The sequence below is a fragment of the Tunturiibacter psychrotolerans genome (genome assembly GCF_051013365.1).
Lineage (GTDB): Bacteria > Acidobacteriota > Terriglobia > Terriglobales > Acidobacteriaceae > Edaphobacter > Edaphobacter psychrotolerans_A.
Genome location: NZ_CP132941.1, coordinates 2936416 through 3051758, shown reverse-complemented (window position 1 = coordinate 3051758; position 115343 = coordinate 2936416). Strand labels below are relative to the sequence as shown.

Here is a 115343-nt window from a genome sequence, read left to right as displayed (position 1 = left end):
CCGGTGCGTGGAGTCATGCCAGAACGTGCAGGTGAATGAGACGCTGTCGATTGACTGGGAGAGTGAGCATCCGCGCGTGTTGTGGGATGGCGGAACGCAGATCGAGGGTTCGAGCTGCGTCTCGTGCGGGCACTGCGTGACGGTCTGTCCCTGCAATGCGCTGATGGAGAAGTCGATGCTTGGCGAGGCAGGCTATATGACAGACCTGCCGGCGGTAACGCTGAATAACATGATCGACGTAGTGAAGGGTATTGAGCCGCCGATTGGATATGGGCCGATTCTTTCGCTCTCCGAGATGGAGTCTGAGATGCGCAACGAGCGGACGAAGCGCACCAAGACCGTTTGTACTTATTGCGCGGTGGGATGCAGCTTTGAAGTGTGGACCAAGGAGCGTCACATTCTCAAGATCGAACCGACGCATGGGCCGGCGAATGGAATTTCGACTTGCGTGAAGGGCAAGTTTGCGTGGGGGCACATTAATTCAGACGACAGGTTGACCAAGCCGCTGCTGCGCGATGGCGAGAGCTTCCGTGAGATTGAATGGAGTGAAGCGCTCGACATCATCGAGCACACCTTCAAACGCATCAAGAACGATCACGGGCCGGATGCGCTGGGGTTTATTGCCTCCTCGAAGTGCACCAATGAAGAGAGCTTCGTGATGCAGAAGTTGGCGCGCGCGGTGATCGGGACCAACAATGTCGATAACTGTGCCCGCTACTGCCAGAATCCGGCGACGATGGGGCTGCAGCGCACGGTTGGCTATGGCGGCGACTCGGGGTCGATTGCCGATATCGAGAAGGCCGGGCTGGTGTTGATCGTGGGAGCGAATCCTGCGGAGAACCATCCTGTGCTGTGCACGCGAGTTAAGCGTTCGCACAAGCATCGTGGGCAGCGGCTGATCGTCGCCGACCTTCGCAAGCATGAGATGGCTGAGCGCGCCGATATCTTCTTCCGTCCGAATCCTTCGACGGATGCGGTGTGGATGTGCGCTATCTCAAAGTACATCATCGACAGCGGCCTGGCGAAGATGGACTTCGTCAACAAGTGGGTGAACCACTTCGACGAGTTCAAGAAGTCGCTTGAGCCGTTCACGATGGAGTACGCCGAGAAGATCACAGGCGTTCCCGCGGCAACGCTGACTACGGTTGCGCATGAGATTGCGGCGGCGGATGGTACCTGCATTCTGTTTGCGATGGGCGTGACGCAGCACTGCGGCGGATCGGATACCGCTACTGCACTCTCGAATTTATTGCTGGTGACCGGCAACTACATGAGGCCGGGAGCTGGTGCTTATCCGCTGCGCGGCCACAACAACGTGCAGGGAGCGAGCGACTACGGATCAATGCCGAATGTCTTCAGCGGATATCAGCACGTGGACGACCCAGATGTTGTTGCGAAGTTCGAAGCCGACTGGGGCGTGACGCTGCCGACCACCACGGGCAAAGACAATCACCAGATGATCGAGGCCATTCTGGCTGGGACGCTGAAGGCGCTGTATATCAAGGGCGAGGATACGATCACCTCGGACTCGAATGCCAACTATGTTGGCAGCGCGCTGGAGAAGCTTGAGTTTTTTATTGTGCAGGATATCAACTTCTCGGAGACCTGCCGTTATGCCGATCTGGTTTTGCCTGCAGCGGCTTCGCTTGAGAAAGACGGAACCTTCACCAGCACGGAGCGGCGCATTCAACGCATCTATAAGGCAATGGAGCCATTGGGAGAATCGAAGGCCGATTGGGAGATCATTCAGTTGATCGCAAATCGGATGGGCGGCAACTGGAGCTATAAACATCCTTCCGAGATCATGGATGAGGTGGCGCGACTGACTCCGCTGTTCGCCGGGGTAAGCTACTCGCGGCTGGAAGGCTTCGACAGCCTGCAGTGGCCTGTGCATGCTGACGGCACGGATACGCCGTTGCTGTTTACCGAGGGTTTTCCTTTTCCTGATAAGAAGGCGCGGTTCTTCCCGATCGAGTACATTCCGCCGTCAGAGGAGACCAGCTCTATCTACGATCTGCACCTTAACAACGGCCGTCTGCTGGAGCACTTCGAGCAAGGCAGCATGACCTCCCGCACGCCTGGCATCAAAGAGATTACGCCGAATAGCTGGATTGAGGTGTCGCCCGAGCTGGCAGCGGAGCGCGGCGTCACCACGGGCCGGTATGTGCAGGTGACCTCGCCGCATGGCAAGGTGAGGGTGCAAGTGCTGGTGTCGGAGCGGGTGACCGGCAAGCAACTCTACATGACGCTGAACTCGGTCGAAGAGCCGGTGAACAAGCTGACGAGCAGCTTCACGGATCGTCAGACGCACACGCCTGCGTTCAAGGAAACCGCAGTGAGCATGACGGTGCTGCCGGAACAGGGGGAGAATCCGCTGCCGCGCAGGAACTTCCGCTATGGCACGCGTACGCCGCAGTCTGGTCTCGAGATTGAACGCAAGTGGGCGCGCAAAGACTATCACCTGCCGGGAACCGCTGCGGCGGACAAACTCGTTCAGATCACTTCCACCACGGTTTAGTTTTCGCACCCAGACTTTTGAGGAGCTGTTATGGCGAAGCCCATTGCTTTCAAACCGATTACTGTCGACTTCAAAGCCGACCTTGTGCGCAAGCTTGAGAAGGCTCCCGAGGAGCATGCCGAGGCGCTGCTGCTGGCCTACGATGTGCTCGAAGAGGCACATCGGAAGGGTCTGCTGAGCCTGCTTCATGGTGCGATCGGGGCGAAGGATACGATCTTCAACACCTTATCGAAGTACGCCGCGCAGCCAGAGGGAATTGCAGCGATTCGTAATCTGCTGACCGCGGCGAAGATTCTGACTGAACTTGATCCAGAGGTGCTCGATCAGCTCTCGAAGGTGATGGCGCATGCGACGAAAGAGCACCAGGCGGAGCGCGAAGCTCCGAGCCTGTGGCAGCTTGCGAGGCGCGCAACGAGCGAAGACAGCCGCCGAGGGCTTTCGTTCATGACGCTGGTTCTTTCGGGGCTGGGCAGGTCGCTGAAGAACTAGCAGGCCGATCTCAGGTCGCGCGCGCAGGTGGCGGCTATGGTCAAATAAACGATGTGACTCATTCCTTCGACATCGGCAGTACACCACATCAGGTCCCGGTTGGCCGGGGCAAGCTTTTTCTCATTGCGGGACCATGCGTGATTGAATCCGAAGGCCACGTGCGCAAGATGGCGGATGCAATTCAGCGCATCACCTCGGACCTTGGCGTTCCGTACATCTTCAAGGCCAGTTACGACAAGGCGAATCGCACCTCCATCAAAAGTTTTCGCGGACCCGGGCTGGTGGAGGGTTGCCGGATTCTGCGTGAAGTTGGGAAGAGTACCGGATTGCCGGTATTGACCGATGTTCACGCCGCCGTCGATTGCGACGCTGTGGCAGAGGCTGTCGATGTGCTGCAGATTCCAGCGTTCCTCTGTCGCCAGACGGACCTGCTGATCGCCGCGGCCGAAGCCACGAAGAATACCGGCGGAGCGATCAACGTAAAGAAAGGTCAGTTTGTTGCGCCGTGGGATATGCGGCACGCGGTGGAGAAGATTCGCGAGAGCGGCAACGATCGCGTTTCGCTGACCGAGCGCGGAGCCAGCTTCGGATACAACAATTTGGTGGTGGATATGCGCTCGCTGCCCGTGATGCGTGGGTTTGCGCCGGTGGTCTTCGATGGAACGCACTCGGTGCAGACGCCTTCAGCTGGCAATGGTGTCAGCGGGGGGCAGCCGGAGTTCATCCCTGTACTGGCTCGCGCTGCTGTCGCAGCTGGAGTCGATGGAGTTTTTCTTGAGGTGCATGACAATCCCGCGGAGGCTAAGTCCGATGGGGCCAATGCGCTTCATCTGAACCACCTGAAGGCTGTGCTGGAGCAACTGCTGGCCGTGCACGCCGCCGTTAGTTAGAAGCTTGTCCTGCCCGGACGGGCCCGCTGCGCGCGGGGCGGCCACTTCGTGGCTTGTATACCCTTATTTTCGGAGGGCCGTCCCGTTGGTCGGAAGATATCAAGTTAAAAAAAGCGGCCCCTCATTGAGGGGCCAATCTGCCTTGGTTCTCTCTGGTTAGGAGAGGTTTTTGCGAGTGCGATCTAAGTCGCTATCTCGGCAAACTTGCGGACGGTGCGGGAAAACTGCACCGTCCTGGGGGAGGGCTACTGATTCACCTCTTGTGGTGAACTTACTCCCGTTTGGGAGCTCTTTGGCGTTGTTGCTGCGGTGGACGCCGAGTCTGAACTCATCGTCGCCAAGCTGTTGTGGAGGAGCGTAACTTTGACGCCATTCACAACTGCCTGCTCTCCATCGGCTGGCTTCTCGGTGTTTTTGCCGAGACCAGTTTTGTAGATGCGGTAGACCGGGACCTGATGTTCAGTGACGAGATAGCGGACGACAGAGTCGGCCATTGCCTGCGAGGTCTGAACACCCGATTTGCTGTAGCCTTGAACTTCGATGATGTAGCCCTTCTCGTTGCCCAGGGTGGTGGCGAGATTATCGAGGTCGGACTTACCGGTCGGCCCAAGAGCCGTGCGGCCGGGAGCGAACTTCACTGCAGTCGAGGAGACAGTCTGATACTGATCGAGATTGCCGACCGTGTGACCGAGAGAGTCCGTCCGGGTGCTTGCATTGCTCGCCAGCGTCTGGGCGGAGTTTGCGCGGTTCGCCGCATCCTGCGCGTGCTGGTCTGCAGTGTTCGCAGAGTTCATGGCATTCTTGATGCCTGCCTGCGAACGGCTGTCTACATCCTTGATATCGTTAGCGTTCTTGGCCTGAAGCTGATCAAGCTCATTTACCTGGTCCTTGATCGGAGCAGTCTGCCTGTTTACCCACTTCTTGCGGGCAAACGGATTCATGTGTCCCCAGAAGCCTTCCTTAGAATCTCCGGAGAGGGGCTTGCCGGTCGCGTAGGTGCCATCCGCGTTGGTTGTGGGGGCGGCGGTGCCGGAAGTTGAGGTCGCTGCTGTGGAGTCGGTTGTTTGGGCCGCGGGAGTGCTGGTCTGAGCGAAAGCTGAGAGGCCCATTGCACTACCTAGCAGTAAAGCCGGGAGGCCGAAAGTCTTTCCAGAATTCATCATTTGGTCTGCTCTCCTGTTCTGACTCGCGCCTGTTTTCCAGACGTCAACATGCACTTGCTAGAGCAGGTAGTGTGCCAAACCGCTGAAAAGTATCAACTCGATGAAAGTAAGGCGCTTAGGGGAATTGTGAATATTCGCTCATCAGGGAGATTACATCCAACTCACGCAAAATCTTCCCGACAGGCAGGTAACTATTACTTGGTGACCCTATTTGGCGTCCACGCTAATGATGTGAATCTCGGGCATTTGGGTGTTCCAATTGCCAGGAATAGACTCGAAGATAAGGCGAAAGTCTCGTTCGTCGCCCGGCTTCAAGGGGGCCGCGCTGATCGGTTGAGTGTCGATATAGGGTTCTCGCGTCCGAATCAATGAAAGGGGCAAGGTCTCGACCTGAGGAGGCATGGCCTCGTCGTTGCGGAAGATCACCTGAACGGTCACGCCCGAGACGGTCTGAGGGCCGGAGTTCTGAATGTGGCCGTCGATGAAGGTCGACTTGCCTCCCGAGAGACTAGTTGACTCACTCATCGCGAGCTGCGATAGAGGGAGTTCTGCGGCGTAGGCGACTGGTGGCTGGATCGTATTGGGAGGAGCCTGCGGCTTGTGGCGCGTCGCAAAAATAAGGCCGAGGATTACAGCCAGGACCACCAATCCAGCCACGCCCCAGGCCGCGACCGGCAGACGGCCTCCCTCAGGGGGCTTGCTCGAGAACATTGCAGGCTGCGGGCTACTGCCTGGGGCGACCGGGGTCTGACGGGAGGAATCAGTTGAATTAACCGGGTTATCGAGCGGACGACTCTGTTCGTTCATAAGCCGAGATTTTATACCGCAACACGCGAGGGACAATGGGAATCGCGCCCCGGAATATCGTCTGTGCAGCATTCCCGAAATGGAACCAATAGGGGTTCAGAAAAAAACTCGACGGATATTCATCTACGCTCGAAACATTTTGGTGCATTCTCGCGTTAAGGATCATCTATAGGGTGTTGGCTGATTTGTCTATCGCTAGGGCCAACCGAGACGCAGGATACAGCGAGGAGAGGCTGGACATGGACGAGCAAATGGAAATTTCGCCGCATTTTTCCTCATCGCTGATTGACGTGTCGGATGCCTCGATCGCAGCTGAGGGTATGTCGATTCCAGTCGCCGCAGATCGAATGTATCAATTCGCCGCACTCACTGCCGGCTTGTTTCTGCTCTTCACGCTGCTCTAATCTACTGGGGCAGTAGGCGGTGTCTTTAGTTGAATTTGAAATCTAGAACGCCTGAAATTGGGCCTTATTTTCCCGTTCCCGACGATCTTCTCCCTGCATTTCGACCACAACACACATTTCCTGCAATCTCGACCGCATTCTATCCCCAATGCGATCCCCTAAGGTCTCGCCCCTAGCGGCGCGCCCCGCAGAACCTAAGGCGACAGCCTCGCGATTCACAAGGCTGGGCTTATTCGGGAAGTTGGTTGTAATAATCGTGGTCTGGTTCCTGCCATAGCGAGCATTGAGAATGTGGGCGACGGTATCCCACACCCAGTCTGTGGGTCGCGTCGCCCCGAGATCGTCCAACACCAATACTTCAGCTTCAAAAACAGGTCTGAGAACAGATAGCTCTGTGGCTGCGACAGACGGGTTGTAGGAGTTTTGAATTCGCTTCAGTAGATCGTGATAATCGAAAAACAACCCATTCACACGTTTCTCTATCACCAGTGCTTGTAAAATTCCTGCCGCAAGATGGGTTTTTCCCAATCCGCTACTGCCCACAAGCAGCAAACCGAGGCCATTCATCCCAAATGGATAGTTGTCGACGAACCTTCGCGCGTGGTCGAATGCCAGGTACAACGAGGGATCTTTCCCATTGGTTTCGAAAGAATGAAGTGATTTGGATCGATACCGGTCTGGAATACCGGCTCTTTGCAATGCGCGTTCGACCCGGACCACAATTTGGCAATCGCAAGTTTGGGCGAACTGTTGACCATCTGAAGTTCGGATGATCTGCATTCCCGTACCTGCGCATATTTTACAAACTTCACTCATGGCCGTCCTTTCAGTATGGCAGCATCTGAATCCAATTGCCCCCTGTGCGAATCTGAGTTAAACTGAGGAAACTGCTTGAGCGCTCCGAAAAGGCGCAAGCGGCGGCGCGACAGGCCCTTCGATGTGACGTGAACTCTTCCGTTGCAAGCGATCCGCGAGCCGGCAGGCATACCCCAAGATTAAGAAAAGGATAGTTACCATGCCAAAAGAAGGTATTCACCCGAAGTACGACAACATCCACGTCAAGTGCGCCTGCGGGAACACGTTTGAAACCCGCTCCACGCACAAGGGCGACATCGTCGTCGAAATCTGCTCTGCCTGCCACCCGTTCTTTACCGGCAAGCAGAAGTTGATCGATACCGCAGGTCGCGTCGAGCGCTTCCGCCGCAAGTTCGCAAAGTCGGACGCCGGCAAGGCCGAGACTGCCGCGAAGTAAGCGGACGCCTAAAGCATCCAGGGGCCTCCGTCAGACGCGGAGGCCTTTGTTTTGTCTAAACTAAACGAGAACCGCGAGCGCCAGTTGCCATGAAGAAGCGATACACCCTCGAACAGAAACGTTGGGACGACCCGGCCGTACACGCGATGCCGGAGCACACCCGCGTGCCTGCGAGCTTCACCATCGGCAACGTGAAGATCGCTCCTGCGACGGTGCTTGCTCCCATGGCCGGTGTGACCGACACGGTCTTTCGCCGCTTCATCAAGAATGCCAGCCAGTTCACGACTCCCGCGGATGGTCTTGCGGACTCGTCGGCTGATGTGGATAGCATCACGTCGAACCAGCAGTCAGGCTGCGGCCTCATCATGACGGAGTTCACCTCCGCCGACGGCCTCTCGCGCATGCGAGAGACCAAGCGCAAACGCTACCTGACCTACTACGACGACGAACACCCCATCTCGGCGCAGCTCTTCGGCTCGAATCCTGCAACACTCGCAGACTCTGCGCGTATTGTGCAGGACGCTGGTTTCGACCTCGTCGATCTGAATCTTGGCTGCCCTGCCAAGCGCGTCGTCGCGTGTAATGGCGGCTCCGGCCTGCTTCGCGATTTGCCGCTGATCGAGACGATCTTCAAGACCGTTCGCGCTGCTGTTTCGATTCCCTTCACCGTGAAGTTCCGCATGGGCTGGAACGATAAGCACATCGTCTGCGTCGAACTCGCGAAGATGGCCGAAGACTGCGGCCTGAACGCCGTCGCACTGCACGCCCGTACGCGGGAAGACGGCTACACCGGCCAGGCACGTTGGGAGTACATCGCTGCGGTGAAGGATGCCGTCAAGATTCCCGTGATCGGCAACGGCGACATCCGCACACCGGAAGATGCTGCCGCGATGGTCGACGTCACCGGCTGCGACGCCGTGATGATCGGCCGCACCGCGCCTTCGAACCCCTGGATCTTCCGCCAGATCGCGCAGTACACCGCGACAAAAGAAGCCACCGGCGTCGGCACCTACGACCAGCCGACCGACCAGGACCGCTACCGCATGATCCGCACCTACTTCCAGATGCTGGTCGATGAGATCGCCATCGAGGAGCGGGCCGAAGCGGCGCGTGCAGAGGCCATCACGGCTGCAGGACAGGTCGCACGCGAGCAGCGCCACCGCGACTGCGTCGGCAAGATGAAGCAGTTCGCAAGCTGGTTCACGCACGGCGTGCCCGGTGGCGGTGCACTGCGCAAGCAGATCTTCGAATCGAAGAACGGCGATGCGGTCCTCAACGCAATCGAGAGCTTCTTCGTTACTCGCGCGACCAGCACCGAGAAGAATGATGCCGTCGCAGACGTCGACGAAACGATGCTCGCTTCAGCCGCCGCCTGCTGCGATTGATCGCGGTCAGACTCTGCCTTGCAAAACGTGGGTCGAAGGCGAGGTTGCATCTGTACTTCGCTTGCGCCACACAGCTTTGACTTTCGCACGCCACCGCTCATCGAGCGCTACGAGGCTCCATTCGACCCGGGGTGAAAGGTACCGCAGCACGACCTCCGTCGCGGGATGAACGCGCAGCGCAGGCGCGACAAGGTATAGCCGTGGCGAGTCGGTCGACAACCGCAGGCCGCCGAAGTATCCGTGCCGCTGAAACTCGCCCATGCCGGTGTTGTGGTCCGGATTCTGCAGATGATGCCACCGCACGCGCACCCAGTAATCAAGCCCCTGCAACGCAAGGTGAAGATCTTCGTCGGCTTTCAACTCGATAACTGCCAACCTTCCGTCGTCGGTGACGCCGAGAAGGTCGAGCATCCCACGATCTGCCGCAGCAAACGCGGGCACCTGCGTGTAAACGTGCTTCGGATCCAGCCGCGCATCGAGCGGTTCGACGTCGCGCCGCAGCACACTCTCGAGCCAGCGCTCGGGCTGCATGCGATAGAGAGGGTCGCGCTTGTCGCCCCCTGCGATACGCCGCGCAAACAGTCGCTCCACCAGATCTCGCAGTTCGCCTTTGTTTTCTTCGGTCAGCGGAGTCTCATTTGCACCGGCACCGAACGTGATCTCCTGTGCGCTGTTGAAAGAGTTGCCCGAATAGCCCATCCGAACCCGCGCAAACTCGAGACCATGGAGTAAAAACGCAAGCTCCGTACCGCTGCGGAGGCGCTGCTCCACTACTTCGCGCATCATCTCGGGCACGAGCGCCATCACGCGTTGCCTCGACTCGGCAAATCGCTCCTGTGCGGCTTGCTCGTTGGGGGCATGCATCAGGCGCGTGGTCAGGTTGCCATGATCGGCGGCATCGCGCTGTTCCAACTCTTCCGTCTTTTGGTCTAGCTCCCACAGCTCCCACTGCGCGACGTTCGCATTGAGCCACGCCATCCGCGACAGCGTCAGCATCGCCATGCCACGCGGCACGATCAACTTCAATCCCTGGTACAGCCTTCGACCATCGCCGGATTCGCGGCAATGCTGCAACCACAAAATCCCAAGCGTTAGGATTCCATCAACGGTGGCCTGCGTCTCCTCTTCGTTCACGGCGATTACGGCCCATGCCTTCTGTCCCTGCACCAGCGAACCTCGAGCATATGCCGGGCCGAAGCTCTTCTCAAGATCCATCGCCGTGCGTAGTGCATCCACTTTGAACTCGGGGAAGCTGCGCAGGAGAACTCGCTCGAGCACACGCAGGTACTTCACCCGCGTTGCCTCTCGCGTCGACGGTGTGCGGCGATCGCGATCTGTTACAAGTTCCAGCGTCTGAGGTTTGGTTTGGCCGAATCGATGTGTGCTCAGCCGCAGCACGCCGTTGCGCAGCACCGTGCTACCGACGCGACGCACCAGATTGCGATCCTCTCCCCACAGATGCAGGGTGCAACGGCCGTGTTCGGTCGCCAGCTTGTACTTTGCCTCGCGCATGTCGAAGAGGACCTTGCCGTCTTCGAGCACCACGGCGCGGGGAGATTCAGCTAAAAAGGATTCAAGTGCGACGGATATCTGTTCCACCGTCTGCACGGGCTCCGCGGAGGAGGCTCTTGGCGGCATAGCCGAACGTTAGCACATTTGCGAGCATGTCAATTGGAGCGCGATGGTCGGCAGGATCTACAAAGCAAGCTTGAAGTGGAAGTCGGAGATGCGCAAGCCATGGCGAAAGTAAAACGCATGCGCATCATGCCTGTGCGTTCCCGAATCCAGCATGAAGGTCGTGCATCCTGCCTCTTTCGCCAGCGCGATCAACCAGGTCAGCATGGACTCGCCGTGGCCCTTTGAGCGCGCGCCTTCGTCCGTCACCAGGTCGTCTACGTAAAGCGTCTTGCCGCTCCACAGCAGATTCTGCACGCGGAAGCCAGCCACCGACACGATGGTGCCGTCCGATTCCAGAAAAGCAAGTTGATAACCCTCTGCCTGCTGCGTCTGAACGCGGCCGACGAACTCCTCGGCGATCAACGCAGGCCGAAGCTGCCGCATCACCGGAAAGCAGCGGTCGATCTCGCTCGGTATCGTGGCAATCTGAATGGTGGACATGAGCGGGTGACCCGCTACCACCCTTCCTTAGCGCGTAGATGCGTGATGTGAGCCACGTGATGGCGCGAGTGCCAGGCGTAGGTCAGCGCTGCCAGTTCAACAGTGACAGGTCCATCTTCGGGGTGCTTATATCCACGCTGCCACTGGGCTTCGTCGAGAGATTGAAACAACATAACCCAGCGGGCATGAAGACTCTCCACAAGCTCCAGCGACCACTCCACCGGCGCCGCCATGTCATGCAGCTTCGCCCAGGCCACTTCGTTATAGCTCTTGACTGCGGGCCATTCTTCGGTCAGGGCAAGCTTCACTCGCACGTAGGCGTTCATATGGCTGTCCGCGACGTGGTGGACCACCTGCCGCAACGTCCATCCGCCTTCGCGATACGGGGTTCCCAGTTGTGCCGAACTCAATCCATCGACCGCATTGCGCAGTTGCTCGGGTAACTCCGCCAGCGTTGCAATCGCTTCGGTTCGCTCATCCAGGGAGATGGTTGCGGGCGGCACAAAATCGCCTATGGGGTATTTCGGATCGATGTCAGTCAGCGCCATGGCCCCTCCTCCATACCTCTAACAAGCAACTTAGCACACAGGATTGTGTAACCTATCATGAAGATTCTGTTGCGCGCCCTCGAACCATCCTCTTATGAGACTCTCAGCTTTACGCCCACTCCTCCTTCTTCTTTGCGTGATCCATAGTTCTGCGCAGCAGCCCCTCGGTACGGTTCTTACCGCAGGTCCTTATGTGGGCTTCGACATCAACGATTATCCGGGCGACCAGACTCTGCCCACGTTGCGCCGCCACTTTGCCTTTGTCGGATACTGGCTCAACAATCCGCCAGGCGAAAGACAGAACGGCTGGGTCGGCAAGCGCGAGGCATTGGTGCGTCATGGCTTCGGCTTTCTCGTACTGTTCAACGGTCGGCTTGAGGCGGAGATCAAGAAGGAGAAGCGCTCCGGAACATCACCTGCCTCGCTCGGAACGAAGGACGCCATGGCAGCCATCGTCGCAGCGCATCGTGAAAACTTCGCCACCGGCACCATTATCTTTTTGGATCAGGAGGAGGGGGGCCGACTTACCGACGATCAATCAGCGTATCTGCTTGCATGGACTGAGACCGTGGCCACGAAGTCCGGCTATCTCCCTGGGGTCTATGCCAGCGGCCAGCCGGTCAGCGACGGTCCCGGCAAGACCATCACTACGGTGCAGCATATTCGTGAGCTGGTCAACGCACAGCATCTGCACCAGATCACAATCTTTGTTTATCAGGACGCATGTCCGCCAGCCAACGGATGCAGCCTTCAGCCACCGGCGCTCAGCGCCAGCGGGACTCCCGATATCGCAGTCTGGCAGTACGCGCAGTCGCCACGACGCCAAGCGATCACCGCCGCATGCGGCAAAACTTATGCCGCCGACGGCAACTGCTATGCTGCGGATCTGCCGCAGTTGCCTCTCGATCTAAGCGTTTCGGGATCTGCCGACCCCTCACATGGACGCTGAAACGGCACGAAATCTCACGAATCTCCATGAAAAATAAGTGCCTCCGGGCATACTCCTGCGGCACCTCCGCATAAGTGACATTTGCCGGGGCTCTCGGGGAAGCCTAGAATCAATCTAGATGACCATACCCGCACCCGACCACAAACGCTACTTCATCGAAAAACTTGGTCTTTCGGAACGTCTGATGGAACGCTGCCTGGGGGAAGCCCTTTCAGCGGGAGGCGACTACGCTGACCTTTACTTTGAGTCGGTTACGTCTACTTCGCTAGGTATCGATGAGTCTCTGGTTAAGTCGGCGAGCCAGGGGATCAGCGTGGGGTGCGGCATCCGAGTAGTCTCGGGCGAGCGTACCGGCTATGCCTACACCGACGATCTTTCGAGCGACCGGCTCCTCCGCGCAGCCCGCACCGCGGCCCTGATCGCCAGCGGCCCAGCCAAAGAGCTGATGAGCGGCTTTCGCCACACCGACACCCCTTCTCTCTACCCTGTCGCAGGAGCCACCAGCGACGCCGAGATCGCTGCGAAGCTGGCCCTGATCGAACGCGCCGACAAAGCCGCGCGCGCCTATGATTCGCGCATCACGCAGGTTCGTGCCGGCTTCAACGATGAGCTTCGCCGCATACTCGTCGCGGCATCCGACGGCACCTTCGCCTCGGACACGCAGCCTCTTGCTCGCCTCAACGTGTTTGTCATCGCGAAAGACGGCACTAATACAGCACGTGGCACCAGCGGCGGCGGTGGTCGCGTCACAATGGACTTCTTCGAAGGTGACAAGTCTCCCGAGCGCCACGCCCGCGAAGCCGCACGAACCGCGATCCTGCAACTCGGCGCTATCGAAGCGCCCGCAGGCGAGATGCCCGTCGTTCTCGGCCCGGGATGGCCCGGCGTTCTACTGCACGAAGCCGTCGGCCACGGCCTCGAAGCCGACTTCAATCGAAAGAAGACCTCGGCCTTCGCTGGACTCATCGGACAACAGGTCGCAAGTCCAAAGGTCACCGTCGTCGACAACGGCCTGATGCCCGGTCGCCGCGGGTCTATCAACATGGATGACGAGGGCAATCCGACACAGGAGACCGTGTTGATCGAAAACGGAATTCTCAAAGGCTTCCTCTCAGACAAGCTCAACTCGCGCCTGATGGGCATGCCCAACACCGGCAGTGGACGCCGCGAGAGCTATCACCACATCCCCATGCCGCGCATGACCAACACCTACATGCTCAACGGCGAGGATATGCCTGAAGACATCATCAAGAGCGTCAAGCGCGGCCTCTACGCCGTCAACTTCGGCGGTGGCCAGGTCGACATCACCAACGGCAAATTCGTCTTCTCAGCCAGCGAAGCGTACATGATCGAAGACGGTAAGGTAACGCGGCCGGTGAAGGGTGCAACGCTGATCGGTAACGGCCCTGAAGCATTAAAGTATGTGTCGATGGTCGGCAACGATCTGGCACTGGACGAAGGCATCGGCACCTGCGGCAAGGCGGGGCAAAGTGTGCCGGTAGGCGTAGGCATGCCGACAGTAAAGCTCGACCGCATGACGGTCGGGGGAACGGGACAATAATGGCGGTCGAACGCGAAAAAATCTATGAGTGCGAAGTGAAACGCCGTCGCATAAAAGCCGGCGGAGGCTACGAGCCGTTCTGGAAGGTAAAGCCCGTGGCCGATGCGCTTGTCGATAACGACACCGAGTTTCGTTGCAAAGACTGCTTCGGCGAGGTCAAGCTGTTAGGCCGCAACGGCAAAGCGGGCTCTGTGCCGTACGTCGAGCACAAGTCCGCAGCCGACTCCGAGTACTGCGCCAACGGAATGCTGTTCAAAAAAGCTACAGACGGACGCGAACCCAGACCCTCGCAGCGCCCCGTCGAATAGCATCGTTCTTTGCACCGCGTTCTGCCGGACTCCGTTCGCACCACACCTGAAAGTACGACCCAACGTTGGACTCAACCGCACCCGTACTTCGAGGTATCTCATGGCAATCGAACGCGAAAAGTTTTACGAATGTGAAGTGAAGCGTCGCCGCGTCAGAGCCGCTGGTGGTTATGAATCGTTCTGGAAGGTCAAGCCGATCACGGTCGCGCTCGAAGACAACGACACCGAGTTTCGCTGCATGAGTTGTGGTGGCGCGGTGAAGGTGTTCAAGCGCCGCTCAGAAGACGGCCCAGCCACACACATCGAGCACAAACTCAAGACCGACTCTGAGTACTGTGCCGCCGGGATGTACTTCCTCAAAGCCACCGACGGCCGTCAGGCGCGCCCCTCTGCAACCCCGGTGCGGTAAATTCGGTTCCGGGATTAAGTTCTATCGAGGGCGATCGTTCGGCGCAAACATCTGCACGCTGATCGCTATAACTTTGGAATGACGCCAATCTGCTGCATCATCGTCAGATTATCCATAAGGATGCGACTGTCCTTCATCTTCCCCCCAACCAGGCGGTCGATGACAACACCTTTGACGTTGACGCTCCTGCCCGTAGCAGGAACACCAAGAAACGTCCCTCGATGTGTACCGGTCCATGTGAAGCGAGTGACAACTTTGTCCCCACTAGCCACGGTCTCGTCCACAACCCAGTGAATATCCGGGAATGCGGCACGCATCATCCCGATGATCTCTTTCAGACCCTCTCGTCCCTGCCGCTGACCTGGAAGAGGATCAAGCTCGACGAAGTCGACCGCGACAAGTTCGTCGGCTTGCTCCAACCGCCCCTGATTAATGACCTCTTCCAAAAACCTGGCGACGACTGCGGCGTTGCCGGATACGATCTCGGACTCTGACACTCGTATCTCCTGATTTCAGCATATGTGGGATGACAGCGAGCATCATACCAGCCACTTCCTGGCTTTACAGCTGTCAGAAAGTCAGCTCAAAACCAATTATCCTGAAGAGACCATGCCAACCCAGACGTCCACAAACCTCCGCCAGCTTGCCTCCGATGTCCTCAGCCACGCACTCAAGGCGGGAGCAACCGATGCCGAAGCCGTCGTCTATGAAGGCGACGAATTCTCAGCATTAGTGCGTTTAGGACAGGTTGAAACGCTGAAAGAATCGGGCTCCCGCGCAGTTGGTTTGCGCGTCTTCATCGGCCAGCGCACCGCCAGCACGTCGTCTTCTGATTTTTCAAGTGAGAGCATCGCACGCCTCGTCGAGGGTGCCATCACGCTCGCGAAGATCACCAGCGAAGACCCCTTCGCCGGCCTTCCTGAACCGGAGGAGTTTGGCAAGATCGAAGAAGATCAGCACCTCTACTTCGACGACGTAAACGAGATGCCGCCTGCCGAGCGCATCGAAATTGCGCGCCGCACCGAAGCCGCCGCGATGGCCTACGACTCCCGCATTCAGAACTCCGGCGGCGGCGACTTCGACACCTCCACCTCTCACAAGATTCTGATGAACTCCCGCGGCTTCACCGGCGAGTATCGTCGCAGCTACTGCGGCTTCTCTGCCGCGCCAATCGCTCATGACGAGAAGGGCAACATGCAGCGCAACTACTGGTTCTCGAACTCACGCACCGTGAAGAAGCTCGAGAATCCCGAAGAGATCGGCCAGGAGGCAGCACGCCGCACCCTGAAGCGACTCGGCGCGCGCCAGGTCAAGACGCAAAAGGCCCCCGTCGTCTTCTCACCCGAGATCGCACGCTCGATCATCGGCAACATCTTCGACGCAGCCAACGGCGACGCCATCTACCGCAACGCCTCTTTCTTCAGCGGCATGTTGGGCGAGCAGGTTGCTGGCGAAAACATCACCGTCATCGACGACGGAACGATCATTCACGACGGCATCGGCGGCTTTGGCACGCGGCCCTTCGACGGCGAAGGCCTGCCCACGCGCCGCACCGTACTGGTCGAGCGCGGCGTCCTGAAGAACTACGTCTCGAACACCTACACCGCGCGCAAGCTCAACATGAAGTCCACCGGCAACGCCTCACGCGGACTCGCCGGCAACCCCGGCATCGGCGCCGGAAACTTTTTCCTCGAAGCAGGCACGTTGACGCCTCAGCAGATTATTGGAGACATACCAAACGGTCTCTACGTCACCGAGACCATGGGCTTTGGGGTAAACCTGGTCACCGGCGACTACTCGCAAGGCGCCAGCGGCCTCTGGATCGAGAACGGCGAACTCGCCTACCCTGTCGAAGAGATCACCATCGCCGGCAACCTCAAAGACATGTACAAGAACATCGTCGCTATCGGCAGCGATCTCGTCTTCCGCGGAGCCAGCGCCGCTCCCACCATCCGCATCGAAGGAATGACGATCGCTGGCGCCTGACAGCGACCCGCAATCTACCCATCCGTCACAACCGTCCCCTGATGGAAGACGATCTTCCAATCCTCGGCAGTCCTCTGCCAGATCGTCGATCTACGCGTGACGCGTGTATCGTCCTGCACAAGCGTATAGGTCAGGAGAAACACATCTTCGGTGAGTCTCCGGCAGTGAAACTCCGATGTCTCCCACACATCTTCATGATCCGCAGCGTACCGCTTCTCCAACTCGTCCAGAACGAAGTTTCTCGAGTATCGACGACCCGAGGCACCAATCTCCCAAAACTCCTCGACCGTCATTCGCTCGAAGTCTTCCCGCGATACTCCAAACTCCGCTCGATGAAAGATCGGCTCGCGTGCGGAGAGTTCTCTAAGGATCTCCGCGAGTTCGGGATCAGTCTCAAGTTTGGGTTCTGCCGGTGCTGGCCGGCGAACGAGAGGACTCATGATAGCAGTATAGTTACCCCCCGATGGCAGAGCCGGTGAATCGATGACTTCCGGCGCGTAAGTTGTAGCGCATCATCAGATAACCGCGACTACAATTCCATCTGTGGCAACCAGCTTCCATTTCGAACACGTTCTAGATTTCACGCCCGGCCAGGCAGACGAGATTCTTCGCACCATTCCCGCAGAGCCCGGCGTCTTCGCTCTCTGCGGCGCCCGCAAGGAAGACGCGCCCTACCTGACGCAGACGGCAGACCTGCGCCGTCGCATGCGGCGTCTGCTCGATCCGCCGGAATCCCAATCCAAGCGCCTCAACCTCCGCGAAAAAGTAGCTCGCATCGAATACTGCGTCACGGGTTCTACCTTCGAATCTTCGCTCGTCCTCTATCAGGCAACAGCCGCACAGTTCGGATACACCGAAGCCCGCCGCCGGCTCAAACTCCACACACCATACTTCCTCCGAATGACCATGGAGAACGCCTTCCCCCGCGTCTACTCCACCAACAAGCTTTCCAAGCGCGGCCTCGAGCAGATGTACGGCCCCTTCCCTTCGCGTCTCGCAGCCGAGCGCTACTGCGACGCAGTCCTCGACCTCTTCAAACTTCGCCGCTGCTACGAAGACCTCGCACCCTATCCCGACCATCCGGGCTGCGTCTACGGCGAGATGAAGAAGTGCATCGAGCCCTGCAAGCAGGCCTGCACGCCTGAGGAATACGCCACCGAGTCTGCAGCCGTGAAGAAGTTCTTCGACACCCGCGGCGAGAGCATGATCATCTCCATCGGTCTCGAACGCGAAGAAGCCTCCTCGGCGATGCAGTTCGAAAAAGCCGCCGCGCTGCACGCGCAATGGCAAAAGGTGAAAGCCACCCAGGCGCTCGCCGACTGGATCATACGCCCCATCCCGAAGCTGAAAGCCATCATCGTACAAACGGCAGGAGAGCAGCAGCGAGAAGCCGAGTTGGAAAACAAAGAAGAGACGGCCGTGTTCCTGCTCGACGGCGGCTGCATCGTTGGTCCCGAGCGACTCTCCACACTCGGTGTCCGCGCCGTCCGCGAGCAGACCAGCGTCGGCAGCTCTCTCTTCGCACAGCCTCTGATGCTGCAAGCTGTCCCGCTCGAAGGCGAATCGACTGCCTCCAACTCTCCCGAGCACCGCGCCGAACACGTCCTCTCTCTGCTCGAAGCGCGAACTCAACCCTCAAGCGACCTGGCACTACTGAGCGACCACCTCTCACTGCTCCGCCGCTGGTACTATCGGCCAGAAAAACAGCGCAACGGCGAGATCTTCTTTCCCAACGACGATGGAGCGTGGCCGATCCGCAAGATCCTGCGCGGAGCCGCCCGCATGGTTTTAGGCGATCCCAAGCCTATGGCGGAAACCCAACGCGACGCCTCCAAAGAAGCAGCAAAAGACATCAAGACAAAGATCCTCCACGAAGGACGACCCGATGTGGAACGAGTCGTGCCCGTGTCGTCAAGAAAGCCGTAGACGCTTTAGCTCAGGCCCAGGAATTTGAAGGGCTTTGCCACTTGAAAATCTCTGACCGCGTTGCCCGAGTAGATATGACTCTGGTTCTTGCCCAGGTCCAGCTTCATCACCTTGCCTGTCGCGGCCGAAAAGTCGATGTCTTGGAAGTTGACCCAAAAAATATTCGGCGTTAGAGCCGACTCGAAGAAGTAGATCTTTCTCTTCTGATCCGACACCGTCCGCCATCGTGTCGATGAGATATTCGGCTGATCCGGGGTCGTAATTCCATAAGGCACCGATACATTCCGGATAACGCTGAATACGCTCGCAAGGGTCACATCAGGACTCTCGTCTTTCGGAATCGCATTGATATAAAACGATGCACGCGCAAACCGGTCTGCAGCGCGATTCGTGCCCGGCAACATCACCGTGCCACCGATCCCCCTCCAGTATTCTTCCATCGCAAGCTGCTTGTCGAACGTGGGCGAGTTCGTCATCACCTGATATTTGCGGTCGTGGTGAATGATCTGCTTGCCGCCGATATATTCAATGATGGCGCTGTCACCGCTCGCATCCGAGATCGCCAGGTGAAGCGTCGCCAGCCGGTCCTGTCCCGGTACCGTCGCCGTCACCAGAACAAACGGCTCCGTATTCAACGTATCGACCGCCTCCTGAACCGTCGCAAAGTTATCCAGAACGTACTGCGTCCACACTGAGATCGCGAGCCCCGGCTTCGTTCCATCCGGCTTCGGATACTCCGACTCCACCAGCCAGAGCATATTCGCGACGAGTCCCTTCTCATTCATCCCATCGGTCGTCGAAATGTCATACCCGCTCGCGATCACGCTGCCATACTTCGACGTCCACGCAAGCGAGTGAGGACCCGCCTCGCCACTCCGCTGCATGCCTCGGGGAAAGATCCAGAGATCGGTCCCAACATCGACTGCCCAGTCCATCGAACGCGCCGTGATCACGTTGTCGTCGGGACCAAGATAAGTGACACGGGTACAGGCATCCGCCCATGGAGCACTCACTGCAGATTGCAGCGCGAAAGCGACCAGAAGAACAACACAACGCAGAGCATTTCGTTTCGGCATCGATATCCTCCAGGCAACAAGGATATTCCAGCGGGTTCATGATTTGTGAACTCGTCTACGATGTTCCTCTTGGAAATGATTACCTCTCCAATGTTTGGGCTGACGTCTGGCTCGCGCCAACCAGAGTCTATTGCACTGTTAGTTTGAAGTTGAGGGAGTGCGAGATGTTGTTAACCGAGTCCGCCACAGTGACAGTGATGTTTTGAACACCATTTGGAGTGCCGGGGTTTGTCGTCGTCGGGCTTTTGGGTGAAGAAGAGCTGCAACTGGCGAGTGGAAGCAAGCCCGCGGAGAAGAATAAGGTTAGGAGACTCGCACGCACCAAACGATCTCTGAGCCTGCGCGACCGATTCGGGGAGAAGAATAGAAGAATCAAGCTCGCCAAGGCAATTGCGTGGAGTGGGGCGAGCGTTCGCAACAGAGCAAGAGGGTGTGCCGTCGTTGTGAGGGTTAGTCTGGTGGTCACCGCTGCGCCGTTAGCCAGGGTCACGGAGGCAGGGGCGAAAGTGCAGGAGGATTCGGCTGGCAGGTTTCCACAGGAGAACGTTACGGTTCCGCTGTAGGTACCGACGGCCGTGATGGTGAGGAGCGTGGTGGCTGGTTGACCGGCCGAGATAGTGGCGGTGGTGGGTGTGGCGGCGATAGTGAAGTCCGGCGTTGCAACTGTAACGGGAACTGGGTTCGAGAAGCTGGCCAGGTTGTTCGCATCGCCAGTGTAGTTAGCTGTGACGGTGAAGTTGCCAGCCGTGGTGAAGGCGAAGAGGAACGAGGCTACGCCATTGTCGAGGGATGCGGTGCCCAATGTTGTGTTGCCGGAGGTGAAGGTAACCTTCCCCGTCGGGTTCAATCCTGTGACGGTTGCGGTGAAGGTGAGTTGCTGGGTCGGCGCCGCGATACTTGCCGAGACTGCAAGCGTTGTCTTCGATGGTAATTCGGTCGGTGCCGCTGGAGTGGTGTTGGTCTGGTTGAGCAAGGTAGTTGCGCCGTTGCTGGTGAAGGCGAGGTAGTCGAGGGAGTTGTCTTTGGGTAGTGCAGGGGCCTGGTTATTCAGGCGGGCGAAGGTTGCCATGGGTGACGGCATCTGTGTTGCTGATCCTTCGATCAGGCTACCTGCGAAGTATGTATTGGGATCCGCCGTAAAGTCTCCCTTGCCGTCGCCGAGGGAGACAGAAACTATGGTGGTGAGGTCGGGAGTTTGAGATTGAAGCAGAAGGTCGGCGTGGCCGTCGCCGTTGACGTCACCAATGAGGGCCGATGTGGTCGATGTGCCGCTGGGTAGCGAAGGGGTGGTAAAGAACGGGATGGATTGAAAGGTACCGTCCCCGTTACCGGCGTAGATGTTGGCTCCGGGGGCGCTGTCTTCAAGGCCGGCGGGCTGAATGACGATGTCGGGGATACTATCGCCGTTGAGGTCGCCGACGGCTAGTGGTGGGCCAACCAGACTGAGAGGTTGTTGCAGAAATGTGCCGTTCCCGTTGCCCAGATAGATGCTGCCGTTCCAGATGAGGTCTAACTTCTTGTCGTTGTTAAGGTCGGCGGAGAAGAGGGATGACGGTGTGTTGAACGATGTCAGACTGGAAAATAAGACGGGGATTCCGAAGGTGCCATCCCCGTTGCCGGGTACGAAGATGAGGGCTTGCCCTGATTGTCCCTGGTTGGGGACGGTGCCGTAGGTGGAGATGACGACGTCGACGTGGCCGTCGCCGTTGAAGTCGCCGGCGATTGCGTGAATCGCTCCGGTGGTTAGGAGGTCAACTGAGGCCGAGGCGGGCTGGAAGCTGCCGTCACCGTTGCCTTTGTAGAAGAACAGCTGGGAGTCGCCTATGGCACTTGAGTTAGGGAGAATAGCCACTACGTCGGTATGGCCGTCGGCGTTGAAGTCTCCGGCGAGGAGAAATTCGTTCGCGGTTGCGGGAGCCTGATTCGTGATCGAGAAGGTGCCGTTGCCGCGGCCTAGAGCGGTGATGAGATTGCCTGAGCCATTGATGTAAAGAATATCGGAGAGACCGTCGCCGTTGACATCAGCCGATACGAAGCCGGTGGGACCGACGGGGAGATTGGGGAGGGCCTGGAAGGTGCCGTCGCCGTTGCCTGGGATCTGGGTTATGCCGGTAGAAGTAAAGAAGACGAGGTTCGTATTGCCGCTGCTGCTGGTCTCTTGCAAGGGGCTGCCTGCAATCGCGTAGGTTTGGCCGACGGTGAATCCTCCCTTGCCGTCGCCGAGCAGGATGGTGGTTGCGGGGCCGCTGAGGGCGAGGTCGATGTTGGCGCCATTGTTGGTGCTTCCGGCGGGGACGAGGGAGAAGTAGTTGGTTCCTGGATCGAGAGACAGGCTGGTGCCTAGCGTGAATTTTCCGCCGGAGTTGCCTAGAAGGACTTGAATCGTCTGAGGTGTGCCTGCGGCCGGAGCGTCTGCGATGTAGATGACGTCGGATATGCCATCGTGATTGACGTCAGCGATGACGGCCGCACCAGCGAAGGGAGTCTGTTGGATCTGTGAAGCCTGGAATGTGCCGTCCCCGTTGCCTAGGTACGTGATGAACTGGAAGCCATCGGTTTGGGTAACCTGATTCGCTTCTCCGAGCAAGTCCAATTTGCCGTCGCCGTTGAAGTCGCCTGCACCGATGAGGCCAAACTGTATGCCGGGAGCGGGATAGCTTGTGGGGGCCGAGAGCGTACCGGCCGCGTTACGGCCCTGGTTGAGAAGAACGATGACGGAGGATGGGGTGGAGACGGCCACGTCAGGATAGCCATCGCCGTTCAGGTCCGTCGGAGCGATGAGGATTGAGGTGGTTGGGACCGCGTAGTAAACGGGTTTCTGGAAAGTGCCATCGCCGTTGCCGAAGAGAACGGCGACGAAACCTTCGGCGCAGGTGAGCACAACGTCCTGTCTTTGATCCTTATTAATGTCGGCGACCACGAGAGAGGTAACCGAAGTACAGGTCAGTGAGCTGGTGACGACCGGGGTCGGATTTGTGGCTGCGCCCTCGTTGAGCAGCACGGTCAGTGTTGCGAACTGGTTGCTACCCGTTGGGATGGGGGGTGGAGAATAGATAAGATCGGGTTGGCCATCGCCATTGAAGTCACCGACGGCTGGTGTCGACACAGCGCCTATAGACAGGGTGTTGGTTATCGGAAAGAGCGGAGTCTGGCCCTGAGTTGTTGCCGAAAGAAGAACCATGACAAGAAAACATGAGAAGGAGTGTGTTTTGTTCAGAAGCTTCAACCAAGAGATTGCAGACATTTGAAGGACCGTCCATAAGACCTGCAGGGTGGAGCAGAAACAGCCATGGCGGAAAAAGATCCGACAGTAGAATGGCCACCTTATCTTGCACTGCATCCGGGCGATCTGTTGTCATCATGCTGTCATTCGATTGTCATTTGCCTGTTCCGACAAAATTATGGCCAGATAAGACGATCTCCAACTAAAGGCCGAATAGTGCAAGCGACCAGATCCCATGAAAAGAGGCTTTCGCCAAGCACATCTCCTCGGCGAAAGAGATTAACTGCAGTAATTGAGCATTCAAAACGATCGGGGCCCAAGTAGATGGAAGAGCTAAGCCGGTCCTGATCTCCCGCTGGCGCTGGTAAACTCACACTCAGGAGCGACCCACGTGATCGAACTGGCAGCATCCATCCTCGCAGCGGACTTTGCCCACCTCGCCGACGAAGTCGCCCTGGTCGAACGCGGCGGCGCCACCATTCTTCACGTCGACATCATGGACGGACACTTCGTCCCCAACATCACCTTCGGCCCACCCGTCGTCCAGGCCCTGCGCCCCATCACCAAGCTCCCTCTCGACTGCCACCTGATGGTCGAAAATCCCGACGACTTCATCCCGGCCTTCGCCCAGGCCGGCGCCGACATGATGAGCGTCCACCAGGAAGTGTGCCGTCACCTCCATCGCACGCTCCAACATATCGTCCAGCATGGGATGCTCCCTGCTGTGGTCATCAACCCCGCCACGCCGGTCGACACGCTGGTCGAAGTCCTTCCGATGCTGCACCATGTGTTGGTCATGAGCGTCAACCCCGGCTTCGGCGGCCAGAAGTTCCTGCCGCTGGCGCTCGACAAGATCGCCCACCTCGCCGAACTACGCGACGAGATGGGGCTCAACTTCCGCATCGAAGTCGACGGCGGCGTTGCTCACGATACCGTGGCCCAGGTCGTCGAAGCAGGAGCCGACATGCTCGTCGCCGGCTCGGCCATCTTCAGCCCGGGAAAAACCGAGCAGAACGCCGTGGAATTTCTAAAACTAGCCCGGGCAGCCGGCTCCGTACAAGTGGCATAAGCGCGGCACAAGTCCGGCAGGAACGATTAGAATGAAATACAGCCTGAGCGTGCCCCCGGTGCGCGAGGCGGATGGGGTCTATAGCGGATGAACAAGCGTTCCTTTTTTCCAAACCTAAGGGCCAGCGCGTTGGCCGGAGTGGCAGTTGCCGGTCTGTTGACCGGTTCGATTGCAGCCATGGCGCAGGTGACCGGTTCGTCGCAGACGACAACGGACGCCAACGGGCAGCAACACGAGAGCGCAACTATCTCCGCGACACCCCCCGACAAGAAAGATAAGGTCGTCCAATCCAAGGACACCAAGAAAGAGCTGCGCAAAGAGAAGTCGATGAAGCCGGCCGATGTGCCGGACCAAAAACTGCCCGACAAGGTGCTCTACGACAAGGCCATCGACGCGACCAAGCGCGGACACTTCGACGTCGCCCGCCTCGATCTGCAGACTCTGCTCAACACCTATCCCGACTCGCAGTATCAGATGAAGGCCAAGCTTGCTATCGGCGACAGCTGGTATCGAGAGGGTGGCACCGCGGCCCTCACGCAAGCCGAGCAGGAGTACAAGGACTTCATCACCTTCTTCCCCAACGCTCCCGAGGCTGCCGAAGCCCAGATGCGCGTCGGTGACATCTATTTTCGCCAGATGGACAAGCCCGACCGCGACTACGCGAAGGCCGTTCACGCCGAAGAAGAGTACCGTCTGATGCTGCAGCAGTTCCCCGAGTCGACGTTGGTGCCGCAGGCCAAGCAGAGGTTGCGCGAGGTTCAGGAGGTCATGGCAACTCGCGAGGCAAACATCGCTGCCTTCTACGCGACCCATAACAACTACCCCGCGACCATCGCCCGCTACCAGACAGTCGTCGACACGTATCCACAGTACAGCCATATGGACGACGTTCTGGTCGGCCTCGGCGACGCTTATGAGGCTGAAGCGCGCTACGTCCGCGCCCTGAAGCTGCCCGAAGCGGGCAAAGCAAGACTTGAAAAGATCTACGACGATCAGGCCATCGCCGCATATAGCAAGGTTGTTCTCGAGCACTCGGCCTCTCCACACGTCGAAGATGCGCGGGACCGGCTCGACGCGATGAACGTGAAGATTCCGCAGCCCACTCCCGAACAGATTGCCGCCAGTGTCGCGCTTGAAAACAGCCGCCGGCAGTATCGTCTGCAGGATCGAGCACGGCTGCTGGTTCTCCACCAGCCTGACGTTGTCATGGCGGCCCGTGATGGCGAGCCAACTTTGGCCGACCCCACTCCCACGATCGCACCCCACGTCGTGAACAAGATCAAATCAGACTTCACTGACGCGATGAATCCGAATGCTCCTGCCGCCGGAGCCCCGCTAGCCGCGAACCCTGCGACGACACCAACGGATACCAGTGCTGCTGCTACAGAAAACGCTGCGCCGGCAGCCCCGGCAGCTCCCGCCGCACCTCTTGCACTCACCGACGTTCCGGCTGCTGCCGACGGAGCTGCGAGTGGAGCATCCGCGACGACCTCTATCTCCGGCGCCGCACCCACGCCACCAGCTACCTCTGGTAGTCACATCGGCGGAGTTGAAATTCTCAACTCGGGCTCGAACGGAACCACCGTCCCTGCCGATGGCGGCCTGAAGGCAGTTGGGCCCACCAACTCCACACCGCTTCCCGAGGTTGAAAAGGCCGGAGCAGCCCCCGACGCCATCAACGATATCAAGCCCGGAACCCAGCCCGCTGCACAGACCGGCAACGCAAACGGAAAGAACAAGAAGCCGGAGTTCGACAAGAGCGACGAGTCCGACAGCAAGCACAAGAAGAAGAAGGGCCTCAGCAAACTGAACCCGTTCTAACACCGCGAATCTTCATCGCAAGAGAAGAAAAGAGGATGCAGCCACTGGCCGCATCCTCTTTTTCCTGCCTCAACATCCCCAACTCACGAGGTCTGATTCACCATAACCCGCCGGCGTATCTGCGGCACAAGCAAAGCAGAGAGCAGCAACAGCACAAGCACTCCCAACACGATAGAGAACAGCGGACCCAGCGAAAGTCGCGGATGCGCTCTTGTTTCCCCGTGTGCCAGCGGAACGTGTGAGAGGTGGCCACCCAGCACGTAGGCGCTTCCGCCCAGCGAGTCATCGCTCTCATACACCGCATTGCCGCCGAGCACCGTCATATCGCCGCCGATTCGCGCCTGCGAGTCGACGACCGCATTCCCGCCGATAACCATCGCACCCTTGTCCACGTGTCCGGTCACGTTCAGGCTGCCGAACAGCACAAAGACATGCCCCGTCAGGTCACCTTCCACCTGCACCGAACAGAAGATACAGGTCGCATTGTGTACCTGCTGGCCGGAGGCAACGTAGACATCCTCGCCAATATAAGCTCGACTGCCCGGCGACTGGGCCAGCGCGGCCGAGGCGAACAGAAGCAGAAAGGCGAAGCTGCGGAGCGCGTGGTTCAACAAGTTTCCCCCAAGGAAAGTAACGGCGTGCACCAACAGATACGCAAACAGAATAAGACAGGTTCCCTGGGCCAGCACTTTGGCCCGACACAAATCAAGCGCCTAGAAGCCTCGTCCCCCCGGATATACAGGAAACTGGTACCGATTGCGGCGGACGATATACACGACCAGCCAGATCAGTCCCGCCAAAATCAATAGCGGAGCGAAAGGAAGCAGCAGCCAGAAACGTCCCGGCAGAATCGTCTGTTGACCTCGAATCGCCGCCCCTGAGCCAAGCCGCGTCTCTCCTGCGGCAATCGCGACGTCGCCCCCTACCGAGGCATCCTGTCCCAACTCCAGATCGCCGCCAAGCGAAGCCACATCGCCGGAGATATTTCGCCCTTCATCTACCTTGATTGATCCAAGGAAGGTTGCGATATCTCCCCTTACCTCACCGTGCACACGCACCGTGCAGAAGGCGCAGGCAATATCTCCGGCTGTCTCGCCATCAGGAACAGTTATATCGCTCCCAACAGACACGCGATCGTCTCCCCCCGAGCGCGCAAAAGCAGGAGTGCAGGCAAGCATCAGCAGGACAGTGGCGAGCAGCAGACTGCGCATGGATGACCTCGTAGGCTAGTGTACGGCGGTGCATGCATCCCGGCGAATCGCTTTTCCTGAAACTTCGGCCAAGCCCCGCCTGCCAACGGTTAAGCCCAGTGGATGCTACCCTTAAAGCACCGATGAGCCAGGAACTTCCAAAAGCATACGATCCGTCCATTATTGAACAACGCTGGGCCGAGTACTGGGTCCGAGAACACCTGTTTGACGTTCCGACTCCCGAAACTACGCAGAACGCGCAAAAGAAGTTCACCATTCTTTTGCCGCCGCCCAACGTCACCGGCCGCCTCCACATGGGCCACATGCTCAACCAGGCGGAGATGGACATCCTCACCCGCTGGCACCGCATGCGCGGCGAAACCTCCCTCTGGGTTCCCGGCACCGATCACGCCGGCATCGCTACCCAGATGATGGTCGAACGCCAGCTAAAGGAAGAAGGAAAGACCCGTCAGGATCTCGGCCGCAATGCCTTTGTCGAAAAAGTCTGGGCATGGCGCGAGCTCTACGGCGGAGCCATTCTCGACCAGATGAAACGTCTCGGCGCCTCCGTCGATTGGTCCCGCGAATATTTCACGATGGACGATAAGCTCTCGCCCGCCGTGAAAGAGGCTTTCGTCCGCCTCTACGAGCAGGGCCTCATCTATCGCGGAGCCTACATCGTCAACTGGGACCCCGTCGCCCAGACCGCCGTCTCCGATCTCGAAGTCGAGCACGAGGAGCGCCTAGGCAAGCTCTACCACATCCGTTATCCACTCGCAGACGGCACCGGCTCCATCGTCATCGCCACCACCCGCCCCGAGACCATGCTCGGCGACGTAGCCGTAGCGGTAAACCCAACCGACGAGCGCTACCTCGCGCTGCAAGGCAAGCTCGTTCGCTTGCCGTTAAGCGGTATCAACGGCCAACCGGACCGCGAGATCCCCATCCTCGCCGACGACTGGGCCAAGCCCGAGTTCGGCACCGGCGCAGTAAAAGTCACACCCGCGCACGACGCCAACGACTTCGCCATCGGCCAGCGCCACAACCTGCCCAACCTCACCATCCTCGATGAGACCGCGCACGTCCTCCTCCCCGGCTCGCCCTATCACGGCCTCGACCGCTACGCTGCACGCGAAAAGATCGTCGCCGACCTCGAAGCCCAGGGCCTCCTCGTCGAAATCAAAGAGCACACCAACGCCATCGGCCTCTCGCAGCGCACCGGCGTCGTCATCGAACCGCGCCTCTCGCAACAGTGGTTTATCAAGATCCAGCCACTCGCCGACAAAGCCATCGAAGCCGTCGACAAGGGCTACATCAAGTTCACGCCCGATCAGTACCGCAAGACCTACGACGAGTGGATGCGCAACATCCACGACTGGTGCATCTCGCGCCAACTCTGGTGGGGCCATCGCATCCCCGCATGGCACTGCAAAGCCTGCGCCGCCATTACCGTCTCGCGCGAAACACCCACTCACTGCGCCACCTGCAACTCCGCCGACATCACGCAGGAGACCGACGTCCTCGACACCTGGTTCTCCTCCGGCCTGCTTCCCTTCACCGTCTTCGGCTGGCCCAACCCGAACCCCGACACCGGCATGCCGGACCTCACTCCCGACCTCGCCGCGTTCTACCCCACGCAGCTTCTCGTCACTGGCTTCGACATCCTCTTCTTCTGGGTCGCCCGCATGATCATGCTCGGCTGCCACTTCATGCTCGACGTCCCCATGCCCGACGGCAGCAAGCGAACCCTCGCCGACGCCGTCCCCTTCCGCGAGGTTTACATCCACGGCCTCGTCCGCGACGCCAACCGCGAGAAGATGTCCAAGACCAAGGGCAACGTCATCAACCCCATCGACATCATCGAGCGCTTCGGCACCGACGCCGTCCGCTTCACCCTCGCCAGCATGGCCTCGCCCGGTACCGACATCGCCTTCTCCGAAGCCCGCACCGAAGGCTACCGCGCCTTCGCCAACAAGATCTGGAACGCCGCGCGCTTCCTCTTCATGAACGTCGACCGCGCCCGCGAAGCCGGCTACAACATGACCATGCGCGAGAGCGGCATCGTCCCCTCGCTCCCCGACAACACTCCGCTCGAGACCCGCTGGATCTTCTCGCGCCTCGCAGCCGTCTCCGCCGAAGTCGATCGCGCCCTCGCCGACTACCGCTTCGACGAAGCCGCCAACGCCATCTACCAGTTCTTCTGGGGCGAGTTCTGCGACTGGTACCTCGAGCTAGCAAAACTCCGTCTCAACTTCGACACTCCAGCAAACCCAACCCCTGCATCTCAAAACTCTGATTCTGTCATCCTGAGCGAAGCCTCGCAGTCTCACCGCGAGGCGAAGTCGAAGGACCCTGAAACCGCGAATCCTGCCCAAACCACCAAAGAGCTTTCAGCCGCAGATCGAGGCACCACCGCCCTCACCCTCGCCTCACTCGTCGGCGTCTTCGAGAGCGCTCTGCGTCTCCTCAGCCCCTTCATGCCCTTCCTCACCGAAGAGATCTGGCACGCGCTCTACGAAGGCAACCCGCCCGCAAAATCCATCGCCCTTACTCGCTACCCACAAGCCACCGACTTCCCCGCCGACCCAATCGCCGAGAGCGCCATGAAGACCCTGCAGGAGCTCATCGTCACCGTACGCGGCCTACGCAAAGAATTGGGTGTCCCCGAAAAAGAAGCCACCCCGATCACCATTCACGCCGGCAATCGCGTGCTCGCACTCGCCGACGCCAACGCCGACGTCCTCTCGCGCATGGCCCGCGTATCAACAGTAGAGTTCGCCAATGAATCCCTGACAGGCAGCAACGCCCGCTCAACAGCCGACTTCGACGTAGCCGTCATCTACGAGCGCCAGATCGACGTAGCCGCCGAACGCGAGCGCCTCACCAAAGATCTCGCCAAGTACGAAAAAGGCCTAGCCTCCGCCGACAAGCAGCTCACCAACGACACCTTTATGTCCAAGGCACCAGCCCACATCGTCGACGGCCTCCGCAAACAACACGCCGAAACCAAAATCCTCTACGACAAAACCAAATCCGCGCTCGACGCTCTGGGCAATTGACGGAGCAGGTCGATCACACTTTCGAGCGATGGTCTCGCATAAGTTGATCGTCTAGAATCAACTTGTCTCCGTGTCTCGGAGCACGACATGAGCCGAGTTCTCATCATCGGAAGTCACACCCCGATCAGCCGCGAGATCGGCCGCGCCCTCACTGCCGCCCACTTGCCTACGGTGTATTCGGCAGGCCCCGCCGACGCACTGAAGCGGTTGCGTACCCGGCGTTTCGACGTCGTCATCACCAGCGCCGATAGCGATATCGATGAAAACCTCGCGCTCCTCGAAGAGATGCGTTCCATCCGGCCCGACCTGAAGTGCATCGTGCTGGCGCAATACAGTACCCCCGACAAGGTCATCGCCGCCCTGAAAGCCCGGGTCTTCGGCTGTTTCACCCCTCCCTTCGATACTCAGGAGATCGCGACCCTGGTCGCCAGTGCAGCTTCTGACAACCAATCGAACGACGACATCGAAATCCTCTCGGCCCGCCCCGGTTGGGTCTCCATCCGCGCCAACTGCCGCCTCGTCACAGCCGAGCGCCTTCTCTCCTTCGCAAAAGAACTCAGCGCCCAACTGCCCGAGGACGCAAGACAGGAGATCATCCAGGCCTTCCGGGAGATCCTGATGAACGCCATGGAACACGGAGCAAAGTTCAATCCCGAACAGGTCGTCGAAGTGAACGCAATTCGCACCGCCCGCACCATGGTCTTCCGTGTTCGCGACCCCGGCACCGGCTTCCAGAAAGAATCCCTCGCTCACGCGGCCATCGCAAACCCCGATACCGATCCCACAGCCCACATCCTGCTACGCAAAGAGCAGGGAATGCGTGCCGGAGGATACGGCCTTCTTCTCGCAAGCGGCACCGTCGACGAGTTAATCTACAACGCAATCGGCAACGAAGTGATCCTCATCAAGTACCTCGATACAACCGCACATAACGACAAGCCTTGAAGCATGGTTCGCGACCACCGCGAGCGTCCGGCGAAGCCGGTATACAAGTCACGAAGTGACCGCCCGAATCGGGGTCCCCGCGAACAGGTCTTCGTTCGTAGGGCGGCAAGCGAAGTGTGCCCGTCCGGCAGGACACAGCTTCCATCCCCTTACTTACCAAGAAAATAATTAACCGTCACAGTCGTATTCACCGTCACAGGCCTTCCATTCAGCAGATAGGGATTCCACCGCCACTCCTTCACCGCCTGCAACGCGCTCTCATCATAGTCAGATCGCAGCCCCTTCCTCACCCGCACGTCGCTCGGAACTCCCGCCTCGTCCACAACGATGTCAAGCACCACCGGACCGTTCAGCGTATCCTTCTTTGCCTTCGCTTCCTGCGGATAAACCGGCGGCCTTTTATAGACAGCATCCATCTTTTGAGCAGGAATCGTTAGCCTCACCGGACTTGCATCCTGAGCCGCAGTCGCAGTCGCCGGTGCAGGCACCTCCATCCGCAACCCAAGCGCCGACGCGCACGTCACAAGCCCCACCATCCCGCAAGCCGCAATCGTAGCCAACCTCCGGACACCCCGCATCTCCACACGTCCTTCGCTCAGTCGCATAACTCTCCTCTCAAAGCTGTTGGCATCGAAGATTCCGATGGCGTGTAATGTTTTGTCCGGCGCGCCCTCTACCAGCAGCGATGCCAGCCGCAGCAGCGATCGTGCATACCTCTCACTCCCTGCGACGGCCTCAGCCGCCATCGCATCGCAGACCATCTCACGGCTCTCCGCAACCCGCGCCCGCGTCAACCAAAGCGCCGGATGATAAGCCACCGGTAGCGACAACACTTCATAGATCAGGTTCTTCACAACGTCACGTCGCCGCATATGCGCGAACTCATGCGCCATCACAACGTCCAGATCTTCTTCCGCAATGCTTTCTAGAAATCCAGGCGGCACCAGCATCACATCACTCCGAACACCAACCGTCACCGGCCCTCCGATCAGATCTGACTCCGCCACTCGCGCTCCCGTGCGACCGAAAACCCGCCCGCATCGCTCCCACCGCTGCATCGCATCGCCGGTCAGCGTGATAGCTTTCGCCTGCCGCTCCATCCATCGGGTCCTGACCATCCTCCATCCCAGCCTCGCCGCAAAGTACAGTACGCTGCACCCGTAGACCACCAAAACAGCAGTCAGCACCTCATTCGAAAGCCACGCCATGCTCAGGCCACTCGTCACACCGGTACCTATGGCAACCCGTACCTCCCCGCCAGCTCCGCTCGATCGGCTCAGAATCAACCCAACAATCTCGTGAATCAAACCGCCAGGCCGAAACCGGCACGCAGGCAACAGCACCTGCAGCAGTAGAGCGACTACCCACACGCGATGCTCCAGCTCTGGCCCGCTCCGTCGCGCCATTCGCGCCGCGATCCATCCCGCTGCGAAGATCACTGGCACCTGCCACAACGAGTTCAACAGGTACACCAGCATCCATCCCTCAGGAGCGCTCATCTCTCGCCCCCTTTCTTCTCCAGCATCTTGCTCAGTCGTGCAATCTGCTTCGCATCGATCTGTTTGCTTTTAATCAAACTCATGACCAGCTCTTCGCTAGACCCGCCGAACATCCGATCTACAAGATCCCGCACCGCATGGCCTGACGCCGCCGCTTCGCTCACCGTCGCGCTGTACTCGTACGTCCGCCCCACAAGAGTGCGTTTCAGCTTGCCCTTCTTCGCAAGGATGTTCAGCATCGTCTGTACCGTGGTGTAGGCCAGCCGCTGCTCCAGGCCCTCCTGCACCGCGCTTACGTTGCTTGTCCCCAGCCGCCAGATCGCCTGCATGATCTGCAGCTCCAGCTTGGTCAACGTGTCCTTCTTGCCTCGCCCCATCACTCATCTCCTAAATTATTAGGACAATAAGCCGCAACTTTCGCGTTGTCAACTAAAAACTTAGGACTTCAAAAATCTTCATCTTCATGCCGAAAGCAGCAGGGAGAGCGGCGCGCCCGCGACAATACACTCACGCCGCGAAATCACGCCATTCATCCAGCAGTTCTCCGAATGGAAATCGCGCCCATCAAAAAACAAAACGCCGCGATCGCAGACAACACCACAGGCCCAAGGGAAAAGTATCGCAGCGACAGCACAACTCCAAAACATTGCAGCACGAACATTCCCCACGCAATCCTGCGCGCTGCCATCTCCCCGGCTCGCGCCATCGACCCAAGCGTCCACGCCAGCCAGATACAAAACACTTGAAACGCAGAGATAAACAACCCAAAGCCAATATAAAAACCGCCATAGCTAAACGTCGTATTCCCCACCGAGAATCGCACCCTGTTCATCGCATCCCAAACGGCACGGCCCTCCGCCGTCTCCGGGCGGAAGGCCAGAAAACCGTACGTGTGCCCCACAGCAAACAGCAGCATCACCACAGCCGCAGCACGAAACCACGCCGCCGCCCTCATACGCCTTCATCCGCCTTCGCCGCAAACAACTCCATCACACCGACCCAGCCCGAGTTCACCTGCTCATGCATCTTCGACCAGCCCGCACCGTGTCGCTCCATATGGCGATGCTCAAGCTCCACCAGCGTTGTGCCATCATCGGCCGGCGTAAACCTGACCTGCACCTCGCTGCACTTGCTTACGTCCGGTTCGAAGCTCCAATCCGGCTGAACCTGCCACGCCATCACAAACAAATGAGGTGGCTCCCACGTCAGCACCGAACCCCACGGACAGTTCGTCCCATCCTCCTGCTCCGTATAGATGGCGCCCATCGGCCTGCCCTCCACCACCACCCGCTTCATCGGCGAGCTGCCAATATGGTGCGTCCGCGGCCACCAGCTATCCATCTCCTCCGTAAACACCCGAAACGCGCGCGCAACATCCGCCTTCACGCGAATACTCTTCCGCACCGGCTCCAACTCCTGCGAGTCTGCCTGCAGCGTCGCTTCATCCACCATCAGTTGTCTCTCCGGCATATCATTTCTCCTCTACCTTCGCTTGAAATGCTTCCAGGGCCTCACCCCAGAAGTTGTCCAGATACTTTCGCAACATCGCAAAGCCACTCGGATCCAAACTGTAGTACCGCCGCGTTCCCGACGCCTCATCCCGCACGAGCTTCGCCTCCTTCAAGACCCGCAGATGCTGCGAAACCGCTGGCCGGCTTACCGGAAGACCGCGTGCCAACTCCCCTACCGGTAGCGGCCCACGACGAAGCCGTTCGACCAGAGCACGTCGCGTCACATCTCCAAGGGCATCGAATTGACGTTCTTGGTAAGTATTCACTTACCGTAAGCTAATACTTACCTATAATTCGGTCAAGCTTTTTGTTACACCATCGTCGCCCGCATCGGCCAATCTCCATATCCTCAGAAAGATCAAAGAGATGGCCTGCCGGCCGGGCCTGCTGCGCGCAGTGCGGTCACTTCGTGACGTGTGTACCCCTTCGGTTGGCGCTCCCGTTGGCCGCGATGAAATATCCCACCGACCATCGGGAGGCCCGGGCGAAGCGGTATACACCCCACGAAGTGGGTTTTATCATGGAGATTATGCCTTTTCCGATCAAAGTCTGTGCCGTTTGCTCCGAAGAGTTCGAGTTGAAACCCGATAAACCCGGCTTCGCCAATCGCTGTCCCGAGTGCAGCGCCGAAGAATCAGTAGACCCCGTCACCAAGCGCCACATGGACGCCGACGAACGCAAAAACGAGAGCGAAGCGAACGCCGCCAGAAGACAGGCCATGCGCGAACTCCTCTACCGCAAAGAGAGTTGACCGGCTCTCCCTAGCCGATCCGATAAACTCTTTAGTACCTTCGCATTGATCGTACCGGCAGCCCCCGGCATAATCGAAGCAATGACGCTGCAAACTGTTCGACGAGCGTGTGTGATGAGGGAGACTCCATGGCCACGCTGACTGCAAAGCCGCAGGCCGATCGTCCGTCCCTGCTATTGCGCGGAGTCCGCAAGACGTTCGCCGATGTCGTAGCCGTGAATGGCATCGATCTCGAGGTAACGCCGGGCGAATGTTTCGGCCTCTTAGGGCCAAACGGCGCAGGCAAGACCACCACCATCGAGATCTGCGAAGGCCTCACCGCACCCGACAGCGGCGACGTCGAACTCCTCGGCCTCAACTGGCGCACCAACGCTGACGAGCTACGCCAGCGCATCGGCCTCCAACTTCAGGAGACTCAGTTCTCCGAAAAGATGACCGTCGAAGAGACCCTGCGCCTCTTCCGCAGCTTCTTCCACCGCGGCATCACTGTCGAAGACTCCATCAAAACCGCGCAGCTTGAAGAGAAGCGCAGCGCCCGCGTCGGCACTCTCTCCGGCGGGCAGAAGCAGCGCCTTGCCATGGCCTGCGCCCTCGTCGGCGATCCCGAGCTGCTCTTCCTCGACGAGCCCACCACCGGCCTCGACCCCCAGGCACGCCGCAACCTCTGGGATCTACTCGACCGCCTCAAGCAGGAAGGCCGCACCATCATCCTCACCACCCACTACATGGACGAGGCCGAGCGCCTCTGCGACCGCGTCGCCATCATGGACCACGGCCGCATCATCGCACTCGACACTCCGCCGCGACTCATAGCCTCCGTCGGCGGAGAGCACATCGTAGAGTTCGCCGCCACCAGCCGCGACAACGCAGCCGCCGTCGATCCCGCACTCCTCACCGCAATCGACGGAGTCGAGTCCCACCGCCTCACCGCCGGCATCCACCAACTCTCCGTACGCGAGCTCCACACCGCCGTGCCCAAGATCTTCTCCGTGCTCGCCGCACAAGGACTCCACCTCAGCGAGTTCCGCACCCACTCCGCCACGCTTGAAGATGTCTTCGTAGGCCTCACCGGAAGGAACCTTCGCGATGAATAACCTCGAGTTCAGCAGCCTCTATCAACTCACGATGATGCGCTTTCGCCTCTTCCTGCGCGAGCCCGAGGCAATCTTCTGGATCTTCATCTTTCCCATCCTTCTCGCCGCCGGCCTCGGCATCGCCTTCCGCAACCGTCCGCCGGAAGTCCTCCAGGTAGGCGCCACCACGCTGCAACTAACCCACGCGCTCAACACTGACAAGCTCCTCACGTCCACAACGATGGACGAAGCCACAGGCACGCAGGCCTTAGCCACAGGACGCATCCTCCTCCTCGCCGTGCAGAGACCCGACACCACCGTCTACGAGTACGACTCCACCAACCCGGATGCGCGAACCGCAAAACTCCTCGCCGACCGCGCCATCCAAACCGCAGCCGGCAGACACGACGCCACCTCCACGAAAGAAGAGCTGGTCCACGAGACCGGCTCCCGCTACATCGACTTCGTCGTCCCCGGCCTCCTGGGAATGAACCTCATGGGCTCCGCCATGTGGGGCATGGGATTCGCCATCGTCGATGCGCGACAAAAGAAGCTCCTCAAGCGCCTCGTCGCCTCGCCCATGCCGCGCTGGCAGTACCTCGCATCGTTTCTCCTCTCGCGCCTCGTCATGCTCGTCATCGAAGTCGCCGCCTTTCTCGGCTTTGCCCGCCTCGTCTTCGGAGTTCCCTTCCGCGGATCGATCCTGCAACTGGCTCTGCTCTGCACCATCACGTCACTGGCCTTCTCCGCCCTCGGTCTGCTTACTGCCTCCCGCGCCAAAACCATCGAAGCCGTCTCGGGACTCATGAACTTCGTCATGTTTCCCATGTGGATCTTCTCCGGAGTCTTCTTCTCCTCCACACGCTTTCCCGCAGTCGTTCAGCCGCTGATCAAAGCGCTTCCTCTCACCGCCGCAATCAACGCCATGCGCGGCAACATGCTTCAGGGAATGAGCCTGCAGCAACTCATCGCACCCGTCGCCATCCTCCTGGCATGGCTCATCATCCCCTTCGCCATCTCCCTGCGCATCTTCCGCTGGCGATAGTTGTCGAGGGAAGAAATTCGCGGGAAAAAATAGGTGGTGGGTCAGCTTCGAGTCCGGCACAAGAAGCTGCCGAAAACCCGTTTTCGAAGAATGACGTTATTACTTACTTAGAGCCAACAGCCCCTATGCTGCGCTGCGTAAAATTGGGCAGCACACCTAGATGAACTCCTGCCCATTCGCACATCTTTCGCATGATAGGAATGAGTTCTTCGCCAGCGGGGCTCAATCGGTAGTCGACTCGCGGAGGCACGGTTTGCGTGATTGTCCGTATCACCAGCCGATCCTCTTCCAATTCGCGAAGTTGCGCCGCCAATACTTTTTCGCTGACGCCCGGCAGCAATCCTCGTAGCTCGCTAAAGCGGCTTGACGCGAAGGACAAGTGCCACAGGATTAACACCTTCCACTTACCGGCAATCACGTTTGAAGTTGCCTGGATAGGACATCCGAAGTGCTCCTTCATCGGTGCCCCGCCACTCTGCCCCCAAGGGGACTTACAAAATTGTGCGTACTTCCCATATCGGCGCTCCGCTGCTATGTTTCTACTCGAAATCCACAAGAGAGCCCACAAATATGGCAACCCATCTCACCCCATCGGAAATGAAACAGCGCGTTGTTGACCACTTCGACGATTTCGTGAACAAGCGCAATGCAAGCGTGATTCACAAGAACATGTCTTCCAGCTTCTATGACCATGATGGACCAGGCGGAAAGCCGACAGGCATCGACGGTGACGAAAAGATGATGCTGAAGATGTATGAGTTGATGCCCGATCTCCGTATCACCATCGAAGACATCCTCTCTGAAGGGGATAGAGTGGTTTGCCGGAACATCTGGCGTTGGACCGACATCGCCTCGCAGAAACGGATGGAGTTTCACGGTTTTGTCATGTGGCGATTCGAGGCCGACAAGATTGCAGAACGTTGGGCGACAGTAACGACACCGTCGGCGGGAGACTCATGGACGAAGGACGCGTTGTAAAAGGGTCATGCGATGAAGGTGGCTCTTTATGGAGCTTCAGGGAATGAGCCTGCAGCAGCTCCTCACACCCTTAGGTGGTGGGTCAGCTTCGGGTCCGGCATGAGAAGCTGCCGAAAACCCGCATTCGAAGGATGACATGATTACATCCGACAAGCCGACTTCCCGTGACTCATCACGTCGGATTGGGACACAACTCATTCAGCACGATTCCCATCTACACAAGAGATAGTAAGTTGGGAGTAACCTCGTGCAAAACCCGTTATGCTCCGGCCGTTTTCTGGTGTCTGGCCGATGAATATTCTTTTCGTGAAACGACTTCAGATTTGTTCCCTCATCCTCCTTCTGGTCTTGGCGTTGCACCTGACTGCAAAGGCTGACCCGGTCCCGGTACGCGCTGTGGAAGGGACGATTCACGGTCTCCTGGAGCTGCGCTCTGAGGACGGACAAGTGGTCGCTTCAGGAGACGTCTTCCGGGTCTTGCGGGGCAATCGCGTCACGTCGAGACAACAGTCTTCTCGCAACTCCACACCTTCCAACTGATTAGCGACCACCACATCCAGAAAGGGCCTTCCTTTCCTCATCCGATGGATGTGCTGATCAACGCCCGTACCGGTGAAGTCACGGTGCATTCCACAGGAAAAGATGGGAAGGAAGAGGTCAAGACCGACCATCTCGATCTGCCATCGGATCTGTCAAATGGATTGGTCCCGGTCGTGGTCGAAAACATGCATCCGAATGCCCCGGCAACAACCGTCTCGATGGTGGTAGCCACGCCGAAGCCGAGGCTGGTGAAACTCGTCATCTCGAGCGTGGGTGAAGACAGATACGTTGTCGCGGGCACTTCGCGAAAGGCGATGCACTATAGCATCAAGATCGATCTTGGCGGCGTGGCGGGCGTGGTCGCTCCGATCATCGGCAAGGCGCCACCTGACATTCAAATATGGACTATCGGCGGCGAGGCCACGACCTTTGCGAGAGAAGTAGGTCCTCTCTACGCGGAGGGTCCCATGATGACGATCCAGTTGGCCAGCCCTATCTGGCCGGATACACCCAAGCCCAGCCATTAGCGATTCGGCTATCGCTTTCAGAAGTCGCGCCAGTGTTGACGAACGGATCAACTTTTCTTGAGTCGTTTTTTGGCAAGTTGAGTCCTTCCATCAAACTGACGCGCTATCGAAAAACCTTCACTCAGTGCATATGTCGGCCACGAGACACACAACAATTGTGAATTTTCTGCTAATACTGGTAGATGCGTAAAAAAGTAGTTTCGATCAAACCTGCCGATCGTCAAGCTGTACTCGAAGAACGCCGTCGCCTGAAGATGGCACGCTCCGCCCACGCCTATGTTCGTGGAAACACACTTCAGTTCTACGAGTGGCTCAAAGCCGACTCCGCCCGCAAGCTCCCCCAGGGGCCTCCCGTTTGGATCTGCGGCGACTGCCACGTTGGCAACCTCGGCCCCGTCGCCAACTCAGACGGCAAAGTCGAAATCGAGATCCGCGACCTCGACCAGACAGTCATCGGCAACCCCGCGCATGACCTCATCCGGCTCGGCCTCTCGCTCGCCACCGCCGCCCGCGGCTCCGACCTCCCCGGCGTCACCACCGCCCTCATGATGGAGCAGATGGTCCAGGGATACTGCAGCGCCATGATCCCCCAACGCGCGAAGAAGATAAAGAACACCCCCGAAAATCTGCGCCCCGTTGAGACCGTGCTTCGTCAGGCCGTCAATCGCGAGTGGCGGCACCTGGCCCAGGAACGCATCGAGAACGTCCAACCCACCATCCCGTTAGGCGATCGCTTCTGGGCGCTATCAGACCAGGAGAAGGAAGAGATCACAAAGCTCTTCGAGACTGAAGACGCGCGCAAGCTAATCACCTCGCTCAAACATCGCGACAACGACGCCAAGATCCGCGTACTCGACGCCGCCTACTGGATGAAGGGCTGCAGTTCCCTCGGCCGCCTTCGCTACGCTGTCCTGCTCGGCGTAGGCCCAAAGAAGGACAAAGAATACTGCCTCGTCGATATCAAAGAGGCAGTGCGAGCCGCCGCGCCCGCAGCCAAGAACGCCGACATGCCCAAAGACTTCGCTAAGCGAGTCGTCGCCGGCGCATTGAACCTCTCGCCCTACCTCGGCGAACGCATGCTCGCTGCAAAGTTTCTCGGGCGTCCCGTGGTCCTGCGCGAACTCATGCCCCAGGACCTCAAGCTCGAGATCGACCGCCTCACCCGCGAAGAGGCCGTCAACGCCGCAAGCTACCTCGCCTGCATCGTCGGCAAAGCCCACGCACGCCAGATGGACGTTGCCGCCCGCAGGCAATGGGCGGCAGAGCTGACCAGAAACCGGTCAAAGACCCTCAACGCACCGAGCTGGATGTGGAGCAGCGTAGTCGAACTCATCGCCAGCCACGAAACCGCTTACCTTGAGCACTGCCGCCTCTACGCAACAGCGTAGGGAAAAGGCGGCCGCTACGCGCGGTGCGGTCACTTCGTGGCGTGTATACCCCTTTTGGTTGGCGCTCCCGTTGGTCGCGACGAAATATCAGCCGACCATCGGGAGGCCGGGGCGAAGCCGGTATACACCCCACGAAGTGGGCGCCGCCCGCGCAGGGCTAGCTCTTTTCCACAAGAAAATCTCCAAAAGTTGGCGTGTTTTCTACCTGCCAAAAGCACGCGTCCAAAACACCACGTTTCACCATCCATCCACCGCAATCTCACCATCAAAACACCACGCCAAAACACGCAGTTTCTCAAAAACCCCCTCGAAAATAGCCCGAAAACAACAAAAACTGCTCCCCACCAGCACCAGGATTTTTTTTGCGAAAAACAAGAGGTTTAGGATTACAGAATGGACTGGAAGAGCAAACGGATCCGCACCATCCTTGAAGCTGCCCTGGCGGAAGACAAAGTCGCCAACGACGTCACCACCGCTCTCACGATCGCGCCAGATCTGCGAGCCTCCGGAACCATCATCGCAAAGCAGGCCTGCGTCGTCTCAGGACTCGGCTGCATCCCAGTCTTTCTCGATATCTTCGCAAAGATGTCCCCCGCCCCCGTAGGCCGATTCGAAGTCATCAGCCACCCCGAGATCTTTGACGGCGTAAAGGTGAAGAAGGGTCAAACCCTCGCCGTTATTCGTCATAACGCCCGCGCGATCCTCTCCTGCGAGCGCGTAATTCTCAACCTCATGCAGCGCATGAGCGGCATCGCAACCCTGACTAACGAGTTCGTCAAAGCCGTCGCCGGCACAAAGACAAAAGTCCTCGACACGCGCAAAACCATACCCGGCCTCCGTGCCCTCGATAAGTACGCAGTCTGCTGCGGCGGAGGCGTCAATCATCGCCTCGACCTGCAGGACGGCATCCTCATCAAGAACAATCACATCTCGCTCGGCGGCGGCCTACCCACGGTGCTCGAACACGCACTCGAAGGCCGTAAGACCGGCCAGGTGGTGCAGGTCGAAGTTCGCAGTCAGACGGAACTCGATCAGGCCATCGCCGGCGGCGCAGAGTCCATCCTGCTCGACAACATGACACCATCGCAGGTGAAAAAAGCGGTCAAGCAGATCCGCGCAACCCTGCCGAACGTTCCGGTCGAAGCCTCCGGCAACATGAATCTGAAGACAGTTCGCGCCTACGCGTTAGCCGGAGTGGACTTCGTCTCCGTCGGCGCGCTCACCCACTCAGCCGCCGCAGCCGACCTGAGCATGCGCATCACAGCGGATATCTACTAAGGACCGAGTGCCCGATTCCTTCGATGTATCTCTTGTTACAGCTGCGCTCACAGGCACAGCATTCGCAGACCGTTTGCAGCACCTCCCAACAGTAGGGTCCACCAACCTGCTGGCAATCGAAGCCGCACAGTCGGGCTCCGCCCATGGCAGCGTCTGGGTGGCAGACGAGCAGACCGCAGGCCGCGGCCGTGGCGGACACGGCTGGCATTCGATACCCGGCGAGGGCCTCTATCTCAGCGTACTCCTGCGCCCTCAGATGGCACTCGTCGACGCGCTCTGGCTCTCACTCGCCACCGGCCTCGCGGCACAAGCCGCAATCGCCGCCGTTACCGGCCTCCAACCTGACATTCGCTGGCCGAACGATCTTCTCCTCGCTGAAAAAAAGTGCGGTGGCATCCTCGTCGAGACCTCTGCCACCGCTTCACACTCCGACACTCCAGCCTTGCTGCGATTCGCCGTAGTCGGTATCGGCATCAACGTAAATCACGAAAGCTTCCCCCCCGATATTGAAGCGGTAGCGACCTCGCTGCGACGCGAAAGCGGAAGCTCATACCCGCGAGAACGCGTGCTGATCGAGCTCCTCCGAGCCCTCGATCAACAAATCAAGCTCCTCGAAGAGGAACTGCGCGGCGCATCCACCAGCCCAAAGCTGCTGGAAAGATTTGAGTCGGCCTCCACCTGGGTGCGCGGCAAACGTGTTCGAGTGGATGAGACAGGCGGATATACTGGCGTGACGACTGGGTTGGACTCGCGTGGATTTCTGCGCGTTGCGGGAGACGATGGGGAGTTTCACACCGTCCTTTCCGGCGGAGTTCGACCATTCTAGAAGAGACAGCGTGGGAGATTCGAAACGATGCTATTGGCAATGGATGTAGGAAACACAAACACCGTCCTTGGGCTCTACCGCCTCACTGGCGAAGCGGCACCAGGGTCGGAGCTCGTAGCGAACTGGCGCATCACTACACCTTCTTCGAAGCAGACCAGCGATGAGTTCGGCATCCTGTTGCGAAATCTCTTTGGTCTGAAGGGCCTCGAGATCGGAGTCGTCGATGGTATTGCTATCTCATCGGTAGTACCTCCATTGGACTCGACCCTGCGGCAGGTCTGCGAACTCTACTTTCACGTCAAGCCCGTCTTCGTTGAACCTGGCGTGAAGACCGGAATCCCCGTGCTAACCGACAACCCGGCCGAGCTGGGTGCAGACAGAATCGTCAACTGCGTCGCGGCCTTCGAGCGCTTCGGCGGCCCCTGCATCGTCGTTGACATGGGCACAGCGACCACCTTCGATGCGCTCTCAAAAAAAGGAGAATTTCTTGGAGGCGCAATCGCCCCAGGTCTTGGCATCTCTGCCGACGCCCTATTCTCCCGAGCTGCCCGCCTCCCTCGCATCGATATAAAAAAACCTGCGAAGGTCATCGGAACCGGTACTGTCGACAACATCCAGATCGGTCTCTACTACGGCTACATTGGCCTCGTTGACGGCATCCTTGAACGCATGATCGCCGAGATGGGACCTGAGACGAAGACCGTTGCCACAGGCGGCCTCGCCAAACTCATCGCTAGCGGATCGAAGTACATCGGAGCAGTCGACGAGATGCTGACCCTCACCGGTTTGCGCCTCATCTACGAGCGCAACTTCGATCGTCATAGAAAGCGCGGAGCCTGACCCGGAGCAACACGTTTCGGCACGCTCGCCTCTACTGGCTTAAGCTGTAGAAGAGCCCATGCAGAACTACTTCAATTACTTCACAGAGATCGAGGAGCGTTTTCAGCAACGTCGCGGCTCCCTGCTGATGCTCTCGACGCTCGACTGGGCGCTGATCGAGACATGGCGCGAAGCCAACATCCCACTGGAAGCAGTGCTGCGCGGAATCGACAACGCCTTCGACAAGCATGATGCCAAAGCCCTGCGCACGACGAGCAGAACCCGCAAAGTGAACGGCCTGGCATGGTGCGCACAGAGCGTCATGGAAGCAGTGGAACAGGCGATGGAAGCCTCCATCGGCGCTGCTCCCAATCACGCAACCGAAGCAGCAGAGAGCGGCTTTGAAACCGAACGCGTGGCACTCTATCTGGAAGGCAACGCTGCCGCCATCGAATCGGTGAAGCTCAATTCACTAGCTGACTCAACTGCCGCTGAAGTCGCCGTCCGCCTACGAGCACTCGCGCTCGGCCTCCGCGCTGAACCAAACCATTCACTCGAAGAGCTTGACCGAACCCTCAGCGTGCTCGAAGAGAAAATGTTCGCCGCTTTGATGACCTCGACGCCAGAGCAAGAGCTGGTGACATTGCGCGAACAGGCAACTCGCGAACTCGCACCCTACCGCGGCAAGATGCAGGCCGTCCAGATCAAACAAGTGCAACAGCAGTTTCTTCAGAAGCGGTTGCTGGAAGCCTGCAAACTACCCCGCCTCAGCCTCTTTTATATGAGCCACGGATGAAGTTACAAATTGCAAAATCAGTCTACGGTGGCGCAGGCCTGGCTCATGAACCCGGCGGCAAAACCGTCTTAGTGCCATTTACGCTGCCGGGCGAAATGATCGAAGCGCAGCTTCTTGAACATAAAAAAAAGTCCGATGAAGCTTCCTTGCTGCAGGTAATGTCTGCGTCCAAAGACCGCGTCAAACCAGCTTGTTCTCACTTCGGAGAATGCGGCGGATGCCAGTATCAGCACGCCGAATATCCCACGCAGATGAAGATAAAGTCATCCATCTTGCAGGAGACGCTTGAACGCGCCGGATTGATAGCTCTTCCGAATATCGAGAGTCACCTCGGCCCACAATGGGGTTACAGAAACCGCATGCGCTTGCGTATCGAAGAACTGGACGACATTCCGAGAGTAGGCTACAACCGTCGAGGCACCAATGAGTTTCTAGCCATTCACGAGTGCCCTATTGCGGCTCCAATCCTTTGGCGCGCCGCACAAAGCCTTTTGCAGGTAGCGGCGCAAACTCCGTCCGCCGCACGCTGGCTAAGCAACGCTGTCGAGGCGGAGTTCTTCACAACCGGCGACGAAAAGAAACTGCAGATGACCATCTACGTCCGAAAGGATCAACCGGGACTCGCTGCATTCTGCGAACACTTGAAACAGGTGATACCGGAGCTCGCAGGTGCTGGCACGTCTCTTATTAAACTTACAGGCCCTCAGCGCCAGGTGCAGAAGCCGCGCCCACTGGAGAGTTGGGGCGCAACCGGGCTAAGTTATCGCGCCGCTGACGAAGACTACTGGATAAGCCGCGGCGGCTTCTTCCAGGTTAACCGCTTCCTCATCGACGAACTTGTTCGGATCGTCACAGAAGATCGCAACGGCCAACTCGCGTGGGACCTCTACGCCGGCGTGGGACTATTCTCTCGCGCCCTAGCAAAGAAATTCCGACAGGTAGTAGCGGTCGAAACCGCTGGAATCGACTTGATCAACTCCTTCAAGGGACCAGGCAAGCACGCCGTAGAGGCGACGACTGTCGACTTTCTGCGTCACGCAGTCATCCAACGCGAACGCCCCCAGTTGATCATCATGGACCCGCCACGAGCCGGTGTCGGAGCTGATGTTTGCTCGTTCCTGACGCGGATTGCGGCCCCGGAAATTGTCTACGTCTCCTGCGACCCAGTGACCTTGGCTCGCGACTTGAAGATGCTGGTCGACGCTGGCTACAAGCTGCAAGAAGTCCATCTCGTGGATCTGTTTCCTCAGACGTTTCATCTGGAAACGGTAGTAGTTTTGCGCAAATAAACATCGCCGTGTTGTGTTGAAATGGTTAGTAAGTGCGGTCCGCAGGCAGAGCTTTGACGACCGGAAGAACGAACGAGCCGAACCCCTATCTTTGGCCGAAGGCGGTCGCACGTGTTCCCGCACTCGAGTTCCGCCGCGCTCCTCTTCTAACCGCAGTCTGCTGGTTCGCACTCGGCGAGGTGTTGGCGCGCAATCACGCTCCAACCGTCATTCTTCTCCTCGCCATGTCCTTGCTGTGCGCGTTAGCCTTTGCCGGTCTGCGATGGTCTCTTCGCATCGCAATCCTCCCACTGGCAGCACTGTGGATGGCACTTGGCCTCTTCTGCGTGGAGCTGCAGCCAGTTCCTCCAACGCAACATACTCTGAAGTCCTATGCAGATGGGCTAAGCAGGCAGGTTCAAGGCCGCGTCGTGCGAATCCGCGAGCTGGCTCCGCAACACCAAGATCCCGATCACGATAAAGAGCACGGATGGTGGGCCGAGAAAGAGGAGGCCGAGGAAGCCGCAACGGTCGGGGCACTCTCCGTCGATATTCAGGTCGATTCCGTCGAAGAGGTCACGCCCGACGTTGCATGGATGGCCCCCGTCCGAGGCGGTGTCCGCGTGAATATTGTCGCTGACAAACCCGCAGCACAAAGCCTCGCTCCAAGTTTCCCGTCCGCTCTTCCAACACTCAAGTGCGGTGACCTCGTACAGGCTCCCATGCGACTGAAAGTCGCCGAGTACTACCGCGATCCCGGAGCGTGGCAGTACGCCGACTATCTTCTCGCGCAAGGCATAGGCGCTCATGCCAGTGTGCGGGCCTCGAAGGTCTCGGTCCTCAAAGACTCTGCCTTCGCTCCCTCTCTGCAGTCTGACCGAGCAGCACAGTGGCAGTGCCGAATCTTCGCGGCGCAAAGCTGGGCTTCCGGGCGCGTTCTCGGCTACATTCACTCGAAGGCAAATCGTGGACTCCCTATGATCCTCCGGCTCAGCGATGACGACGGCGGAATGCTGAATGCTATGTTGTTCGGCGACCGCGCAGGCCTGAACAAAACTCAGCGGGTGGGATTTGAGCGCACCGGATCCTTCCATCTTTTTGTCGTCTCAGGGATGCACGTCGGTCTGCTTGCCGGTCTTGTTTTCTGGCTGGCCAGCAGACTGAAGCTGCGCGATTTGTTCGCAACGCTCCTCACCATCGTCCTCACCTTCGGATACGCGCTGCTCACAGGCTTCGGCGCACCGGTTCAGCGCGCTCTCTTCATGACAACCGTCTTCCTCTTGGCGCGTCTGCTGACGCGAGACCGCAACGTACTGAACGCCCTGGGCGCCGCAGCAATGGCTGTCTTGGTGCTCTCTCCAAGCGCATTGTTTGAAGCAAGTTTTCAGATGACGTTCCTCGCAATAGTTGCCATCGGCGGCATCGCGATTCCACTAGGAGAACGCAGCTTCCTGCCCTACGCCCGTGCTGCGGAGCACCTTTGGGATCGCTGGCACGATGCCGCCCTTCCACCTCGCGTGGCACAGTTTCGTCTTATGCTCCGACTATGGAGCGAAGCCATCGCCAACGTCCTAGGCCACTGGGCCAGAGGTTTGCCCTCAGCAATCGTCCGCGGCAATCTATGGGCGCTGGAGCTATCGCTGATTGGCTTAGTCGCGGAGATGGTCATGGTGCTGCCGATGGCAGTCTACTTCCACCGCGCCACGATGTTTGCGGTTCCCACAAATATGTTGAGCGTGCCGTTGGTAGCGATTCTCGCTCCCACGGCAGTCGTCACCTTTTGTGCCTCTCTCGTCAGCCCTTGGATCGCGCTGCTTCCTGGCGCGATAACCGCTCTGCTGCTTCACGGAGTCACCGGGGTGATCGGCCATATCAGTGCGGTTCACGCAGCCGATCTGCGCGTACCGGGGCCAGTGTGGTGGGTCGCCGCAATAGCAGTAGCCGCGTGGGCTTTTTGCTGCTGGGCGGTACGGCAATCGCGCGCCTGGGCGTGGGCTGCGGTCATTATGCTGCCATGTGTCGCAGCGATCGTCCTCTGGCCGGAGCACGCAATCGTATCGCGTGGCATGATGGAGGTGACAGCAATCGATGTCGGCCAGGGCGACTCCATCTTCATCGCAGCACCCGACGGTGCGACCATGCTGATCGATGCCGGCGGACCCGTCGGCGGAGTCACCGAAGCAGCAGAAGCAACCAGCCGCTTCGACGTCGGCGAAGAAGTCGTCTCGCCGTATCTCTGGTCACGCAGATTTCGCCGGCTCGATGTCGTCGCGTTAAGTCACGCCCACAGCGACCACATGGGCGGGATGCCTGCAGTCCTCCGCAACTTCCGCCCACGCGAACTTTGGGTCAGCATCGACCCGAACTCTGACGCCTACCGTTCGCTTCTGAGCGAAGCAAAAGATCTCGGCATTACAGTTCGCCACTTTTACGCCGGCACCCAGATCGCTTGGGGCGGAACGCAGATCACGATGCTCGCCCCCGAGACCGGTTACGTCAATCCGCGGGATCCGGTCAACAACGATTCGCTGGTGATGCGAATGCAGTACGGCGACGCCTCTGTTCTGTTAGAGGGCGACGCCGAAGCTCCCAGCGAACGCGAGATGCTCGCGCACGGAAGAATCGCACCGGTCACTCTTCTGAAGGTCGGCCACCACGGCAGCCGGACCTCAACAACCCAGGAGTTTTTCAATGCCGCCGCCCCCAAAGACGCAGTCGTATCGGTCGGCAAGGGGAACACATTTGGTCACCCCCGCTACGAAGTGATCGAACGAATTGCGGAAGCTCGGGCTAAGCTGTATCGAACGGATGAGTTCGGCCTGACCACATTTCTGCTGGGACGGGGTGGAGAAATCCGGGAGCTTGTCGATGCGTCTAATCCATGAGTAGTTGACTTGATCGGGAGGTTTCGATGGAGTTGAATGGGCCAAATGTTGAACCTGTTGTAATCAGTGCTGAAGAGCGGGCAGAAGAACAGAAGCTGATCCGCAGAATGCAGATGATGATGAACATGGTGATGCAGGTAATCGCGCAGGACGGGTCTCTTACAGTCGATGAAGCAGCCCAGATGATCGCGGACACCAGAAAAGCCGCCCTGGCCATGTTCCCCGGAAAAGAGTTAGCCTACGACCTCATCTGGCGCCCGCGCTTCCAACGACTCATGCGCGAGCGCTTTCGAATCATGTAGCTTCATCGCCCAGCGCCTCTCATCGCCACTAGGCGCTCGCTTCGCCGCTCCTGATACGCTGGGAAGACGATGCAGATGCGGCTGGCAACAAAAGATGATCTCCCATCGCTGATGGCCCTCGTCCGGCGTGTCGTTCCGCTGATGCGTGCGACAGGAAATCTGCAATGGGACGAAACTTACCCAAACGAAGCCGTCTTTCAACGCGATATCGATCTAAACCAATTATGGGTCGCTATGGTGGACGGTAACATCGCCGGCGTCGCTGCCGTGACGACCGACCAGGACCCCGACTACACCCAGGTGGGATGGAACATCGAAGAGCCTGCGATCGTAGTGCATCGGCTCGCGGTCGATCCCGCCTTTCGTGGCCAGGGAGCAGCTGGCGCCTTGATGCAAAAAGCGGAAGAGGTCGCAGTCGAGCGCGACATCACCGTCCTCCGCGTCGATACCAACACGCAGAACGAAGCAACTCAGCGGCTCTTTCCGAAGCTCGGCTACATTCTCGCTGGAGAGATCAGCCTGGAGTTCAGGCCAGGGCTGCGCTTTCTCTGCTATGAAAAGCGATTACTTCCGAAGTGATTCGTTCTGCACCGCGATTCCCTCTACACAGCAGTTAGAATGTCGTGGAGCCAGCAGAATGAATCTTGCTGTTCCCAAGAGGAGTAAATGGCAATGCGCCAAGTTCGTTTCGTTTTGACTATGTGTGTGGCAATCATCGCAGTCGCTATGATGCCGTCCTCAGGGCGAGCCCTGGATAACGGTCTGGCAAAGACGCCGCCCATGGGATGGAACAGCTGGAACAAGTTCGGCTGCAAAGGGCTCAACGAAAAAGTAGTACGCGAGACCGCAGACACAATGGTTAGCAGCGGCATGAAGGATGCGGGCTATCAGTTCGTCATACTCGACGACTGCTGGCAGACAGGCCGCGACGCGAACGGCAACATCGTCGCCGACGCGGAGCGCTTCCCCTCCGGCATCAAGGCGCTCGCCGACTACGTCCACTCAAAGGGTTTGAAGTTCGGCATCTACACCGATGCCGGTACTATGACCTGCGCCAAGCGTCTTGGAAGCATCGGCCACGAATACCAGGACGCAAAGCAATACGCGAACTGGGGCGTCGACTACCTCAAAGAAGATTGGTGCAACACCCTGCCCGGACAGAATAGCGAATCCTCCTACACCCTGATGCGCAACGCGCTCGCCGAGTCCGGACGACCCATCGTCTTCAGCATCTGCGAGTGGGGATCGACCAAACCCTGGCTATGGGCCGGACCGGTTGGCAATCTCTGGCGCGCAACCGGAGACATTCAGGACTGCTGGGACTGCAAAAAAGACTGGGGCGGCAATGGCGTCACGCAGATCATCGATCAAATGAATGGACTTGAGGCCTACGCAGGACCAGGCCATTGGAACGATCCAGACATGCTCGAGGTCGGCAACGGCGGCATGACCAAAGAAGAGTCTCGCGCGCACTTCAGCATGTGGGCTCTCTTCTCTGCGCCTTTGCTCGCAGGCAACGACATCTCCAACATGACCGCCGACACCAGGGAGATCCTTCTCAACAAAGAAGTCATCGCGATCGACCAGGACCCACTCGGCCAGCAGGGACGCAGAGTGAAAAAGACAGGCGACCAGGAGATCTGGTCCAAACAGCTGGAGAATGGCAGCCGCGCCGTCGTGCTTCTCAACCGCGGCCCCGCGCCGACGAAGATCGCCGTCTCATGGACCGACATCGGTTATCCCGACAGCCTGCCTGCATCGGTTCGAAACCTGTGGACAGCAAGCGATCTCGGTAGGCAAACCGGAACCTACTCCGCCGACGTTCCCAGCCACGGCGCAGTCATGCTCACGATCAAGCCCTAGCATCGAACAATCAAAGAATAAGAGCTACCGCCTCCATCGTCGGCAGGCGGTAGCTCAACTTCGCAACACGGAAACCTCAAGCTAAGGCGTCTGCGGCGGCCCCAGCACAGGAGTCTTCACTGGAGTCGCCACCCCAACAATCTCCGTAAGCGTGTTGTTGTTGAAGTCACTCACCCAAAGATTTCCGCTGGCGTCCACCACAATCGCATACGCCTCCGTGAACCCCGCGTCTGACGCATATCCCGCTGTCGGCGACAGGATTGTGCCAGGCGAGATAGGCGAGGCAGCAGCCGAACCCGCCAACTCGGTAATTGCATGGCTGTGTAGATTCGCAACCCACACATTGCCCGATCCATCGATCGCGATCCCCTGCGGAGCAAGTATGCTGGCCTTGTTATCGCTATAGCCGCTCGAGACAACAGTTCCATCGTTGGCAAGCTCAGTGATGCTGTTTCCTGTCTGATTCGCGATCCACACATAACCGCGTTGATCGACCGCGATACCGTCCGGCCCATTGCCGCTTGCGAAGCTGGCTATCTGGCTCCCATCGGCGGAAACCTTGCTGACCGTATCGATGCCAAAGTTAGCGATCCAACCATCATGGTTGGCATCAATCGCAACCGCAAGCGGAAAGCTGAACTGCAGCGACTGATATCCGCTCGTTCCAGATAGCGGCTGACCTGCGCTCGAGAGCAAAGTAACCCGCGAGTTCCCGTAATCGGGTATCCACACCGTCCCGTTCGTATCAATCGCAACGGCCGTCGGATAGCTGATCCCGCCATTGCTGAATCCCGTCGCACCCGAGAGCACCTGTCCAGTCGAACTCAGCTCTGTCACACTTCCAAAATCGTTATTGACGCTTGGACTGCCTCCATCTGGCACCCAGATATTCCCCTGCGGATCAACGGCAAGCGCATCCGATTTGAGTAGCCCGCCGCCTGTAATACCGCTCGGAAACATCGGGGTTCCAATCGTCGAAAACTCTGCCACAGGCCCCGAATACGAAGACACCCAGATGTTTCCCGTAGCGTCCACGCCAACTCCCGATGGATTGTTCTTATCGATGCCTCCACCGTGATAGTTGATAGACAGTGTCCAGTCTGCCGGAGCTTTGGAGGGCACCGGCGTAAAGGGTGGCGCACCACTCGGCGGCAGTTGCGCAAACAGCGTAGCAACGTTGCTTCCCGGATTGCGCACAAGGTTAAGCACCGCATCCAGCGTATTGTCCGGAGCCGCGCCCCCATTCGGAGTTGTCGCAGAAAAGAGCGCATCGCAAGCTGAGGCCGTAGCCGTGCAGTTGTTGAGCAGATCGGCAACGGCGTTAACCTTCGCGGCCGGAGAGGTGCCGGTCGTGGGAAAAGTTGCACCAGGCGAAGCTCCAGTCGTAAGGTTCGCGAGATTCGCAACCGTTGCCACCGCATTCGCCAAACCCTGCGCATTCGTCGCACTAGCCCCAACATTGCCTCCAGTGCCGAAGAACTGGGCAAGCCCCCACGCCGTAGCGGCAGTCGTCACCTCGTTGATGACGAACTGAGAATCCGCAGCAATCTGGTTGCAGGCACCTAGCGCGCTGGCCAGCGTGATCGCCGGATTCGCGACGGCGCTCTCTACCTCCCCCCCTCGAACGACAACATAGATCTGTGAGGCGGCAGTTGGACAGGAATATCCCGCATCCACCGTAAAAGCTCCAGTCGAATCACTGGTGAGTGTGCTTGAAAGCAAAGCCGTCGCGGCTGAGCCGTTCCCTGTGGTTCCGGCAGCGTAGAGCTGGACAGTTGCTCCAACAATCGGCTGAGAGCCCGCCAATGCTTTGCCAGAAAAACTCACACCGGGATTGCTGACAGGCGGTGGCGTAACGGGAGGCGGCGTTACAGGGGGTGGGGTTACAGGAGGCGGCGTAACGGGAGGTGGCGTAACGGGAGGTGGCGTAACGGGAGGTGGAGTTGAAGTTGAGGTTGTGCCGCTACCGCATCCGGCAAGCGAACAAGCCAGCGCTCCAGCCATCATCGCTTTGAAGAGTCCCTGAGAATTGCGCAGAAGTATTTTCACTGAAGGGCCAAGAGTTCCATAGTCGTTGCGGTTACTGACGGTAAGGCTTTGTAAGACCGCCCAGATCGGCGAAGGCAAGGAACGAGCGAAGAGCTGTCGTCATCTGCTGGCGCGCCAACTCCGCCGGCAGCGTCGTATCGATCGTCTCCACCTTCAGCAGAACCGGAATCGGGCGTTGTGCATCCTGCGATAACAACGACCGAGAGGTCGGCTTGCTATAGACGAAGCCAAAGTGGGTGCGGTCGCTCGAATATTCTCCACACGAGCCGCTGTTGCAGAGTGTCGTCGCTTCGAGATACTGGGTAGCGCCGTCGTTGAATAACGATCCCGAAAAACCGATCGAGCCTCCGGCGGTAGGTATCGTTAGCTGGTCCCTCCAGATCGGATCCTCCCCACGCGCGGAGTGGCAGATCAACGTATCGTGAGACCCCATCACCGGAGACACACCAACCGACACATGAGGTCCGCCATCCGCAGGTGCGTACTCGGCCCAATGGTAGATGAGCGGACCCGCAACCAAATTCTCATTCCAGGTACGCGCCAGAGTATAGCTTCCAATTCGCTCCGGAAACTGTCCGAGAGCGCTATCGTCGACCTTCCTCTGCGCAGCTGCCGCGCCACTATGGGTCTGCACGTATGCCCGCGCGACTCCGTAACAACTGAACAACGTCAGCACAAGCATTCCGACGAAGCGAGGATAGAAGGAAGTCCCTCGAAATGTACCAGCTGAGGAGACCGAACTCATCGCGGGAGGCTTGATCTGACCCGGAGATTCGCTCAGGCGGCGCACAACGTAGAACAGCAACATCGTCGCCACCAGAAACAGGCACGCTCCGATGACATAGTCACCCATCTCAGCCTTGCTCTGCAGCGAGTGAAAGTGCAACGCCACCAAATAATACAAGACCAGAGTGCAGAGGCGTGCGAAGTTGAAGACGTAACCCAGCAGTACGGCTCCAGCAACGACCGCCGCATGCGCGTACCAGCGGAAGCGATAGACATATCCCGCGATCAACGCAATAAACCCCATCGTCACCGCGCCGCGAATCCCGTTGCATCCCGGAGCGATAAACATCCCGAACTCCGGCGTGAACATCAGCCGCAGCTGGTCCGGGCTCAAAGGCTGTCCCAGCGCAATCGCGAACGCGCGAGCCACATGCGCCGAGGCGCGCTGCAACGGCAGATCCACCAGCACATTGAAGATGTGAGGAATCGGGTTAACAAACCACAGAAGGACCAGGGGAAATAGCGCCGCTCGAAACAGGCGCGTCCCACCAAACAGCAAAACCACCCCCGCGCCGTACGCAAAGGCCACCAGCGAATGAGGAGGAATGTAAATCGACCACTTCGGAGAGAAGACGAACACCAGAATCGCCTGATCCCGGATATGAACGACGGCCGCCGTGACCACCAGAATGACCAGGCCCCACCAGCTCCCCTCCATCTCCCAGCCCAGCGAACGCCAAGCCCGCAAAACCAGCACGAAGCTGACAAGCGGGATAAACATTCCAATCGACTTCAGAGCGTCCATGGTCCACAAGGTCCATAGAGCGCCTACGGTTGAAAAGATCGTGGACAGGCCCAGGATCGCGACCAGTGCCGCAAGTCCCGCGGCCCGGGATGCGCTCAGCCCCTCCGCTCCAGCCGATCGGAGTGGGCTGACTTCAGCGGTAGCGGGTAACGTTGACATACAGATCTTGATCCAGGCAGCGCACCGGGGGAGTTAGGTGGCAAATCCCAGTGAAAATGCTACTTGGAAGAGTTGCGACGAGCCTTGATGCGAGCACGTACCGAAACGAAAAATGCACCTGCGGAGCCTACAACTGCAAGAATTGCAGTCGGATTCTCGGGGGAGTTCACGCATCCGTCCTGACCATACAGCGGGAGGGCGACGGACGAGACGAGGGCGATGCCGGCGAGTACGAACCAGGTTTTCTTCATTTGTGTCCTCAAATGGGAAGGTACCGTTACGAAAGTTGAAAGTCAACGCAGAATCCTGCTCCATTCATAACACTTTTGGGTACTCTTAATAATTTAATTCCCTGTCTACAAACTCCCGCCGCGAGCCTCCGTACCGAAGACCACGTCCCTGCAACATCAGACCTCCCATGGACTTGCCCCGTACCTCTCCTCTCATTGACCCCGAGGCCTATATATGCCGACTTTACTTAGACTTAAGTTGTACAGACGGCCTTCATTCACTTTGCCTGAACCTGCAACCATGCACGCAGCTTCGGCTGCTGAACCGCCCGGAATTCAATGCAGTCGTTAATACTGTCAACTGCCTTTGCAAGAGTTCTCTCCGCAGCCGCAACTTTATGCTTGGCGAAGAAATCAATGACCTCGTCCCTCTGTTTGACCGTGCAGAAAGATCCCGTAGCCTCCACCACCTCGGCCCCGGACGAGACAGTAAACTGAGCCCGCACTTGTTCCCAGTTCTTCCGGACATAGTCCCAGGCCTGGTCGCGGGTCTCGCGGTTCCGCATCAGCGTCGTCAGCATGGTCCCGCTGTCCTGGTTTCGAACCTCTCCCGAAGCAATCAGGTCAAGCGTTCGCTTCACCAACGCCGGATCGCGAAACTGCGCCAAAAGCCGCAGCGCGTCAGTCTGGAGCGCCGGATCGCTGAAGTTTCTGCTCACCGCCAGCACCTTGTCGTAGAGCGCCGTATCGCCATAGGCCGCGCTCACCTGCACAGCCGCATCCGCCAGCGCGGAATCCAGCGTCTTATCCCTCTCACTGCCGGCTGCAAACACGCGTGCCGTCAGTATCTGCGCCTCGGCCAAAACGGCGGGGTCGCGCGCCTCCCCCAACAACTCGAACAGCGTGCCGCGAAGCTGCTGCCGATCATAGGGCTCCTTCTTCGCCGGGCCTCCAAGCGCGTTAGACACGGGCCCAAACTGCCGCCTGAACACCGCAGCCAGCTCAGCACGGTCCTCGTCCGTCGCGATATCCGAGTCAATCTTCTGAATCTCCTGATGTGCCGTATCGATCACAGCCTCACTAGGATCCTGCTTCAACCTCAACACCAGATCCAGATAATCTCCCACCGCAACCCGACCCGATCGCACCAGCGCCCACCGATCACCCAACAGCCCAATCCGCTCCGGCGGCGGCAGCGAGCTCTCCGCCCTCGCCGCAATCGCCTCGAACTGCGCCGGCGTATAAACCGTGCGGTAGTAGCCCTTCGCTCCAGCATTCGCGTAGAAGAAAGGCAGTCCCTCAGCCTCAAGCATCTGGGGATGGGAGGGTGAAGCATCCGGCGTCATCGCTCGACAGACAGGTTGTCCCTCCGTCTTCACGCAGATTGGAACATTCCACTCCGGCTCGCGACTACCCATCGGCCGACGCATCTCCGAAATCGAGGAGAAGAATCGGCTTCCCGTCACCGGAAACCCACCCGCCTCCCGAGCGCCAAACACCAGCAGCGGCACACCCGGCTGCGTTACAAAACTCGACATGATCTTATCCACCGGCAGGTGCGAGTTCGCCGTCTGCGCATTCCAGAAATCTTCCGCCGTCGCATTCGCATACAGATGCGCCTTTAGATAGCTCTGCACGCCCTGCCGAAACACCTCCGCCCCCAGATAGTTCTCCACCATCCCGATCACCGCACCCGCCTTGCCATACGAGATTCCATCGAACATCTCATTGATCTCATCCGGCGTATCGGCCGTCGCGCGAATCGCTCTCGTCGTCTTCTGCGCATCAAGATCCAGCGTATCGTTCAGCGCCTGCGCATCGTCCTCGGCAAAGTTCCACTCCGGGTGCCACGTGGCCGCTGCCTTGGTCTCCATCCAGCTCGCGAAGCCTTCATTCAGCCACAGATTGTCCCACCACTGCATCGTCACCATATCGCCGAACCACTGGTGCGCCGTCTCATGCGCCACCACCGTCGCAACGCGCTTCTTCTCCCCAATCGTCCCGATCTTCGGTTCCACCAGCAGATCAGTCTCGCGATACGTAATACAACCGAAGTTCTCCATCGCGCCTGCTTCAAAGTCCGGCAGCGCAATCATATCCAGCTTCGGCATCGGATATTTAATCCCAAAGTAAGTGTCGTAGTAATGCAGAACGTACTTCGCCGACTCCAGCGCAAACTTCGTCAGCCCCACCTTATCCGGAGTCGAGCACACACGAATCGGCACTCCATCCGACTTGCCCTCCGTGCACTTGAAGTCGCCCACCAGAAACGCCACCAGGTAGCTCGACATCTTCGGCGTCGTCGCAAATCGAAGCGTATGTTTCCCCGCCACTGGCCCCGATTTATCCGAGATAATATTCGCGTTCGAGATCGCCGTATCCCCGCTATCGACGACCATCGTAATGTCGTACGTAGCCTTCAGCGCAGGCTCGTCGAAGCTCGGAAACGCTCGCCGCGCATCGGTAGGCTCAAACTGTGTCACTGCGTAGTTACGCACCTTCGTCTTCGAAAGATAGAACCCGCGCAGCTTATCGTTCAGCACGCCTGTGTAACGAATCTCGAGTGTCACCCTCCCCGCAGGCAATTCCTCCGGAAACTTAAATGTCGCCTGCTCCTTCTCGCCGTCAAGCGTCGTCACTGCAATCTGCGGATGCCGATCCGCCTCCATCGGGGTCAACGGCTTAGGCTGCGACCACAACTTGCCATACGAGTACGCAGCGACCGGCAAAGCATAAGCCTTCACCTCGCCAAATCTGATCTCCGCAGCGTTCAACGTAATGCTTTTGCTCGGCACATCCAGCACCACGTCGATCGTCTCTTCGCCGCTAAAAGTCGCAGCCTTCAGATCCGGCGTAATCGTAAGGCCATAGTGTTCGGGGCGAACACCCAAAGGCAGCCGCTGGCCCTGCACTCCAACTGTTGCGAAGAGAAAAAGAACAAAGGCAGGAAAGGCAAAAGCAGTGTTACGAACGAACATGAAAAAAGGCCCTCGAAACCAAGTACATCTCACGAAAATTTAAAATCAAAACTTGAAATCCAGGAGCCTCGTTGCGCGCTAGCCTCTGTCTCACCTCCAATGCTATGCTCGGCACCAGCCAGGGAGCGTAAATAAAATGCAAGTTCATACCTTTCGAGGACCAGGACGGGTCTTCAGCATTACGCAGAATGCGACCGAAGCTGTAGTCGGATGCTGATCGAAGTTCTTGGCTTCGTTAATTTGCTTTGCGCGGGCCTCCTGGCGGGCGAGGAGTTCGTGGTCCGTTACGGAATTCGCGGCCAGTCGCCAGCATCGATCCACAACCGCAAATCCAGTTGCGCCACGCGCTGATTCGCAGATTGCGTGTCCTTGTGCCTGCCATCTTTGGCGTGGCGCTGATCTCCGGAATTGCAGTGACTACTGGAGCGCTTGCACCCCGGTCTGGTCTTCCGTTGCGCGGGATTGTTCGCGCTCCTTGTGTTTATCTCGATCACGCTTGGCGGCACTGTGCCGATAAATCAAGCCGCCCTAACATGGAACGCCGCAGAGCCGCCTGAGGGCTGGCAAGCGATGATCAACAGATGGGAACGGCTCGACACCGCGCGGACTTGGGCCGCGATTGCAGCGTTCCTTTTCTTCCTCGCAGCTGCGGCGCTACGTTGAACGCAAGCCTGAATTTAAGCTGAGACACTACCCAGAAATCGACTTACTTGACCCGCCCCACGCAAAGCCGCGCAGGACGGTGTTCCCTGATCGAGACGGCCTCCTCGGCAATCTCCGCAGCAGCGCACAGCCCCCGCCAATCCTCGACCACAAAGCTCCGCCGGATCGACACTGGCCCATCGTTCTTCACGAAAGGATGCCAGTCGGTCAAACGCGCCCACAGCCGGAAGAGATGGTACGGAATTGGCTTGCGATGAAGATCGTCGATGAACCAGCCGCAACGCGCCGTCTGCTCCATCCAGCGCAGAAACAGCACAATCTGCGAGTTGGTCAGGTGATGTGTCAGCAGCGAGCAGATGACCACATCGATCGGCCCCTTCGTATGATCGGCCAGCGCGTCCCCAACCAGCCACTCAATCTGCTGGCTCGACGGAGTCGCCTCCCGCGCCGCCCGAATCGCATCCGGATTAAGATCGATGCCCGTAAGCCTCACCGCAACTCCACGCCTCGCCGCCCATCGATCGATCTTCCGCAGCGTGTCTCCATAGCCGCAGCCAACATCCACAATGCGCAATGGAGCTGACGAAACAGGTCTCCCTGCCACCAGCTCTTCAAGCCAGCCAAGTGTGGGCCGCTGCGCGAAGGTCAGCTGGTTTACCCGCGCAATATCGTGCAAACACTCGCGAAGCTCCTCGTACGAGCACGGCAGATCCATCAGTTCAATCAGATTTGCACGTTGTGAGAAGTCAAGGCCATCCGCAAACGCAGGCGAGGAAGACGAGAGGGGAGTTGAAAGAACCTCGGAGGATGCATCGAGGAGGTCTTGCGACGAGATTTCGGGGGAGGAAAGTGAAGTGGTAGGCAAAATGGTCCGCAATCAATGTAAGTATAACGGCTGGAGATAAAGCGCCCTTAGGGAAACGCGGTCCAAAATGAGGAGCAGAACCCTGACAACTCTGGAAGCGGGCTCTCTGCTCTGACTCGATCCTCGTCGCGAAGGAAGCATCCTTCAGAAATTTTCATCCCTCAAATAGTTTGTCAAGCCCCAAAGAGCGAAAGTCCCTTCTCTACCAACAACATCGGCATAGCATACCAGGCCCCGAGAGGGGTCTTTTCGAGCTTAAGGGTCTATCTCCTTTGATTGGAGGAATTTAGCGATAACCCATTTGGAATTAATATTTTACAGGAGGAACAGACGTCAAACCGTTCAAAACAAGGTAGTTAGCCATCCCCCCGGGTGGGTACCCCCAACCGGGCTCTCAGGAGGATTGAAGTGAAGCAGCGCGCTCCGAGTAGCCAGAGTTCTCCGATGCCCGTGCCTCCGCATAGGCTGCCGCTCCCAGCAGCGCGCAGGTGTCGTCGAGAATCACGCGAACCGGGACTGATTCAACCAGAGGCGACAGCCGCCCCTTGTCGATAAAGGCCTGGGTAAACGTGCCGTTCTTCAGCGTCTTCAGGATCTTCGGAGCGATGCCCCCGCCAAGGTACATCCCACCGGTCGCCAGCACCTGCAACGCCATGTTGCCAGCCTCCGCGCCGTATGCCCCGGTGAAGACCTTCATCGTCTCGAAGCACAGCGAGCTCGAACCGTCCTCGGCGCACTGGCCGATGACCGCATTCGGGTCTTCGCACAGCATCCGGTCGTGCAGCCACCCCGGTTCGCTAATCTTCTCGACGTCGCGCAGGAACGCATAGATATTTTTGATTCCGAGGCCGGAGACAACCCGCTCCCAGCTCACCCGTCCTTTGAGCGTATTGCGCAGGTACTCGAGCAGCGCAATCTCGCGATTGCTCCGTGCCGCAAAGTCAGAGTGACCACCCTCGGAAGGAATCGGACGATGCTTCGTCCCGTCCCAGATCAGCAGCGCCTGACCAAGACCGGTGCCAGCTGCCATCAGGCCCGCGTGCCCGGTGGCCTCCGGGTCGCCATCGTGCAGCGTAAAGATGCTCTCCGGCGCAAGCTCGGGAATTCCGTATCCGTTCGCTTCAAGGTCGTTGATGAGAGAGATATGAGGAATCGAAAGAGACTTCACCAGATCGCGCGTATCCAGGATCCACGGCAGGTTCGTCAGCTTCAGGCGCCCATCGCGAACCGGCCCCGGGCATCCAAAGCAAGCCGCAAGGATATCTTTGCCTTGAGTTGCATTGGTTCCATCGCCAGCGAGAAACTTGAGAACCACCTCGTCCAGACTTCCAAACTCGTGTGCCGGAAACTTCTGGTCGCGGATCGGGTGCAGTCGCCCATTGGCGAAGTCGTACAGTGCAAGGTGAACCTTCGTTCCGCCAACATCACCAGCAAGAATCATCTATTTGAGCTCCAAGGTACCGGTCGAACCGGAATTCGGCGGTGCTGGCAGCTTAGCCGCTGCGGCCGCGTCGAGCAAGAGGGTCAGTTGTCCGCTCGCGGGTCGAATCAGCTGCGACGGGTGGACCTCCGGCTGATATGGACCCAGAAAAACATCGTGCAGCACCTGCGATTTGCCCGCACCTTCAATCAGAAACGCCACCTCCCTGCCCTGGTTGATCACAGGCCAGGTCAGCGTAATGCGCCAGGTGTCCTTCTGCGGAACGTGATTGGGAACTACGATGTGGCTCATCTCGTTCAACGCCTCGGTGTGGGGGAAGAGCGAGGCCGTATGCCCATCATCGCCCATACCAAGCAACACCAGGTCGAAGGTAGGGGTCTCCGCACCTTCAAGCTTGAACGAATTGCGAATCGTCGACTCGTAACGCGCCGCCGCGACCTCAGGAGCAAGCTCGCCCTCCATTCTATGGATGCGCTCTGCCACCAGCGGAACCTTCGAGAGCATCGCCTCCTTGGTCATGCGGTAGTTCGACTCTGCGTTGTCAGGCGGCACGCAGCGCTCGTCGACCCAGTAGAGCTCGAGCTTGTCCCACGGGACCTGCTTCAAAAACGGCTCAGCGGGATCCGCCAGCTGGCCGAACATCGTCTTGGGCGTCGTACCGCCGGAGATGGCAATGCGAGCCAGACCACGCGCCGCAGCGGCCTTCACCGCGGCATCCGTAAACAGCTGTGCTCCGGCGCGAGCCGTGGCCGCCGGTGTTGGCGATACTCGATAGGTGACCGAAACAGGACGGGGCATAGAGATCTCGCAAGATGAAATGAAAGTTCGAACAACCCTTGAAACGGATGAACTCCGGAACAAGTTTCACACGTTCCGGAGCCCAACCGAACATTTGATGCCTAACTGCTGAAACCGGCGCCTCTTCAGAATCAGCGATCCGATCTGCAGTGGCGCCATCTTGCTAAAGTTCTACAGCGGCTGCCACTTCCGGTCATCCTTCGCCAAAAGTTCGTCCGCGCAATCCGGCCCCTCGGAGCCCGCTGCGTAGTTTGGAAAGTGCTTGCCTTCAACCTTGGCCCACGCCTCGAGGATCGGCGTAAACAGCGCCCAGGTTGCCTCAACGCCATCGCGATGCGCAAACAAGGTTGCATCGCCAAGCATCGCATCGAGCAGCAACCGCTCATAGCCATTCGCCGACGACTTGCCGAACGCATCCGCATAGCTGAACGCCATGTTCACCTGCGCCAGATTCGTCGTCGGCCCAGGAACCTTCGCGCCAAACTGCAGCGAGATTCCCTCGTCCGGCTGAATCCGCATCTTGATAATGTTCGGCTCGACGTTGTCTCCGGTGCTATTGGACTTGAACAGATGCAGCGGCGGCTGTTTGAAGACAATCGTGACTTCTGTCACGCGCTTCGCCAGCCTCTTTCCAGCGCGAAGATAGAACGGAACCCCGGCCCAGCGCCAGTTTTCGATCTCAACCCGAATCGCCGCAAAGGTCTCGGTGCTCGAGGTCGGAGAGACACGATCTTCCTGCCGATAACCAACAACATCCTTACCATCCACCTTGCCCGGACCATACTGTCCACGCACCGTGTTGTTGACGGGAATCCCCTCAATCGCACGCCACACCTTCAACTTTTCGGTACGCACCGCCCCGGCCTCGAACGAATCCGGCGGTTCCATCGCCACAAACGAAAGAACCTCCATCACATGGTTCTGCAGCACATCGCGAACAGCACCGGCCTTCTCATAAAACGGCCCGCGCCCTTCGATACCGATCGACTCAGCGGCCGTAATCTCAACGTGGTCGATGTAGTTCCGATTCCAGACCGGCTCAAAGATCCCATTACCAAAACGGAAGACGAGAATATTCTGAACAGTCTCCTTGCCAAGATAGTGATCGATACGAAAGATCTGATCTTCGGCCAGCACATCGTTGATCTCATCGTTCAGCTTGCGCGCCGACTCAAGATCAGTGCCAAACGGCTTCTCTATGATCACGCGCACCCAGTGCTTATCCCCCGCTTCCGGCTTGGCCATGCCATGCTTGCCCAAGCGGCGAGTGATATCCGCAAAGAACTCCGGCGCCACCGCAAGATAAAACAACCGATTGCCCTTGGTGTTGAACTTCCCATCAAGCTCAGCCAAATGTGCCTTCAGCTTGTCAAAGCCTGCATCATCATCAAACTCCGTCGCAAAGTAAGACACGCGATCCATAAACGGCTTCAGCTTCGGATCGTTCTCCTCAACTCCACCGCCCTTCATAATTCCGTCCTTCATATCAGGACCAAACGTAACGCTCAGGTCGCGCCGCGCCACACCGACCACCGCAAAATCCTTCGGCAAAAGCCCAGACTGATCCAGGTGATAAAGCGCAGGCAGAAGCTTGCGTTTCGTAAGATCGCCCGAGGCGCCGAAGATAACAACAATGCACGGCTCTGGTATGCGCTCACCCTTCTTGGTGGCATCTGCCGCCGCTGCCGATACGCCAACTGGTACTGTGCTCGTGCTCATAATCTGCTCCTTGCAAAACCTTCCATGCTGTGCCCAGATAAACCGCCAGGCGATGAAGTTCAAAGTACGCGCCGGATCCGCCCTGCGCACGTCGCTAGACTAAGACTTCTTCACTAGTTCCATCTATCTTCCTTCCCTATGCGGCTCGTAGGCCGAGTTGTGCAAGCTCATCTCTGAGCTGAGTTGGTGATTCAAAACGAATTGCCCGCATGCCGAGAGATCTCGCGGCAATACAGTTTTCAAGCTTGTCATCGATAAGAAGAGCGGTCTCCGCCAGATGCCCCGAGATTTCAATCGCAGCGCGATAAATCGCAGGATGGGGCTTCATCTCATGCACATAACCGGAGCAGATGAAGTAATCAAAAAATGGCCGCAGGCGAAACGCATCCAACCGGTGTTCATTCAGTTCGCGGCTTTCGTTGTTAAGCGTCGCTAGTCGATATCGACGGGAAGTACCGAGTTTCCCAAGAATATCGAGGTTTTCAGGATGAAGAATCTTACTTTCAGCGCAGACCTGTGGCCACAATTCGCCGAAGGTAAGATTCGGGTTTTGATTCAAAACAGTCACATTGAAGAAGTGCTCAGCCGTGGAAAGCCCCCGCTCCCAAAAGTAGTTCGCCTCCTCGTGACGCGACTCGTAATCCGCCAGGTCAACACCTACCCGGGTCAAGACATCCGCGCGTTCGTCTCTATCCCACCCGTTTGTGAGCAAAACTCCGCCTATGTCCCAGAAGATCGTCTTAATCTTGAATTGCGAAGAAGATTTCACTCACCCTCCGGAAAATCTGCTCCAGCAGTCACCTGCTCCCACGCTGCAATCTCTTTTTGCCAGTTGTCGAGTTTGGTCCGAAATCGTTGAAGAGCACTCTTGCCCAACAAAAGATGCAGCGGCGGATTCGGAGATTCGACGACCTGAATCATCGCCTGAATTGCTCGCAACGGATCTCCCGGCTGCTTGCCATCATTTTCGACAAAGTACTTCCGCATATTCGCAGCCGTCTTGTCGTAGTCCGCAATCTTCGTCCTCGCAATCACTCCGGAGCGTCCAAGAAAATCGGTTCGGAACGGACCAGGCTCAATGACCGTGACGTGTATTCCCAGCGGCGCAAGCTCCGCAGCCAGTGCCTCCGAAAGCCCTTCCACCGCGAACTTGGACGCGTTATACATACCGATACCCTGCCCGCCGATCAGGCCGCCGATCGACGAGAGATTGAGGATGTGGCCGCTACGCTGCTTTCGAAGATGAGGCAGGAAAGCGCGTGTGACCTTCAGCAGACCGAAGACGTTGGTCTCGAACATCGGCATGAATTCGGCCTCTGAAACCTCTTCAATCGCACCGGCGACGCCATAGCCCGCGTTGTTTACCAAAACATCTACCTGGCCGAATTGCGCAAACGCCTGCGTCACTGCCGAGTCCACTTGACCGCCGTCGGTCACATCAAGAGCCAGCGCTCTCGCCGTCTGCGGATATTGCTCTTCTAAATCTGCAACCTTGTCGAGCTTTCGAGCCGTCGCTACTACCTTACCGCCAGACTTCAGAACTTCTTCGGCAAGCAGCCGGCCAAATCCGGTCGATGCTCCCGTGATGAACCAGACACGTTGAATCGATTGAATCATGATCTCCAGTGCTCCAAAAGACTGCATCTACCGGGACCGACTTGGTAGAAATTCGCGAGGCCCGGGCGAGCAACATTGCTCTTGGAAGCAGCCTTCATAGTGTTCAGGATGAGATGCTCGGGCCGAGTCGCAAGACGCAAATGAGTCGCAATCAGGCTTCAGTAGATACGGAGTCTATTGCCAGACGGTAAAAAGGCGGGGCAATCAGCCCCGCCGTTCTCTTTACTTCTTCACCAGCTTCTTGGCGTGTTCCACCACGTTCGAAACGCTGAAACCTAGCTTTTCCAGAGCGATCGCTCCCGGGGACGAAGCACCGAAACGATCCAGGCCGATGACACCGCCGTTATGGCCGACGTACTTGTACCATCCCAGCGTTGCTCCAGCCTCAACCGCCAGCTTCGGCGTAGCTTCCGGAAGCAACTTCGCCTTGTACTCGTCGCTTTGCTCGTCGTAGATGTGGAAGCTCGGCATCGAAACAACCGTTGCGTTGATGCCCGCAGCCTTCAACTCTTCGGCAGCCTTCGTGACCAGTCCAACTTCGGACCCGGTCGCGATGAGGATCAGATCCTTGCCATGCGAAACCACTTCGTACGCACCGAAGCGCGCGCCTGCACGAGCAATCGTTGCATCGATCGTCGGCAGATCCTGGCGCGACAGAGCCATGAAGCTCGCGCTCTTGCGCTCCAGCGCCAACTGCCAGCACGCCGCCGTCTCATTCGCATCCGCCGGGCGGAAGTCGGTGAGCTGAGGAATGGCACGCAGACTCATCAATTGTTCGATGGGCTGGTGAGTCGGTCCATCCTCGCCCAGACCAATCGAATCATGCGTAAAGATAAACAGCGAGTGGAGGCTCATCAGCGCAGCCAGACGCAATGCGTTGCGGCAATAGTCCGAGAAGGTAAAGAACGTCGAACCAAACGGAATCAATCCGCCGTGTGCCGCCATGCCATTCACCGCCGCGCACATGCCGAACTCGCGCACGCCAAAGAACACATTGCGTCCCACAGGATCCACATGAAAACTCGGCGAATCTTTAAAGATCGTCTTGGTCGAAGCTGTCAGATCGGCCGCACCGCCAAAAAGCTCCGGCACCACGTTCTCAATCGCCTGCATCACAGCCTGTCCGGCGTTGCGCGTCGCCATCGGCTTCTCAGTCGGGAAGGTCGGAATCTTCTTCTCCCATCCCTCGGCCATCTTGGCCTTGATCGTCCGGTCAAACTGAGCCGACGGCTCTGGATACGCCTTCGCGTACTCCTCGAACTCCGCAGTCCACGAAGCATGCAGGTCTTTGCCGCGCAGCTTGATCGTGTCCCAATTCTTGCGAGCCTCATCCGGAACGTAGAAGCTCTTGTCCTCAGGCCAGCCCAGATTCTTCTTGGTTTCCTTGGTTGCCTCGGGACCCATCGCCTCGCCGTGCACCTTGTTGGTGCCGGCCTTCGGGCTCCCATAGCCAATCACCGTGCGCACGCGAATCAGCGAAGGCTTCGTCGTCTCTGCCTTGGCCGCAAGAATCGCCTTCTCAATCGCCACAAGATCGTTTCCATCCGCAACGTACTGAACGTGCCAGTGGTAGCCCTCGAAGCGCTTGGTCACATCTTCGGTGAACGACAATTCCGTTGGTCCATCGAGCGAGATCAGGTTGTCGTCGTAAAGCACAATCAGCTTGCCCAAAGCCAAAGTTCCGGCCAGCGAAGCCGCCTCATGCGAAATGCCTTCCATCATGTCGCCATCGCCACAAAGAACGTAGGTGTGGTGATCGACGATGTTGTACGTATCGCGGTTATAGACCGCTGCCTGATGCCGCTCTGCGATCGCCAGGCCGACTGCCATCGCGAAGCCCTGTCCCAGAGGACCGGTCGTAACCTCCACTCCCGGAGCCTCACCTCGCTCCGGATGCCCCGGAGTGTGCGAACCCCACTGGCGGAACTGCTCCAACTGCGACATCGGCAGATCGTAACCGGAGAGATGAAGCGCACCATACAGCAGCGCCGACGCATGTCCATTCGAGAGCACAAACCGATCACGATCGATCCACTGCGGATCCGACGGATCGTGCTTCATGATCTTGTGGTAGAGCAGATAAGCGATCGGAGAGCATCCTAGCGGCGCTCCTGGGTGCCCCGACTTTGCCTTCTCCACCATATCGACGGCGAGAAAGCGGAGGGCGTTGATGGAGATCTGGTCAATTTCGTGCTGCTTCGAATCCTGCTGTTCGCTCATTCTATTCCTCTACCTTTTATTGAGAGATTCGTGAACCGTTCACGGTGCTGAATCTGGAAGATTTGGTCAAACTCTCACAGTGTACTAGCGGGCCGCACTTGCTGCATCTTTACACCTTGGTAGATGCCGGAACCTCATTGATAGCGACATCAATATTTCGCCCAAGCCACCGATCCGGCTGACCCTCTACCGGCCATGCCTGCGTGAACGTAATCTTACCCGCCTGATCCGCGCCAGTCGGAATATCTACAAACGACCTCGAATACCCCACCGTTCGCGAGTCCTGACGAAGCGTCGTAGCCCAATTGTCATACGTGTAAACGACACGAAAATGATCCGTGTCGACAATACGAAGGGTATGCCCTGCAGGCAGTGAGAAAATCGGACGTCCCGGCTCAAATATTTCAATGCGGTTACTAAACGTGCGCTTCTCCTTCGGCACCGCATAACGATCTTCCACCGCCTGAATCCGGTCGAACACCCGTCCATCCGCCGCCGAGCGCAGCAGCTTCAAATACTCCGCATGAGCCCACACCAGCGGCTGCGCCGACCCCGCCGACCGCCCCCGGTACATCCCCCTCGAAGGGATATCGTCATAGTCCCAAACCTGCTCCGGCAGCATCCCTCCCACCGAACTAAACTGCTCAATCGCCTTGATGTACTTGCTGAAATCGTTCCCTGCACAAAGCTCGTAGTGACCTCTCTCACCTGTCAAAATCGGCCACGCCCGCCCCTGCCCTGAGCCGTCGTACGGCCCTCCATCTTTTTTCTGCCCGTAGCCGTCATGGTTGTATCGCCGCCAGGAGACCCCAAACGGCGTCTCGATCTTCAGAACGTGATCGACGACCTTCAGCGAATCGACGATCAACGGATCATCCGCGCGCCGAATCCCGTACCGCACCAGCTCCAGAAACCCACCATCAATCACCTCACGCGCCTCGAAGACGTTCCTCTCTCCAGCCTCGCGATTATTAATTCGAATCATCCCCTCTGGCACACTCTCGTCATGAAACGGCTCGCCCTTGGCCGGAGGACGAATCCGCATGTAGTGATACTTCACATCCGGGTGCAGAATCCCTTCCGTCGTCGTCGTCCACTCATCCAGATGCGATTCAATCCAATCCGCATACGCCTCCAGGTAATCCGCCAGCTCCAGCGACTCGCGGTCGCGAGCAATATCTGCCGCACAGATCAACCCCGCGATCACCGCCGCCAGCGTAGACGGCGAGTATCCCGCCGCCTCCTCCCATCGCTCCTGTTGCGTCACTGGTGTGTACTGCATCAGAAACGCCGCGGCCCTTGCAACAAACGGAAACACATCGAAGTTCCCCAGCCCATCCTGCTTCCACAACCGCCACGCCAGAATGATCGGGAACGCAACCTCATCCAACTGAATCCCCGTCCAGTAAGCAGTTCCATCAATCCAGAAATTCTGTGCAAAGCTTCCGTCCGGCTTCTGCGTACACGCCAGATAAACCAACGCCCGCAGCGCCGTATCGGTCCGTCCGCACGCCAGCAGAGCACTCGCCGTCTGCACCATGTCCCGAGTCCAAACCAGGTGGTAGCCGCCCAGATCCGAGTCCCCCTTCGACGCCCCCCACGGCACCGAGGCCGACGCAATAAACGCGCCCGAATACGTCTTGTCCTCATGCGTCAACAGCACATTGTGGCTGATCCCCATCAGTTTGCCGCCGTCGGTCGACGCAGCCGCCAGCCGCGCCGGCGAGCTCACCCGTTTCCACTGATCCACAAAGCGCTTCTGATGATCCGCATAAGGCGTCGCCAGCGTCTGCATCATCTGCGCGATGGCAGCATGATGGCCGTCGCCAAACGAGATCGCGATCGTAAACTCGAGATCCTTCGTAAGATCCACCTCGCCCATCACAGCGATATTTCCGTTGAGAGCCTGGCCAAACTGCCAGCTCATCCGCATGTCCTGTGTCAGATTCTGGAAGCCATCGCTCGAACCAACATAACCGCACGAAGACCTGATAAAACCGCAGCTCGCGCCAAAAGCCAGTGAGGTCTCGCCCTTCCACGCCAACACGCACCGCTGTCCCGCCACATCGATCGATCGAGCCGAGTTCCCCGCTCCGCCGCCGTTCAGATGAGGCGCCAGCAGCGCGTAGCACTTCAGCCGCGACAGAACCTCTTTATCTCCGGTTATCTTCACGTTCATCAGTACTACCGGATGGTGCGGATCGCTGATGAACTCCTTGGTCACCGTGTATCGGCCATCGAGATCGCTCGCTACAACCCTGACCGCAGGGGCCGCACTGTCGATGTAATGGAAGTCATACTCAAAGTTGCGTTTCTCTTCGTGGATGAAGGTCTCACCATCGCTGAACAGCAGCTCCATATCGCGGGTCTGCGGACGATCGATCGTCGGATAATAAATCTCATTCAGAGTTCCATGCGACACCGTGAACCACACACGGCTCGAAGCCGCATAGGCGGTGGCTACAGCATCCTTCTCGCTCGAAGTCCACCGAGGGGCCAACCCAGGAGCCCCAAATGCGGGGCCATCGTCATCAAGCCAGCGGTAAGAAGCAGTTAGGTCGTTCATTGGTATCTATTAGAGCGCAAATCTCGAAAGTCGGTTACATTCCTCCGTCAACGGGCGATGAATCCGCAAGTGGTCTATGATTTTGGAGGGTTAGGCAAGCTTCCCGAGTGCATCGCGCACCCTCCGGACAGCATCGAACTCACTCAGGCGGTCAGGATCCTCCTGACTGACACCAACGAACGACGACAGGAGAACTACTGTGGCCTACGAACTACCACCTTTGCCATACGATTACGCGGCGCTCGAGCCCTCCATCGACGAAGCCACGATGAAGCTCCACCACGACAAGCATCACCAGACCTACGTCACCAATCTGAACGGCGCAGTTGAGAAGCACCCTGAGATCGGCAAGAAGTCTCCTGAAGAGCTCCTCAAGGACCTCGCCAGCATCCCCGAAGACGTACGCAAGGTCGTCCAGAACAACGGCGGCGGCCACGTCAACCACACCATGTTCTGGCAGATCATGAAGCCCAAGGGCGGCGGCGAACCCAGTGGCGACATCGCCGCACAGATCAAGGCCGACTTCGGCAACTTCGAAGACTTCAAGAAGCAGTTCAACGAGACCACGGCCAAACAGTTCGGCTCGGGCTGGGGCTGGCTCATCTTCGAAGGCGGCAAGCTGAAGATCGTCACGACGGCAAACCAGGACAATCCCATCTCACAGGGCCACTACCCCATCCTCGGCAACGATGTATGGGAGCACGCCTACTACCTCAAGTACCAGAACAAGCGGCCAGACTACCTCGCAGCCTGGTGGAACACCGTCAACTGGGACGAGATCAACAAGCGCTTCGCCACTGCCAAATCGCACAAGTAATTGAGCAGTTTTTAAAACGTACCTCCGGTGCAACGCGAGCTTCACGTTGCACCGGAATCGTCCACCAACTCGAATTGATCGCTACCCGATCGATTGCAGTTCTGTTACTTCGGCCCCGATCCCGGAATAACCGCGGTCGTCGGGATGACGGTGTTTATATTCCCCCACAAGCCCGTGGCATTTGAACTTCCGCTCCCTGTGGCTCCGCCGATCACGAATTGCTTCCACAGCTGATTCTGGTTGTTGACGCCCTCTGGAGTTCCGGCCTGGTCTGAGCCATCCTGTCCGCAGGCACTCGTATGCCCCGGCTTCACCTGAAGTGCGTTGAGATAGGTGGCGAAGTTCGTGTAAACCGCGGCGCCCCACTTCCAGTTGATCGTTATTCCGGGGATGCCGCCCGTATCGAAGGTCCCGTTCCAGCTCACTTTCGTGCCGCCCTGTAGTCCGGCCGATGGCACAGGGACACCGGTAAGAAAGATCTCGTCGTCCCCCCTCATAGGAACAGTAGTGAGCCACGTATTGGTCATCGTACTGAAGGTTGTGGTGGTGCACGCCGCCGTCGGCGAGAAGGTGATCTGAGCGTTTGGAACCGCATTCATGAACGGCAACCCGGTCGCTTCGTCCACGATCTTCGAACTGGTGAAGGTAATGACACCGCCGGTTTTGGGGATGCCCGTTACGCTGAAGTTCGCGTTGAACCAAACAAAATTGCCGTCTCCAATCGATGATCCGTCGAAGCTCTCCGTGTCGATTCCCTTGCCGGAGGTCTTGGGCGGCGGAGGCTGAGAGCCACAGGTGAGGCTCGTCGGCGAAAACTGGATTGGAATCGTGTTATGTCCCACCAGCGAGGCAGTTCCGGTGAAGGTGTAACTACCTACCAGCGGAGCGAACGAGCCCCAGATCGTTGCGTCGAAGACCTGGCTCGCGGTCGCAGTAAGGGGGATCGAACCCACGATGGGGGTGCCCACTGATGGCGATGGTTCGAACTGGTAGGCAATCTCATACTTCGTGCCGGGCGAAAGCTCCGACGCTGCTAACGAAATGCTGAACGAGTCGCAGGTGATCGTAACGTTGGCGCTGTCGACGTGGTTTGCGAATACAGGAGTCGCACCCAAAAGAACCAAACCCGCAATAGTGCCGCAAGCAATTCGAAATCTTTGAAACATAATCACGCCCTCTTGGCTAGCTTCCTTCGCTTCGCTTCTTCTCAGGTGCGAGTTACTTTCGTGCTGACAAAAGACACACTAACTATGCAGTCACCCACAAGTAACTGCACTACAACTTTGTGGTGATGGAGTAGTGCTGAGGCTGCTCTTCGCCCAATCGGCTACCAGACGCTCTCCCAAACCTTGTGCAGGGAAGGTCTTTCGCGCGGCCTATGAGGGGTCCCCCCCCCCCTGGTTGCCCGCGTGCAAGTTATTTATTTTCAATTACTTACACAGCATTACCGACTGCAAAATCGTCATTCCAAAAGGGTTACGTGCAAATTCGTCTCTACAAAGGAGTTACGGCGCTTTAAAATAAAAAGCTCCGACCACAGGCCGAAGCTTTTTAGTACTCTATCCAGTATAGCGGTTGGAGGATAACTGATACGCCATGCAAATCTGCAGGATTGGCGCGGGTTTTGATGGTTTGGGGGCTTGACAGGTTTTGGGCTACTGAGGGGAAACAGCAGATTCCTCCGCTTCGCTGCGGAATGACAACAAAAACAGCTAGCAACCACATCGGTGCGGGCTTCTCTGCGGAATGACAACGACAGCGAGCGACAACATCGGTGCAGCTCTGAATGCCAATAGCAGTCACATTGCTTCGCATCACATTGCTTCGCATCAAAGGAAAGGGCTGGAGCCCTTATGGGAGCGTCCAGCCCGCTTGATTCAAGGTTGTTGCGCGGCTACTCGCTTTGACCCTTGCGGGGGCGGCGATTGGCCTGGAGGACCTTCTTGCGCAGGCGGAGGGACTTCGGGGTCACCTCGACGAGTTCGTCGTCGGCGATGAACTCGATGCACTGCTCGAGGGTGAGCTGCTTGTAGGGCACGAGGCGGACGGCATCGTCCGATCCCGAGGCGCGCATGTTCGAGAGCTTCTTTTCGCGAACGCAGTTGACATCGAGATCGTTGTCGCGGGAGTGCTCGCCGACGACCATACCCTCGTAGACTTCAACACCATCGGAGACGAAGAGGACGCCGCGGTCCTGGAGGCCTTCGAGCGCGTAGGCGGTGGTGGTGCCCTGGCGGTCGGAGATCAAAGCACCCGAGAGACGCTGCGGAATCTCACCCTGGTAGGCGATGTAGCCGTCGAGGATGGAGTTCATGATGATGGTGCCGCGGGTCTCGGTGAGCATCTCGGAGCGGAGGCCGATGAGACCGCGAGAGGGGATGCGGAACTCCATGCGGACGCGGCCTGAGCCGTGATTGACCATCTTGACCATCTCGCCTTTTCTTGGTCCGAGGCGCTCAATGACGGTGCCGACGAAGTTTTCGGGGACGTCGATGGAGAGGTGTTCGACCGGCTCCATGACGGCGTCGTCGATCTTCTTGGTGACGATCTCGGGACGGCTTGCCATCAGCTCGAAGCCTTCGCGACGCATCATTTCGATGAGGATGCCGAGTTGGAGTTCGCCGCGTCCGAGGACTTTGAACGAATCGGGGGAACCGGTGTCCTGCATCTTGAGGGAGACGTTGGTGAGGAGTTCTTTTTCAAGACGGTCGCGGAGATTGCGCGAGGTGACGAACTTGCCTTCACGTCCGGCAAAGGGCGAGTTGTTGACGTTGAACTGAATGGCGATCGTCGGCTCGTCAATGGTGATCTGCGGCAGGGGCTGCGGATTCCCGAGATCGCAGAAGCTTTCGCCGATGAAGATGCCGGGAATACCGGCGATGGCGACGATGTCGCCTACCTGGGTCTCTTCGATGTCGGTGCGCTTGAGGCCGGAGAAGCTGAAGAGCTTGGTGATCTTGTGCTTGGTGAAGGTGCCGTCGATCTTGGCGACGGTGTACTCCTGGCCGGTGCGCATGGTGCCGTTGAAGACGCGGCCAATGGCGAGACGACCGAGGTAGTCGGAGTAGTCGAGGTTGGTGACGAGGATCTGGAGAGTGCCGTCGGGCTCGCCCTTGGAGACGGGAATGGTCTGAACGATCTGCTCGAAGAGGGGCTGGAGGTCGGTGCCGGGAACCGCGAGGTCGGCGGTAGCGGTGCCTAGCTTGCCGTTGGTGTAGAGGACTGGGAAGTCGAGGACGGACTCGTCGGCGTCGAGGTCGATGAAGAGGTCATAGACTTCATTGAGGACTTCCTGGGGACGGGCGTCGGGGCGGTCGATCTTGTTGATGACGACCATCGGGGTGAGGCCGGCTTCGAGGGCCTTCGAGAGAACGTAGCGGGTCTGCGGCAGGGGGCCTTCGGAGGCGTCGACGAGGAGAACGACGCCATCGACCATCTTGAGGGCGCGTTCGACTTCTCCGCCGAAGTCGGCGTGGCCAGGGGTGTCGACGATGTTGATCTTGTTGTCGTGGTAGTAGAGGGCGGTGTTCTTGGCGAGAATGGTGATGCCGCGCTCTTTTTCAAGATCGTTGGAGTCCATGACGCGGTCGGTGACGGCTTCGTTGGAGCGGAAGGTGCCCGACTGGCGTAGCATGGCGTCGACGAGGGTGGTTTTGCCATGATCGACGTGGGCGATGATGGCGATGTTGAAGATGGGCTTAACGGCTACTGCGGTTGAGTTGCTCACTCGGGTTTACATCCTGTCTGGGCGCTTGATGATGGTTTTTTTGGGGAAGTGCGCGTCTCCCCTAGTTTACCGCAGTTGAGGGTAAATTGGCCTAAATGACGGAATCGAGAGGCGAATTGTAGCTGGAATTAACGGAATGCTTATGTTTGGGGCTGGTGGGCGTTGCAATTCGTAGATGGGGGTGCCGGAGTATGCTTGATAGGGACGGCAGCCAGCCAGGAGCCGGGTACGGTGAGCATGATGAACAAGGGTAGAACGATCGATGATACGCATCCGCTGCATACGTCGGTTGGAGATTTTGTCGCGGGCCTGAAGGAGCTGGAGCGGGACCTGATTACGAAGGATCGGATTGCGGAGTATATGGCCGCGACGACCCTGCGGCCGGAGGCACTTCAGCACTACATCTGGTGGCGGGATAGTTTTTATACGCGGAATTTGATCTATCGGGATGAGTTGTTTGAGGTGATGACGATCTGCTGGTCGCCGGGGCAGAAGACGGCGATTCATACGCATAATGGGCAGCTGGGATGGATGACGGTGTCACAGGGTGAGGTGCTGACGCACGAGTTTCACCATACGAGCTGTAATGCTCCGCAGAACCAGAATGTGGTGAATATCGATTGCCTGGGCGGGGCGACGGAGTTGCAGATCGATAAAGTGCGGACGGTGGGGTGCGCGGAAGGGACCGGAATGGTCACGGTAGATAAGCTGCAGACGATTCACCAGATTGAGAACGCTGGGAAGGGCGGGTGTGTGAGCCTGCATGTGTACTCTAAGCCCTTTGATTCGTGTATTGCGTTCGATCTGGAGAAGCAGCGGTGCTATCGAAGGCAGTTGAGCTATTTCAGCAAGGATGGGGAGCTGGTGGAGAAGTAGAGATTGAGTTTGGTGGCGTGGTGATGTGCCGCTATACTCAAGGCTCCTAATGCATCCAACTCAGTCATCCCAGTTCGAGCATGCGGCACTGAAAAACTATCTGCTGGACCATGCCTATGATGAGATGTTCCGGGGGCAGAGCGATCTGCATCGGCACTGCGAGCCTTTGCTGGATCACTTTTTGTCGCTGCCCTCCGAGGAGTTGCAACGAAGGAAGCAGGCGGCCGATCTCAGCTTTCTGAATCAAGGCATCACGTTTACGGTGTATGGGCGCGAAGAGGGGACGGAGAAGATCTTTCCCTATGACCTGATTCCGCGAATCATTACCGCCGCCGAGTGGGAGACGGTGGAGCATGGGCTGACGCAGCGGATTACGGCACTGAATCTTTTCTTGAGGGACATCTATAACGAAGGACGAATTCTGGATGACGGAATCGTGCCGCGTGAGGTGGTGTATAGCTGCAAACACTATCGCCGGCAGATGATGGGGCTGCAGGTTCCGCGGAATGTTTATATCGCGGTGTGCGGGACGGACCTGATTCGGCTGGAGAGCGGCGAGTTTGTGGTGCTGGAGGATAATCTTCGCGTGCCGAGCGGTGTCAGCTACATGCTGACCAATCGCAGGGTGATGAAGAGGATCTTTCCGCAACTGTTTCGCAGCTATAACGTGAGGCCGATTGAGCAGTACACGCAGCTGCTGCTGGGGACTCTGCGGTCGCTTGCACCGGAGGGACGGCCAGAGCCAAATATTGTGCTGCTTTCGCCGGGGGTTTTTAATTCGGCTTATTTTGAGCATGCGTATCTTGCTCGGCAGATGGGGATCGAGTTGGTGGAGGGGCGAGATCTGGTGACGCATGACAATGTTGTGTACATGCGGACGACGATTGGACTGCGACGGGTGGATGTGATCTATCGGCGTGTGGACGATGACTTCATCGATCCGCTGGCGTTTCGTGGGGATTCGATTCTTGGAGTCGCGGGGTTGTTCAATGCTTATCGCGCGGGGAATGTGACACTGGCGAATGCGTTCGGGACAGGTGTGGCCGATGATAAAGCGCTGTATGCGTATGTTCCGGACATCATCAAGTACTACCTGAGCGAAGAGCCGGTGCTGAAGAATGTTGAGACGTATCTGTTGACCAGGCCTAAGGAGCGGCAGCATGTGCTGGCGAATCTCGACAAGCTGGTGGTGAAGGCGGTGGGTGAGAGCGGTGGGTATGGGATGTTGATTGGGCCGCAGTCGACCAAGGCGCAGCGGGAGGAGTTCGCACGGAAGATTGAGGCGGACCCGAGGAACTATATTGCGCAACCGACGATCTCGTTTTCGCGGGCGCCTTGTTTGATCGGCGATGAACTGCAGCCGCGCCATGTGGATCTGCGGCCTTACGTGCTGTACGGCGATAAGGTGACGATTGTGCCCGGCGGGTTGACACGTGTTGCGTTGAACCAGGGATCGCTGGTAGTGAACTCTTCGCAGGGTGGCGGGAGCAAAGATACGTGGGTGCTGAGTCAGTGAAGGGAGATGCCGATGCTGTCGCGGGTTGCGGATAGTTTGTACTGGATGAGCCGGTATCTCGAGCGCGCGGAACATACGACGCGGCTGCTGGATGTGAATCTGAACCTGATGCTGGACGAGAGTCCGATCAGCGCAGAGCGGCGATGGAAGAGGGTGCTGCAGGCTCTGGGCGGGCCGAAGAATATCGAGTGGACCGGGGAACCGTATGCGCTGACGCAGGCGCTGACCTTCGACACGGACAACAAGGCTTCGATTCTGTCGTGCCTTATTGCGGCGCGGGAGAACTCGCGGCATGTGAGAGAGCAGATTTCGACGGAGCAGTGGCACCGGCTGAATAGCCTTTATCTGCAGGTAACGCGGCCGGAGCTGCAGCACCATACGCTGTCGGAGGCCCTAAGGGCGGGCATGACGCAGCCGAGTGAGTTTCTGCAGTCAGTGCTGGAGGCTGCGCATCAGTTTCAGGGTGTTACCGATTCGACGATGAACCACGGCGAGGGCTGGCAGTTTATCCAGGTGGGCCGGTATATTGAGCGTGCGTGCGCCACGGCGTTGCTGCTTCAGGCGTACCATGTCGATCTTTGGGGGAACACTGAGAGGGCGGCCGATGGCAATGAGTACCTGGACTGGATGGGGCTGCTGCGTTCGGCGACTGCGTTTGAGGCGTACTGCAAGGTGTATACCGCCGACCTGACGCCTGATCAAATCTTCGAGTTTCTTCTGCTCGATGAAGAGTTCCCGCATTCAGTTCGGTTTTCGATTGACAGCCTGCAGTGCGCGCTTGAAAAGATACAGGGAGACAGCGGCAGAAGCCGCGCCGAGGGCTTGCGACGGTTGAGCGGGCGGCTGCAGTCTTCTTTGAACTACAGCAGCGTGGATGAGATTTTGAGCCAGGATGTACTGGGGTATCTGGGCAGCATCCAGGCGCAGTGTAGGGCGATTCATGAGACGATCTACGAGTTGTACGTGGACTATTCCATTCAGGCAGCGCTGGCAGGGTAGATGATCGAGCTGAGACAGGCGGTAACGGCGACAGCGGAGCCGATTACCAGTGGGAAGCGGTCAAATCTTGTGGACCTTGTGAAAGGTCTTGCAATCATTCTGGTGGTGTATGGCCATACGGCACAGGGCACGGTGCATCGGGGCTGGTGGACTGGACCAGGGACGGCGATCTCTGAAAATTTTATCTACAGCTTCCACATGCCGGCATTTTTCTTTGTCTCGGGACTGTTTGTGTTGGGCAGCATTCGGCGACGAGGAGCAGGCGACTTCACCCTCGAAAAGGTGAAGACAATCCTGTATCCCTATTTGCTGTTCGCGGTCATCTCAGCGGCGCTCGGTCCTTTGATCGGGCGATTCGAGGTAAGCTATTCTCCTTTTCACTGGAAGACATTTTTGATGAACGTAGCGGATGGAAGCGTGAGCTGGTTCCTGTTTACGTTGTTCTTCTGTCTTATGGTGGCTTTATTGACGGCTCGACTTCCGAACTGGCTGCGATTTTTGCTCGCGGTGGTGGCCGGGATAGCGCCGGCCTACGGTTCGTACATCATGAACCGCGTGCAGTGGGAGTTCTGCTTTGTAGCTGCCGGAATGTGGGTCGGCAATCAGATCTTCCGGCTGGAACGTGTCCCAAAGTGGATGGCTGCCATTGGCTTCATGCTGTTGGCTGCTTTTCAGTTCGCAGCTACTTATTTCTACGGGTACCCGAATCGGTGGACCTATATCGGGCTGGGTCTGACCGGAACAGTCGCTCTTCTTCTGCTTGCGCGGGTGCTTGAGAATCATAGGGTGGGCGTGGCGCTGGTCTGGGTAGGACGAGCGTCTCTGGCGATCTTCCTGTTGAGCGCCTTTGCACAGGGAGCGACCCGGGCCGTGTTGTCGAGTTTGTTCCATACGAACAACCTGTGGCTTCAATTGCTGGTGCCTACAGCGTTCGCGACGGCTCTACCTGCTATTGTTTGGTATCAGCAGGACCGATGGCGGCTTGGCTGGCTCTTTCACTGGCCGTCTTAGAAGATGCAGCATATCCCGCGAGATCGAAAGGGAGAGGCTATGTACTATTCGATTCGCCATCTGACGAAGTTCCTATACAGCAACCAGGTCAGCGAGAGCATGATGGAGACGCGGATGCACCCGCGGAGCGATCAGAATCAGCGCTGCCTGACGTTTCATCTTTCGGTGAGCCCCCGATGCAGAGTCTTCAGCTATCGCGATCATTTGTCGAATCATGTTCACCACTTCGACATTCCGGGGATGCATGGGCAGTTGGTGATTGTTGCCGAGTCGCTGGTGGAGGTGCAACCGGCAGCACAGATCCCGGCATTTCTGGCGCCCGACGCGTGGGCGGATCTGGACGCGATGGTGGAGCAGGGCGATTACTGGGAGATGTTGCTGCCGAGTGAGTTTACTGCGCCGACGCCGGCGTTGGACGCTTTGGCTCGGGAGTTGGACGTGCGGCGCAGAGATGATCCGTTGATGGTCCTGCATCATTTGAATCAGCAGATCTACGAGTACTTCGACTACAAGCCGAAGTCGACCAATGTTGATTCGCCGATCGATCTGGCGTTAGGCACCAAGGCCGGTGTTTGCCAGGACTTCGCTCACATCATGATTACGCTGGTGCGCTCGAAGCTGCGGATTCCCTGCCGTTATGTGAGTGGGTATTTGTTTCATGGCGAAAGCGATATGGACCGGTCGATCAGCTCGGCGACGCATGCATGGATTGAGGCGTTGATTCCGCACCTGGGGTGGGTTGGGTTCGATCCGACGAACTGGCTGGTGGCGGGAGATCGGCATATTCGTACTGCGATTGGGCGAGACTATTCCGATGTGCCGCCTACCCACGGGATCTTTCGCGGACGCGCCGCGAGTGAGCTGACCGTTGCGGTGAGGGTGACGCCGAGTTTGGGGACTCCGTCGCTCGATCAAGAGCTGCCCGTGCCTGAGGACTGGTCGATTCTGGTGGAAAAGGCGACGCAACTGCCGGAGCAGCCACCTCCGCCGACGCGGCAACAGCAGATGGCGCAGCAACAACAGGATATTAGCTAGAGATTCAGCTTCTTGAAGATGCGCTCTGGAATGTTGCGGATGATAAACATGATGGGCTGCCACTGAAACGGGACGTAGAGGATGTCTTTGCGCTTGTCGATGGCGCTCACGATGGACTCCGCGACTGAGTCGACATCGGCAAACTTTTCGCTCTTCGGCATGTTGGCGGTCATAGCGGTTTTGACGGGGCCGGGCTTGATGGTGAGGACGGTGACACCTTCGCGGTCGACGCGGTTTCGCAGTCCACCTAAAAAGGCTGAGAGGCCTGCTTTTGAGGAACCGTAGAGGTAGTTGGATTTGCGGCCGCGGTCGCCGGCTACGGAGGAGATGACGGCGAGGGTACCGGCGCGGCGCTGGACGCAGAAGTTGGCGAGCCAGGTGAGAAGCGAGACGGGGGCGACGAAGTTGGTGTGGAGGATCTGCGCAGCGGTGTTGAAGTCGCGCTCGGCTTCGGTCTGATCGCCGAGGACGCCGTGGGCCAAGTATGCAATGTCCATGCCGGTGAGGGAGTTGACGGCGTGGGCGAGGAGCGCGGGATGCTGGTCGGTGTCGTCGAGGTCGGCGACGGCGGTGTCGACATAGCTGGCGCCGCGGGTTTTGAGATCGGCGGCGACGGCGGCTAGTTTTTCGGCGTTGCGGGCGACGAGGAAGAGGCTTGCGCCCTGGAAGGCCCAGATGCGGCAGGTGGCTTCGGCAATGCCAGAGGTGGCGCCGAGGACGAGGATCTTGCGCGGTGGAGTTGTCGCTTGCGGGGTGGTGCTCATAGGCTTGCTGTATCCGGTCTTATGAATTTTGAGTGACGCGCTCCCAGAAGCTGGAAGTAAGGAGGGGGTCGCGGTATTGGGCGAAGTGCTGCCATTGGGGGTAGAAGGCCTGGAACTGGGGGGCCGTCATGGCGGCGTCTTTGGCGGGATAGAGGCGGCCGCCGAACTCAAGGGTCATGTCAGCTAAGCGCTGAAAGAGGGGGAAGCTCTTGTCGGGCCTGATCGGGAAGTCTAGGGCGAGGGTGATGCCGGGTTTGGGGAAGCTCATCATGCCGGGGGAGGGTACGTCACCGAATGCTTTGAGCACGGCAAGAAAGCTGGCGAGGCCTGATTTGGCGACTTCGTGGAGAATGGCGATGGTTCCTTCTTTGGCGTGCTCCCACGGGATGACGTACTGGAACTGAAGGAGGCCGCGCTTGCCGTACATGCGATTCCAGCGGAGGACTTTGTCGAGCGGATAGAAGAAGGGCTCGTAGTCTTGGAGAGCGACAGCGCGTTTGTGGATCTGTTTATGAAAGAAGGCTGTGTTGAAGAGGCTGACCGTCAGGGCGTTGAGGGCGAAGCCGGGGGCTTCGAAGGGGAAGACAAGCTTCGGCTTTGGCGACGGCTTGAGGTCGTCCTTTTTCGTTGAGTGGTCGCCCTGCATGAAGACGCCACGGGCAAAGTTGCGGCCGGTAGAGGTGACGTCGACCCAGCTGACGGTGTACTCGATATCGTGGGCCTGGTTGGTGAGGTCGAGGAACTCATCAATACCGTGGAACTGGATGCCTTCGTAGTCGATCTTGCGGGAGACGATGGGTTTGAGGCGGAGGGTCGCCCAGGTGATAACGCCGGTGAGACCGAGGCCGCCGATGGTTGCGGAGTAGAACTCGGGATTTTGCGTTGGGGAGCAGATCGTGCGGGAGCCGTCGGAGCGAACGAGCTCGAACTGTGCGATGTGGCGACCGAAGGTTCCGGCGGAGTGATGGTTTTTGCCATGGATGTCATTGGCAATTGCTCCACCGAGGGTTACATATTTGGTCCCGGGAGTGACGGGGAGAAAAAAGCCGCGTGGGACGGCGAAGTCGAGGATCTGCGCGAGGGTTACGCCGGCTTCGGCGGTGAGGAGGCCGGTCTCGGCGTCGAAGTCGATGAGGCGATTCATCGCGGTGGTGACGAGGAGGTTGCCGTCCTTGAGGAGGCAGACATCTCCATAACTGCGGCCCATGCCAACGGGGAGTGCACCGTTGTGGAGGTCTGCGGTGAGGGCGGGGAAATCGCTCTGCCAGTGGAGCGGGAGAAGCTTTGCGCCGTAGGTAGGGTAGCGGCCCCAGGATTCGAAGGGAGCTTGCACTTGAGAGTTCGCTTCCTCGGTTGCGGTTGAGTCTGGCATAAGGACAGGATACTGGTTCGCGACGGTGGCGGAATTAAAAAGCAAGAGGCACAGCTTGGGCCGTGCCTCTTTTGAAACGGCTGATGTTTTTAGGCAGCAGCAGTGCTGCGATTTGCGGCGTGCTTGTCTGCTGCAATCTTCAGGGCTGACTTTGCCTGCACGGTAAGTGCGGCAAAACCAGCTGCGTCGTTGGCGGCGATATCGGCGAGGACCTTGCGGTCGAGCTGATTGCCGGCGAGTTTGAGGCCGTTGATGAAGGTCGAGTAGCTCATACCGTTGATGCGGCAGGCTGCGTTGATACGGACGATCCAAAGGGCGCGGAACTGGCGCTTCTTCTGTTTACGGCCGGTGTAGGCGAACTTGAGTCCGCGCTCGACGGCTTCCTGAGCGGCCTGATAGAGCTTGGACTTGGTGAGGAAGTAACCACTCGCGCGCTTGAGGATCTTTTTGCGACGATCGTTGCGTTTTGTACTCCGTTTTACACGGGGCATCTTGCTTCTCCTTTTGCGTACATCGTTTAAGCGGCTGGAGGTTAAGGTGGCCTCTTCACTCGCTATGCAACTTCAAGTCTCGGTGGAATCGCTAACGCGCTTCCAGGGGCCGGAACGCTTTGCTGGCCCTTTGCTTTTTGAGCGGCTCGACTTGAAAAACTTGTGCTTCTCATTTCTGAGCGAAAGACCGTTTATGGTCTTTCTTGACTCAGGCGTAAGGAAGCATCCGGGCAACCTTGTGCTGATCCGCCTCGGAGATAAGCGCCGACCCGCCGAGCTTGCGCTTGGTCTTGGTGGCCTTGGAGGTGAGGATGTGGCGCATCTTGGACTGGCCGCGCTTGAACTTGCCGGTGCCGGTCTTATGAAAGCGCTTGGCTGCGCCGCTGTGTGTCTTCAACTTTGGCATGGTGTTCCTGACGAAATCTGTGTTCTGGACAACTTATTGAGTATATACGAGGATCGCGTCTTGGGTCGTATCTATTTCCGGGCGCAGGCGGTTCAGGAAAAGCTTCGCGAATATGGGATTCTGGCAAAGTGCTGTTAACACTAGGCTTGACGGGGTGGTTTGAGGTGAGAGTGGGTCTATGGGAGCGGTTTCTCCATGACGACGAAGTGCAGGTCGTCGCGCAAGGGTACGCCGAAGCGCTGGTCTCCGTAAGGGAAGGGTTCGCGTTCGCCGGTGAGTCGGTAGCCCCGACGTTCGTACCATTCGATCAGGGTGTTGCGAATCCAGATTACGGTTATTCTGACGCGAGCGGCGCCCTGGCCCTTCAGGTCACCTTCAGCCTTCGACAGGAGTGTTCTGCCAAGGCCTTCGGCCTGGCGCTGGGGATCGATGGAAAGCATGGATAGATATGCCACGGAGGACCCGGGGGCGAGCTCGAAGGAGACGCATCCTGCAAGGGGGCCATGCTCACGGTCCCTCATTGAGAGGATTGTGAGGTTGTCCTTTGTGAGCATGGAGGCGAGCATTCCTGAATCGATCCTTTGACCGGATATTACTTTGGCTTCGCTGGCCCAACCGGCCTCGGCGGCCTGACCCCGGTAGGCGTTGTTGACGAAGGTGACGAGTTCCTCGATGTCGGCTTCTGAGGCAGTATGGAAGATCATTTCACTGATTATCGTAGTTCCCTTCTCTTTCGAGTGGCCCGCAAGGCTGAGTTGCCTGGCAAGGCAGACGCAGAGCAAGAAAATGACCCTCCGGAGAGGGTCATTTTTAAGGATGGTTGGCTTCTGGCGAGCGTTATGTCATCTGCTCGAAGCAGTCAGACTCGGAAGCGGCTACTTGCTGATTAGCCTCCCTTGGGACCTCCGCCACTGGTGGAGCCGCCGCCACTAGTCGAGCCACCACCACTGGTGGAGCCACCACCGCTACCGCCATGACCAGGGCAGTTGCCGCCGCTGCCACCCTTATCGCCACCGCCATCGTGGCCGTGGTCGTGGTGGCACCAACCGAACCAGGACCACGAGCTACCACCACTATCGTGGTCGTGATCACAGGCAAAGGCAGAGGTTGAGGCTGAAAGCATTGAGAATCCAACGATCGAGACAGCGATCAAACGGTTCAATTTCATTGGTTCACCTCGGGGGAGTTACGAGCCGAAGCATAGCAAGCCATGTGGGTTAGGGGAGTACAACTTTCGGAGCAGCGCGGGCGGTTACCGATGGGCCAAGACGTGCTTTGGGGAGGGCTCTGAGTGGGTACGCCGGAGGGGTTCCGGCCCCCTTCCGCGTGGTATACTTAAGACACTGAGAACCAGGCTGGAACGTGTATAAAGCGCTGTATCGGCGCGGGTTTTCGCGGATTGCGCGGACACGGGACAGGCTGAAAATCCTGCAACTTCAGCAACCGCTGAACGGAGATACATGGCATCGACTGCAATCCCCACCGAAACTGCTCTTTTAGAGCTTGAAGCTGGCAAAATGAAGGACGCTACCGGAAAAGGAAAAGAAGGTGGCGGTTATTCGGCTGAGAACATTACTGTTCTGGAGGGCCTGGCTGCGGTCCGGCTGAGACCGGCGATGTATATCGGCTCGACCGGCGAGCAGGGGCTGCATCACCTGGTGTATGAGGTGGTCGATAACTCGGTCGACGAGGCGCTGGGTGGTCACGCGACGAAGATCGATGTGACGATCCACGTCGATAATTCGATTACGGTGGTCGACGATGGCCGTGGAATTCCGGTCGACGACAAGGTGATCAACGGCGAGAAGATGCCCGCGGTGCAAGTGGTGCTGACGATGCTGCATGCGGGCGGTAAGTTCGACGCCTCGAACTATAAGGTTTCGGGTGGTCTGCATGGCGTGGGCGTGAGCTGCGTCAATGCGCTGAGCGAGGAATTTGATGTAGAGATCTGGCGCGACGGTCACGCATGGGAGCAGGACTACTCGAAGGGTGCTCCGATCAGCAAGCTGCGAAAGATGGGCGCCTCGACGCGTAAGGGTACGAAGGTCCACTTTCTGCCGGACAAGTCGATCTTTACGGTGACGGAGTTCAACTACGATACGCTGGCGCAACGGTTGCGGGAGCTCGCCTTTTTGAATAAGGGGCTGGAGATCCATCTGACGGACCAACGCACGACGGATTCGAAGACCGGAGAGTACAAGCACCAGGAGTTCAAGTACATCGGTGGCATTGCGGAGTTCATCAAGCATCTGAATAAAGGCAAGGCTGTGTTGCATGACAAGCCGATCTACATGGAGGCCGAGCGGGATAACGTGGCCATGGAGATTGCGCTGCAGTATAACGACGCATACTCCGAGACGGTGTTTACGTTTGCAAACAACATCAACACCGTGGATGGTGGAACGCATCTTTCGGGGTTCAAGACGGCGCTGACCAGGACGATTAATGCGGCGGGGCAGTCGCTTGGTCTATTCAAGGACGTGAAGGAGAACCTGAGCGGGGACGATGTGCGCGAGGGTCTGGTGGTCGTGATCAGCGTGAAGCTGAGCCAGCCGCAGTTTGAAGGACAGACGAAGGGCAAACTGAATTCGGACATCGCAGGGACTGTACAGGCATTCGTGAATGAGCGGTTGGGGGCGTTCCTGGAGCAGAATCCGCAGGTCGCGAAGAAGATCATCAATAAGGCAATCGATGCGGCGCGGGCGCGTGAGGCTGCGCGCAAGGCTCGCGACCTGACTCGACGTAAAGGCGCTCTCGATGGCGGCGGATTGCCGGGTAAGCTGGCGGATTGTTCGGAGCGGCAACCGGATCGTTGTGAGCTCTATCTTGTAGAGGGAGAGAGCGCAGGTGGGACCGCTAAGCAGGGGCGTGACCGGAAGTTCCAGGCGATTTTGCCCTTGAAGGGAAAGATTCTGAACGTCGAGAAGGCTCGCTACGACAAGATGCTGGGCCATGAAGAAATTCGCGCGATGATTACAGCTCTGGGTTGCGGCATCGGCAAAGACGACTTCGACGCGAGCAAGCTGCGATATGGCAAGTTGATTCTGATGACCGATGCTGACGTCGACGGATCGCACATCCGCACGCTGCTGCTGACGTTCTTCTTCCGGCACATGACGGAGTTGATCAAGCGCGGCCATGTGTATATTGCCCAGCCGCCGTTGTATCGGATCAAGAAGGGCAAGTTCGAGCAGTACATCAAAGACGATCGCGAGTATGTAAGCGTGATGGTGAAGCGCGCCTCCGATGGCATGGTCATTCGCTATGGCAAGGACGGTGGCCGGCTTGAAGGTGCGGTGCTGACCAAGTACATGGGACAGCTGAACGACTATCTCGGCTTCTTCGATAAGGTGCAGAAGCGCTTGCGGAATGATGACGTTACGCAAGCGTTTGCGGAGCTATTCGCTCATGAGGGTAAGGACTCTGTGCGACGCGTGGACTTTGAGACGCCCGCGAAGGTCGAGGCCATGCGCGAACGGCTGGTGGGCCTGCAGAAGGCCTATCAGTTCAAGAATGTCGGCGATGTCGTGATGGATGAGGAGCACAGGAGCTACTCGGTCAGCTATACCGATGCGCAGGGTGCGGTGAGAACGATCGACTGGGCGCTGGCTTCTGCCCCGGAGAGCCGGCAGATGCTGGCCAAGCATGCTCAGATCAAGGAGCAACTGGTGGCGCCATTCTTTATTGAGTATGCGGCGAAGACCAAGGCCGAGGCTGCTGCAGAAGAGGCTGAGGAGATTGCTTCTGAAGAGGGCGTGGCTGAGAGCGCTGCGGCGCCAGGGACTGTCTCGGAGGTAAAGCCGAGCAAGAGAACGAGCAAGGCGTCGCAGGATCCAGTGGAGAAGAAGACGGCGCGCGACGTGTTCGAGTACGTAATCGAACAGGGCAAGAAGGAATATCAGGTTCAGCGGTACAAGGGTCTGGGCGAGATGACGGCTCCGCAGCTATGGGAGACGACGATGGATCCAGAACGGCGCACGCTACTGCAGGTGAAGCTCGAAGACATTGCGGCCTGTGAAGAGATTTTTACGACTTTGATGGGCGAGGATGTGGAGAGCCGCCGGAAGTTCATCGAAGAGAATGCGCTGGATGTGAAGAACCTGGATATCTAGCGCTGATCTCATTGTAGGTTGACACATAACCTGGGATTATTGACACTTAAAGTGGGATTCTGCGACTCATAAAGTGAGATAAACCTACTGATCGAGCAGCATGCGAACAGCAATCCATGTCGAGACCCGGTCGCCCACCGGCCCGCAGTGGACGCTTTGGATCGGTAGCTTCTTGCCATCGCCGGTGACCGGGAAAGGAGTCCCCGAACGACACTGGCACTGTTCGCGAGCCGCGTGGGCATTCCATCGATCGCGGACATCACACCAGAGCATTGGGCGATACCCTCTTCGCGATGAGGGTCATTGCGAGCGTGGCTCTGACCTTGAAGGTTCCGGATTGAGAAGTACTCTTTGAAGGTTCCGCCCGTTATGCCGAGCGATGAGGCCTTCGACTACATTCCGACGCAAGCAGTATGCGACTACTTGGCGGGCCAAAAAGCCCTTCCACTTGACGGCATTATTTACAAGTCCGTCCAAGCGGGCTACAGCGCGAAGAACATCGTTCTTTTTCATCACGCCTCTCGTGTCCTTGAGATCGACGTACCGGAGGGGGCAAAGGTGTCAGCCTCGTTGAGTCAGCTGTCAGACGAGGAGGACGATGTCGAGTACCACGTCTCGGTCGAGCTGCCCGCCGAAGGTGGCGCTCCTCTGACAACGGCACCCATCCATCTAGACTTCAAACAGTAGTATGCGAAGTACATGGATGATTTGCGAAAAGCTTCCGAGAAGCGGGATGTCACGCTTAGCCTCGACCTCGATTCGCCTGGGGGTCCATTCAGTCAACGCGGTGGCGTTCACGACTACCGACTTCAGAGTGACCCGTCACAAGTTTTCCAGTCACGCTCTTGTGACACCCGGTGTGCCCAAATTGAGCGTCGACCTTTCGGACCTTCTCTAGCGCTGTTCCGTTTATGACTTCGATCTGCCATCAGCGATTCCCGAGCTTACAACACCGAATCTCAGACTTCGCAGCCGTGAACGGCCGCGTGACGATCTTTCGTACCTTGAGACAAGAGACCACAGCGGCAAAACGAGTCCAGAAGGCACGCACCACTCTGTTGCTTGACCATCCATTCCAAAGATCCTCGAATGCGGAGCGCGAATCCATTATGGCACAGCAGGATTAGACATCCGCGCGGAGCTCGTGCTGTTAGTTGGCGCGTAACTTGGGCTAAGTCAGAAGACGGAAACGGTAAGTCAGCTCAATTAACACCAAGTTAAAAGTCATTCTTTTCTGGCTCGATGAATTACTTTCCGAAGTCCTGTGGTAGCGTTATTTTGCTCTCCGGCTACGTCTGGCAATTAACTCCAAAGTACGAAGGCACTAACCTTCCTTCCAAGCCGAGATTTCAATGAGAGGGCTGAGTATTCCTTCCAAGATCTGTGAGATCGCTGCCTCATTTCCTCTCCCGACTGCGCCTGAAATTCGCCGAGCATAGGTTCAACGCAGGGAAAGGACACGCACGATGGCAACTCACTACTCGATAGGCCCTTCCATAGGAGTCGCTCGCGTCGGGAATAGTCCCGACTCCTTCTACGTCGCCCCGGAATCGATCAACGGGCTTCCCACAGAGTGCAATCTCGATGGAATCCTGCACGTTGTCGATGGACTGCCGGTTCCCGTGCGGAAGTTCAAGGACGCTCAGGGCAGAATCAGGCGGCAGGCCGCTCTCTTCCGCATCTATCGGTTCGAGGATGGAGCGCCGGCGGTCGAGGTAACGCTGGCTGATCCCACTGTACAGCAGATCTCCTGGAGCGCCCATCTGGCAAACAAGAAGGCCTGCTGGTATAACTTTGCCGAACTGCAGGGCAACCTCTTATATGGTCAGGACAATAGTTACGATAATCAGGGCATCAAACGCCGCAACGAATCCGAGAGTGGCCCGGAAAAACGAAAGAAACTGATCATCGATCCTGGTCCACGTAATTTGACAGGCGCACGCCAGTACCGTGCCGCACGACCACCCCCACGCCTCTTTTCCTCCGAAGGTAACTTTCGGAGAGCAGCTTACGAGTCTGGGCTCGATGCTCACCGATGATGCCGGTCGCCTTCTTGTACTTGGTGGCTTCGGCAAATCGGGCGGTGATACGGCAATCACCAGCTTCGCGGGCGCCGACACATGGCATAAAAGTCGCCTCATGGCCCTAATAGCCTGAAGGCTTTAATGGTCACATTTGTTAAATGGGATTGACGGCACTGTCAACGGGATGTTCGCATTCTCGATGGCAACTTCTCTCGACAGCGCCAAGGCGCTCTACCCCAAAGCTTGGCCTTCCGCACAACCCGGATCAGGGAGATCAAAGATATGTTTTCGCAACAAGCGTCCGGCTATGCCTGCGTTGCCCTCGTCGAGCGCACTGATAATGTTCCAGTGGTCCTCCTGAACTCGGCTGAGATTTAGCTTGCCTTTGGTTATCCGAATCTGAATACGAGCCTCAAAGGCGATAGAGTCCCAGCTTCTTAGCAGGATCCGATTCTGTGCTGCTTCGACGATCATGCGATGAAAGTTGTGGTCATGTTTCGCGTATTGAGGAGTATTGTTTTGAGCGGCTGCTTTTCGAATTGCCTCTGCTTCCTTCTTGAGACGGTCCACCTTTCCTTGCAGAAACTTGGCTGCCAGTTGTCCGCCCAATTCCTCTAAGGCGGCACGGACCATATAGGCCTCGCGGATGTCCTGTTCGCTTACTTCGCGGACGTGCGATCCCTTGTATGTCTCGGTGACGATGAGTTCCATGGCCTCAAGCTGGCGCAGCGCCTCACGAACTGGAGCCTGGCTAGTGTTGAGTTCCCTTGCGACCTGCAATTCGATCAAACGTGTTCCCGGCGCCAATTCGCCAGAAAGTATCCTCTTTAGCAAAATCTCTTTTATGCGCTCCGCCATCGAATCGCGTTGAATTCCAGCAGCCAAAGTGAACCTCCCATAGAGAAATGATACTCTTTTTTGCAACTTTCTCGATTATCGATAATCTACTACAGCGAGAGAAAAAATATGACAGCTAATACGACAAACCGCGAGAAAGATGCCGCACTTGCCTACTTCCTGTTGCGGGTCACGATCGGAACCAACATCTTCATACACGGATTGAGCCGAATCCTGGCTGGTCCGTCTCACTTTGCGGGCGCGCTTGTTCCAGCGTTCCAACATGCACCCCTTCCCTCTGGCTTCGTACGCCTCTTTGCACTCGTCTTACCTTTCGCTGAGAGCATCGTTGGGTTGCTCGTGCTGGTTGGAATCAGAACGCGCATCGCACTCGTTGCAGGGGCCCTTCTCATTCTGACGCTGACCTTCGGCGCAACGTTAAACCAGGACTGGGAGAGCGCTGGATTGCAATTGATCTATGCGGCTGTTTACGCAGCGTTGCTGGCTTTCCGTCATCACAACACGTTTTCGGTAGATGCACTGCTTAATAAAGACTCATTCAAAGGAGATCGACTGTGATATCTCGTCGCAATTTCATGAAGGCAGGTGCCACGTCTGCATTGGCCGCAGGTTTACCCCTCGCATCCGCGCTAAGCGAACAGACGGAGGCGGCTGAAATGAATCAAACCAACACTTTCTGGCCCAATGGGGCTCGCATGGTGATCTCGGTCTCGATGCAGATGGAGGCCGGTGCGCAGCCGTCGAGCGGCGCTGAAAGTCCGATGCCGAAGATTGATCCGAAGTATCCTGATCTGCCGGTAACCAAGTGGTACGAGTACGGCTATAAGGAAGGGCTTCCGCGGTTGATGGATATGTTCGATCGCCGCCAGGTCAAGGTTACCTCGCATATGGTAGGGGCGGCTGTCGATCTTCATCCGGCGTTGGCAAAAGAGATTGTGCAGCGTGGACATGAGGCAGCCGGACACGGGCAGACGTGGACACCGCAATATTCCATGACGCCCGACCAGGAACGTGAATCGTACAAACAGGGCATCGCGAGCATAGAGCGTGCGACAGGGACAAGGCCGGTTGGCTTCAATGCGTTCTGGCTGAGGGGCACACCGCACACGCTGGAGATTCTGCAGGAGCTCGGCTTTATCTATCACATTGACGATGTGAGTCGTGATGAACCCTTCCTGATCAACGTCAAGGGGAGACCCTTCGCTGTCGTGCCGTACACGCTGCATATGAACGACATCGTGAACTTCGAAGGCCGCAACTTCAGCACGCAGGACTATGCCGGCGATCTGAAGAGAGAGTTCGATATGCTCTACACCGAATCAGCGAAACGGCGCCGCATGATGTCAGTGAGCGCCCATGATCGGATTGCAGGGCGACCGGCGCGCACACAGGTACTGGAAGAGTTTATTGAGTATGCGCAGAGTCATCCTGGAGTCGTTTTTATGCGCAAGGATGAGATTGCGAAGTTTGCACTGAACAGCGCCCAGACTATCCGCGAAGGAATCTAACAGGAAGACCGTGCAGGGAGCGCAGTATTGTCCCTGCCTGCAGGCGACAAATTGGGTTGAAGCTCGCGCATTGAACGAGGACGTGTGCTGCTCGCGCCCATAGTTTTGACATAGAAAAGGACCAGACAATCATGCAATCTCTCAGAAATCAGCGCATTCTTATCATTGGCGGCAGCTCCGGCATTGGTCTTGCAACAGCCGTGGGTGCCATTGCCGCGGGAGCAACTGTCACCATCGCCTCCCGCAATCAGGAGAAACTGGACGCGGCGGCCGCGACGCTCGACGATGTTGCTCGCACAGCTCTATTGGACACGGGCGATAACGCTCTTGTTGAGAAGTTCTTTCAACAGGAGGAGCCATGGGATCACATTGTGATCTCGGCGGCGCAGACCAAGGGAGGTCCTGTGAGCAGCCTAAGCCTTGGGGATGCCGAGGCTGCCATGGAGAGTAAGTTCTGGGGATCCTACCGCGTTGCTCGGGCTGCGCGTCTGAAGGAAGGCGGGTCACTTACGTTCGTCTCAGGATTTCTGAGTGAGCGGCCGTCGGCTACAGCGGTTCTGCAGGGAGCCATCAATGCGGCGCTGGAATCTCTCGCTCGCGGGCTTGCACTGGAACTAGCTCCGGTTCGCGTGAATGCTATTTCTCCGGGAGTGATTGCGACCCCTCTCTGGAATTACCTACCTGAAGAGAAGCGCAACGCAATTTTTGAAGGCGCAGCATCGAAGCTGCCGGTGCGTAGGGTCGGCCAGCCGCAGGATATCGCGAATGCAGCTCTCTTTCTGATGACCACTCCCTTCGCGACCGGGTCCACAGTACGCGTCGATGGGGGTGGAGTCATTGCATGATAGCCGTTTGCATCCGTTTGATACCGAGCTTGCTTCGTAATTGCCACAGCTTCGACTGTTTGATGAAGAGAGAGGAAGAGTAAGGATGTCCGCAAAAAATGTAGTGCTGGTTGCTGGCGCTCAAGGTGTCAGCGGAAGTGCCGCGGTTCGGCACTGGAGCGCAATCCCTGATGCCAGGGTCTATGGTCTTTCCCGACGCAAAGTTGATGCTGAAGATGGAGCAGAACATATCTCGGTGGATCTGCTCGACGTGCAGGATGTCCGGCGGAAGCTGGCTAAAATTCAAGATGTGACGCATATTGTCTTCGGCGCATACATTGAAAAGCCTACGGCGACTGAAAAGTCAGAGGTCAACGTCGCCATCCTGAGAAATCTGTTGGACGTTGTTGAGGAGACGTCTCCCACGTTGAGACACATCACCATCTATCAGGGCGGAAAAGCATACGGTGCTGACCTGGGGCCATTCAAGACACCTGCACGTGAAGACGATCCCCGGCTGATGCCGCCCAACTTCTACTACGACCAGGAAGATTTTCTTCGACACCGTCAGCAAGGCAAGGCATGGTATTGGACGGTGCTACGTCCAGAGGCGGTTTGCGGTTTCGCCGTCGGAAACCCGATGAACCTCGCTATGGTGATCGCCGTATATGCGGTCCTGTCAAAAGAGCTTGGCCTGCCGCTCCGCTTTCCCGGGACGGAGAAAGCTTATAGGGCGCTATACCAAGTCACCTCCGCAGACATTCTTGCAGAGGCAAGCGTCTGGGCAGGTAGCAGCAAGTCGGCACACAACGAAATCTTCAATATCACCAACGGCGACTACTTCCGCTGGCAGCATATGTGGCCGAGGATAGCAAAGATGTTCGATATGGAGATCGCGGATCCGGTTCCAATGCCGCTCGCAAGTTACATGGTAGACAAAGCTCCGTTATGGGATGCCATCGTGCGCAAGTACAAACTGCAGGCGATTCCATATGAGCAGGTTGCCTCATGGGCTTTCGGAGATTTCATCTTCAACAGCGAATTCGACAACATCACAAACACAGTCAAAGCGCGTCGGGCAGGCTTCCACAACTGCATCGATACAGAAGACATGTTCCGGGAATTCTTTCAGGGCCTTCGTCAGAACAATGTAATCCCAACGCCAGTAGTGAAAGGTAGGTAGTCGTGTCCGGGCAAGTGACTCCATTCAGGAGCGCATTCGCCCGGCTGACAGAGTGCAATGAGTAGCGGCCTTGCGTTTGCCGTCAGTCAAGATCCGAAGTCAACTCGTTGAAAATCTCCATTTGCTCTATAGCGCCACCTGATGTCCGATCGCCTCCGTGCACTCGGTGCGCAGGTGACACCCTACGGCGAGGGCATGGTCGAGCGCATTCGTGAACTCGCGGGCGGAGCGCCGGACTTCGCTTTGTGAAGGGCACCCTGCCCGATCTGGTCAAGATCGTGGATGGCGATCCGAAGCGCGTCTTCAGTTTTGCTGATTGGGACGAAGAGGGTATTGGCGTTCGCACCTCGTCGCAGGAGAAGCGCCTTCGCTATGACGTGCTCGGTCACTACGCGAAGCTTACCTCTGAAGGGCGTTTTTCGATTCCGATTGCCCGAACGTTTGCCCTGGAAGATTGGCGTGAGGCGGCAGAAATAAGCATGAGCAAGAAGGCTCATGGGAAGTTAGTGCTTCTGCTTGGCGCTGCTGCACACGGAAACGAATAAGGACGGGTGCGTCAGGCGGCTCCGGCTTTCGCAAGCGAGATTCCTGACGCTGGTGCTGGTTATGACAAATGCGCTTCTCGTTAGTAATGCTCTTGGACGAGTGTCAAATCGCCAATGCACTCATCGACGAGGTTAGTACCGTTGCTGCGTCAGATATTTCAGCAGCTTTCTTTTCCAAGGGAACTCTAAATGGCTCACTGGAAAACTCTCTCATGATCACGACTGGCAGCCTGGTTGCGATTAAGCGATAATCGGCTCGTCGGCAATCGGTGATTCTTGGGAATTATCGGAAAAGTTCGAACACGGGAAGAGTCGAGCTCATCATGACAGGAACATCTGATTCACAAGGGACAAAGACAAAAAGCATAGGATTGCTGAAGAAGGTTCTGCGCTTGCGGCTGCTTACGACAAGCAAGCCGAAGACGAAATAGCTCAGGGGCTTTACCAAACGCTTGAGGATGGTGCTGATCTAGAAGAAATGATCCCAGGATGGCTTTCAGACCTTCCACCTAAAGCAACCCGATTGCGTCGCAACCGATGAGCCCTCATCCTTTGGAACCCCGACTTTGAGCCGATTTGCGAAGAACTTGGAAATTGGAAATCAAATCTTTTATTCACGAAACGTGGTGTGTGTTGTCGAGACTACCTCATAGTAGTCCCTCGACTCTGATCGAACTGAGTCGGGGATCACGTCGCGGTTAGAGATTTGCCGGAATTGCAAAAATAAGTTCGAAATGACTATCCAAGTTTATGTGTCAGAATGTAGTTTTATCTCACGTATCGCGACATTAAATTCTAACTTCCTTGACGGACTCGCCGCTCAACCCTTTTCTTATCAGGGCATGGCGTCCCACCTAATGTGTCGACCTACATCATCGCTATAGGCCGACAGATAACCTGGGCGGTGCGGAAAGGATGCTGGATTCCTACCGCCCTGCTGCGGGATCCTTTAGATACTTATCGAGAAACGCTAGCTGTTTCTCATACGAGTCTTTCCTGTGATCGCGTTGTTGGAATCCGTGGCCTTCGTTGGGGTAAGTGAAGTATAGGTATGTCTTGCCCGCTTTCTTCAAGGCTTCAGCGAACTCTGCAGACTCTTGCGGCGGTACTTGAGGGTCTTTCTCGCCGTGCAGAATCAGCAACGGAGTCTTAATGGACTCCACATCGGGAAGAACATTGGCTTTGCGATATACCGCCGGTTTCTCCTCTGGCGTGCCACCCATCTTGGTCTCCCAACGAATTTTTGAGTTGCGATTTGTGTATTGCAGAAAGAGGGCTCGATCGACTACACCAAACATCTCGATCCCCGCGGCGAACGTATCGGGCAACTTGGCTACTGCGTTGGCGACGACCGTTCCTCCGTGGCTTCCGCCTCCGATGGCAACTCGGTTTGAATCTGCGAGACCGGTATCAACCAGGTACTTAACACTTGCGGCGATGTCGTCGATCTCGCCACCTCCGGAATCTTCAACATTCGCATTGCGAAACCTCTCCCCATAGCCTGTGCTGCCACGAAAGTTTGGTTCCAACACGACATAACCCTGTTGAGCTAGGAAGAGTGACCAGGGATTCAGGCTGAGTACAACTTGTCCCTCTGGACCGCCATGAGCCCAGATTATGGCGGGGTAGCGCTTGCCCGGTTTATACCCGGCGGGCTTGTAGAGAATTCCTGCGAGCGCCAGACCGTCCTTACTTTTGAAGCGCGCTATCTCAGGAGTGATGCCGAGCCCCTCGTACTTCGAGGACTGCGACGGCTCGAGTAGATGTGAGTTACCTTTTCCGTCTGTATTTGCGACATAGGTGGTTGCCGCACGCAAGGAAGTGGCTCTGGAGAAATAGATGAACGCACTATCGGGCGACCACTGTGGGTTTGTTTCGATCCCTGCAAGGGATGTGAGCCGATGTGGGCTGCCACCCGCGGCAGGAACAACCCATAGATGACGCTCTTCTGGTAGATCACGATTCGAGTTGAATGCGATCCATCGTCCGTCGGGAGAGTAAGACGGGTTCTCGTCCTCACCGGTTCCCTTGGTTAGTTGTTTGGGAGTACCGCCCGTCGCAGGAATCTGCCACAACTTATCCCATCCCGTCGACTGCAAGACTACGGTTAGTGTGGTGCTGTCGGGTGACCACGCGGCGCTGTTGATCGCCCAGGCACCACCTGGATCGTTCTTTGCAGTGTAGAGGTCGCTCGCAGTGCCAATAGTGGAACCGGTCTTCTGATCGAACGTGAGAACTTTCAACTTGCCGGAGAAGAACTCGCGTGACCGCTCCGTGTAAGAGACTCGTGTGCCATCAGGCGACCATAGTGGCTCGGGGTCGAAGCGATCGGACGAGACGGCATCCCCGCGGTCTGTCGCGGTATTCGCGATCACGTCAGAACCGGTGTAGATCTCCGTAGCGGCGAGGAGCTTTTCCTGGGAACCGTCCTCGCTTACTACATAGAGTTCATTGAATCCTTTTCTGCCCGATTCGAAGAGGATCCAATGGCCGTTAGGGTTCCAAAGCGGATGATGATCCGTCGCACCGCGCGGATCGCCGGGTCCAGCTGGATCGTGTGTGAGGCGCTGAGGCTGGCTACCGTCATTCGCCACAATCCACACGTCGCCTTCACTGACATACGCAATGTGTTTGCCGTCATGGGACCATTGCAACTCGGACGTTGGCTTCGGTGAAGACGTGATGATCTTTGCCTGCCTACCATTGACTGGAACAAGCGCTATCTGGCCCTGCTCCTCACGTGCGAAGAATCTGCCGTCGGGCGAGAGTTGTCCCGTGCTTCTGCGCCCCGACCCTGCGGAGAGTAGATCGTCGAGGGTAAGCCGCTGCGTCTGCGCGAGGAGCATTCCCGGAACGAGGAACATGGAAACAAGAATTGATAGTTTCTTCATAATTTTCCTTCAATGCCGATTGAGGTGGGTGCCTAGAACTGGAACTTGCCGAAGACGACCAGCACACGTCCGGAGACAATCGCGCCTTGACCGGTTCCGTAGATACTGGTGGGTGAACTGACCGTAGAAGTGATCAGACCGAAGCCGCTTCCGCCCGCATTGCTATTGGGAACGGCGAGGTTGGTGTGATTCAGCAGATTGTATGCATCGGCACCAATATCGAAGTGTGTATGCTCCGTCACAGGTATTGTCTTAGTGAGCTGTGCTGCAATGGAAAAGAATCCAGGTCCCCGAAAACTGTTAGGAGCAGTATTGCCAAAGTCACGTTGGCCACCTGGGTTGGAGGCTGTAACGGCCGATGCGAATTGACTCGTCGTCAGGCAAGCTGACTTCGCTGCAGATTTACCGCACGACGTGCCGATAGCCCTTTGATTTAACGTGTCGGCTAGGACTAATGTGCTGCTGGGAAAGTTGTTCGTCTGGCCACTAGATACCAGGCTTGATTGAATTAAGCTGTTGGTAACGGAAAATGGACGACCGCTATAGCGATAGAGTTTGCCTCCCACTGTCCATCCGCCTGCGGTGGCGTTGAGGAGCTTCCCTCGCAGTTTCGGCTCGGTGTAGAGCAAGTCCGCTTCTAGATTGTGGCGAGTATCGAAGTTTGTTGGACCGTAGGAGCCTGCACTTTGCGATTCGTTTCCCTGGCTAAAAAGCACGGGGTTGAAGATCGTACCGAACTGCAATGCGTGACTCCACGTGTAACCGATCTGGCCTTGAAGGTTATGCGCAAGAGCGTGCCGCTCTGTGACGGTGATGCCCTCGTAGTTCGAGTATCCAGCGTTGGATATCTGCGTAACCGTCGAGAAGCGAGGGTCGGGAGCAGATGTTGGCAAGCCTGCGAATCCAGTCGGATAAAGAGAGGCGTTGGATGAATATGCGTTGGCCGCAGCATTGCTAAGCGGTTCGTCGTATCCACGATTGCCGCTGTAGGAGAAGCTCACCACATCGTGGTTAGTCAATGGCTGCTCCACTTCCGCACTCCATTCGAGAACCTTAATTGTGCGAAAGAGGTTGGGATTGACATAGAGCGTAGGCGTCGCAAAAGTTGTGCCAGCAGGAACAGCCGCTCGAAGCTGTGGCAACGTAGAACCCTGCGCAAAGCCTTCCTGAAAGACCTGGTTGGAGGCCGCTGCTGCTGCCTGAGAGCTGCCGGGGTTATCGGTAAGACCAACGGTGCCGCTGCTTACGGTTGGCGAGAATTTATTGGGAGCATTCCCGAAGACGTTGGCAGTAATACTGCCCTGAATCGTATTTGCGAAAAGCCCAACGCCACCCCTGATAACGGTCTTTCCATCACCCAGTGGTGAATAGGCAAAGGCAAATCTCGGCTCCGTTACGATACCTTCGAAGTCTCTGAAGTCTTTGTTAAGCCCAGTCTGCAGCGTTGCATTGTAGGGAACGGAGAGGCCTGCCTGATAAGCCGGTGTAAGGAATGCCGTATTCGCGCGGGAGAAGCAATTTTCTTTGCACGAAGGATTTCCCTGCACCTCAAAGCGAACGCCGTAGGTAAGATTCAGATCTCTGCGTATCTTCCACTCATCCTGCACATAAAAGCCGAGTGAGTTGAGTCGAGTATGAACGGTTTGAAGCAGGGGAAATGACTGTGTATAGGCACTGCCTTTACTCGTACTGTTGACAATGCCTACTGTAAAGTCGGTCAGGTCGCTGAAGTTATAAGTCCCGACGACTGACCCGCTTGCGATACTCGAATCTGAGATGCGATTGTTGCGATCATTTACACCAGCTTGCAGCGTATGCCGCCTAACACTCCACGACAGGTCGTCGATGATGCCAAGTTGTTGGCCGCGTCTCCCAACCGGAAGGGATGGTCCGATTCCTGCGAACCCAGTCGAACTATTTGTCCCGGTTGAGCTTGTAGGGCCTCCATTGGTCGTATTGCTTCCGTTGGCGCCTCCATCGGCAAAGCCAAATGCAGTAGGAAGGTCGGTCTGTGCCAGGTTGAAGTTGGCTGGCCCCGTAATAGCGGAGTACCAGTTGCCGTTAAGAACGAAGTTGTTCACCAGATTAGGAGTTATGGCATAGGTGTAATTCAATTGCGGAATAACCCAAGGCTGAACACTTTGCCGGTTATAGACAGGACTGATCGGGCTGGTGAAGCTGGCCTGTGTTCCAGCATCGCGGCTGATGCGGAAGTAGATCTTCTGTTTGTCGTTGATGCTGTAGTCGAGACGACCTGAAATGAAGTACTCCGTATTGATGCTCGACGCAGTGGTGCCGAAGGCGACTGCGCAGGGAGTGTCTACACCGAATCGAGGGCCGGAGTTCCCGTTAACATATGTCCCGGTGAACGTCTGTCTACCGCAACCAAGATGACCGCTGCTGTCTTGTAAAGGAAGGTTCCCATTTGTCACCGGAACAGCGCGTCCGACACCTGGGGCCGAGTTATAGAGTTTGAAGAGACTCTGATAGATCGGCAAAGAGGATGCGGGTACGTGGCTAAGAATGTACTGCTGTAACGCCGGTGACGGCAGTGAAACAACACCGCTCGAAGGCAGGGCATAGCGCAAGCCTTCTGTGTTCACGAAGAACGCAAGTTTATCTCTGAGAACGGGGCCGCCGACCGAAGCAGCGTATTGGTTTGCTACCGATCGAGCGCGAGGCGTGTTGTTCAGTTTGTTGAAGTAGTCATTGGCATTCAGGAATTCGCCGTTGTAATTTTCGACCAGGTTGCCATGGAATTGGTTAGTCCCGGACTTGCTGATGTAGTTCACCTGAGCGCCTGCCTCGCGCCCGTACTGTGCGCTATAGGCATTGATTACAACCGCAGCTTCAGCGACATCGTTGGCCCCCAGCGTGTTATTACTGGCTCCTGATTTGTTATTCAGGTTGTAGGGCTCAACAATGTCAGCTCCATTCATTGTGAAAAGCACAGAGTTGAAGGGCAGGCCGTTCACATTGAAGTTTGCATTTCCTCCCCCGACATTGAGACGCAGTCCTGGCGTCGTAAATGCGATATTTGTAATATCGCCGCCATTTACTGGAGTATTTTCGATATATTGCTGACTGTAAGAAGTGACCTGATTCCCGTTCTCGGTTTGCAGGAGTGTTGACGCGGTGGTTACATCGACAGACTGCTGAACGGACTGCACCCCAAGCGTAATGTTGACGGACTCCTCTTTGCCGACGAGAAGCTGCACGTGGATCGGTGCCGAGGTCAACCCTCCACTATCGCACGTAACGGTGTAGTCGCCAGGTTTCAGGAATGGGAAGCGATAGTCACCGGAGTCGTCCGTCGTTGTCGTACGGACTGCCTGGGTATCGGTTTGTGTGATCCGAACGCTAGCGTGAGGAACGAAGGCTCCGGATGAGTCGGATACAGTTCCGACAATCGTGGCGCTCGTAAGCGTCTGTGCAACGACTTCCTTCGTAAAGAGAGTGAACAGCATCGACAGAATCAGTGCTCTGGTGAAATTAGGGATCATATAGGTTCTCACTGTCACGCAAATCTCGGAGATGACACGTTGGTGTCGAAGTATGTCTTGCGAATAACCTGAGGACTTTCGCAAGAAGGCGTTGCGCTTAGGCAGTGGCCCGTAAACAACGCGACCAAAGAGAGAAGGATTCGATCCGCATAGCGTCACGAACTAGGTGTTTTCGCGACACGCGTAACACCTAAAAATTGCAACGAGATCGCGATATGTGGCGCGATGCAGTTCGATCGAATTAGGTCAGTTGGACAGGGATGTTATGCGCGACAACAACAACAGCGAGTACCGGCACATAAGGATGAGCCGGACATCTCAAGCGGTTGTGTTAGGTAACGTCGTCGCATTGGCAAAAAGATATCACATATCTGAATCTTACGGAGCCAAAATTATTCGCGGACGAGTTAGTTCAAGCAAGTCTGGTTGCTAACTATCTTAGTAATCAGAGGTAGGGCGACAACGATATTGACCAACTTCTTTGCGACAGGTGCCCGGTCACAGACACCGAGCTCACGATCGCGGGGAACGGACTCCAGCGACCAACCAACCCTCGGTCTCCAATTTTGCCCTCGGCACTAAGGGAAGTTTTTACGACTGCCTCCACGGATAAGTGATCCCGGAGCATTCGTCGCATCAACAGCTTACGTTGGAGATTTGACGTATGCTAGACTTCCTCTATGACCTTCGCTACCCAGATGACCGGATGTTGTACCGCCTGTATGTGCGGTATCCGCGTGTCTTCTGGCATGAGGCGATTGCAGAGCTAAATCAAGTTTAGTTTCGCAAGCACTTCAATATGACCCACCGCCAGGAGACCGCTGGCAGGTGGGTTTTGTTTTTTGGGGTAGTCAACAAGGAGAAATCACAGTGAGCGTTCCGGAGATTCAAGCTGAAGAACTTAAGCAACGCCTCGATCAGGGCGACAATTTGTTCCTGCTGGATGTGCGCGATGAGTACGAATACGAGATATCCAATATTGGGGGCCACCTGATTCCTTTGGCCCAGCTCTCAAAGCGTTTGAGCGAGTTGAATGCAGGCGAGGAGATCGTTGCCGTCTGCAAGATGGGACCGCGCGGGGTGAAGGCTGTTGAATATCTCCAGCAGCAGGGTTTCAGCAAAGTTTCAAATCTGCGCGGGGGAATTCACGCCTGGTCGGACAAAGTGGATCACAAGGTCCGAAAGTACTGAGCACGTCTGACATGGCATCAGGCCAAGCCTGATTTTCCTAATCATGATGCGCGTCGGTCTGCTTTTCTTCTCCGTCTCAGGTAGAATTTCTGGGCAATCTGTAAGCGTTACACAAAGGAGCCTCTCTGTGGCGGAAACGACGACCCGTACCTCTCTCGGCGAACAAGGTGCCTACCAGTTAGCCAACGTGACGAAAACAGCTCCGATTTATGGGGCAGTTACGCCAAGATGGCTTGTGCGTCTGCTGGATTGGAAACCTCTGGAGGCTGGTATCTTTCGCCGGAACCGCGTCGTCGAGGAAAAGCCGATCGAAGTGCTTTGCGGTCATGTGGATGAGTCGGAGATACCTCAGACCTATGCCGAATACGAGACCGTGCCGCGCGAGTACCGCCTGAGCAGCATCAATGCTCTGATCAACGTCCAAACCCGCATTGGTGACCTCTTCAGCAATCCTTACGATCAGGTCCGTGAGCAGTTGCGAGTGACGATCGAAGGCGTAAAGGAGCGGCAGGAGAACGAACTCCTGAACAACGCAGACTATGGGCTGCTGAACAACGTTCCCGACTCTCAGAAGATCTCGACCCGGAAGGGCTCTCCTACGCCGGATGATCTGGATGAGCTGTTGACGAAGGTTTGGAAAGAACCGTCCTTTTTCCTCGCCCATCCGCGCACGATTGCAGCCTTTGGCCGCGAATGCACGCGGCGCGGTGTTCCACCACCCACCGTAACGCTCTTCGGCAATCCATTCCTCACATGGCGTGGTCTTCCCCTCATTCCGACTGACAAGATTCACGTTACCGGGAAGGTGCCGAAGTCGAAGATCCTTCTCATCCGTGTGGGAGAGCGCAAACAAGGTGTCATTGGTCTCTTCCAGCCTGGTCTGACGGGAGAGCAGAGCCCAGGTCTTTCGGTGCGCTTTACGGGAATCGACAACCGTGGACTAGCTTCCTATCTGATTTCGCTCTATTGCGCGGCCTCCGTTTTGACGGACGATGCGATCGCGGCACTCGAGAACGTCGAAGTCGGGAACTACCATGAGTACAAGTGATCCAGCCCGACTTTTCATAGAGCCGGATACGGACCCGCGAACGGCAGCTCCTCTCCACTCTGAAACGTTGCCACTGGGTGTGCTGGACCCTGTAGCGTTGGCCCGCATGGCGAATGATTTTTTTACCGCGCTTCCCGACTCACTGGATGTGCCATCGAGCCCGCTACCTGCCCACGCATTGCCAACGGATCTCCCCCCGTCAGGCTCAGTTCCAGCGACCGCACCAGCCGCTCCCCCAGAGATATCCCTTCCATCGGACAAGCACTTCTCCGGTCTTCCCGCGAGCGTTGGGCCAGCCTCCTTTTCTCCGGTGACGGCACCGGCGCAAGCGACACCTCCGGCCGTACCGGGAGTGATTGGAACCGCGGTCTCCGATTTTGCCACAGAGGTCCCATCGTTCTCCTTCCTACAGGATGCCCGCCGCATCGTCAGCGATCGGAATGCTCTACTGGAAGGGCCAAACCCCAGGGTGAATCCTATCCAAGCGTTCGTGCCACAAACCGTTTTGGCAGGCGCGCTGCCCAACGATTTCAACTACGATTTGCTCGCACAAGCGAACCCGCAATCGCAACCTCGAGCGAGTGGGCTACCCAGCACTCGAGGCTTTAGCGACTCGGCTCCGATGCCTGCATTTTCGTTTCTTGAAGAGCTACGCCCTTTGTTCTCCTACCCTCCCTCCGTCCCGGGCCCACTGCCCGCAGCGTTGGAGACCGATCCGCTTATAAACGCTTCGCTGCCCAATCTCGAGCTGCCTCAAGAGTTCAGTAGATCGCCCGATCTCACCGAGTTAGCAGGATACGGCTCGTTGGGATTCCTTGAAGGCAATCGCAATCTCGATTTCGCCGAACCCGCGCATCACCACCAGCCACTCGGCATAGAGACGGATGTTCCGCGCGACCTGAGTCTTTCCTCTTACCCTTTCGACGCAGAAGCCATCAAGCGCGACTTCCCCATTCTTCGCGAACGAGTGAACGGAAGACCTCTAGTGTGGCTCGACAATGCCGCCACAACTCAGAAACCGCAGAGCGTCATTGATCGGCTGAAGTATTTTTACGAACACGAAAACTCCAATGTTCACCGTGCTGCACACGAGCTTGCGGCACGAGCAACGGATGCCTATGAATCCGCCCGCGAGAAGGTTCGCCGTTTCGTCAACGCATCTTCGACACGCGAGATCATCTTTGTGCGCGGAGCGACAGAAGGTATCAACCTTATCGCCCAAAGCTGGGGACGGCGCAATGTCCAAAAAGACGACGAGATCGTCATCACCTGGCTCGAACATCACGCGAACATTGTTCCATGGCAGATGCTCTGTTCAGAGAAAGGAGCCAAACTTCGCGTTGCGCCCGTGGATGACAGTGGACAGGTGCTGCTCGATGAGTACGAAAAGCTGCTTGGACCAAAGACCCGTCTCGTCTCCATCACGCAGGTTTCGAACGCGTTAGGCGTTGTAACCCCAGCAGACAAGATGATTGAAATCGCCCACCGTTATGGCGCAACGGTTCTACTTGATGGAGCGCAGTCGGTCTCCCACATGCGTGTGGATGTGCAGGCGTTGAACTGCGACTTCTTCGTATTCTCCGGCCACAAAGTCTTCAGCCCAACCGGTATCGGCGTGGTATACGGCAAACCCGAAGTTCTCGAATACATGCCGCCCTGGCAGGGTGGTGGAAACATGATTCAGGACGTGACCTTCGAAAAGACCCTCTACCAGGAACCTCCGCAGCGCTTCGAGGCAGGCACCGGCAACATCGCCGACGCTGTCGGGCTCGGGGCTGCTATCGACTATCTGGATAGGGTAGGCATGCACAACATCTCGAGACATGAGCATGAACTGCTCGTGAAAGCTACGAACGAACTCACTTCCATTCCCGGGCTGCACATCATCGGAACGGCGAAGGAAAAAGCCGGGGTGCTGTCGTTTGTGCTCGACGGCTTCCGCACTGAGGAAGCCGGCGATTACCTCAATCGCAACGGCATCGCTGTCCGCTCAGGCCACCATTGTGCACAACCCATTCTGCGCCGCTTCGGGCTGGAGAGCACGGTTCGTGCCTCGTTGGCTCTGTACAACACTCATGAAGACATCGACAAGCTTGTGGCAGCGATTTGGAATTTGCGTCTGGGACGAACGTCGATTACCTGATCCCGTTTCAGGGACGAGGCCATGTGGGCCGACGTCCTACACGCCGGGATTGCAAACTTGCGTTCGAAGTGGCTAACCCACTTTATGTGTCACGTATCTCGTTACTAAATCCAAACTGCCTTGACGTGCTAGTCGTTCAACTCCTTACTATCAAAACACGCTGTCCCAGCTGATGTGTCAACCTACATCGCGCCGCACATCGCGGCAACCGCGACGGTCTAGTCGCTAACGGGTATTCGGAGTGCGTGGTCAAGTTGCACTACGGTCTTGGCGAGAATTGTCTCTGCGGAGCTGCCGAGCAGAAGAGTGTAAGAACCGGCATCGGCCTGCCATTCGCCGGTTGACGGATTGAAGTAGGCGAAGCTGCGCGGATCGAGTTCGATGGACAGATGTTTCTGTTCGCCCGGAGCGAGCTCAACCCGGAGATATCCCTTCAACTCTTTTGCAGGGCGCGGAAGCGATGGGTTGTTCTGCGAGAGGTAGAGCTGAGCCACAGTGGCCCCGGGTACTTTGCCGGTATTGCTGACGTCGAAGCTTGCTGTTATGTGGCCGGTTGCGCTCGATTGCGTCGTAAGGTTCGACATGTTGAAGCTGGTGTAGGAGAGGCCAAAACCGAAAGGATAGAGAGGCGTCGTGCGATTGTGCTCGTAGCCTCGATACCCGACGAAGATGCCCTCCCGATAGACGATCTTGTTTGTGCCGGGATCAGGGTAGTAGTGAGCAAAGCTTGGGTTATCGGTGATGAGTCGCTCCCAACTAATGGGAAGGTGGCCGGAGGGGTTGACGTCGCCAAAGAGTAGTTTTGCGAATGCATTTCCTGCCTCTTCGCCCGAGTACCAGGTCGCCAGGATAGCGCTTACCTTGTCTTTCCAGGGAACTACATCCACACTACCGCCTGAGGTGATCGCGACAACGGTGTTCTTATTCACTGCGGCGACCTGCTGGATCAATTGCTGTTGACCGAAGGGTAACTCGAAGGTGCGATCGCCCCCCTCTGACTCTTCGGTGTTGTTGAATCCAACCGCGAGAACTACCGCGTCGGCCATCTGTGCGATCTTGATTGCGTCTGGATCCACGATGGTCGCGAGATCTGCGATGCCCATGCTGACCCCAATGGAAGAAGCTCGACGCTGCGAGTAGACTTCGAGGACTACTTTATGCGGGGCCCTGGTCAAGTCCATCGTGGTCTGGTTGAGGATGTACTTGGGAAGTGTGGTGTTGTCGAAGACCAGGCGATCATCGAAGTAAAGCCGGAAGCGGCCATCGGTGTGCACAAAGACCGCGTGGGGCCCAGCTTGCTGCGGCGTGAAATATCCTGTCCAACGATCTGATTCCTGGGGAACTTTAAAATCAGAGCCTTTGTGGCTATAGAAAGCGTTGATCTCCTGCGGCTCCGGTCTGCGATGGGTGGCGCCGGGAACGAAGACGACTGGCTCGACCGTGGTTGACTGGACTTGTCCGTGAAGGTTTGTCTGTGAGTAGTGTTCGACTGTGAGACCGGGCTGGCCGCCGACGCTCGCGGTCGTGAAATGGGTGAGGAGCGCTAGCTGGTCCACGGTGTACATCCCCCGAGAGTAGAGGGTCTTCTTTGTGTCCCCAAGCGCATTGCTGATGCCGGTAATGAGGTTTGTGTTTGCGAAGCTGACGACTTCGCCGCTGCCGCCACCGGTGGTCAATGTCTGCGCTGCGGTGGGTCCTATTACAGCGATCGTCTTCACCGTCTCCTTGTTGAGCGGAAGAAGAGCTGAGGTGTTCTGCAGCAGAACAGTGCCTTCCAGGGCAGCTTGCAACGAAACCTCGCGGCCTTTGAGATTGTATCGGGGAATGCTGAGGTCCAACGCTGGATGATCGAGCCAACCGAAGGTGGCGGCGAGGCGAAGGATGCGTCGGACCTTATCATCGAGCGTAGCCTGAGAGACTGTTCCGTTCGCTAATAGCGGCTCTAGTTTTTCTCTAGAGAAATACTCCCCAAAGGGCATCTCGAGATCCAAGCCAGCATTTGCTGCTGCGGCTGTATCGTGAACAGAGGTCCAATCGGACATCAAGACTCCAGGAAAGTGCCACTGCTGCTTGAGAACATCGAGGTCAAGACTCCGATTCTGGGTCATATGTTCGCCGTTGGTGATGTTATAGCCATCCATCACGGCACCCACATGAGCTTGTTTCACAGCGGCCTCGAAGGCCGGCATGTAAATCTCGCGGAGCGAGCGCTCATCGATGACCGAGTCAGTTTCGTATCGCAAATACTCCGAGTTGTTTCCGAGGTAGTGCTTAACCGTTGCCGATACACCCTGGCTTTGAACACCACGGATGTAGCCGACTGCGGTTCGCGCTGCAAGGAAGGGATCCTCGCCGAAATACTCGAAGTTGCGACCGTTCATGGGCGCACGGTAGATGTTTACGCCTGGTCCGAGCAGAAAGACCGCGCCTCGTGAACGAGCGTCGCGTCCCAACTCTCGTCCAAGCCTCTCAGCGAGATCGGGATCCCATGACGCGGCAAGGCCAATGCCACCGGCGTAAGCAATGGTGGGAGCCGGAATGTGAGCACCGACTGGTCCGTCGGCCATCTGAAAATAAGGTATGCCCAGCCGAGGTATGGCATGCGTGCGAAACGGAGTGTCGCCACTGATAAGGTCGATCTTCTCTTCCAGCGTCATTCGTGAGAGCAGATCGTTGACTCGAGACTCTATGGCGCGATCATCCGCTCTAAGCGCCTGTGCAGAGGCGAACCCTACTAAGCACAGCAACGAGACAAAATGCGCGACGGTTCGCACTGCGCGAAGTTGGCGATTCACCCAAGAGCTCCTTTTTATGAGGAAGGTCGTGCAGCACTTGATTGACAAGGTACATCTCCCGCTGCTGGCCAATTATTCCACAACGAACGAGCACTGCCAGTCATACTTCGCGATACCGTCACAGGTCCACGACTAACTCGTCGTTTGGCTGGCAGCAGCAAATAAGAATCTGGCCGTCGGCCGCGGCCTGGAGCGGTTCAAATTGATAGTGCACGGTGCCGGAGATCAGGCTGGTCTCGCAGGTGTGGCAGACGCCGGTGCGGCATGCCCACCTCACGGGAACGTCACAGGCCTCAGCTAATTCGAGCAGACTTTGAAATTTTTTGTCCCAAGCGACGGTAAGGCCGCTGCGCGCAAAGGAGACAGCCGGCCCAAGTCCTCCCGGTGCGGCGGGCGGGTGCGGTGGTCGAGCGGGTGCACCGACCACTCCCGGCGTCATCGATCCAGCGGGACCAAAAGTTTCCGCATGCACGCGTGCGGCATCGACTCCCCAAGCGACGAGGCCGGCGGTTAGATCACTTATAAACGTTGTCGGCCCGCACAGATAGAAATCGGCGGTGCGGGGCACCCCTAACTTTTCGATTGCGGCCACATCGAGGCGACCCGGCGCGTCGAAGTTTGCACCCAAACGGTCAGCCGGAAGCGGCTGGCTGTATCGAATATGGCATCGTCCGTGCTGCAGACGTTGCAATAGATCGCGTGACTCCCTATCGAACGGATGATCGTCGGAGTTTCGCGCGCCGTACAACCACCAGACTTCACGTTGCGAGGATTCGGCGGCGAGGCTGTGCAACATCGCCAACACCGGAGTTGCTCCCACCCCGGCGCTGAGCAGGACGACGGGGCCGTCTGCTGCGAGCAGTGTAAAAGTGCCTCTGGGTGCGCTTACGTCGAGCACGTCGTCGCGTTGCACTTGAGTATGTAGATAAGTGCTGGCTGCGCCATTTGTTTCGCGCTTGATGCTGACGCGGTAGTAGTCGGCATTTTGAGGACCGGAGAGCGAATAGTTGCGCAGCAGCGGGGACACGGACTCGTTCGGATGCAACCGAAGGACTACGAACTGTCCCGGCAGAGCCGGACTTAGTGCTTGCCCGTCGGCTGGCGTAAGAACGAAGGAGAGCACACTGCTACTTTCGTGGTTTATGTGAGAGACCCGCAGCTGGCGGAACCCTGGCCACGCTGGTGGTGGTTCGTGCGTCGATGCAAGTCCGGCGTTGCCCGTCGATAGCCCAACCTCCTCCTTTTCGAGCATGGCTCGAAAGGATGTCTGCCATCCGGGGCTCAACGCTGAAATATTCAGCGCGCGTCGTAGTTGATCAGGAGAATGGCCGGAAAGATAGAGCAACGCATCGGCTTCAGCTACGGTCATGTGCATCGGACCGTCCGCAACCTTGACGATCTGGTCCTCGCTCCCGACATCACCTTCTTCCAGAATGCGAAAGTAGAAGCCAGGCCTGTGATGCGCCACGAGGAGCGATGCCATACGAGGTTCGTTCATGCGAATACCGACGCGGTAGCAAGTAACGCGTGGCTGAGTCACCTCGAAGAGAGCGTTCCCGATCCGATATCGATCTCCAATGCAGACCTCATCATCGGGGAGACCATCGACTGTGAAATTTTCGCCGAACTGTCCAAACGTGAAATCGCTTCGCCCGAGTTGTTTTTCCCAATAGCGGTAAGAGTCTATTTGGTATACGAAGACTGCGCGATGCTCGCCCCCGTGACCTGCAAGATCGCCCTGACCATCGCCTTCAATGTTAATCCGTCGCACGAAACGCCGCCCTTGAACGGGACTCTTCCATATCCCGGTGTGGACTATCTTTCCTTCCCACTCGATATCGCGTGGGAGACCGACGTTCACTGATAGTAGTCGGGCCATTGGATCACCTCTTGAGGATGCGATTCAGAATATCTTGCAGGTGCTGTGGCTGCCGTTCATTTTGACCAGGAGATAGAGCCGTTGGATTTTCAGTTAGGCAATAGGCTTTGCAAGGAGATGAATCGTTCTTAGTGGACAGGTAGCGATGAGACGACATTGAGTGTAATTTCGTTCGACTGAACCACTACATTCTTGTCTGCGTCTTTACGATACACACGCACGGTGTACAGCCCCGGTTGGCCGAGGTGTACAAGTTTCGACAGATGAGCCGTCTGAACCACGGTTTCACCCGGCGGGACGTGATCCACGGTTCGGAAGTCTGAAGCACCTTGGCTGTTGGCAATGTTCTCTCCCATCAAGCGACCTGCGGCGTTGCGAATTAGGAAGATGAATGAGAACTCCGGATTGTCCGTTCCCGGACGATGGTCAAACAGAATTGGATGATCTGAAACATTCGTCAAAGTAATTATCACGCGTGCATCCTCGCCTATTTGTAACTTGTTCGCGAGAGTACTGATCGAAATTGCGAACGATCCTTGCGAGATGCTCTGCGGCGAAGGCACCGTCCGCGGCTGCGGTAGCGGTACATTTAGTGGTGCCGTTGATGGGGTAACAGTTGGCACTATCTGCGAAATCGTTGTGTTTGCTGTCTGGGAATTCGGTTTGGCTGTTGACATTACAGGTGTGCCAGGCGCGGCAGCGGGCGTGGTCTCGGGTGTCTTTACAGGGCGCGGGTTCGACTGCAAGGCAGGAGCAGGAGGTGCGATTGCGGGGTGCGTGGGCGTGCTGGATAGAGACGCAGGGGCCGGTTGAACCGAGGGCACCGAAGATGCGCTCGTCGTAATCGCGGGCTTGGCAGGCTGCGGTCGCGGCTTCGCCGCATCTGGCGCAGTCGATGCGACCGACCCAGATGAAGCAGGGACGGGTTGCGGCTTTGTCGGCTCAGGTGCGGCCGCGAGCGTGGCAGGCTGCGTTGAACCTGGTGCATACCGGTTCATCTTCGTCCACTTGTCGCACCAGTCACCGATCGACTCATACCAAAGCCTTGCGTTCTGCGGTTGATCTTCGAGATGTCCGGCATCGGGAAGATTTAGCATCCGGCTTTGCACATTCAGCCGTTGTAGCGCGGTATACAGCTGTTGCGACGCCGATACGTCAAGCCGGTTGTCGCGCTGCGAATGAATTACAAGGGTCGGGGTTTTCGCGTTTTGGATCGATGGCATCGGCGACCACGGCACACTCTTCGCATCTGTTGAACCGGTCGCTCCGTAGGTCTCTGGATTGACCATCCCATCATGCGTCACGACGCAGGCGAATCGGTTGGTGTGCGTTAGGATCCAGTTCGCCATGAAGCCCGCGCCTAGCGTGCACTCGCGCGTCTTGTCAATGAAGCTGTAGTGCTGCTCGGCATAGTCGAGTCCTTTTAACAGGTCTGAATAGACTTTCTCGCCCCACTCGCCGTTGAGCCCGTCTAAAAGGGCCTGTCCGTATCCTGTGGATCCGCGAGGGTTCACCATGACAACCACATAGCCGGGAGCTGCCATCAGTTCGGGGTTCCATCGATAACTCCACTCGTCCCCCCACGCCTTATGGGGGTCTTCGTGAATCAATAGCTTCACTGGATATTTTCGCGAAGGGTCGAACGCGGGCGGCGGGATCAAAAATCCCTGCAGCTTCGTGCTATCTTGCGCTGCAAACCAAAAAGGTTGCATTTTCTCAAGCGCGACTCTCTCGAGCAACCCATCGTTCAAATGAGTGAGGGCTTCGGACGTAACTGGCACTGCACGATCTACGAGTGGGTTTGTCTTATCTTCCGCCAATGCCAGCTTCAGGCCGATCTTTTGTTGTTTCATCTCGGGCGCGTCATCTGTGAAGATTCTGAGACTGGTGCGAAAGATCTCCGCCGGCCTCTCAACCTTCATAGAGGTCGATACGAGCCACGATCCGTCGCTTGAAATCTGAAGTCCGCCGGATTCGGATTTCGTTTGTGACACGAGCAGCGTGAGATAGCCCGTCGGCATGGGGACGTAATGGATCGTGTCTTCATCTGCCACTGCGACGGAATAGATCTGCGTCTCACCGCGGTCTTGGGTTGCAAAGAAGATGGAGGCCGAATCGGGCGCCCATGTAAACTCGTCGATACTGCGATCGAAGTTTGGCAAGCTGTCGCTGATTGTCCCCGATCGGCGATCGAGGAGCTTCAACTTGAACTGATCGTCCTTTTGTCCGGCGTGCGCCTGCGAACGAAATGCCAGCCACTTTCCGTCCGGCGAGTATGCCGGAGAATCGTCGGTCCCCGGGAAGGTAGAGAGCTTCACGGGCCTCGCAGCCGCATCGTTCAGTCTCAATACAAAGACATTGTTGTTCGTGCTTTTTTCCGGAGAGTTGTCGGGATGGTCGACAAAAACAACCTCTGTCGAATCCGGTGCCCACGCATATCCGACTGTGGAGCTCAACGCAGATACCTCCGCGTCACCAACGCTTCGGCGGGGAGTCAGGTCGCGTATCGCATTGCCACTCGTGGCAAACACCACAAGCATATGGGTGCGCTTGGATCCTGGAGCGGAATTCTGATCCGCGCGGGCAGCGTGATCCGAGGTTTGCGTCTCGACGGGATTGGCGACCACCTTGTCCTTCGCTTTGTCGCAGGCGTCTTCCGCAGGCCAGGCCGCTTCGTCGCTACACTCCGGGTATACGCGCGATGTAAACAGAATCCTCTGGGAGTCCGGTGACCACCTAGCCCCATCGGCCCCTGTGATTATGTTCGTCAGGCGCTTCGGTGTACCAGGCTTGCCTGCCGTGTCGTCCCAAGACGCAACAAATATCTGCGAGCGATTCGTCTCTCCGTCGTTTGCGATAAACAGCAACATCTTGCCGTCGGGTGAAAACCTGCCTCTATACTCTCCGTCCCTGCCGGATGTGATCTGACGCTCACGGGATCCGGACACAGTGGCGGCGGTTGTGCCTGTCAGCGGGACCACCCACAGATGATTCACTATCGAATTGCTATTGAGATCTACCTCTGTCGCGGAGAACATCACCCATTTGCCCGACGGAGAGATTTGGGGATCGCTGACTCGCTTCATCCGCTCCAAATCCACGAAAGTCATGGGCCGTTTCGCCGCCGACGTGGCCGATGCGGTGCCGATCTGGCACCTACCCCAGGCCGAGGCGCCAAAGGTCGTTACGACCAGCAGGACAACTCGGATTACTCGGTTCCTCATCGCGCCACTTTACTCCTCGTTTTTGCGGAGTTTGATTACACGCGCGGACCAACACTACCTCCGCGAATGCGTCCACGAGGATAACAATGTTTCCCCGTCTTCGACGAGGTTCAAATTTGATAGCGTGAAGCTATCCAATTCAGTAGTGAATTATCAAGGTGATACGTTTCCACTGAGCGTTCGTTCGTCTTAGTTAATGGGCGTCGCGTTGCGCTGATCGAGCGTTATGGAGTTTGGACCAGGGTTGAGCTGGATCGGCTGGCCCCAGACGAGGGCCTGATTGTTGTAGCGCGTTGAGATCATGAGGTAGTAGGTGCCGGGAGCAACGCCTGGGAAGTTGCCAGTGCCGTTGGCGTCGGCACGGACTGCGGAGGCTGCGTCAGCTTTGACGGCGTCGATGATCTTCTGACATTCTGGGGTGCGGATGGAGCAGGTGTTTGCGACGAACTTGTAGGGGGACATGCCGGATGGGACGGTCATACCCGCTTTGGCAATGATGTTGGAGTAGCTGTCGCGGAGCAGAGTGTAGGGGTGGCCGGCAAGGGGATTGGGAGCGCCCGGCTGTGGGGCAAATCCGGATGTGATCGCTAGGGTGGCGTTGCCGAGGGCGGCTCCGGAGGTGGAGAGAGTGCTGGGTCCCCTGGCCGCGGGCGGAGCTCCGGCTGTTGCGGAGGCAACCATTGTTGAGGCTGATCCTCCGCCTGAAGGGATCGTCTGGCTTGGAGTTAGACGGGCGAGGTTGCAGGTCTGCTCGAAGGGGGCGAAGGTGAAGTTGTCGTTGTTGTCCTGACCGGTTACGGTACGGCCGTGAACCTGATAGGGACCGTCGCTGCCTGGGTCGAGAGAGCCGTCGGATTTGAAGGCGAGTGTGAGTGGGTGGTCGGGCGCGTTGATTTTGACGACCGCCCCGGTTCCGCCGGGCTCGACGGTGTAGGGATAGGCGCGGGCAGCGTCGGGGCCGCAGCCGAGGATTACGGATTCGGGAAAGAACTGAACACTGAAGCCGGTTGATGCGGCGAAGATGCCATGCATACGGATGCCGGGAGGTGTCGGTGGGCCTTTGTCGCCACCAAACATACCCTTGAGCAGGTCGGTTTGCATCGCCCCGCGCCTTTAGAAGAAAGGTTGAGCGCGGGACAGGTGGTTCGACGAGAGGAGAAGGTTGTTTGGGCGGGAGTGTAGGTGCCGGGGGTGTAGGTGCTTTGGGTGGTGGTGCTCTTGAGCGAGTAGGAGCCCCCATCGTTAGTGAGGTTAGGGTCAGTGGCGTGCGTGCGAGCGTCCAACTCGGTGAGCGGTTGATAGGTTGTGGCATTGTGGGTCTCGGTGTGACCGGGGGTGGAGGTGCCTCCGGTGGAACCGCCAGCTACAACTCCATCGATGGTGACGGGACCGGGACCGACGATGGTTCCATCGGCGCGGAGGGTGAGAATGAGGGGCTTCGGTTTGGTGTCGATGACGATGACGGTTCGATCGCTCTTGAAGTCGATGGTGTAGTTCTCTTGATTGGGTGAGAGGAAGGAACAGTTGACCAGAACGCCGCCCTCGATGAAGTCGAGGCGCCAATGTCCCGCGCCCTCGAAGACGCCGGCCATGTTCGGCCCCGGAGCGGGCGGCTTGTCAGCGCCGGGAAGGACCTGGGAGAGCATCTGGCCAAAGGCACCGACGAGCGAGTTGCCAAGGCATGAGGATGAGAGCCGTCCTGAGGTCACGCAGCGGTTTGTTGCTCGCTCCTCTGGTGTCTTGGGTTTTTGCGGTTGTCCGAAGGTAGCGGGCTGCGTCGCGACAGTAAGTTGGTCGTTCGCCTTCTGCACATTCGCGTTATAGAGGTCCTGCTGCTTTTTCTGAAAAGCATGTGCGGCGGCAAGCTGTTGCGCGGTTGGTTGCTTGCACGTGGGAAAAAACGTCTTCAATGCTCCACGCGTCATCGTGGTGTACTGCATCAGTCCGTTCGGCATGACGTGATCCGGATGCCCAACCATGCAGGTGGCGTTGTCGGAGAGATCTCGGATATTGCAGTTCTCGATGAAGATTCGTTCGCCGTTGCAAATGTAGGTAAGACCGGGGGTGAGGTCTTGCGCGGCGGCGAGGGAAGCGGGGAAAACGCCGAGCAGTATGACGATGCTCAGCTTCAGGAGAAGATTGCTTTTGTCTCGGTGGATCGAAGGGATGAGTCCCATATGATCCCCCTTTGTCTCAGAAGTGCGGCAACATCGCCGGGAGAGGTACCGTCGAGTCCAAGAGTCCCTGGGAGAGATCACATAGTAGAACGTGGAGGAGAGAAAGAACAAGCCGCGTCCTGACGGGACGGCGATGAGATTCGCAGGAAGCCGCGCGAACGACTGCTCGACGCGCGGCCCTGCAAAGATACTAAACGAATCTGGAGTTTACGGTGATCAGTTTCCTGATAATAGAAAACCGCCGAGCCGGTTATGCAAGTCAAGGCGTAGTTGCATTCAATAGTAGTTCTACTGAAGGCACGACCATATCGACCAGAACTGCTTGCGGAGCCTCCGCCGATTTCAGGAAAGAGAGCTGTTGCTGTCGGACAGACGCGCTCACTGGCTTGTGGTTTTGCAAAGAATCAAGCGCAGAAAGACCAATTACCGCCGTTTGATTCAGGGTGCGCGAAACTGGCTCGAGTTCGGCGGTCAGATCGGAGTGGGGCAATATCGGTTGCAGCCTGGCATCATTATCTCGCCAGAGAATGAGCCACTCGCGCGCTTGTGCCCACTGCTCAGGACTAGCCTTCCCTTCTGCGATCAGCGAAGCGAGACGTTGAAATTCGCGAGCCCGGTTGCTTTCTGGGGGCACCGCATCAACCATCCTGTTGAGTGGAGTGAAGCTGTCGTAGCTGGCCAGCGATTCGCGAGCGTATTCCTTCGGTGGTTCGAGTGCGCTGGCAAGAACTTTCAACGAAGTCACATCGTTCGCTCCGACCATGCGCTGAAGCATCTGCTCATGGATTGCCGCGTAAGTCTGACCACTATGAGTGAGATCGTTCGAGACGATTGCCAGTCGGCGATACATCGAGCCCACATCAGTTACTTCTTTTGGCGACCATAGACGCTCGGCGATAGCGGCGGTGCGTGGCCAGATGCGGCTTCCTACGGTTTCCGGCGTCACAAACTCAGACCACATCGTCGCTTCGCCGCCGAGGATGTTACGCTGCTGCTCTGGAGTGAGCTTAGCCGCTGCCCCCGCGAGCGGATCGGCTGCGTAGTGTTGAGACGCGGGCTGGTTGAGGTCGATATAGTAGCCGGCGGAGAGAATGCCACGATTGCCACGCTGTGCTGCCTGGGCGAGCGAATCGGGCCCTCTCC

97 protein-coding genes (2 of these 97 only partly in view) are annotated in these 115343 nt (G+C 57.5%); 50 read left to right on the top strand and 47 right to left on the bottom strand.

Translation table 11 applies throughout. The features are described 5' to 3' along the window. The 3 genes in view from fdhF to kdsA are tightly spaced (at most 53 nt apart) and all read left to right on the top strand, a layout consistent with a single transcriptional unit that may run on beyond the window. Positions 1–2518, top strand: partial view of a formate dehydrogenase subunit alpha gene (gene fdhF / locus RBB76_RS12730; protein WP_429631579.1) — the 3' portion only. Its footprint begins 509 nt before the window's first position; only the last 2518 of its 3027 coding nucleotides appear in the window; its start codon lies beyond the left edge, outside the window; the stop codon is at positions 2516–2518. 30 nt (positions 2519–2548) lie between these two features. Then, positions 2549–3007: a DUF1641 domain-containing protein gene (locus tag RBB76_RS12725; RefSeq protein ID WP_179586291.1), complete on the top strand. Its 459-nt coding sequence runs from the start codon at positions 2549–2551 to the stop codon at positions 3005–3007. Positions 3008–3060: 53 nt separating this feature from the next. Next, positions 3061–3897: a 3-deoxy-8-phosphooctulonate synthase gene (kdsA, locus tag RBB76_RS12720; protein ID WP_429631582.1), complete on the top strand. Its 837-nt coding sequence runs from the start codon at positions 3061–3063 to the stop codon at positions 3895–3897. 245 nt (positions 3898–4142) lie between these two features. Here the strand turns inward: kdsA and RBB76_RS12715 are convergent, their stop codons facing one another. Beyond that, a complete protein-coding gene (locus tag RBB76_RS12715) occupies positions 4143–5060 on the bottom strand; it encodes an OmpA family protein (protein ID WP_429631584.1) in 918 nt (305 codons plus the stop codon). Between the two features lie 207 nt (positions 5061–5267). Beyond that, positions 5268–5867 (bottom strand): DUF2393 family protein, encoded by a 600-nt coding sequence (locus RBB76_RS12710; protein WP_429631586.1) that lies wholly within the window; start codon positions 5865–5867, stop codon positions 5268–5270. 239 nt (positions 5868–6106) lie between these two features. Here RBB76_RS12710 and RBB76_RS12705 point away from each other — a divergent pair, with 239 nt between their 5' ends. Further along, positions 6107–6271 (top strand): hypothetical protein, encoded by a 165-nt coding sequence (locus RBB76_RS12705; RefSeq protein ID WP_429631588.1) that lies wholly within the window; start codon positions 6107–6109, stop codon positions 6269–6271. Positions 6272–6313: 42 nt separating this feature from the next. Here the strand turns inward: RBB76_RS12705 and RBB76_RS12700 are convergent, their stop codons facing one another. Next, positions 6314–7051 (bottom strand): ATP-binding protein, encoded by a 738-nt coding sequence (locus tag RBB76_RS12700; RefSeq protein WP_429631590.1) that lies wholly within the window; start codon positions 7049–7051, stop codon positions 6314–6316. 235 nt (positions 7052–7286) lie between these two features. Here RBB76_RS12700 and rpmE point away from each other — a divergent pair, with 235 nt between their 5' ends. Beyond that, entirely contained in the window at positions 7287–7523 is a 237-nt protein-coding gene (rpmE, locus tag RBB76_RS12695; RefSeq protein ID WP_179586303.1) for a 50S ribosomal protein L31, read from the top strand. Positions 7524–7612: 89 nt separating this feature from the next. After that, positions 7613–8908, top strand: a complete 1296-nt coding sequence (gene dusB, locus RBB76_RS12690; RefSeq protein WP_429631592.1) for a tRNA dihydrouridine synthase DusB — start codon at positions 7613–7615, stop codon at positions 8906–8908. Between the two features lie 6 nt (positions 8909–8914). Here the strand turns inward: dusB and RBB76_RS12685 are convergent, their stop codons facing one another. Genes RBB76_RS12685 through RBB76_RS12675 form a run of 3 tightly spaced genes read right to left on the bottom strand, consistent with a single transcriptional unit; the run spans position 8915 to position 11574 of the window. Beyond that, positions 8915–10546: a hypothetical protein gene (locus RBB76_RS12685; RefSeq protein ID WP_429631594.1), complete on the bottom strand. Its 1632-nt coding sequence runs from the start codon at positions 10544–10546 to the stop codon at positions 8915–8917. A gap of 57 nt (positions 10547–10603) precedes the next feature. After that, a complete protein-coding gene (locus RBB76_RS12680; protein WP_429631596.1) occupies positions 10604–11026 on the bottom strand; it encodes a GNAT family N-acetyltransferase in 423 nt (140 codons plus the stop codon). Between the two features lie 14 nt (positions 11027–11040). Further along, positions 11041–11574, bottom strand: coding sequence for a YfiT family bacillithiol transferase (locus RBB76_RS12675; protein ID WP_429631598.1), 534 nt, complete (start codon positions 11572–11574; stop codon positions 11041–11043). A 94-nt stretch (positions 11575–11668) separates the two neighbouring features. Here RBB76_RS12675 and RBB76_RS12670 point away from each other — a divergent pair, with 94 nt between their 5' ends. The 4 genes from RBB76_RS12670 to RBB76_RS12655 all read left to right on the top strand — a co-directional run bounded on the left by RBB76_RS12670 (position 11669) and on the right by RBB76_RS12655 (position 14801). Next, the gene (locus RBB76_RS12670) at positions 11669–12523 is read left to right on the top strand and encodes a glycoside hydrolase domain-containing protein (protein WP_429631600.1); all 855 of its coding nucleotides are present in this window, start codon (positions 11669–11671) and stop codon (positions 12521–12523) included. A gap of 118 nt (positions 12524–12641) precedes the next feature. Beyond that, positions 12642–14084 carry a metalloprotease TldD gene (gene tldD / locus RBB76_RS12665; RefSeq protein WP_429631602.1) on the top strand — a complete coding sequence of 481 codons (1443 nt, stop codon included), beginning with the start codon at positions 12642–12644 and terminating at the stop codon, positions 14082–14084. A gap of 35 nt (positions 14085–14119) precedes the next feature. Then, positions 14120–14392 (top strand): hypothetical protein, encoded by a 273-nt coding sequence (locus tag RBB76_RS12660; protein WP_429631604.1) that lies wholly within the window; start codon positions 14120–14122, stop codon positions 14390–14392. Between the two features lie 100 nt (positions 14393–14492). Further along, positions 14493–14801, top strand: a complete 309-nt coding sequence (locus tag RBB76_RS12655; protein WP_429631606.1) for a hypothetical protein — start codon at positions 14493–14495, stop codon at positions 14799–14801. Between the two features lie 65 nt (positions 14802–14866). On the opposite strand, the gene RBB76_RS12650 is transcribed toward RBB76_RS12655, so the two are convergent. Beyond that, the gene (locus tag RBB76_RS12650) at positions 14867–15298 is read right to left on the bottom strand and encodes an ester cyclase (RefSeq protein WP_429631608.1); all 432 of its coding nucleotides are present in this window, start codon (positions 15296–15298) and stop codon (positions 14867–14869) included. A gap of 112 nt (positions 15299–15410) precedes the next feature. Here RBB76_RS12650 and RBB76_RS12645 point away from each other — a divergent pair, with 112 nt between their 5' ends. After that, on the top strand, positions 15411–16787 hold the full coding sequence (locus RBB76_RS12645) for a TldD/PmbA family protein (protein WP_429631610.1): 1377 nt from the start codon (positions 15411–15413) through the stop codon (positions 16785–16787). Positions 16788–16801: 14 nt separating this feature from the next. Here RBB76_RS12645 and RBB76_RS12640 read toward each other — a convergent pair whose 3' ends face one another. Continuing rightward, positions 16802–17227, bottom strand: coding sequence for a DUF4440 domain-containing protein (locus tag RBB76_RS12640; protein WP_429631612.1), 426 nt, complete (start codon positions 17225–17227; stop codon positions 16802–16804). A gap of 103 nt (positions 17228–17330) precedes the next feature. Here RBB76_RS12640 and RBB76_RS12635 point away from each other — a divergent pair, with 103 nt between their 5' ends. After that, positions 17331–18713 carry an excinuclease ABC subunit C gene (locus RBB76_RS12635; protein ID WP_429631614.1) on the top strand — a complete coding sequence of 461 codons (1383 nt, stop codon included), beginning with the start codon at positions 17331–17333 and terminating at the stop codon, positions 18711–18713. 5 nt (positions 18714–18718) lie between these two features. Here RBB76_RS12635 and RBB76_RS12630 read toward each other — a convergent pair whose 3' ends face one another. Then, positions 18719–19789 (bottom strand): linear amide C-N hydrolase, encoded by a 1071-nt coding sequence (locus RBB76_RS12630; protein WP_429631616.1) that lies wholly within the window; start codon positions 19787–19789, stop codon positions 18719–18721. A 127-nt stretch (positions 19790–19916) separates the two neighbouring features. After that, positions 19917–22970, bottom strand: a complete 3054-nt coding sequence (locus RBB76_RS12625) for an FG-GAP-like repeat-containing protein (protein WP_429631618.1) — start codon at positions 22968–22970, stop codon at positions 19917–19919. A gap of 433 nt (positions 22971–23403) precedes the next feature. Between RBB76_RS12625 and rpe the strand changes: the two genes are divergently transcribed. Further along, positions 23404–24081, top strand: coding sequence for a ribulose-phosphate 3-epimerase (rpe, locus tag RBB76_RS12620; RefSeq protein WP_429631620.1), 678 nt, complete (start codon positions 23404–23406; stop codon positions 24079–24081). A gap of 87 nt (positions 24082–24168) precedes the next feature. Next, complete coding sequence (locus tag RBB76_RS12615; RefSeq protein WP_429631622.1) at positions 24169–25902, top strand: outer membrane protein assembly factor BamD; 1734 nt, start codon at positions 24169–24171, stop codon at positions 25900–25902. Between the two features lie 83 nt (positions 25903–25985). On the opposite strand, the gene RBB76_RS12610 is transcribed toward RBB76_RS12615, so the two are convergent. Both RBB76_RS12610 and RBB76_RS12605 read right to left on the bottom strand, forming a co-directional pair. Further along, positions 25986–26513 carry a hypothetical protein gene (locus RBB76_RS12610; RefSeq protein WP_429631624.1) on the bottom strand — a complete coding sequence of 176 codons (528 nt, stop codon included), beginning with the start codon at positions 26511–26513 and terminating at the stop codon, positions 25986–25988. Between the two features lie 102 nt (positions 26514–26615). Then, positions 26616–27113, bottom strand: coding sequence for a hypothetical protein (locus RBB76_RS12605; protein WP_429631626.1), 498 nt, complete (start codon positions 27111–27113; stop codon positions 26616–26618). Positions 27114–27235: 122 nt separating this feature from the next. Here RBB76_RS12605 and RBB76_RS12600 point away from each other — a divergent pair, with 122 nt between their 5' ends. Together RBB76_RS12600 and RBB76_RS12595 are read left to right on the top strand one after the other, a co-directional pair. Beyond that, positions 27236–30151: a valine--tRNA ligase gene (locus tag RBB76_RS12600; RefSeq protein ID WP_429631628.1), complete on the top strand. Its 2916-nt coding sequence runs from the start codon at positions 27236–27238 to the stop codon at positions 30149–30151. 87 nt (positions 30152–30238) lie between these two features. After that, a complete protein-coding gene (locus RBB76_RS12595) occupies positions 30239–31096 on the top strand; it encodes an ATP-binding protein (protein ID WP_429631630.1) in 858 nt (285 codons plus the stop codon). Between the two features lie 149 nt (positions 31097–31245). Here RBB76_RS12595 and RBB76_RS12590 read toward each other — a convergent pair whose 3' ends face one another. The 5 genes from RBB76_RS12590 to RBB76_RS12570 form a co-directional block, all read right to left on the bottom strand. Continuing rightward, positions 31246–32595: a TonB family protein gene (locus RBB76_RS12590; protein WP_429631632.1), complete on the bottom strand. Its 1350-nt coding sequence runs from the start codon at positions 32593–32595 to the stop codon at positions 31246–31248. After that, positions 32592–32972, bottom strand: coding sequence for a BlaI/MecI/CopY family transcriptional regulator (locus RBB76_RS12585; RefSeq protein WP_429631634.1), 381 nt, complete (start codon positions 32970–32972; stop codon positions 32592–32594). Before RBB76_RS12585 ends, RBB76_RS12590 begins: the two co-directional genes overlap by 4 nt. A 152-nt stretch (positions 32973–33124) precedes the next feature. Beyond that, positions 33125–33550, bottom strand: a complete 426-nt coding sequence (locus tag RBB76_RS12580; protein WP_429631636.1) for an LIC_13387 family protein — start codon at positions 33548–33550, stop codon at positions 33125–33127. Beyond that, positions 33547–34065, bottom strand: a complete 519-nt coding sequence (locus RBB76_RS12575; protein ID WP_429631638.1) for an SRPBCC family protein — start codon at positions 34063–34065, stop codon at positions 33547–33549. The genes RBB76_RS12580 and RBB76_RS12575 overlap by 4 nt, the downstream gene beginning before the upstream one ends. 1 nt (position 34066) lies before the next feature. Further along, the gene (locus RBB76_RS12570; protein ID WP_429631640.1) at positions 34067–34372 is read right to left on the bottom strand and encodes an ArsR/SmtB family transcription factor; all 306 of its coding nucleotides are present in this window, start codon (positions 34370–34372) and stop codon (positions 34067–34069) included. Positions 34373–34635: 263 nt separating this feature from the next. Here RBB76_RS12570 and RBB76_RS12565 point away from each other — a divergent pair, with 263 nt between their 5' ends. The 3 genes from RBB76_RS12565 to RBB76_RS12555 all read left to right on the top strand — a co-directional run bounded on the left by RBB76_RS12565 (position 34636) and on the right by RBB76_RS12555 (position 36975). Beyond that, a complete protein-coding gene (locus RBB76_RS12565) occupies positions 34636–34857 on the top strand; it encodes a hypothetical protein (protein WP_429631642.1) in 222 nt (73 codons plus the stop codon). Positions 34858–34985: 128 nt separating this feature from the next. Next, positions 34986–35951, top strand: coding sequence for an ABC transporter ATP-binding protein (locus RBB76_RS12560; protein ID WP_429631644.1), 966 nt, complete (start codon positions 34986–34988; stop codon positions 35949–35951). After that, positions 35944–36975 (top strand): ABC transporter permease, encoded by a 1032-nt coding sequence (locus RBB76_RS12555; protein WP_429631646.1) that lies wholly within the window; start codon positions 35944–35946, stop codon positions 36973–36975. Before RBB76_RS12560 ends, RBB76_RS12555 begins: the two co-directional genes overlap by 8 nt. Positions 36976–37078: 103 nt before the next feature. Here the strand turns inward: RBB76_RS12555 and RBB76_RS12550 are convergent, their stop codons facing one another. After that, positions 37079–37435 carry a winged helix-turn-helix transcriptional regulator gene (locus tag RBB76_RS12550; protein WP_429631648.1) on the bottom strand — a complete coding sequence of 119 codons (357 nt, stop codon included), beginning with the start codon at positions 37433–37435 and terminating at the stop codon, positions 37079–37081. Positions 37436–37545: 110 nt separating this feature from the next. Here RBB76_RS12550 and RBB76_RS12545 point away from each other — a divergent pair, with 110 nt between their 5' ends. The 12 genes from RBB76_RS12545 (at position 37546) to RBB76_RS12490 (ending at position 50445) form a co-directional block, all read left to right on the top strand. Next, on the top strand, positions 37546–37953 hold the full coding sequence (locus RBB76_RS12545) for an ester cyclase (RefSeq protein WP_429631650.1): 408 nt from the start codon (positions 37546–37548) through the stop codon (positions 37951–37953). A gap of 590 nt (positions 37954–38543) precedes the next feature. Then, on the top strand, positions 38544–39020 hold the full coding sequence (locus RBB76_RS12540) for a hypothetical protein (RefSeq protein ID WP_429631652.1): 477 nt from the start codon (positions 38544–38546) through the stop codon (positions 39018–39020). 182 nt (positions 39021–39202) lie between these two features. After that, positions 39203–40408 carry a DUF2252 family protein gene (locus RBB76_RS12535; RefSeq protein WP_429631654.1) on the top strand — a complete coding sequence of 402 codons (1206 nt, stop codon included), beginning with the start codon at positions 39203–39205 and terminating at the stop codon, positions 40406–40408. 393 nt (positions 40409–40801) lie between these two features. Further along, on the top strand, positions 40802–41686 hold the full coding sequence (gene nadC / locus RBB76_RS12530; RefSeq protein ID WP_429631656.1) for a carboxylating nicotinate-nucleotide diphosphorylase: 885 nt from the start codon (positions 40802–40804) through the stop codon (positions 41684–41686). Between the two features lie 7 nt (positions 41687–41693). Beyond that, positions 41694–42512, top strand: a complete 819-nt coding sequence (locus RBB76_RS12525) for a biotin--[acetyl-CoA-carboxylase] ligase (protein WP_429631658.1) — start codon at positions 41694–41696, stop codon at positions 42510–42512. A gap of 27 nt (positions 42513–42539) precedes the next feature. Next, on the top strand, positions 42540–43352 hold the full coding sequence (locus tag RBB76_RS12520; RefSeq protein ID WP_429631660.1) for a type III pantothenate kinase: 813 nt from the start codon (positions 42540–42542) through the stop codon (positions 43350–43352). 58 nt (positions 43353–43410) lie between these two features. Continuing rightward, a complete protein-coding gene (locus RBB76_RS12515) occupies positions 43411–44127 on the top strand; it encodes a hypothetical protein (protein ID WP_429631662.1) in 717 nt (238 codons plus the stop codon). Continuing rightward, positions 44124–45416, top strand: a complete 1293-nt coding sequence (rlmD, locus tag RBB76_RS12510; RefSeq protein WP_429631664.1) for a 23S rRNA (uracil(1939)-C(5))-methyltransferase RlmD — start codon at positions 44124–44126, stop codon at positions 45414–45416. Before RBB76_RS12515 ends, rlmD begins: the two co-directional genes overlap by 4 nt. A 53-nt stretch (positions 45417–45469) precedes the next feature. Next, the gene (locus RBB76_RS12505; RefSeq protein WP_429631666.1) at positions 45470–48280 is read left to right on the top strand and encodes a ComEC/Rec2 family competence protein; all 2811 of its coding nucleotides are present in this window, start codon (positions 45470–45472) and stop codon (positions 48278–48280) included. A 26-nt stretch (positions 48281–48306) separates the two neighbouring features. Continuing rightward, on the top strand, positions 48307–48582 hold the full coding sequence (locus tag RBB76_RS12500) for a hypothetical protein (RefSeq protein WP_429631668.1): 276 nt from the start codon (positions 48307–48309) through the stop codon (positions 48580–48582). Positions 48583–48657: 75 nt separating this feature from the next. Beyond that, the gene (locus tag RBB76_RS12495; protein WP_429631670.1) at positions 48658–49161 is read left to right on the top strand and encodes a GNAT family N-acetyltransferase; all 504 of its coding nucleotides are present in this window, start codon (positions 48658–48660) and stop codon (positions 49159–49161) included. A gap of 93 nt (positions 49162–49254) precedes the next feature. Next, on the top strand, positions 49255–50445 hold the full coding sequence (locus RBB76_RS12490) for a glycoside hydrolase family 27 protein (RefSeq protein ID WP_429631672.1): 1191 nt from the start codon (positions 49255–49257) through the stop codon (positions 50443–50445). An 81-nt stretch (positions 50446–50526) separates the two neighbouring features. Here the strand turns inward: RBB76_RS12490 and RBB76_RS12485 are convergent, their stop codons facing one another. The 4 genes from RBB76_RS12485 to RBB76_RS12470 form a co-directional block, all read right to left on the bottom strand. Beyond that, complete coding sequence (locus tag RBB76_RS12485) at positions 50527–52494, bottom strand: MBG domain-containing protein (protein WP_429631674.1); 1968 nt, start codon at positions 52492–52494, stop codon at positions 50527–50529. A 31-nt stretch (positions 52495–52525) separates the two neighbouring features. Then, complete coding sequence (gene xrtJ / locus RBB76_RS12480; RefSeq protein ID WP_429631676.1) at positions 52526–54184, bottom strand: exosortase J; 1659 nt, start codon at positions 54182–54184, stop codon at positions 52526–52528. Between the two features lie 59 nt (positions 54185–54243). Next, complete coding sequence (locus RBB76_RS12475; RefSeq protein ID WP_429631678.1) at positions 54244–54435, bottom strand: PExPT-CTERM protein; 192 nt, start codon at positions 54433–54435, stop codon at positions 54244–54246. 257 nt (positions 54436–54692) lie between these two features. Continuing rightward, on the bottom strand, positions 54693–57392 hold the full coding sequence (locus RBB76_RS12470; protein ID WP_429631680.1) for a M1 family metallopeptidase: 2700 nt from the start codon (positions 57390–57392) through the stop codon (positions 54693–54695). Between the two features lie 429 nt (positions 57393–57821). Between RBB76_RS12470 and RBB76_RS12465 the strand changes: the two genes are divergently transcribed. Further along, positions 57822–58055, top strand: coding sequence for an anthrone oxygenase family protein (locus RBB76_RS12465; protein ID WP_429631682.1), 234 nt, complete (start codon positions 57822–57824; stop codon positions 58053–58055). Positions 58056–58098: 43 nt separating this feature from the next. On the opposite strand, the gene RBB76_RS12460 is transcribed toward RBB76_RS12465, so the two are convergent. The 8 genes from RBB76_RS12460 to RBB76_RS12425 form a co-directional block, all read right to left on the bottom strand. Next, positions 58099–58920 (bottom strand): methyltransferase domain-containing protein, encoded by an 822-nt coding sequence (locus RBB76_RS12460; RefSeq protein WP_429631684.1) that lies wholly within the window; start codon positions 58918–58920, stop codon positions 58099–58101. Positions 58921–59314: 394 nt separating this feature from the next. Further along, positions 59315–60361 carry a glucokinase gene (gene glk, locus RBB76_RS12455; RefSeq protein WP_429631686.1) on the bottom strand — a complete coding sequence of 349 codons (1047 nt, stop codon included), beginning with the start codon at positions 60359–60361 and terminating at the stop codon, positions 59315–59317. Then, positions 60362–61159: a 6-phosphogluconolactonase gene (pgl, locus tag RBB76_RS12450; RefSeq protein ID WP_429631688.1), complete on the bottom strand. Its 798-nt coding sequence runs from the start codon at positions 61157–61159 to the stop codon at positions 60362–60364. A gap of 171 nt (positions 61160–61330) precedes the next feature. Then, on the bottom strand, positions 61331–62878 hold the full coding sequence (zwf, locus tag RBB76_RS12445; protein ID WP_429631690.1) for a glucose-6-phosphate dehydrogenase: 1548 nt from the start codon (positions 62876–62878) through the stop codon (positions 61331–61333). A 136-nt stretch (positions 62879–63014) separates the two neighbouring features. Further along, on the bottom strand, positions 63015–63647 hold the full coding sequence (locus tag RBB76_RS12440; protein WP_429631692.1) for an HAD-IA family hydrolase: 633 nt from the start codon (positions 63645–63647) through the stop codon (positions 63015–63017). Further along, positions 63644–64495 carry an oxidoreductase gene (locus RBB76_RS12435; protein ID WP_429631694.1) on the bottom strand — a complete coding sequence of 284 codons (852 nt, stop codon included), beginning with the start codon at positions 64493–64495 and terminating at the stop codon, positions 63644–63646. Before RBB76_RS12435 ends, RBB76_RS12440 begins: the two co-directional genes overlap by 4 nt. 222 nt (positions 64496–64717) lie before the next feature. After that, positions 64718–66715 (bottom strand): transketolase, encoded by a 1998-nt coding sequence (tkt, locus tag RBB76_RS12430; RefSeq protein WP_429631696.1) that lies wholly within the window; start codon positions 66713–66715, stop codon positions 64718–64720. Between the two features lie 109 nt (positions 66716–66824). Further along, on the bottom strand, positions 66825–69281 hold the full coding sequence (locus RBB76_RS12425; RefSeq protein WP_429631698.1) for a glycoside hydrolase family 15 protein: 2457 nt from the start codon (positions 69279–69281) through the stop codon (positions 66825–66827). Between the two features lie 199 nt (positions 69282–69480). Between RBB76_RS12425 and RBB76_RS12420 the strand changes: the two genes are divergently transcribed. Beyond that, positions 69481–70098, top strand: a complete 618-nt coding sequence (locus RBB76_RS12420) for a superoxide dismutase (protein WP_429631700.1) — start codon at positions 69481–69483, stop codon at positions 70096–70098. A 104-nt stretch (positions 70099–70202) separates the two neighbouring features. Here RBB76_RS12420 and RBB76_RS12415 read toward each other — a convergent pair whose 3' ends face one another. Continuing rightward, entirely contained in the window at positions 70203–71264 is a 1062-nt protein-coding gene (locus tag RBB76_RS12415) for a hypothetical protein (protein WP_429631702.1), read from the bottom strand. A 728-nt stretch (positions 71265–71992) separates the two neighbouring features. After that, positions 71993–73825 (bottom strand): translational GTPase TypA, encoded by a 1833-nt coding sequence (gene typA / locus RBB76_RS12410; protein WP_429631704.1) that lies wholly within the window; start codon positions 73823–73825, stop codon positions 71993–71995. Between the two features lie 195 nt (positions 73826–74020). Here typA and RBB76_RS12405 point away from each other — a divergent pair, with 195 nt between their 5' ends. From RBB76_RS12405 to RBB76_RS12385, 5 genes are read left to right on the top strand one after another with little or no spacing between them, the layout of a single operon-like run. After that, positions 74021–74701, top strand: coding sequence for a cysteine dioxygenase (locus RBB76_RS12405; protein WP_429631706.1), 681 nt, complete (start codon positions 74021–74023; stop codon positions 74699–74701). A gap of 49 nt (positions 74702–74750) precedes the next feature. Then, entirely contained in the window at positions 74751–76217 is a 1467-nt protein-coding gene (locus RBB76_RS12400) for a circularly permuted type 2 ATP-grasp protein (RefSeq protein WP_429631708.1), read from the top strand. Positions 76218–76229: 12 nt separating this feature from the next. Continuing rightward, positions 76230–77216: an alpha-E domain-containing protein gene (locus RBB76_RS12395; RefSeq protein WP_429631710.1), complete on the top strand. Its 987-nt coding sequence runs from the start codon at positions 76230–76232 to the stop codon at positions 77214–77216. Beyond that, entirely contained in the window at positions 77217–78227 is a 1011-nt protein-coding gene (locus tag RBB76_RS12390) for an acyltransferase family protein (RefSeq protein WP_429631712.1), read from the top strand. It begins immediately after the preceding gene. Between the two features lie 39 nt (positions 78228–78266). Further along, on the top strand, positions 78267–79262 hold the full coding sequence (locus RBB76_RS12385; RefSeq protein ID WP_429631714.1) for a transglutaminase family protein: 996 nt from the start codon (positions 78267–78269) through the stop codon (positions 79260–79262). On the opposite strand, the gene RBB76_RS12380 is transcribed toward RBB76_RS12385, so the two are convergent. The 6 genes from RBB76_RS12380 to RBB76_RS12355 form a co-directional block, all read right to left on the bottom strand. Then, positions 79259–80026, bottom strand: a complete 768-nt coding sequence (locus RBB76_RS12380; RefSeq protein ID WP_429631716.1) for an SDR family oxidoreductase — start codon at positions 80024–80026, stop codon at positions 79259–79261. The genes RBB76_RS12385 and RBB76_RS12380 overlap by 4 nt on opposite strands. 19 nt (positions 80027–80045) lie before the next feature. Further along, complete coding sequence (locus tag RBB76_RS12375) at positions 80046–81398, bottom strand: FAD-binding oxidoreductase (protein ID WP_429631718.1); 1353 nt, start codon at positions 81396–81398, stop codon at positions 80046–80048. Between the two features lie 89 nt (positions 81399–81487). Next, positions 81488–81889: a 50S ribosomal protein L20 gene (gene rplT, locus RBB76_RS12370; protein ID WP_429631720.1), complete on the bottom strand. Its 402-nt coding sequence runs from the start codon at positions 81887–81889 to the stop codon at positions 81488–81490. 208 nt (positions 81890–82097) lie between these two features. Next, positions 82098–82295, bottom strand: coding sequence for a 50S ribosomal protein L35 (gene rpmI, locus RBB76_RS12365; protein ID WP_260735028.1), 198 nt, complete (start codon positions 82293–82295; stop codon positions 82098–82100). Between the two features lie 176 nt (positions 82296–82471). Further along, complete coding sequence (locus RBB76_RS12360) at positions 82472–82999, bottom strand: GNAT family N-acetyltransferase (RefSeq protein ID WP_429631723.1); 528 nt, start codon at positions 82997–82999, stop codon at positions 82472–82474. Positions 83000–83181: 182 nt separating this feature from the next. Next, on the bottom strand, positions 83182–83463 hold the full coding sequence (locus RBB76_RS12355) for a hypothetical protein (RefSeq protein WP_429631725.1): 282 nt from the start codon (positions 83461–83463) through the stop codon (positions 83182–83184). 292 nt (positions 83464–83755) lie between these two features. Here RBB76_RS12355 and gyrB point away from each other — a divergent pair, with 292 nt between their 5' ends. From gyrB to RBB76_RS12335, 4 genes are all read left to right on the top strand, one after another. Then, positions 83756–86407, top strand: a complete 2652-nt coding sequence (gene gyrB, locus RBB76_RS12350; RefSeq protein WP_429631727.1) for a DNA topoisomerase (ATP-hydrolyzing) subunit B — start codon at positions 83756–83758, stop codon at positions 86405–86407. Between the two features lie 351 nt (positions 86408–86758). Beyond that, complete coding sequence (locus tag RBB76_RS12345; protein ID WP_429631729.1) at positions 86759–87094, top strand: RES family NAD+ phosphorylase; 336 nt, start codon at positions 86759–86761, stop codon at positions 87092–87094. 779 nt (positions 87095–87873) lie between these two features. After that, positions 87874–88446 carry a LodA/GoxA family CTQ-dependent oxidase gene (locus RBB76_RS12340; RefSeq protein WP_429631731.1) on the top strand — a complete coding sequence of 191 codons (573 nt, stop codon included), beginning with the start codon at positions 87874–87876 and terminating at the stop codon, positions 88444–88446. Further along, a complete protein-coding gene (locus tag RBB76_RS12335; RefSeq protein WP_429631732.1) occupies positions 88433–88564 on the top strand; it encodes a LodA/GoxA family CTQ-dependent oxidase in 132 nt (43 codons plus the stop codon). The genes RBB76_RS12340 and RBB76_RS12335 overlap by 14 nt, the downstream gene beginning before the upstream one ends. A 98-nt stretch (positions 88565–88662) precedes the next feature. Here the strand turns inward: RBB76_RS12335 and RBB76_RS12330 are convergent, their stop codons facing one another. Next, positions 88663–89316 carry a GntR family transcriptional regulator gene (locus tag RBB76_RS12330; RefSeq protein WP_429631734.1) on the bottom strand — a complete coding sequence of 218 codons (654 nt, stop codon included), beginning with the start codon at positions 89314–89316 and terminating at the stop codon, positions 88663–88665. 81 nt (positions 89317–89397) lie between these two features. On the opposite strand from RBB76_RS12330, the gene RBB76_RS12325 reads away from it, so the two are divergent. From RBB76_RS12325 to RBB76_RS12305, 5 genes are all read left to right on the top strand, one after another. Continuing rightward, the gene (locus RBB76_RS12325) at positions 89398–89847 is read left to right on the top strand and encodes a DoxX family protein (protein ID WP_429631736.1); all 450 of its coding nucleotides are present in this window, start codon (positions 89398–89400) and stop codon (positions 89845–89847) included. After that, complete coding sequence (locus RBB76_RS12320) at positions 89844–90797, top strand: polysaccharide deacetylase family protein (RefSeq protein ID WP_429631738.1); 954 nt, start codon at positions 89844–89846, stop codon at positions 90795–90797. The genes RBB76_RS12325 and RBB76_RS12320 overlap by 4 nt, the downstream gene beginning before the upstream one ends. 131 nt (positions 90798–90928) lie before the next feature. Further along, positions 90929–91642, top strand: coding sequence for an SDR family oxidoreductase (locus RBB76_RS12315; RefSeq protein WP_429631740.1), 714 nt, complete (start codon positions 90929–90931; stop codon positions 91640–91642). Between the two features lie 85 nt (positions 91643–91727). Next, positions 91728–92804: an SDR family oxidoreductase gene (locus RBB76_RS12310; protein ID WP_429631742.1), complete on the top strand. Its 1077-nt coding sequence runs from the start codon at positions 91728–91730 to the stop codon at positions 92802–92804. 245 nt (positions 92805–93049) lie between these two features. After that, on the top strand, positions 93050–93349 hold the full coding sequence (locus tag RBB76_RS12305; RefSeq protein ID WP_429631744.1) for a zinc-binding dehydrogenase: 300 nt from the start codon (positions 93050–93052) through the stop codon (positions 93347–93349). A gap of 926 nt (positions 93350–94275) precedes the next feature. On the opposite strand, the gene RBB76_RS12300 is transcribed toward RBB76_RS12305, so the two are convergent. After that, the gene (locus tag RBB76_RS12300) at positions 94276–96240 is read right to left on the bottom strand and encodes a prolyl oligopeptidase family serine peptidase (protein WP_429631746.1); all 1965 of its coding nucleotides are present in this window, start codon (positions 96238–96240) and stop codon (positions 94276–94278) included. A gap of 32 nt (positions 96241–96272) precedes the next feature. Beyond that, positions 96273–99761 (bottom strand): carboxypeptidase regulatory-like domain-containing protein, encoded by a 3489-nt coding sequence (locus RBB76_RS12295; RefSeq protein ID WP_433963552.1) that lies wholly within the window; start codon positions 99759–99761, stop codon positions 96273–96275. 852 nt (positions 99762–100613) lie between these two features. Between RBB76_RS12295 and RBB76_RS12290 the strand changes: the two genes are divergently transcribed. From RBB76_RS12290 to RBB76_RS12280, 3 genes are all read left to right on the top strand, one after another. Beyond that, a complete protein-coding gene (locus tag RBB76_RS12290; RefSeq protein WP_429631749.1) occupies positions 100614–100934 on the top strand; it encodes a rhodanese-like domain-containing protein in 321 nt (106 codons plus the stop codon). Between the two features lie 127 nt (positions 100935–101061). Further along, positions 101062–101982 carry a family 2A encapsulin nanocompartment shell protein gene (locus RBB76_RS12285; RefSeq protein ID WP_429631751.1) on the top strand — a complete coding sequence of 307 codons (921 nt, stop codon included), beginning with the start codon at positions 101062–101064 and terminating at the stop codon, positions 101980–101982. Continuing rightward, positions 101969–104125 (top strand): family 2A encapsulin nanocompartment cargo protein cysteine desulfurase, encoded by a 2157-nt coding sequence (locus RBB76_RS12280; RefSeq protein WP_429631753.1) that lies wholly within the window; start codon positions 101969–101971, stop codon positions 104123–104125. Before RBB76_RS12285 ends, RBB76_RS12280 begins: the two co-directional genes overlap by 14 nt. A gap of 218 nt (positions 104126–104343) precedes the next feature. Here the strand turns inward: RBB76_RS12280 and RBB76_RS12275 are convergent, their stop codons facing one another. The 6 genes from RBB76_RS12275 to RBB76_RS12250 form a co-directional block, all read right to left on the bottom strand. After that, complete coding sequence (locus RBB76_RS12275) at positions 104344–106920, bottom strand: glycoside hydrolase family 3 protein (protein ID WP_429631755.1); 2577 nt, start codon at positions 106918–106920, stop codon at positions 104344–104346. Positions 106921–107038: 118 nt separating this feature from the next. Next, positions 107039–108799, bottom strand: coding sequence for an MOSC domain-containing protein (locus RBB76_RS12270; RefSeq protein ID WP_429631756.1), 1761 nt, complete (start codon positions 108797–108799; stop codon positions 107039–107041). 128 nt (positions 108800–108927) lie between these two features. Further along, the gene (locus RBB76_RS12265) at positions 108928–112023 is read right to left on the bottom strand and encodes a prolyl oligopeptidase family serine peptidase (RefSeq protein WP_429631758.1); all 3096 of its coding nucleotides are present in this window, start codon (positions 112021–112023) and stop codon (positions 108928–108930) included. Between the two features lie 189 nt (positions 112024–112212). Then, positions 112213–113055 carry a hypothetical protein gene (locus RBB76_RS12260; protein WP_429631760.1) on the bottom strand — a complete coding sequence of 281 codons (843 nt, stop codon included), beginning with the start codon at positions 113053–113055 and terminating at the stop codon, positions 112213–112215. Beyond that, positions 112995–114200 carry a hypothetical protein gene (locus RBB76_RS12255; RefSeq protein WP_429631762.1) on the bottom strand — a complete coding sequence of 402 codons (1206 nt, stop codon included), beginning with the start codon at positions 114198–114200 and terminating at the stop codon, positions 112995–112997. Before RBB76_RS12255 ends, RBB76_RS12260 begins: the two co-directional genes overlap by 61 nt. Before the next feature lie 259 nt (positions 114201–114459). Beyond that, positions 114460–115343, bottom strand: the end of a protein-coding gene (locus tag RBB76_RS12250) for a beta-N-acetylhexosaminidase (protein ID WP_429631764.1). It continues 1153 nt past the right edge of the window; 884 of the gene's 2037 nt are visible here — the last part of the coding sequence; the start codon falls outside the window, past its right edge; the stop codon is at positions 114460–114462.

Bases quoted from the DNA above. Each gene is read 5' to 3' on its own strand.
- xrtJ (WP_429631676.1), bottom strand. From the start codon at position 54,184: ATGTCAACGTTACCCGCTACCGCTGAAGTCAGCCCACTCCGATCGGCT.
- RBB76_RS12685 (WP_429631594.1), bottom strand. From the start codon at position 10,546: ATGCCGCCAAGAGCCTCCTCCGCGGAGCCCGTGCAGACGGTGGAACAG.
- RBB76_RS12300 (WP_429631746.1), bottom strand. From the start codon at position 96,240: ATGAAGAAACTATCAATTCTTGTTTCCATGTTCCTCGTTCCGGGAATG.
- RBB76_RS12630 (WP_429631616.1), bottom strand. From the start codon at position 19,789: ATGCCGAAACGAAATGCTCTGCGTTGTGTTGTTCTTCTGGTCGCTTTC.
- RBB76_RS12360 (WP_429631723.1), bottom strand. From the start codon at position 82,999: ATGATCTTCCATACTGCCTCAGAAGCCGACATCGAGGAACTCGTCACC.
- RBB76_RS12400 (WP_429631708.1), top strand. From the start codon at position 74,751: ATGCATCCAACTCAGTCATCCCAGTTCGAGCATGCGGCACTGAAAAAC.
- RBB76_RS12265 (WP_429631758.1), bottom strand. From the start codon at position 112,023: ATGAGGAACCGAGTAATCCGAGTTGTCCTGCTGGTCGTAACGACCTTT.
- RBB76_RS12545 (WP_429631650.1), top strand. From the start codon at position 37,546: ATGGCAACCCATCTCACCCCATCGGAAATGAAACAGCGCGTTGTTGAC.
- RBB76_RS12705 (WP_429631588.1), top strand. From the start codon at position 6,107: ATGGACGAGCAAATGGAAATTTCGCCGCATTTTTCCTCATCGCTGATT.
- RBB76_RS12255 (WP_429631762.1), bottom strand. From the start codon at position 114,200: ATGGGACTCATCCCTTCGATCCACCGAGACAAAAGCAATCTTCTCCTG.
- dusB (WP_429631592.1), top strand. From the start codon at position 7,613: ATGAAGAAGCGATACACCCTCGAACAGAAACGTTGGGACGACCCGGCC.
- RBB76_RS12605 (WP_429631626.1), bottom strand. From the start codon at position 27,113: ATGCGCAGTCTGCTGCTCGCCACTGTCCTGCTGATGCTTGCCTGCACT.
- RBB76_RS12655 (WP_429631606.1), top strand. From the start codon at position 14,493: ATGGCAATCGAACGCGAAAAGTTTTACGAATGTGAAGTGAAGCGTCGC.
- RBB76_RS12335 (WP_429631732.1), top strand. From the start codon at position 88,433: ATGCTCACCGATGATGCCGGTCGCCTTCTTGTACTTGGTGGCTTCGGC.
- RBB76_RS12270 (WP_429631756.1), bottom strand. From the start codon at position 108,799: ATGGCCCGACTACTATCAGTGAACGTCGGTCTCCCACGCGATATCGAG.
- RBB76_RS12725 (WP_179586291.1), top strand. From the start codon at position 2,549: ATGGCGAAGCCCATTGCTTTCAAACCGATTACTGTCGACTTCAAAGCC.
- RBB76_RS12575 (WP_429631638.1), bottom strand. From the start codon at position 34,065: ATGCCGGAGAGACAACTGATGGTGGATGAAGCGACGCTGCAGGCAGAC.
- RBB76_RS12475 (WP_429631678.1), bottom strand. From the start codon at position 54,435: ATGAAGAAAACCTGGTTCGTACTCGCCGGCATCGCCCTCGTCTCGTCC.
- RBB76_RS12280 (WP_429631753.1), top strand. From the start codon at position 101,969: ATGAGTACAAGTGATCCAGCCCGACTTTTCATAGAGCCGGATACGGAC.
- RBB76_RS12340 (WP_429631731.1), top strand. From the start codon at position 87,874: ATGGCAACTCACTACTCGATAGGCCCTTCCATAGGAGTCGCTCGCGTC.
- tkt (WP_429631696.1), bottom strand. From the start codon at position 66,715: ATGAGCGAACAGCAGGATTCGAAGCAGCACGAAATTGACCAGATCTCC.
- zwf (WP_429631690.1), bottom strand. From the start codon at position 62,878: ATGAGCACGAGCACAGTACCAGTTGGCGTATCGGCAGCGGCGGCAGAT.
- RBB76_RS12645 (WP_429631610.1), top strand. From the start codon at position 15,411: ATGCCAACCCAGACGTCCACAAACCTCCGCCAGCTTGCCTCCGATGTC.
- rplT (WP_429631720.1), bottom strand. From the start codon at position 81,889: ATGCCCCGTGTAAAACGGAGTACAAAACGCAACGATCGTCGCAAAAAG.
- RBB76_RS12625 (WP_429631618.1), bottom strand. From the start codon at position 22,970: ATGGTTCTTCTTTCGGCAACAACTCAGGGCCAGACTCCGCTCTTTCCG.
- RBB76_RS12535 (WP_429631654.1), top strand. From the start codon at position 39,203: ATGCGTAAAAAAGTAGTTTCGATCAAACCTGCCGATCGTCAAGCTGTA.
- RBB76_RS12550 (WP_429631648.1), bottom strand. From the start codon at position 37,435: ATGAAGGAGCACTTCGGATGTCCTATCCAGGCAACTTCAAACGTGATT.
- RBB76_RS12700 (WP_429631590.1), bottom strand. From the start codon at position 7,051: ATGCAGATCATCCGAACTTCAGATGGTCAACAGTTCGCCCAAACTTGC.
- tldD (WP_429631602.1), top strand. From the start codon at position 12,642: ATGACCATACCCGCACCCGACCACAAACGCTACTTCATCGAAAAACTT.
- RBB76_RS12595 (WP_429631630.1), top strand. From the start codon at position 30,239: ATGAGCCGAGTTCTCATCATCGGAAGTCACACCCCGATCAGCCGCGAG.
- pgl (WP_429631688.1), bottom strand. From the start codon at position 61,159: ATGCCCCGTCCTGTTTCGGTCACCTATCGAGTATCGCCAACACCGGCG.
- rlmD (WP_429631664.1), top strand. From the start codon at position 44,124: ATGAAGTTACAAATTGCAAAATCAGTCTACGGTGGCGCAGGCCTGGCT.
- RBB76_RS12640 (WP_429631612.1), bottom strand. From the start codon at position 17,227: ATGAGTCCTCTCGTTCGCCGGCCAGCACCGGCAGAACCCAAACTTGAG.
- RBB76_RS12520 (WP_429631660.1), top strand. From the start codon at position 42,540: ATGCTATTGGCAATGGATGTAGGAAACACAAACACCGTCCTTGGGCTC.
- RBB76_RS12585 (WP_429631634.1), bottom strand. From the start codon at position 32,972: ATGGGGCGAGGCAAGAAGGACACGTTGACCAAGCTGGAGCTGCAGATC.
- RBB76_RS12495 (WP_429631670.1), top strand. From the start codon at position 48,658: ATGCGGCTGGCAACAAAAGATGATCTCCCATCGCTGATGGCCCTCGTC.
- RBB76_RS12435 (WP_429631694.1), bottom strand. From the start codon at position 64,495: ATGATTCAATCGATTCAACGTGTCTGGTTCATCACGGGAGCATCGACC.
- RBB76_RS12375 (WP_429631718.1), bottom strand. From the start codon at position 81,398: ATGCCAGACTCAACCGCAACCGAGGAAGCGAACTCTCAAGTGCAAGCT.
- gyrB (WP_429631727.1), top strand. From the start codon at position 83,756: ATGGCATCGACTGCAATCCCCACCGAAACTGCTCTTTTAGAGCTTGAA.
- RBB76_RS12355 (WP_429631725.1), bottom strand. From the start codon at position 83,463: ATGAAATTGAACCGTTTGATCGCTGTCTCGATCGTTGGATTCTCAATG.
- RBB76_RS12560 (WP_429631644.1), top strand. From the start codon at position 34,986: ATGGCCACGCTGACTGCAAAGCCGCAGGCCGATCGTCCGTCCCTGCTA.
- RBB76_RS12395 (WP_429631710.1), top strand. From the start codon at position 76,230: ATGCTGTCGCGGGTTGCGGATAGTTTGTACTGGATGAGCCGGTATCTC.
- RBB76_RS12260 (WP_429631760.1), bottom strand. From the start codon at position 113,055: ATGCATGGCATCTTCGCCGCATCAACCGGCTTCAGTGTTCAGTTCTTT.
- RBB76_RS12600 (WP_429631628.1), top strand. From the start codon at position 27,236: ATGAGCCAGGAACTTCCAAAAGCATACGATCCGTCCATTATTGAACAA.
- RBB76_RS12555 (WP_429631646.1), top strand. From the start codon at position 35,944: ATGAATAACCTCGAGTTCAGCAGCCTCTATCAACTCACGATGATGCGC.
- rpmE (WP_179586303.1), top strand. From the start codon at position 7,287: ATGCCAAAAGAAGGTATTCACCCGAAGTACGACAACATCCACGTCAAG.
- RBB76_RS12390 (WP_429631712.1), top strand. From the start codon at position 77,217: ATGATCGAGCTGAGACAGGCGGTAACGGCGACAGCGGAGCCGATTACC.
- RBB76_RS12310 (WP_429631742.1), top strand. From the start codon at position 91,728: ATGTCCGCAAAAAATGTAGTGCTGGTTGCTGGCGCTCAAGGTGTCAGC.
- RBB76_RS12670 (WP_429631600.1), top strand. From the start codon at position 11,669: ATGAGACTCTCAGCTTTACGCCCACTCCTCCTTCTTCTTTGCGTGATC.
- RBB76_RS12415 (WP_429631702.1), bottom strand. From the start codon at position 71,264: ATGTTTCAAAGATTTCGAATTGCTTGCGGCACTATTGCGGGTTTGGTT.
- RBB76_RS12675 (WP_429631598.1), bottom strand. From the start codon at position 11,574: ATGGCGCTGACTGACATCGATCCGAAATACCCCATAGGCGATTTTGTG.
- RBB76_RS12490 (WP_429631672.1), top strand. From the start codon at position 49,255: ATGCGCCAAGTTCGTTTCGTTTTGACTATGTGTGTGGCAATCATCGCA.
- RBB76_RS12385 (WP_429631714.1), top strand. From the start codon at position 78,267: ATGTACTATTCGATTCGCCATCTGACGAAGTTCCTATACAGCAACCAG.
- rpmI (WP_260735028.1), bottom strand. From the start codon at position 82,295: ATGCCAAAGTTGAAGACACACAGCGGCGCAGCCAAGCGCTTTCATAAG.
- nadC (WP_429631656.1), top strand. From the start codon at position 40,802: ATGGACTGGAAGAGCAAACGGATCCGCACCATCCTTGAAGCTGCCCTG.
- RBB76_RS12325 (WP_429631736.1), top strand. From the start codon at position 89,398: ATGACAGCTAATACGACAAACCGCGAGAAAGATGCCGCACTTGCCTAC.
- RBB76_RS12715 (WP_429631584.1), bottom strand. From the start codon at position 5,060: ATGATGAATTCTGGAAAGACTTTCGGCCTCCCGGCTTTACTGCTAGGT.
- glk (WP_429631686.1), bottom strand. From the start codon at position 60,361: ATGATTCTTGCTGGTGATGTTGGCGGAACGAAGGTTCACCTTGCACTG.
- RBB76_RS12710 (WP_429631586.1), bottom strand. From the start codon at position 5,867: ATGAACGAACAGAGTCGTCCGCTCGATAACCCGGTTAATTCAACTGAT.
- RBB76_RS12615 (WP_429631622.1), top strand. From the start codon at position 24,169: ATGAACAAGCGTTCCTTTTTTCCAAACCTAAGGGCCAGCGCGTTGGCC.
- RBB76_RS12315 (WP_429631740.1), top strand. From the start codon at position 90,929: ATGCAATCTCTCAGAAATCAGCGCATTCTTATCATTGGCGGCAGCTCC.
- RBB76_RS12580 (WP_429631636.1), bottom strand. From the start codon at position 33,550: ATGAGGGCGGCGGCGTGGTTTCGTGCTGCGGCTGTGGTGATGCTGCTG.
- RBB76_RS12470 (WP_429631680.1), bottom strand. From the start codon at position 57,392: ATGTTCGTTCGTAACACTGCTTTTGCCTTTCCTGCCTTTGTTCTTTTT.
- RBB76_RS12565 (WP_429631642.1), top strand. From the start codon at position 34,636: ATGCCTTTTCCGATCAAAGTCTGTGCCGTTTGCTCCGAAGAGTTCGAG.
- RBB76_RS12515 (WP_429631662.1), top strand. From the start codon at position 43,411: ATGCAGAACTACTTCAATTACTTCACAGAGATCGAGGAGCGTTTTCAG.
- RBB76_RS12590 (WP_429631632.1), bottom strand. From the start codon at position 32,595: ATGAGCGCTCCTGAGGGATGGATGCTGGTGTACCTGTTGAACTCGTTG.
- RBB76_RS12500 (WP_429631668.1), top strand. From the start codon at position 48,307: ATGGAGTTGAATGGGCCAAATGTTGAACCTGTTGTAATCAGTGCTGAA.
- RBB76_RS12425 (WP_429631698.1), bottom strand. From the start codon at position 69,281: ATGAACGACCTAACTGCTTCTTACCGCTGGCTTGATGACGATGGCCCC.
- RBB76_RS12380 (WP_429631716.1), bottom strand. From the start codon at position 80,026: ATGAGCACCACCCCGCAAGCGACAACTCCACCGCGCAAGATCCTCGTC.
- RBB76_RS12680 (WP_429631596.1), bottom strand. From the start codon at position 11,026: ATGTCCACCATTCAGATTGCCACGATACCGAGCGAGATCGACCGCTGC.